The 113,941-nt window shown below is 71.2% G+C and carries 104 protein-coding genes and 7 pseudogenes (2 of these 111 running past the window's edge); 45 read left to right on the top strand and 66 right to left on the bottom strand.

Annotated features, from left to right (window positions below; genetic code table 11):
• Window positions 1-320: the 3' portion of a VOC family protein gene (locus QQK49_RS16525; protein ID WP_284304890.1), read on the top strand. Its footprint begins 79 nt before the window's first position; 320 of the gene's 399 nt are visible here — the last part of the coding sequence; the start codon falls outside the window, past its left edge; it ends in the stop codon at window positions 318-320.
• Between the two features lie 158 nt (window positions 321-478).
• Here the strand turns inward: QQK49_RS16525 and QQK49_RS16530 are convergent, their stop codons facing one another.
• The 3 genes from QQK49_RS16530 to QQK49_RS16540 all read right to left on the bottom strand — a co-directional run bounded on the left by QQK49_RS16530 (window position 479) and on the right by QQK49_RS16540 (window position 3,657).
• The gene (locus tag QQK49_RS16530) at window positions 479-1,741 is read right to left on the bottom strand and encodes an alpha/beta fold hydrolase (protein ID WP_284304891.1); all 1,263 of its coding nucleotides are present in this window, start codon (window positions 1,739-1,741) and stop codon (window positions 479-481) included.
• A 69-nt stretch (window positions 1,742-1,810) separates the two neighbouring features.
• Window positions 1,811-2,092: a hypothetical protein gene (locus tag QQK49_RS16535; RefSeq protein ID WP_284304892.1), complete on the bottom strand. Its 282-nt coding sequence runs from the start codon at window positions 2,090-2,092 to the stop codon at window positions 1,811-1,813.
• Window positions 2,008-3,657: an alkaline phosphatase D family protein gene (locus QQK49_RS16540; protein WP_284304893.1), complete on the bottom strand. Its 1,650-nt coding sequence runs from the start codon at window positions 3,655-3,657 to the stop codon at window positions 2,008-2,010. Before QQK49_RS16540 ends, QQK49_RS16535 begins: the two co-directional genes overlap by 85 nt.
• Window positions 3,658-4,092: 435 nt before the next feature.
• Between QQK49_RS16540 and QQK49_RS16545 the strand changes: the two genes are divergently transcribed.
• Window positions 4,093-4,923: an N-acetylmuramoyl-L-alanine amidase gene (locus QQK49_RS16545; RefSeq protein ID WP_284304894.1), complete on the top strand. Its 831-nt coding sequence runs from the start codon at window positions 4,093-4,095 to the stop codon at window positions 4,921-4,923.
• Between the two features lie 45 nt (window positions 4,924-4,968).
• Here the strand turns inward: QQK49_RS16545 and QQK49_RS16550 are convergent, their stop codons facing one another.
• Window positions 4,969-6,375: an HNH endonuclease signature motif containing protein gene (locus QQK49_RS16550; RefSeq protein WP_284304895.1), complete on the bottom strand. Its 1,407-nt coding sequence runs from the start codon at window positions 6,373-6,375 to the stop codon at window positions 4,969-4,971.
• Between the two features lie 180 nt (window positions 6,376-6,555).
• Window positions 6,556-8,315 (bottom strand): annotated as a pseudogene (locus QQK49_RS16555) (alpha/beta hydrolase).
• 127 nt (window positions 8,316-8,442) lie between these two features.
• Between QQK49_RS16555 and QQK49_RS16560 the strand changes: the two are divergent.
• The 4 genes from QQK49_RS16560 (at window position 8,443) to QQK49_RS16575 (ending at window position 12,438) form a co-directional block, all read left to right on the top strand.
• Entirely contained in the window at window positions 8,443-8,667 is a 225-nt protein-coding gene (locus tag QQK49_RS16560) for a hypothetical protein (RefSeq protein ID WP_284304897.1), read from the top strand.
• A gap of 1 nt (window position 8,668) precedes the next feature.
• On the top strand, window positions 8,669-9,166 hold the full coding sequence (locus tag QQK49_RS16565; RefSeq protein ID WP_284304898.1) for a low molecular weight protein-tyrosine-phosphatase: 498 nt from the start codon (window positions 8,669-8,671) through the stop codon (window positions 9,164-9,166).
• Window positions 9,167-9,244: 78 nt separating this feature from the next.
• Window positions 9,245-10,654: an adenylosuccinate lyase gene (gene purB / locus QQK49_RS16570; RefSeq protein WP_284304899.1), complete on the top strand. Its 1,410-nt coding sequence runs from the start codon at window positions 9,245-9,247 to the stop codon at window positions 10,652-10,654.
• A gap of 53 nt (window positions 10,655-10,707) precedes the next feature.
• Entirely contained in the window at window positions 10,708-12,438 is a 1,731-nt protein-coding gene (locus tag QQK49_RS16575; protein ID WP_284304900.1) for a hypothetical protein, read from the top strand.
• A gap of 82 nt (window positions 12,439-12,520) precedes the next feature.
• Here the strand turns inward: QQK49_RS16575 and QQK49_RS16580 are convergent, their stop codons facing one another.
• From QQK49_RS16580 to QQK49_RS16605, 6 genes are read right to left on the bottom strand one after another with little or no spacing between them, the layout of a single operon-like run.
• Window positions 12,521-13,537, bottom strand: a complete 1,017-nt coding sequence (locus QQK49_RS16580; protein ID WP_284304901.1) for an XdhC family protein — start codon at window positions 13,535-13,537, stop codon at window positions 12,521-12,523.
• Complete coding sequence (locus tag QQK49_RS16585) at window positions 13,534-14,277, bottom strand: nucleotidyltransferase family protein (protein ID WP_284304902.1); 744 nt, start codon at window positions 14,275-14,277, stop codon at window positions 13,534-13,536. The genes QQK49_RS16580 and QQK49_RS16585 overlap by 4 nt, the downstream gene beginning before the upstream one ends.
• The gene (locus QQK49_RS16590; protein WP_284304903.1) at window positions 14,277-16,367 is read right to left on the bottom strand and encodes a xanthine dehydrogenase family protein molybdopterin-binding subunit; all 2,091 of its coding nucleotides are present in this window, start codon (window positions 16,365-16,367) and stop codon (window positions 14,277-14,279) included. Before QQK49_RS16590 ends, QQK49_RS16585 begins: the two co-directional genes overlap by 1 nt.
• Entirely contained in the window at window positions 16,364-16,636 is a 273-nt protein-coding gene (locus QQK49_RS16595) for an FAD binding domain-containing protein (protein WP_284304904.1), read from the bottom strand. Before QQK49_RS16595 ends, QQK49_RS16590 begins: the two co-directional genes overlap by 4 nt.
• Window positions 16,537-17,379, bottom strand: a complete 843-nt coding sequence (locus QQK49_RS16600; protein WP_284304905.1) for an FAD binding domain-containing protein — start codon at window positions 17,377-17,379, stop codon at window positions 16,537-16,539. The genes QQK49_RS16595 and QQK49_RS16600 overlap by 100 nt, the downstream gene beginning before the upstream one ends.
• Window positions 17,376-17,993 carry a 2Fe-2S iron-sulfur cluster-binding protein gene (locus QQK49_RS16605; protein ID WP_348536221.1) on the bottom strand — a complete coding sequence of 206 codons (618 nt, stop codon included), beginning with the start codon at window positions 17,991-17,993 and terminating at the stop codon, window positions 17,376-17,378. Before QQK49_RS16605 ends, QQK49_RS16600 begins: the two co-directional genes overlap by 4 nt.
• A 387-nt stretch (window positions 17,994-18,380) precedes the next feature.
• Here QQK49_RS16605 and QQK49_RS16610 point away from each other — a divergent pair, with 387 nt between their 5' ends.
• Window positions 18,381-20,168: an ABC transporter ATP-binding protein gene (locus QQK49_RS16610; RefSeq protein ID WP_284305939.1), complete on the top strand. Its 1,788-nt coding sequence runs from the start codon at window positions 18,381-18,383 to the stop codon at window positions 20,166-20,168.
• A 657-nt stretch (window positions 20,169-20,825) separates the two neighbouring features.
• A complete protein-coding gene (locus QQK49_RS16615) occupies window positions 20,826-23,591 on the top strand; it encodes a sugar-binding protein (RefSeq protein ID WP_284304906.1) in 2,766 nt (921 codons plus the stop codon).
• 91 nt (window positions 23,592-23,682) lie between these two features.
• On the opposite strand, the pseudogene QQK49_RS16620 reads toward QQK49_RS16615, so the two are convergent.
• From QQK49_RS16620 to serS, 4 genes and pseudogenes are all read right to left on the bottom strand, one after another.
• Window positions 23,683-24,323: pseudogene (locus QQK49_RS16620) on the bottom strand (VOC family protein).
• A gap of 71 nt (window positions 24,324-24,394) precedes the next feature.
• Complete coding sequence (locus QQK49_RS16625; protein WP_284304907.1) at window positions 24,395-25,189, bottom strand: TrmH family RNA methyltransferase; 795 nt, start codon at window positions 25,187-25,189, stop codon at window positions 24,395-24,397.
• Between the two features lie 22 nt (window positions 25,190-25,211).
• Complete coding sequence (locus QQK49_RS16630) at window positions 25,212-25,478, bottom strand: hypothetical protein (protein ID WP_284304908.1); 267 nt, start codon at window positions 25,476-25,478, stop codon at window positions 25,212-25,214.
• Between the two features lie 308 nt (window positions 25,479-25,786).
• Window positions 25,787-27,118 (bottom strand): serine--tRNA ligase, encoded by a 1,332-nt coding sequence (gene serS / locus QQK49_RS16635; protein WP_284304909.1) that lies wholly within the window; start codon window positions 27,116-27,118, stop codon window positions 25,787-25,789.
• Window positions 27,119-27,216: 98 nt separating this feature from the next.
• On the opposite strand from serS, the gene QQK49_RS16640 reads away from it, so the two are divergent.
• Window positions 27,217-28,284, top strand: coding sequence for a diacylglycerol/lipid kinase family protein (locus QQK49_RS16640; protein WP_284304910.1), 1,068 nt, complete (start codon window positions 27,217-27,219; stop codon window positions 28,282-28,284).
• Between the two features lie 28 nt (window positions 28,285-28,312).
• Here QQK49_RS16640 and pheA read toward each other — a convergent pair whose 3' ends face one another.
• The 7 genes and pseudogenes from pheA to QQK49_RS16675 form a co-directional block, all read right to left on the bottom strand.
• Complete coding sequence (pheA, locus tag QQK49_RS16645; RefSeq protein WP_284304911.1) at window positions 28,313-29,233, bottom strand: prephenate dehydratase; 921 nt, start codon at window positions 29,231-29,233, stop codon at window positions 28,313-28,315.
• The gene (locus QQK49_RS16650; RefSeq protein ID WP_284304912.1) at window positions 29,230-30,144 is read right to left on the bottom strand and encodes a DUF5926 family protein; all 915 of its coding nucleotides are present in this window, start codon (window positions 30,142-30,144) and stop codon (window positions 29,230-29,232) included. Before QQK49_RS16650 ends, pheA begins: the two co-directional genes overlap by 4 nt.
• A 48-nt stretch (window positions 30,145-30,192) precedes the next feature.
• Window positions 30,193-30,639: an ATP-binding protein gene (locus tag QQK49_RS16655; protein WP_284305940.1), complete on the bottom strand. Its 447-nt coding sequence runs from the start codon at window positions 30,637-30,639 to the stop codon at window positions 30,193-30,195.
• A gap of 120 nt (window positions 30,640-30,759) precedes the next feature.
• Window positions 30,760-32,175: an efflux RND transporter permease subunit gene (locus QQK49_RS16660; RefSeq protein ID WP_284305941.1), complete on the bottom strand. Its 1,416-nt coding sequence runs from the start codon at window positions 32,173-32,175 to the stop codon at window positions 30,760-30,762.
• A 377-nt stretch (window positions 32,176-32,552) separates the two neighbouring features.
• Window positions 32,553-32,735 (bottom strand): annotated as a pseudogene (locus QQK49_RS22900) (efflux RND transporter permease subunit); the annotation flags it as partial.
• Window positions 32,736-32,806: 71 nt separating this feature from the next.
• Window positions 32,807-34,396 (bottom strand): annotated as a pseudogene (locus QQK49_RS22905) (efflux RND transporter permease subunit); the annotation flags it as partial.
• On the bottom strand, window positions 34,318-34,803 hold the full coding sequence (locus QQK49_RS16675; protein ID WP_284304913.1) for an efflux RND transporter permease subunit: 486 nt from the start codon (window positions 34,801-34,803) through the stop codon (window positions 34,318-34,320). The pseudogene QQK49_RS22905 and the gene QQK49_RS16675, both read right to left, overlap by 79 nt.
• A gap of 220 nt (window positions 34,804-35,023) precedes the next feature.
• On the opposite strand from QQK49_RS16675, the gene QQK49_RS16680 reads away from it, so the two are divergent.
• The 3 genes from QQK49_RS16680 (at window position 35,024) to QQK49_RS16690 (ending at window position 37,357) form a co-directional block, all read left to right on the top strand.
• Window positions 35,024-36,073 carry an enoyl-CoA hydratase/isomerase family protein gene (locus QQK49_RS16680; RefSeq protein ID WP_284304914.1) on the top strand — a complete coding sequence of 350 codons (1,050 nt, stop codon included), beginning with the start codon at window positions 35,024-35,026 and terminating at the stop codon, window positions 36,071-36,073.
• A gap of 61 nt (window positions 36,074-36,134) precedes the next feature.
• On the top strand, window positions 36,135-36,746 hold the full coding sequence (locus tag QQK49_RS16685) for a class I SAM-dependent DNA methyltransferase (RefSeq protein WP_284304915.1): 612 nt from the start codon (window positions 36,135-36,137) through the stop codon (window positions 36,744-36,746).
• Entirely contained in the window at window positions 36,743-37,357 is a 615-nt protein-coding gene (locus tag QQK49_RS16690) for a hypothetical protein (RefSeq protein WP_284304916.1), read from the top strand. Before QQK49_RS16685 ends, QQK49_RS16690 begins: the two co-directional genes overlap by 4 nt.
• A 119-nt stretch (window positions 37,358-37,476) precedes the next feature.
• On the opposite strand, the pseudogene QQK49_RS16700 reads toward QQK49_RS16690, so the two are convergent.
• Window positions 37,477-41,003 (bottom strand): annotated as a pseudogene (locus QQK49_RS16700) (proline dehydrogenase family protein).
• A 154-nt stretch (window positions 41,004-41,157) separates the two neighbouring features.
• Between QQK49_RS16700 and QQK49_RS16705 the strand changes: the two are divergent.
• Window positions 41,158-41,910, top strand: coding sequence for an AraC family transcriptional regulator (locus QQK49_RS16705; RefSeq protein WP_284304919.1), 753 nt, complete (start codon window positions 41,158-41,160; stop codon window positions 41,908-41,910).
• A 106-nt stretch (window positions 41,911-42,016) separates the two neighbouring features.
• Here the strand turns inward: QQK49_RS16705 and QQK49_RS16710 are convergent, their stop codons facing one another.
• The 3 genes from QQK49_RS16710 to QQK49_RS16720 form a co-directional block, all read right to left on the bottom strand.
• Window positions 42,017-43,561, bottom strand: coding sequence for a DEAD/DEAH box helicase (locus QQK49_RS16710; protein ID WP_284304920.1), 1,545 nt, complete (start codon window positions 43,559-43,561; stop codon window positions 42,017-42,019).
• 244 nt (window positions 43,562-43,805) lie between these two features.
• A complete protein-coding gene (locus QQK49_RS16715) occupies window positions 43,806-44,039 on the bottom strand; it encodes a hypothetical protein (protein WP_284304922.1) in 234 nt (77 codons plus the stop codon).
• A gap of 2 nt (window positions 44,040-44,041) precedes the next feature.
• Window positions 44,042-45,247: a sodium:proton antiporter gene (locus QQK49_RS16720; protein WP_284304924.1), complete on the bottom strand. Its 1,206-nt coding sequence runs from the start codon at window positions 45,245-45,247 to the stop codon at window positions 44,042-44,044.
• Window positions 45,248-45,378: 131 nt separating this feature from the next.
• On the opposite strand from QQK49_RS16720, the gene QQK49_RS16725 reads away from it, so the two are divergent.
• Window positions 45,379-46,014 carry an LON peptidase substrate-binding domain-containing protein gene (locus tag QQK49_RS16725; RefSeq protein ID WP_284304925.1) on the top strand — a complete coding sequence of 212 codons (636 nt, stop codon included), beginning with the start codon at window positions 45,379-45,381 and terminating at the stop codon, window positions 46,012-46,014.
• A gap of 24 nt (window positions 46,015-46,038) precedes the next feature.
• Here QQK49_RS16725 and QQK49_RS16730 read toward each other — a convergent pair whose 3' ends face one another.
• Window positions 46,039-46,533 (bottom strand): DUF4870 domain-containing protein, encoded by a 495-nt coding sequence (locus QQK49_RS16730; RefSeq protein WP_284304927.1) that lies wholly within the window; start codon window positions 46,531-46,533, stop codon window positions 46,039-46,041.
• A gap of 168 nt (window positions 46,534-46,701) precedes the next feature.
• On the opposite strand from QQK49_RS16730, the gene serA reads away from it, so the two are divergent.
• Window positions 46,702-47,898 (top strand): phosphoglycerate dehydrogenase, encoded by a 1,197-nt coding sequence (gene serA / locus QQK49_RS16735; RefSeq protein ID WP_284304929.1) that lies wholly within the window; start codon window positions 46,702-46,704, stop codon window positions 47,896-47,898.
• Between the two features lies 1 nt (window position 47,899).
• On the opposite strand, the gene QQK49_RS16740 is transcribed toward serA, so the two are convergent.
• From QQK49_RS16740 to QQK49_RS16750, 3 genes are all read right to left on the bottom strand, one after another.
• On the bottom strand, window positions 47,900-48,601 hold the full coding sequence (locus tag QQK49_RS16740; RefSeq protein WP_284304930.1) for a carbohydrate ABC transporter permease: 702 nt from the start codon (window positions 48,599-48,601) through the stop codon (window positions 47,900-47,902).
• Window positions 48,602-48,740: 139 nt separating this feature from the next.
• Window positions 48,741-49,673: a carbohydrate ABC transporter permease gene (locus QQK49_RS16745; protein ID WP_284304931.1), complete on the bottom strand. Its 933-nt coding sequence runs from the start codon at window positions 49,671-49,673 to the stop codon at window positions 48,741-48,743.
• The gene (locus QQK49_RS16750; RefSeq protein WP_284304932.1) at window positions 49,670-50,986 is read right to left on the bottom strand and encodes an ABC transporter substrate-binding protein; all 1,317 of its coding nucleotides are present in this window, start codon (window positions 50,984-50,986) and stop codon (window positions 49,670-49,672) included. Before QQK49_RS16750 ends, QQK49_RS16745 begins: the two co-directional genes overlap by 4 nt.
• Window positions 50,987-51,276: 290 nt before the next feature.
• Here QQK49_RS16750 and QQK49_RS16755 point away from each other — a divergent pair, with 290 nt between their 5' ends.
• Entirely contained in the window at window positions 51,277-52,002 is a 726-nt protein-coding gene (locus QQK49_RS16755) for a serine hydrolase domain-containing protein (RefSeq protein WP_284304933.1), read from the top strand.
• A 34-nt stretch (window positions 52,003-52,036) separates the two neighbouring features.
• On the opposite strand, the gene QQK49_RS16760 is transcribed toward QQK49_RS16755, so the two are convergent.
• A complete protein-coding gene (locus QQK49_RS16760; protein WP_284304934.1) occupies window positions 52,037-53,020 on the bottom strand; it encodes a LysR family transcriptional regulator in 984 nt (327 codons plus the stop codon).
• Window positions 53,021-53,215: 195 nt separating this feature from the next.
• Between QQK49_RS16760 and QQK49_RS16765 the strand changes: the two genes are divergently transcribed.
• The 4 genes from QQK49_RS16765 to QQK49_RS16780 all read left to right on the top strand — a co-directional run bounded on the left by QQK49_RS16765 (window position 53,216) and on the right by QQK49_RS16780 (window position 56,758).
• Complete coding sequence (locus tag QQK49_RS16765; RefSeq protein ID WP_284304935.1) at window positions 53,216-53,944, top strand: MFS transporter; 729 nt, start codon at window positions 53,216-53,218, stop codon at window positions 53,942-53,944.
• 3 nt (window positions 53,945-53,947) lie between these two features.
• Window positions 53,948-54,559 (top strand): MFS transporter, encoded by a 612-nt coding sequence (locus QQK49_RS16770; protein ID WP_284304936.1) that lies wholly within the window; start codon window positions 53,948-53,950, stop codon window positions 54,557-54,559.
• Window position 54,560: 1 nt separating this feature from the next.
• The gene (locus QQK49_RS16775) at window positions 54,561-55,730 is read left to right on the top strand and encodes an aminotransferase-like domain-containing protein (protein ID WP_284304937.1); all 1,170 of its coding nucleotides are present in this window, start codon (window positions 54,561-54,563) and stop codon (window positions 55,728-55,730) included.
• A 125-nt stretch (window positions 55,731-55,855) separates the two neighbouring features.
• On the top strand, window positions 55,856-56,758 hold the full coding sequence (locus QQK49_RS16780) for a hypothetical protein (RefSeq protein WP_284304938.1): 903 nt from the start codon (window positions 55,856-55,858) through the stop codon (window positions 56,756-56,758).
• 61 nt (window positions 56,759-56,819) lie between these two features.
• On the opposite strand, the gene QQK49_RS16785 is transcribed toward QQK49_RS16780, so the two are convergent.
• The 7 genes and pseudogenes from QQK49_RS16785 to QQK49_RS23375 form a co-directional block, all read right to left on the bottom strand.
• Window positions 56,820-57,668 (bottom strand): HAD family hydrolase, encoded by an 849-nt coding sequence (locus tag QQK49_RS16785; protein ID WP_284304939.1) that lies wholly within the window; start codon window positions 57,666-57,668, stop codon window positions 56,820-56,822.
• Window positions 57,595-59,400 carry an NAD-binding protein gene (locus QQK49_RS16790; protein WP_284304940.1) on the bottom strand — a complete coding sequence of 602 codons (1,806 nt, stop codon included), beginning with the start codon at window positions 59,398-59,400 and terminating at the stop codon, window positions 57,595-57,597. The genes QQK49_RS16785 and QQK49_RS16790 overlap by 74 nt, the downstream gene beginning before the upstream one ends.
• 3 nt (window positions 59,401-59,403) lie before the next feature.
• A complete protein-coding gene (locus QQK49_RS16795) occupies window positions 59,404-59,790 on the bottom strand; it encodes a DUF6394 family protein (protein ID WP_284304941.1) in 387 nt (128 codons plus the stop codon).
• 120 nt (window positions 59,791-59,910) lie between these two features.
• On the bottom strand, window positions 59,911-60,945 hold the full coding sequence (locus QQK49_RS16800; protein ID WP_284304942.1) for an aspartate-semialdehyde dehydrogenase: 1,035 nt from the start codon (window positions 60,943-60,945) through the stop codon (window positions 59,911-59,913).
• 188 nt (window positions 60,946-61,133) lie between these two features.
• A complete protein-coding gene (locus QQK49_RS16805; RefSeq protein ID WP_284304943.1) occupies window positions 61,134-61,451 on the bottom strand; it encodes a hypothetical protein in 318 nt (105 codons plus the stop codon).
• A 188-nt stretch (window positions 61,452-61,639) separates the two neighbouring features.
• Window positions 61,640-62,773, bottom strand: coding sequence for an MFS transporter (locus QQK49_RS16810; protein ID WP_284304944.1), 1,134 nt, complete (start codon window positions 62,771-62,773; stop codon window positions 61,640-61,642).
• Window positions 62,774-63,050: 277 nt separating this feature from the next.
• Window positions 63,051-63,689: pseudogene (locus tag QQK49_RS23375) on the bottom strand (GAP family protein); the annotation flags it as partial.
• A 77-nt stretch (window positions 63,690-63,766) separates the two neighbouring features.
• Here QQK49_RS23375 and QQK49_RS16820 point away from each other — a divergent pair.
• A complete protein-coding gene (locus QQK49_RS16820) occupies window positions 63,767-64,393 on the top strand; it encodes a TetR/AcrR family transcriptional regulator (RefSeq protein WP_284304946.1) in 627 nt (208 codons plus the stop codon).
• 17 nt (window positions 64,394-64,410) lie between these two features.
• Here the strand turns inward: QQK49_RS16820 and QQK49_RS16825 are convergent, their stop codons facing one another.
• The 8 genes and pseudogenes from QQK49_RS16825 to QQK49_RS16855 form a co-directional block, all read right to left on the bottom strand.
• Window positions 64,411-64,740, bottom strand: coding sequence for an MFS transporter (locus tag QQK49_RS16825; protein ID WP_284304947.1), 330 nt, complete (start codon window positions 64,738-64,740; stop codon window positions 64,411-64,413).
• Between the two features lie 28 nt (window positions 64,741-64,768).
• Window positions 64,769-65,758: pseudogene (locus QQK49_RS23380) on the bottom strand (MFS transporter); the annotation flags it as partial.
• Entirely contained in the window at window positions 65,755-66,750 is a 996-nt protein-coding gene (gene egtD / locus QQK49_RS16830) for an L-histidine N(alpha)-methyltransferase (RefSeq protein ID WP_284304948.1), read from the bottom strand. The gene egtD and the pseudogene QQK49_RS23380, both read right to left, overlap by 4 nt.
• Before the next feature lie 90 nt (window positions 66,751-66,840).
• The gene (locus tag QQK49_RS16835) at window positions 66,841-67,740 is read right to left on the bottom strand and encodes a glutamate-cysteine ligase family protein (RefSeq protein ID WP_284304949.1); all 900 of its coding nucleotides are present in this window, start codon (window positions 67,738-67,740) and stop codon (window positions 66,841-66,843) included.
• Between the two features lie 181 nt (window positions 67,741-67,921).
• Window positions 67,922-68,242, bottom strand: a complete 321-nt coding sequence (locus tag QQK49_RS16840; RefSeq protein ID WP_284304950.1) for a type II toxin-antitoxin system PemK/MazF family toxin — start codon at window positions 68,240-68,242, stop codon at window positions 67,922-67,924.
• Window positions 68,243-68,261: 19 nt separating this feature from the next.
• Window positions 68,262-68,507, bottom strand: coding sequence for a CopG family transcriptional regulator (locus QQK49_RS16845; RefSeq protein ID WP_284304951.1), 246 nt, complete (start codon window positions 68,505-68,507; stop codon window positions 68,262-68,264).
• 135 nt (window positions 68,508-68,642) lie between these two features.
• Window positions 68,643-71,075, bottom strand: coding sequence for an amidohydrolase family protein (locus tag QQK49_RS16850; protein ID WP_284304952.1), 2,433 nt, complete (start codon window positions 71,073-71,075; stop codon window positions 68,643-68,645).
• A complete protein-coding gene (locus tag QQK49_RS16855) occupies window positions 71,072-71,920 on the bottom strand; it encodes a TolB family protein (protein ID WP_284304953.1) in 849 nt (282 codons plus the stop codon). The genes QQK49_RS16850 and QQK49_RS16855 overlap by 4 nt, the downstream gene beginning before the upstream one ends.
• 211 nt (window positions 71,921-72,131) lie before the next feature.
• Here QQK49_RS16855 and QQK49_RS16860 point away from each other — a divergent pair, with 211 nt between their 5' ends.
• Together QQK49_RS16860 and QQK49_RS16865 are read left to right on the top strand one after the other, a co-directional pair.
• A complete protein-coding gene (locus tag QQK49_RS16860; RefSeq protein WP_284304954.1) occupies window positions 72,132-73,640 on the top strand; it encodes a fatty acyl-CoA synthetase in 1,509 nt (502 codons plus the stop codon).
• 77 nt (window positions 73,641-73,717) lie between these two features.
• Window positions 73,718-74,641: an AEC family transporter gene (locus QQK49_RS16865; RefSeq protein WP_284304955.1), complete on the top strand. Its 924-nt coding sequence runs from the start codon at window positions 73,718-73,720 to the stop codon at window positions 74,639-74,641.
• Here QQK49_RS16865 and QQK49_RS22910 read toward each other — a convergent pair.
• Entirely contained in the window at window positions 74,613-75,152 is a 540-nt protein-coding gene (locus QQK49_RS22910) for a helix-turn-helix transcriptional regulator (RefSeq protein WP_348536222.1), read from the bottom strand. The genes QQK49_RS16865 and QQK49_RS22910 overlap by 29 nt on opposite strands.
• 260 nt (window positions 75,153-75,412) lie before the next feature.
• Here QQK49_RS22910 and QQK49_RS16875 point away from each other — a divergent pair, with 260 nt between their 5' ends.
• Window positions 75,413-76,699, top strand: coding sequence for a hydroxyacid-oxoacid transhydrogenase (locus QQK49_RS16875; RefSeq protein ID WP_284304956.1), 1,287 nt, complete (start codon window positions 75,413-75,415; stop codon window positions 76,697-76,699).
• Window positions 76,700-76,736: 37 nt separating this feature from the next.
• Here QQK49_RS16875 and QQK49_RS16880 read toward each other — a convergent pair whose 3' ends face one another.
• From QQK49_RS16880 to QQK49_RS16890, 3 genes are all read right to left on the bottom strand, one after another.
• Window positions 76,737-76,838: a methionine/alanine import family NSS transporter small subunit gene (locus QQK49_RS16880; RefSeq protein WP_284304957.1), complete on the bottom strand. Its 102-nt coding sequence runs from the start codon at window positions 76,836-76,838 to the stop codon at window positions 76,737-76,739.
• The gene (locus tag QQK49_RS16885; RefSeq protein ID WP_284304958.1) at window positions 76,835-78,454 is read right to left on the bottom strand and encodes a sodium-dependent transporter; all 1,620 of its coding nucleotides are present in this window, start codon (window positions 78,452-78,454) and stop codon (window positions 76,835-76,837) included. Before QQK49_RS16885 ends, QQK49_RS16880 begins: the two co-directional genes overlap by 4 nt.
• 125 nt (window positions 78,455-78,579) lie before the next feature.
• Entirely contained in the window at window positions 78,580-79,104 is a 525-nt protein-coding gene (locus QQK49_RS16890; RefSeq protein WP_284304959.1) for a MarR family winged helix-turn-helix transcriptional regulator, read from the bottom strand.
• Window positions 79,105-79,397: 293 nt separating this feature from the next.
• Between QQK49_RS16890 and QQK49_RS16895 the strand changes: the two genes are divergently transcribed.
• The 5 genes from QQK49_RS16895 to QQK49_RS16915 all read left to right on the top strand — a co-directional run bounded on the left by QQK49_RS16895 (window position 79,398) and on the right by QQK49_RS16915 (window position 85,080).
• Complete coding sequence (locus QQK49_RS16895; protein WP_284304960.1) at window positions 79,398-80,666, top strand: homogentisate 1,2-dioxygenase; 1,269 nt, start codon at window positions 79,398-79,400, stop codon at window positions 80,664-80,666.
• Window positions 80,663-81,580: a hypothetical protein gene (locus QQK49_RS16900; RefSeq protein WP_284304961.1), complete on the top strand. Its 918-nt coding sequence runs from the start codon at window positions 80,663-80,665 to the stop codon at window positions 81,578-81,580. The genes QQK49_RS16895 and QQK49_RS16900 overlap by 4 nt, the downstream gene beginning before the upstream one ends.
• Complete coding sequence (fahA, locus tag QQK49_RS16905) at window positions 81,577-82,785, top strand: fumarylacetoacetase (protein ID WP_431310547.1); 1,209 nt, start codon at window positions 81,577-81,579, stop codon at window positions 82,783-82,785. The genes QQK49_RS16900 and fahA overlap by 4 nt, the downstream gene beginning before the upstream one ends.
• Before the next feature lie 144 nt (window positions 82,786-82,929).
• Window positions 82,930-84,453, top strand: coding sequence for a DHA2 family efflux MFS transporter permease subunit (locus QQK49_RS16910; protein WP_431310595.1), 1,524 nt, complete (start codon window positions 82,930-82,932; stop codon window positions 84,451-84,453).
• A gap of 60 nt (window positions 84,454-84,513) precedes the next feature.
• Window positions 84,514-85,080 carry a LiaF domain-containing protein gene (locus QQK49_RS16915; protein WP_284304963.1) on the top strand — a complete coding sequence of 189 codons (567 nt, stop codon included), beginning with the start codon at window positions 84,514-84,516 and terminating at the stop codon, window positions 85,078-85,080.
• Here the strand turns inward: QQK49_RS16915 and QQK49_RS16920 are convergent.
• The gene (locus QQK49_RS16920) at window positions 85,004-85,675 is read right to left on the bottom strand and encodes a YihY/virulence factor BrkB family protein (protein ID WP_284304964.1); all 672 of its coding nucleotides are present in this window, start codon (window positions 85,673-85,675) and stop codon (window positions 85,004-85,006) included. The genes QQK49_RS16915 and QQK49_RS16920 overlap by 77 nt on opposite strands.
• Window positions 85,582-86,181, bottom strand: coding sequence for a YihY/virulence factor BrkB family protein (locus QQK49_RS16925; RefSeq protein ID WP_284304965.1), 600 nt, complete (start codon window positions 86,179-86,181; stop codon window positions 85,582-85,584). Before QQK49_RS16925 ends, QQK49_RS16920 begins: the two co-directional genes overlap by 94 nt.
• A gap of 186 nt (window positions 86,182-86,367) precedes the next feature.
• Between QQK49_RS16925 and QQK49_RS16930 the strand changes: the two genes are divergently transcribed.
• Both QQK49_RS16930 and QQK49_RS16935 read left to right on the top strand, forming a co-directional pair.
• Window positions 86,368-88,008: an esterase-like activity of phytase family protein gene (locus tag QQK49_RS16930; RefSeq protein ID WP_284304966.1), complete on the top strand. Its 1,641-nt coding sequence runs from the start codon at window positions 86,368-86,370 to the stop codon at window positions 88,006-88,008.
• Window positions 88,009-88,078: 70 nt separating this feature from the next.
• Complete coding sequence (locus QQK49_RS16935) at window positions 88,079-89,272, top strand: dicarboxylate/amino acid:cation symporter (RefSeq protein WP_284304967.1); 1,194 nt, start codon at window positions 88,079-88,081, stop codon at window positions 89,270-89,272.
• A gap of 54 nt (window positions 89,273-89,326) precedes the next feature.
• Here the strand turns inward: QQK49_RS16935 and QQK49_RS16940 are convergent, their stop codons facing one another.
• Window positions 89,327-90,247, bottom strand: a complete 921-nt coding sequence (locus tag QQK49_RS16940) for a PfkB family carbohydrate kinase (RefSeq protein ID WP_284304968.1) — start codon at window positions 90,245-90,247, stop codon at window positions 89,327-89,329.
• A 174-nt stretch (window positions 90,248-90,421) separates the two neighbouring features.
• Here QQK49_RS16940 and QQK49_RS16945 point away from each other — a divergent pair, with 174 nt between their 5' ends.
• A complete protein-coding gene (locus QQK49_RS16945) occupies window positions 90,422-91,369 on the top strand; it encodes an NADP-dependent oxidoreductase (protein ID WP_284304969.1) in 948 nt (315 codons plus the stop codon).
• The gene (locus tag QQK49_RS16950) at window positions 91,366-92,016 is read left to right on the top strand and encodes a trimeric intracellular cation channel family protein (protein ID WP_284304970.1); all 651 of its coding nucleotides are present in this window, start codon (window positions 91,366-91,368) and stop codon (window positions 92,014-92,016) included. Before QQK49_RS16945 ends, QQK49_RS16950 begins: the two co-directional genes overlap by 4 nt.
• A 3-nt stretch (window positions 92,017-92,019) precedes the next feature.
• Here QQK49_RS16950 and QQK49_RS16955 read toward each other — a convergent pair whose 3' ends face one another.
• The 6 genes from QQK49_RS16955 to QQK49_RS16980 all read right to left on the bottom strand — a co-directional run bounded on the left by QQK49_RS16955 (window position 92,020) and on the right by QQK49_RS16980 (window position 95,910).
• A complete protein-coding gene (locus QQK49_RS16955) occupies window positions 92,020-92,334 on the bottom strand; it encodes an OB-fold protein (RefSeq protein ID WP_284304971.1) in 315 nt (104 codons plus the stop codon).
• Complete coding sequence (locus tag QQK49_RS16960; protein ID WP_284304972.1) at window positions 92,331-92,642, bottom strand: hypothetical protein; 312 nt, start codon at window positions 92,640-92,642, stop codon at window positions 92,331-92,333. The genes QQK49_RS16955 and QQK49_RS16960 overlap by 4 nt, the downstream gene beginning before the upstream one ends.
• 136 nt (window positions 92,643-92,778) lie before the next feature.
• Window positions 92,779-93,930 carry a lycopene cyclase family protein gene (locus QQK49_RS16965; RefSeq protein WP_284304973.1) on the bottom strand — a complete coding sequence of 384 codons (1,152 nt, stop codon included), beginning with the start codon at window positions 93,928-93,930 and terminating at the stop codon, window positions 92,779-92,781.
• Window positions 93,931-93,958: 28 nt separating this feature from the next.
• The gene (locus QQK49_RS16970; RefSeq protein ID WP_284304974.1) at window positions 93,959-94,549 is read right to left on the bottom strand and encodes a TIGR01440 family protein; all 591 of its coding nucleotides are present in this window, start codon (window positions 94,547-94,549) and stop codon (window positions 93,959-93,961) included.
• A 105-nt stretch (window positions 94,550-94,654) separates the two neighbouring features.
• On the bottom strand, window positions 94,655-95,605 hold the full coding sequence (locus QQK49_RS16975; RefSeq protein ID WP_284304975.1) for an ornithine cyclodeaminase family protein: 951 nt from the start codon (window positions 95,603-95,605) through the stop codon (window positions 94,655-94,657).
• A complete protein-coding gene (locus tag QQK49_RS16980) occupies window positions 95,602-95,910 on the bottom strand; it encodes an MFS transporter (protein WP_284304976.1) in 309 nt (102 codons plus the stop codon). The genes QQK49_RS16975 and QQK49_RS16980 overlap by 4 nt, the downstream gene beginning before the upstream one ends.
• A 114-nt stretch (window positions 95,911-96,024) precedes the next feature.
• Between QQK49_RS16980 and QQK49_RS16985 the strand changes: the two genes are divergently transcribed.
• The 5 genes from QQK49_RS16985 to QQK49_RS17005 all read left to right on the top strand — a co-directional run bounded on the left by QQK49_RS16985 (window position 96,025) and on the right by QQK49_RS17005 (window position 99,934).
• Window positions 96,025-96,468, top strand: a complete 444-nt coding sequence (locus QQK49_RS16985; protein ID WP_284304977.1) for a hypothetical protein — start codon at window positions 96,025-96,027, stop codon at window positions 96,466-96,468.
• Window positions 96,465-96,764: a winged helix-turn-helix domain-containing protein gene (locus tag QQK49_RS16990; RefSeq protein WP_284304978.1), complete on the top strand. Its 300-nt coding sequence runs from the start codon at window positions 96,465-96,467 to the stop codon at window positions 96,762-96,764. Before QQK49_RS16985 ends, QQK49_RS16990 begins: the two co-directional genes overlap by 4 nt.
• Window positions 96,765-96,836: 72 nt before the next feature.
• A complete protein-coding gene (locus QQK49_RS16995; protein ID WP_284304979.1) occupies window positions 96,837-97,682 on the top strand; it encodes an HAD-IIA family hydrolase in 846 nt (281 codons plus the stop codon).
• Between the two features lie 70 nt (window positions 97,683-97,752).
• Entirely contained in the window at window positions 97,753-98,529 is a 777-nt protein-coding gene (locus QQK49_RS17000; protein ID WP_284304980.1) for an NAD-dependent epimerase/dehydratase family protein, read from the top strand.
• A gap of 67 nt (window positions 98,530-98,596) precedes the next feature.
• Window positions 98,597-99,934 carry a YihY/virulence factor BrkB family protein gene (locus tag QQK49_RS17005; RefSeq protein ID WP_284304981.1) on the top strand — a complete coding sequence of 446 codons (1,338 nt, stop codon included), beginning with the start codon at window positions 98,597-98,599 and terminating at the stop codon, window positions 99,932-99,934.
• Here the strand turns inward: QQK49_RS17005 and QQK49_RS17010 are convergent.
• The 3 genes from QQK49_RS17010 to QQK49_RS17020 form a co-directional block, all read right to left on the bottom strand.
• Window positions 99,912-101,168, bottom strand: coding sequence for an O-antigen ligase family protein (locus QQK49_RS17010; protein ID WP_284304982.1), 1,257 nt, complete (start codon window positions 101,166-101,168; stop codon window positions 99,912-99,914). The two genes, QQK49_RS17005 and QQK49_RS17010, sit on opposite strands and share 23 nt — an antisense overlap.
• A gap of 102 nt (window positions 101,169-101,270) precedes the next feature.
• On the bottom strand, window positions 101,271-101,732 hold the full coding sequence (locus tag QQK49_RS17015; RefSeq protein WP_284304983.1) for an SRPBCC family protein: 462 nt from the start codon (window positions 101,730-101,732) through the stop codon (window positions 101,271-101,273).
• Window positions 101,733-101,809: 77 nt separating this feature from the next.
• Window positions 101,810-102,268, bottom strand: a complete 459-nt coding sequence (locus QQK49_RS17020) for a DUF1810 domain-containing protein (RefSeq protein WP_284304985.1) — start codon at window positions 102,266-102,268, stop codon at window positions 101,810-101,812.
• A gap of 102 nt (window positions 102,269-102,370) precedes the next feature.
• Here QQK49_RS17020 and QQK49_RS17025 point away from each other — a divergent pair, with 102 nt between their 5' ends.
• The 5 genes from QQK49_RS17025 (at window position 102,371) to QQK49_RS17045 (ending at window position 107,369) form a co-directional block, all read left to right on the top strand.
• On the top strand, window positions 102,371-103,441 hold the full coding sequence (locus tag QQK49_RS17025; RefSeq protein WP_284304986.1) for an ADP-ribosylglycohydrolase family protein: 1,071 nt from the start codon (window positions 102,371-102,373) through the stop codon (window positions 103,439-103,441).
• 152 nt (window positions 103,442-103,593) lie between these two features.
• Entirely contained in the window at window positions 103,594-104,763 is a 1,170-nt protein-coding gene (locus tag QQK49_RS17030) for a hypothetical protein (protein WP_284304987.1), read from the top strand.
• Between the two features lie 16 nt (window positions 104,764-104,779).
• On the top strand, window positions 104,780-105,022 hold the full coding sequence (locus tag QQK49_RS17035; RefSeq protein ID WP_284304988.1) for a hypothetical protein: 243 nt from the start codon (window positions 104,780-104,782) through the stop codon (window positions 105,020-105,022).
• Window positions 105,019-105,807: a hypothetical protein gene (locus QQK49_RS17040; RefSeq protein ID WP_284304989.1), complete on the top strand. Its 789-nt coding sequence runs from the start codon at window positions 105,019-105,021 to the stop codon at window positions 105,805-105,807. Before QQK49_RS17035 ends, QQK49_RS17040 begins: the two co-directional genes overlap by 4 nt.
• The gene (locus QQK49_RS17045; RefSeq protein ID WP_284304990.1) at window positions 105,723-107,369 is read left to right on the top strand and encodes a hypothetical protein; all 1,647 of its coding nucleotides are present in this window, start codon (window positions 105,723-105,725) and stop codon (window positions 107,367-107,369) included. Before QQK49_RS17040 ends, QQK49_RS17045 begins: the two co-directional genes overlap by 85 nt.
• On the opposite strand, the gene QQK49_RS17050 is transcribed toward QQK49_RS17045, so the two are convergent.
• Both QQK49_RS17050 and QQK49_RS17055 read right to left on the bottom strand, forming a co-directional pair.
• Window positions 107,315-108,091: a carbon-nitrogen hydrolase family protein gene (locus tag QQK49_RS17050; protein WP_284304991.1), complete on the bottom strand. Its 777-nt coding sequence runs from the start codon at window positions 108,089-108,091 to the stop codon at window positions 107,315-107,317. The two genes, QQK49_RS17045 and QQK49_RS17050, sit on opposite strands and share 55 nt — an antisense overlap.
• 90 nt (window positions 108,092-108,181) lie before the next feature.
• Window positions 108,182-108,775: a helix-turn-helix domain-containing protein gene (locus tag QQK49_RS17055; protein ID WP_284304992.1), complete on the bottom strand. Its 594-nt coding sequence runs from the start codon at window positions 108,773-108,775 to the stop codon at window positions 108,182-108,184.
• A gap of 115 nt (window positions 108,776-108,890) precedes the next feature.
• Here QQK49_RS17055 and QQK49_RS17060 point away from each other — a divergent pair, with 115 nt between their 5' ends.
• Both QQK49_RS17060 and QQK49_RS17065 read left to right on the top strand, forming a co-directional pair.
• On the top strand, window positions 108,891-110,015 hold the full coding sequence (locus QQK49_RS17060) for an aminotransferase (protein ID WP_284304993.1): 1,125 nt from the start codon (window positions 108,891-108,893) through the stop codon (window positions 110,013-110,015).
• Window positions 110,016-110,056: 41 nt separating this feature from the next.
• On the top strand, window positions 110,057-111,088 hold the full coding sequence (locus tag QQK49_RS17065) for an MsnO8 family LLM class oxidoreductase (protein ID WP_284304994.1): 1,032 nt from the start codon (window positions 110,057-110,059) through the stop codon (window positions 111,086-111,088).
• A gap of 249 nt (window positions 111,089-111,337) precedes the next feature.
• On the opposite strand, the gene QQK49_RS17070 is transcribed toward QQK49_RS17065, so the two are convergent.
• A complete protein-coding gene (locus QQK49_RS17070) occupies window positions 111,338-112,969 on the bottom strand; it encodes an HNH endonuclease signature motif containing protein (protein ID WP_284304995.1) in 1,632 nt (543 codons plus the stop codon).
• Window positions 112,970-113,141: 172 nt separating this feature from the next.
• Window positions 113,142-113,941, bottom strand: the 3' portion of a protein-coding gene (locus QQK49_RS17075; RefSeq protein WP_284304996.1) for a DUF3626 domain-containing protein. 82 nt of this gene lie beyond the right edge of the window; 800 of the gene's 882 nt are visible here — the last part of the coding sequence; the start codon falls outside the window, past its right edge; it ends in the stop codon at window positions 113,142-113,144.

Genomic DNA, 113,941 nt, shown 5'->3' on the forward strand with positions numbered 1-113,941 from the left:
TCACCGAACGCCTCGTCGTGCGCGACGAGAAGGACCCGAAGCTCGTCCACCACGCGCAACTGCAATGGCGGGACAACGGCGGCGTCATGCTCGGATCGGTCCGCGAGGGCGACGACGCCAAGCAGTTCCGACCGGGAACCGGCGTCTGCAACCTCGTCGTCGACTCCGACGCGGCCGTCGACGAGACGCTCAGGCGGGCCATCGACGCAGGTGCCGAGATGGCGGTCGAACCCCAGAACCCGCCCTACGGCGGCCGCAGCGCCGGAGTCCGCGACTTCGACGGCAACTTCTGGAACATCGACTCCTACGCCGGCGTCTGACCGAACGCGCACGCCCACCGCCGGAGAATCCGCCCCCAAATCCCATCTCAGACAGCAGGTGAGGGCGAAACAGCGACGCAGGCGTTGCTGTTTCAGACCTCACCTGCTGTTTCAGGTGGAGGGTGGGAAGGGTGGGGAGGGTGGGGTATGGCTCGGGCTCAGCGGTCCTTCGCCAGGCGGATGAGGCGGTCGAGGATCGTGCCGCCACCGATGCGCAGGCCGTTGTGCTCGTACTCGTTGGTGATCCACGGCCGCATGTTCGGCAGCAACGCCGCGGTCTGCTCGGAGAACTCACGGTCGACGTACACGTCGTCGGCGTAGATCGCCGCCGCGCACGGCACGTTCACGCTCCGCAGCACGTCGGCGTCGTACAGACGCGGCCAGTCGACCTCGGCCACGCAGCCTGCGACCTGCGCGAACGGCGCGAGTTCGCTGCTCACCTCGAAGTGCCACGGGTAGAGGTGCTCGCCGGTGAGCAGCGTCTCGTCCTCGGCGAACGCCTCGGGGTAGGTGCGGGCCGCGGACCAGTCCGTCGGGCCGCCGTCGCAGTACGACGACTCGTGCACGACGGCGTAGAGCGGGTTGCGTCCGCCGAACGGCAACAGACCGGCCAGATCGTGGCGGAACCACGGTGCGCGCACGTCGCCCTCGAGCAGGTGCGCCAGGTGGTCGGACCCGCCGGTGCCGCCCAGTAGGTGGCCGAGGGTGCGGAACCACCGCGGCGTCACGACGTCGCCGTTCGGCAGCCTCACCTCGCCGCGCTCGCAGGCGGCGAGGACCTCGACCATCCGCTCGCGCGCGCCGGGGTGGCGCCGGTAGAACAGCTCGCTCTTGCGGGCCATGTGCCCGTACGTGCGGGCATACACCTCGTCGACCGGGCGCCCCACGGGCGGCAGACCGCCGGTGAAATACACCTCCGCCAGGTGGTCGGCGTGAGTGGAGAGGTAGTGCAGCGAGGTGAATCCGCCGAAGGACTGGCCGAGCAGACTCCACCGCTGCACCCCGAGGTGCTCCCGCATCGCCTCGGCGTCGGCGACGATCGCGTCCGCGCGGTAGTGCGTGAGCTGTTCAGCGAGCCCGGCGGCGTCCGGCGCACCGTCGCCCGTGAGGTCGGCCTCCCCGAACGGCGTGGAGCGTCCGGTGCCGCGCTGGTCGAGCATGAGCACGCAGTAGTCGGCGAGCGCACGCTCCAACCAGGGTGGGGAGGACGGGAATCCGCTCGGACGAGGCGCCTCGCACCCCGGGCCGCCCTGGAGGAAGACGAGGAACGGGCGGTCCGTCCCATCGGGCGCGGCCACCTCCCGCGCGTACACCTCGATCGTCCCGCGGGCCGGGTCGTCGTGGACCAGCGGCACCTCGATCCGATGGTCACGGACCCGCAGGCCCGGCAGGACGGAGTACTCGCTGGTCGGCTGGCTCATGAGCCCACCGTAGGACCAGGCCCGGCTCCCCCGCCGCGACTTCCACCGACCCGGGGCCGTCGGCCGGCGTCAGCGCCGCGGCAGGTGCCGGTGGACCGAACGTCCGATGCGTCCGGCGAAGTACCGCGCTCGGTCGATCGTCGACCGGTCGATGTGCACGCGCCGGATCGGGAACCGGCGCACCAGGGCGCGGAGCCCGGGCCGTGCGGCACGCTCGGGCTCGCGGGTGGCTCCGGCCGGCTCCCCGCCCGTGGGGCGCGGGGTCTTCAGCGAGACGTCGGCCGTGACACACAGTCGCGGGTTGTCCTGGTCGTCGCCGCCGACCTCGCCGTGGAACCACCGCACCCGCATGTCGTCACCGTCGACCGAGACCACCGCGATCGTGTTGTCGAACCACGGCCCGTGGGTCCCGCGCCACTGGAACGGCGGCTGCGGCACCCGGGGAAGGCGACGAGCAGCCGCGTCATCGGCTCCGCGAGCGCGAGGCCGAGGGTGGCCGTCATCCACCGGATGAACCGGGGCAGCGGGTTGCGGATCGGTGAGCACACGAGCTGCAGCACCTGCGAACCGCCTTGGCGCACCACCTCGGACACGTAACTGTTGTGCACGTCGCCGGAGAGGAACGTGACGGTGCGGGGCGGCTCACCGCGGTTGCCGTCGGCGACGTCGGTGGCCATCGCCGCGACGCGCTCGAAGCTGCGGTTGAACGCCGCCCAGTGCTCGAGGTCCACGGTCTGCCGCAGCCATTCCGCCGGCTTGACCAGCAGCGGCCCGTAGGCACCCTCGGCCAGTGCCTCGTTGAAGGCCTCGACGTGGTGCAACCCGGGGGTGAGGAGGAACGGCAGCGACGTGCCGACGAAGACGTGCTCGAACTCGCCCCGCATCTGCTCGTCCAACCAGGCCGTCTCCGCGTCGTCGAGCATGGCGCGCTCGCCGTCCTCGACGACACGGGCCGCGCGGGAATCGACGACGATGACCCGGCTGCCCTTGACCTCGCGCGAATAGCTGAAGCGGTAGCAGTCCGGCTCCTCGTTCACCCGGGCGGCGAAGTCGTCGACGACGTCGGTGAGATCGACCTCCGTGCCCCCGTCGCGTTCGCGGCGTGCCACGAGTTCGCGCCACAGCGGGTCCTCGGCGCGTTCGTCGATCGAGAGGTTGCCCAGGTGCTGGTAGACCCAGTACGAGCCGAGCCCGGCGACGATGCGCTCCTGCCACCAGGGCGTGCCCGCCATCTCCTTCCGCCACGCCGCCGAGGTGTTCCAGTCGTCGCGGATGTCGTGGTCGTCGAAGATCATCGAGCTCGGCAGGGTGGCGAACACCCACCGCAGGTGCGGCTCGCTCCACGCCAACCGGTAGAGGTGCTCGTACTCGACGTAGTCGCGCAGCTCCTCACCCGGCCCGTCGTCCAGGCTGCGGCGGGAGGCGATGAACTCGCGCATCTCGTCGCTGGTGATGTCGGCGTACACCTGGTCGCCGAGGAGGAACAGCACGTCCGGGATGTCCTCGGGGTCACCCTCGGCCAGGGAGAGTCCGAGGGTGCGCAGGGCGTCGACGCCGTGGCTGGCGTTGTGCTTCGCGTCGTGCGGCACGCTCTCGCGGCACGAGCCGAACGCGAACGTCAGCGGACTCTCGCCGAAGGTGCGGATCGTGCCGGGCGGGCGGACGTCGTCGTCCTCCGGCCAGGCATGGCGCCCGTCGACGGTGACGGAATACGGATACGTGCGCCCCGATTCGAGGCCCTCGACCTCGACCAGCGCGTAGTGGTATCCGTGAACCGCGAAGGTGGGGGCGCTCCACGTGCGGTCGATGCCGTCGACGCGGACTTCGACCTCGCACGCGTCATCGGTCTGCACCCAGACCGCGGCGGTCGAGGAGTCCACGTGACGGAGCATCGGACCGAGAAGGAGTTGACTCACCGCTCCAGTGTGCCGGGGTGAGGCGCCGATATCTCCCCGACCACCTCGACCCGGCCGTCGGCGAGGACCAGCGATGGCTGCACACTCGCGGCACGTCCTACGAGATAGACACTGGGACAAGCAGACTCATCCCATCGCGTCGATCTGACGCCACCAGGGGAGAACGCTCACTCGCTCCGACCACGATGCTCGCAGCGACCCACGCCGTCGCCGGCCGAACCCCCTGGTAGGCGCTGAGCAGCCGGTTCTTCTCGCGATCGAGGTCCGCCGGCCGTGCCGACCTCCCGGATCCTGATGCCACGGGGCCGGGCCCGCTCCTGCACGATGGCGCAGGCGATGCTCGGCGAACACCGGCGAGCGGAACCATACGATCAGTTCGGTCCCGCTCCCGAGCCGCCGATGGGACTTCGTCAGCCCCACCACGCAGGAGGACCCATGTTCACCCGTCGCCGTCTCGTCGTCGCCGCCACGACGACGGCCCTGCTCACCCTCGGTCCGCTCACCGCACCCGAAACCCCGGCGCCGGCTGCGATCGCTGCGTCCGCCCGCCTCGACCCGCACGCCGTACCGTCGACGGGTGGCGTGCGCCTGGCGCCGACCTCCTCGCGTGGGCCGCTGGCCGGGCGCACCATCGTGGTCGATCCGGGTCACAACGGCCGGGTGACCGCCGTCAACCGGCGACTCGTCCCGGCGGGTGGAGGACGAACGAAGGCGTGCAACACGAGCGGGACGGCCTCACGCGGCGGGGCGAGCGAGCACGCCTTCACGTGGGATCTCGCCAACCGCACGGCCCGCGCCCTGCGCGCACGTGGCGCGGTCGTCGTCCTCACGCGCCCGAACGACCGGGGTGTGGGTCCGTGCGTGAACGAGCGTGCCGCCATCGGCAACCGGGCGCGCGCCGACCTCGTGCTGTCCATCCACGCCGACGGCAACACCTCCTCGCGGGCCCGCGGGTTCCACGTCATCACCTCCACCCGGATGACCGGCGGCCGCGCGGTGCAGAACGCCTCGACCCGCTACGCCCACCAGGTGCGAGCCGCGTTCGCGCGCACCGGGATGCCGCGCTCCACCTACCTCGGCCGCGGCACCGCCATCACCCCGCGCGGCGACATCGCGGGCCTCAACCTCTCCCGACGCCCCGCGATCATGCTCGAGGCCGGCAACATGCGTCACCCCCGCGACGCGGCGATGCTCGCCAGCCCCTCGTTCCGCACCAAGGCCGCCAACGCCCTCGCCGATGCCACGGTGGCGACGCTGAAGCGCTGACGCCGGGGACTCCGCGACTCCTGGCCACTGGCCACGGCGGCGACGTCACGGCAGGGCAGGGCGCGGACCGGTGCCGATGGGTGTGCCGTCGTGCCGGGTCCAGAGCACGCCGCGGGCCGGGTGGACGGTGGCGGTGTGGTCGTGCCGGTGGACCACGGTGTGGTGGTGTCGGCAGAGCAGGGCCAGGTGTTTCATGTCGGTTCGTCCGCCGTGGCGCCAGTAGATGATGTGGTGGGCGTCGCACCATTGCGGAGGCATCGAGCATCCCGGATAGGTGCAGCCCTGATCTCGTTGGTGGAGTGCGGCGCTCTGACCTGGGGTGACGGTGCGATGAGCACGGCCCAGGTCGAGGACCTCGCCGTCGGTGCCGAGCACGGTGGGAATGATCTGCGCGTCGCAGGCCAGCATGCGGGCCTCGGCGGGGGTCAGGGTCTGCCCGAACCCGGCAGCGGCGTACCCGCAGGCGCGGGAACGAACTCGCGTGCCGAATCGGACCCTGTTTCGGCTGTCGGCCCCCTCGGCCGCGTCGCTTCCGCGGCCGTCGACGCCACCGGCCTGATCACAGTCGGCGAGGTCACCAAGGAGGTCGGCCAGGGTCATGGTCACGGTGATGCGGGCCTTGGCGCCGGTGCCGGGCACCTGCGGCTGGGGCATGGTCGCCATTCCCGCGATGGTCAGCAGCGCGTCGGCACGGCGCTGCCCGGCACTACGCAGGTCGGGCTCCCCCTCGGCGCCGGGTTGCGGCTTGGACAGTGCGTGCAACGCGGCGGTGAGAGTCGCTTCGGAGGCGGGGTCGAGCTTGAGGGTGGCGGTGCGCATCCCGTCGCGGGTGGTGCGGAAGTCGGTCAACCGGCGGTTCTGGTAGGCGCGGTCGTGCTCCTCCTGCAGGGCGCCGGCGGTGCCGTACTGGCCGATCATCCGCTCCTCCAGGGAGTGCAGCTGGGAGGGGCGGGCGCCTTCGGCGGCCCAGCCGATGAGGATGTCGGCCAGCTCCTCCCAATGGGGATGCTCGATCTTGGCCCGCAGGCGCCGGTACACCTTGGCCACCACGGCCGCGGACTCCAGCGGCAACCGGCCGTTGGTCACGGCCTCGCGTAGCGCGGTCACGTCATGGCCGGTGCAGGTCTGGGCGACGTCCTGCAACTGCCGCGCCATCACGCTCGTGACGGGCACCTCGGCGTCGCGGCAGGTCTGCTCCACCCACGCCTTGGTCCGCGGGTGATCGGAACCGGCGATCACTCCCCGCGAGCATGCCTCCAACACGATGGCCGCCCGGGCAGCCTCAACCACGGCGACCACACCCGCCGCAGCAGCGGCCAACCGGGCCAGATCATCGGAGGCCACCGAGGCCAACCCATCACCGATCTGCGCGACGAGCTCGCGCGCGGCGTCGAGCTGCGCGAGCGCCGCGTCACCCGCGGAGGCGGGGATCGGGAAAGGTGCGATGGCCATGCCTGATTCTATCGAACGCGCGTTCTATCCACAGGATGTCCACAGGCGAATACCGCTGAGGCACAACACCATTCAGAGGCGCGGGAAGACTGCAGCTCGACGACGGGATTCGTTGCGGCACAGCCATTCTCAGAATCATCGAATGATGTGATGTGCATCACGCATATGACGCAGGGCCCGTCAATCCAGGTTCGTCGTGGTCAGGACGCGACCCACCGGGCGGACCGTGCCTTCGCCCGGCAGCGGACGTCCCTTGCAGATGACGTCGCCCTTGGGCAGGACGCCCTTGGCGAGGTAGGTCGTGGCCTGTCGGCTCGCGCAGGCGTTGCCGCCGAAGAGGACTCCGTGCGAGCCCTCGTCGTCCACGGCGACGACCCGAAGGTTCTTCTGCGAGCGCCACACCCGGCGGGCGCCCTCCACGGCGTGGCCGGGTCGAGTTCGTTCTGGAGGATGAGCCCCGCCGGCAGGGAGTGCCGGCGGATCGGCGTGAGCGGCTTGGCACGGTACGGCCAGGTCGCGCACGGGCTCGTGAGCCACGTCCACCCGATGAGGGGGTAGGCCTTGCCGAGCCGCCGGCCCTCCTCGACGTAGGAGGACTGCGACCTGCTCCACGCGAAGTCGTTGCACTGCACGGCCATGAAGACGGTGTCCTCGGCGGTCAGCGGCCCCTGCCCGTTGTCGAACGCGGTCTCCGCCTCACGCCGCAACTGCTCGAGTTCGGCGTCGCTTGCGCCCTCGGCGAGGACGGACAGGTCTTCGGCCATGCGCATGAACGACGCGTCGTGATAGAGCCGGTCGGCGATGACCACGTCCAGGTCGGCCGGCGTCACGGCGCCGAGCGTTCCGCGCACCGCCTGGCCGCGGATGGCCTCGATGCGGGCCAGGACCGCGGCGGGCGTGGCGCCCAACCCGTACACGGAGTGGTGCCGTGCCACCCACGGCGCGAATTGGCGGGTGTAGCGGCGCTGGAACCCGCGCGGCTGCTCGGCGAAGCTGCCCCGCCACGTGGTCGTGATGTCGACGACGGAATCGAGCACGATCCGCCCGACCCGCCGCGGGTGGGTCTGGGCGTACCGCGCCCCCAGCCACGTTCCGGCCGAGACCCCGTACCAGTCGACCGTTCCCGCACCGAGGCGGGCACGGACGGCCTCCATGTCCGCCACCGTCGCCGCAGTGGAGATGTGCGGCAGGAGGCGGCCGTGCCGGGCGACGCAGCGGCTGACCGTGGTCGCCATCGAGGCCTGCAGCGCTTTGAGCTCGGCGGCGTCCGGGTCGCGCACCTCGCTCACCGGGGCGGACTCCAGCGTGCAGTCGGCCGGAGTGCTGCCGCCGGTGCCGCGCGGGTCGACGGCGACGATGACGTGGCTGCGGTGAAGCTCAGGGGCGTGCGCGGCGAGCGCGGGGGCCATCCAGTCGGCGGCCACACCCGGCCCACCCGGGTTGACGAACAGGGTGCGGGTGGAACGCCCGGGCGCCGAACTGCGCACCCGGGTCACCTTGAGGGTGATCGATCCCTTCGCCGGACGGGCGTGATCCAGCGGGACGCGCATCGTCGTGCACTCCACGAGCGCGGGTCGGGGCAGGTCACGGGCGAGGTCGCGCACGTCGGAGGAGCACGTCCGCTGCGACCACACGAGAGGCGCCCGCCGAGCCGCCGGCGCCGCTGCCGGCGCCCCGGGGGTCGCCACCGCCGCGGGAGTGACCGCCGCCGTGACGGCGGGGCGGGCACCGGACGTCGTCGCGGGCATCGTGCGAGCCGATCCGGGAGTCGCCGCTGCAGGCGCCTGCGCCGCGGGCACGACGAGACCGGACAGGGCCAACGCGCTGCTCAGCAGCGCCACGCAGGATCGCCCCGCGACCGAGATGCTCACTCCCTCACGATCGCACAGGAGATCACAGACCTGAGCGCTCTTCGATCCGCGCCGTTCGGGACGTGGCATCGGCGCGTCCGAGCGGTTCTACGACGCCGGCCCGGAGTGCCTGGGAAGACCGAGCACCCCCACCGAGGTGTGCACGCGTGGTTCGGGCGTGTGCCACAGTGGTCTGAGCCCAATGGCTGGAGGTGCCATGTCCGACCACGAATCTTCTTCCCGCGACGGGGCGGCCGACCGGCCGGCCGATCCCGCACCGGACGACGAGTCCACCCTGCGCGACCCGCAGGAGCCCGACGTCTCCACCTCGTGGCGCACGATCACCGCTCCGTGGGGCACGCCGGGCAACCATCTGACCGGCCCCATCCCCCGTATCCGACGGCGACCCGACGGGTCCCTCACCCACGGCGAGGAGTCCTGAGGTGAGCGGTGCGGAGCCGTACCGCGTCTGCGTGGTCTGCTCGGGCAACATCTGTCGCTCACCGATGGGTGAGGTCGTGTTGCGTCGCAAGCTGGAGGAGGCCGGTCTCGGCGACCGGGTCGTCGTCGACTCCGCCGGCACCGGCGACTGGCACGTCGGGGGCGGCGCCGATCCCCGCACCCTCACGGCCCTGACGGCCGGCGGCTACGACGGATCGGCCCACCGCGCGCAACAGTTCGGCGAGACCTGGGTGAACGAGCGCGATCTCGTCCTCGTCGCCGACGAGGGTCATCTACGGGCGATCCGCGCGCTGGCGGCCGCCGGCGACACCACCCACGTCCGGTTGCTGCGGTCGTTCGACCCCGCGGCCGTCGAGGCGGGCACGCTCGAGGTCGACGACCCCTACTACGGCGCCGACGACGGCTTCGACCGATGCCTGCGCGAGGTCGAGGCCGCCTGCGACGGCGTGGTCGCCCACCTCGAGACGACGCTGCGCTGATCTGACGGCGCCCACCTGCGGATCCCCCTTCGGGTCGGGCGGGCCAGGGCTGTCGGTGGGGGTGACAGAATGCCGGGCATGGGTTCCCTCGCCGACATCACCCCTCCGATCGCCCTCGGTGCCCTCGACGGCCGGTACCGCGCCGCCGTCGCGCCGCTGGTCGACCACCTCAGTGAGGCGGCCCTCAACCGGGCGCGCGTGCACGTCGAGATCGAGTGGCTCATCCACCTCACCGACCGGCGGGTCGTCCCCGGGGTCCGGCAGCTCACCGAGACCGAGATCGCCCGGCTCCGCGCCATCGTCGCCGAGTTCGGCGCCGACGACATCGCCGAACTCGCCGAGATCGAGCGCGAGACGGTCCACGACGTCAAGGCCGTCGAGTACTACCTCAAGCGCCGCATGCCCGACATCCTCGGCGAGGACTCCGAGCAGCTGGCCGAACTCGTCCACTTCTGCTGCACCAGCGAGGACATCAACAACCTCTGCTACGCCCTCATGGTCAAGGGCGCCGTGCAGACCGTCTGGCTGCCCAAGGCCGAGGACCTGCTCGAGCAGCTCGCCGCCCTGGCCGCCGAGCACGCCGAGGTGCCGATGCTCTCGCGCACCCACGGTCAGGCGGCCACCCCCACGACCCTCGGCAAAGAACTCGCCGTCTCCGTCCACCGCCTGCGCCGTCAGGTCCGCCGCGTCGCCGCCACCGACTTCCTCGGCAAGCTCAACGGCGCCACCGGCACCTACGGCGCGCACGTCGCCGCCGTGCCCGAGGCGAACTGGCCGGCGATCAGCAACACCTTCGTCACCGATCGCCTCGGCCTCACGTGGAACCCGCTGACCACCCAGATCGAGAGTCACGACTGGCAGGCCGAGCTGTACTCCGACGTCGCCCGGTTCAACCGGATCCTGCACAACCTCTGCACCGACGTGTGGACCTACATCTCCCTCGGGTACTTCGCGCAGGTGCGCGGCCAGGGCACGGTCGGGTCGAGCACCATGCCGCACAAGGTCAACCCCATCCGCTTCGAGAACGCCGAGGCCAACCTCGAGGTGAGCAACGCCCTGTTCGACGTGCTGTCCTCGACGCTGGTGCAGTCGCGCATGCAGCGCGACCTCACCGACTCCTCGATGCAGCGCAACATCGGCACCGCGTTCGGTCACGGCATGCTCGCGCTCGACAACGTGTGCCGCGGCCTGGCCGGTCTCGACGCGGTGCCCGCGCAGATGGCGGCCGACCTCGACGGAAACTGGGAGGTGCTCGGCGAGCCCATCCAGTCGGCGATGCGGGCACTCGGCGCGCAGGGCTTCGGCGGGATGGAGAACCCCTACGAGCGCCTCAAGGAGCTCACGCGCGGACGCCGCATCGACGGCGACGACCTGCGCGAGTTCGTCCGCGGTCTCGGACTTCCCACCGAGGTCGAACAGCGGATGCTCGACCTCACCCCGCAGACCTACGTCGGGCTCGCGCCCGAGCTCGCCCGGCGTCACCTCTGACGCCGCGGCCCGACCGACCCTGACCGACACGACATCGCGAGGAGCACCTGCAGATGAGTACGGCGGCCTGGGCCCCGGTCGACGACACGATCCCTCCACTGCGGTGGTGGGCCGCGGTGATCTGCAGCGGCCTCACCCCGCTCCTGCTCACGCCGCTGGGCGACCTGCTCGACCCGATCTGGCTGATCGTCGTCCTCGTGGTGTTGACGCTGGTGGCGGTCGGGTGCGGGCTCCCTCCGGCGTTCGCGCGGGCCTGGCGTGAGCTGACGACCCAGCGCCGGGTCGGTGGGGCCACCCTGTTGGCGGCGGCGTGCGTCCTCGCCCTCCTCAGCTCCGTCACCTTCTTCTTCGCCGGCATCATCGACGGCTTCGTGGCCATCGCCCTGGCCGCGGCGGCCCACCTCGTCGCCGCCCGGGTGCTGACCACCGTGCTCCGGGTCGTGCCGGGCGCCGTCTCGCCGGGAACGCTGCCCGCCGGGGATCCGGCGAAACCCCGCGGACTCCTGACCCGTGTCGATGTCGGACTGCGGTGGCTGCCGACCGCGGTCGGTGTCCTCGCGATCCTCGTGGTCCTGGGGTGGACTCTGCTGCGCATGGGCGACCTGCCGTGGTTCGGGTTCGTCGAGGGCTCCTTCGCCGCCCTGTCCATCCTGCTGGTGGCCTCGCCGGCGGCGTTCTGGCTGGCCAGGGTCCTGCCCACGCGGGCGGCCCGAGACCGGGGTCGTGAGCTCGGCATCCGCTACGGCGACGTCGATCTGTTGCGCCTGGCCCGCGTGCGGCACCTGGCGCTCGACCCGATCGGCGTGGTCACCGATCCGCGTCCCCGACTGGTCGGCGTGCACACGCTCGGACGACTGCAGGCGACGGCGGCGCTGCAGGCCGCGGCCAGCGTCGCCGACGACGGCGGCACACACCCCGCCCACGCCGCACTCGTCGGGGCGGCCCGCGATCGCGCCCTCGCGCTCCGACCGGCCGAACCGATCGACGGCAACGGCCCCACCCGCCGCGGCCGCATCAAGGACACCGTCGTCACCCTCGGCACCGCCGACGCCTTCGACCGGGTTCCCACCGAACTGCTCGACCGCGGCAGCACCCTGTTCGTCGGGTGGGGCGGCATCGCCCGCGCCGGGTTCGAGCTCGTCCCGACGGTGCGGTCCGAGGCGTTGGCGGACTGGCCCGAGTTGTCGGCGCTCCAGATCGACCCCGTGTTCGGATGCGCCGACGAGGTGGCGCTGCGGCACGTCGGCTCGGCGCTGGAACTGCGCGATCAGGACATGCACGTCGTGTCCGACGACGCCCACGCTGCGGGTGACGATGCGAGGACCGGCCCCGCGACCACCACGCCCCCGACCACCGGCCGACAGACCGGGATGAGGACGACCTGGCGTTCCCTGATCGAGGACCTGCGTGCGCTGGCCCCCGTCGCGGTCGTCGGCGAGCACGGCACCGAGGACGACCCCGACGTGTTCGTCCTCACCGACGCACCGGCGCGCACCGAGGACGGCCCGCACCCGCACACCCCGAGCAGCTCGACCACCGTCCGCCTCACCCACGCCGACCTGTCCGGAGCGGTTCGTGCTCTCGCGTTGGCCCGCAAGGCCTCTCGGGTGACCACGCAGGGCCTCGTCCTCGTCGCGGTGGTCCACCTCATCACGCTGCCCCTGGCCGCCCTCGCGATCCTCGAGCCGACGGTCGCCGCGGTCGTCGGCGCGGGCCTCCCGCTGCTCGTCGCCGCCAACGGCCTGCGTCCCCGCAGCTTCGACCGGGAGCACGCGGACGCCTGACCCGCATCGACGGGGCATCCCAGCGCACCTGCCCGCGGCGATCATGTCCGCCCGGGAGAGCGAGCCGGCCGGGTCGCCGACGTCAGGGCCGTGCCGCAGCCCCTGGACCGGGGTGGGGCCCGATGTCGGTCGGCGGCACGCCCGGCCGGGTCACGCCCCGCGCACCGCGATGCTCACCGCGGCCGGGGTGGATCGCGCCGGTCGACGCCACCAGGGGCGATCCCGATCCGCCCCGGGAGACGGCGACGATCTCGGCGAGGATGCTCAGCGCGGTCTCGGCGCTGGTCACTCCTCCGAGGTCGAGCCCGGCCGGGCCGTGCAGTCGCGCGAGCGCCTCCACGTCGATCCGCGGCGCCAGCCGCTCGAGGCGCCGCTCGTGCGTCGTCCGTGAGCCGAGCACACCCACGTATCCGGCGTCGCTCGCGAGCGCCACCTCGATCACGGGATCCTCGATCTGCGCGTCGTGGGCGAGCACCACCACGGCGGTGTCGCCGCCGATCCGTCCGGCCGCCACCAGCTCCTGCAGGTGCCGGTGGGGACGGGCGACGCGGACCTCGTCGGCCTCCGGAAATCGCTGCGGCGTGGCGAAGACCGCCCGATGGTCGACGACTACGACTCTCCGGCCCGCCGCTGTCCCGAGACGAGTGAGATCGGCGGCCACCTCACCGGCGCCGTAGAGGAGCAGGAGCGGGCGGGCGTCCGCGGCCGCCTGCCGGGCCGCTCGCAACCGGGGCAGGTCGGCCGCGGTAAGCGGGGTGACCTCGACCGTCATGGCCCCGCCACAGAGGATCGTCGGGGCGAGGTCGAGCAGGTCGGGCGGCAGGTCGTGGTCTCCGGCCTCCGGGTCGGTGCTCTCGGACGGGCCGTGGTACCGGCGTCGCACGGGTCGACCCGTGGTGAGGGCCTCGAGTGCCAGCGCATGGGTCTCGCCGTCGACGCAGCCGACCGACACCGAGCCCGCGGCGGATCCGTCGGGATGCACGGCCATGGCAGGCCCGACCATCCGCGGGGTCGAGCCCTCCACCGCCGTCACAGCGACCAGAGCCACGCAGACACCGTCCTCCAGCCAGGTGACGGCCTGGGCCAGGGCCCGGCTCATCCGTCCAGCTTCGCCGGAGCACTCCGCACACCCCACCGCGCCGAAACGGACGCGAGGTCGGCGGGATGGTCGACATCGGTCCCCGACGACAGATCGCCGGACTCCACGACCACGGTCCCGGGAGACCGGAGCAGGTCTCGCGCACCCACGTCGTCGTGGGCCTGCCGGGCAGCGGCCGACCACCGATCGCGACCGAGGAGCACCGGATGACCCGGTCGCCCCGCGAAGGTCGTGCGTGCCAGCGCCCCCTCGCCGCGAGGATCGGCCGTCAGCAGCCTGCGGACCAGCTCCGGCCCCTGCTCGGGGAGGTCGGCGAGGGTGATGACCACGGAGTCGACGTCCGTGCCGGGGTGATCGTCGACCACCCCGGGCAACGCCGACAACCCCGTCCGCAGGGACTCCCCGAGACCGTGTTCCCAGGTCGGGCACTCCACCAGACGGAGGTCGGCCCCCGCGCCTCGGTCGACGATCGCCCGGAGCTCGGCCCGCACCCGTTCGTCGTGTGTGCCGACGACGACGAGGACCGGATCACAGCCTGCCTCCGTCAGCGAACGGATCGCATGGGCGAGCAGGGTCGTCCCCTCGGCGTCGGTGAGCAGCAGTTTGGGACCTCCCTCCGGCGACGGCGACGCAGCCGTGTCGTCGGCGGGTGTTCCGTCCTCGACCCCGGACTCCGTGGCCTCCATCCACCGTCGTCCCGCCCCGGCCGCGAGGACGAGACCGGCGATGCCGGAGCGCATCAGAGCAGGTCCCCCGGGCTGATCGGCAGCGAGCGGACCCGGACCCCGGTGGCGTCGAACACCGCGTTGGCCACGGCGGGAACGACACCGGTGATGCCGATCTCGCCGATGCCGCGCGCACCCATGGGGTTGAGGGAGTCGTCCGCGCCGGGCAGCCACAGGGCGTCGATGTCGAGCACGTCGGCGTGCGTGGGCACGTGGTAGGTGGCGAGGTCCTGGGTGACGACGTGACCGAACCGCGGATCGCGCACGCCCTGCTCGTGCAGCGCGGCGCCGAGGGCCATGATCATGCCGCCGATGAACTGCGAGCGCGCACCGCGGGGGTTGAGGATGCGTCCGGCGGAGAACACGCCCAGCAGCCGGCGGGCCCGGATCTCACCGGTCCAGCGGTTGACGGCCACCTCGGCGAACTGGGCGCCGTAGGAATGCGTGGCGTACTCGGGTTCCTCGGCCTTCGTCTCGGCTCCGGTGGTCGTGGCGCCGGGAGCCGGGTCGGTGCCGTGCTGGTCGCGGAACGCCCGGGCCGCCACGACGACCGCCGAACCCCATGAACTGGTCCCGGTCGACCCGCCGGCGACGGTGGCCTTCGGTAGTGCGGAGTCGCCCACCTGCACCTCGACCTCCTCCGGGCTCACGCCCAGGGCGTCGGCGGCGATGAGACCGATGGTCGTGCGGGCCCCGGTGCCGAGGTCGGCGGCGGCGATGGCGACGGTGTAACGGCCGTCGTCGAAACCGATCCGGGCCACGTTGCCCGGCGATGAATGGGCCGGGTAGGTGGCGGTGGCCACGCCCATCCCGATGCGCCAATCACCCTCGAGGCGGCTGCCGGGGGTGCCGGCCCGCTCCGACCAGCCGAATCGTTCGGCGCCGAACTCCAGGCATTCGATCAGCCTGCGGTCGCTGAACGGCAGGCCGGTCTCGGGGTCGATCTCCGGCTCGTTGCGCCGTCGGAGCTCGATCGGGTCCAGACCGGCGGCGACCGCGAGTTCGTCCATGGCCATCTCGCAGGCCGCGACCCCGGGGAACATGCCCGGCGCGCGCATCCAGGAGGGGACGCCCACGTCGAGTTCGGTGAGCCGGTGGCTCGTCCTGCGGGTCGCCGATGCATACAGGCTGCGGGCCGGCAGCCCCGTCTGTTCGACGAACTCCTTGATGCGGGAGGAGGACTGGTGCACCGCATGCTCGAAGGCGACGAGAACGCCGTCGGCGTCGGCGCCCAGCCGCATGTGGGAGACGGTCGGCACGCGGTACCCGCACAGGGAGAACATCTGCTGCCGCGTGACCGCCAGCTTGAGAGTCCGACCGGGAATCGTGCGCGCCGCGAGCACGGCGGCGATGTCGGGCGCGTGCGGCAGGCCCTTGGAACCGAACCCGCCACCGACATGCGGCGAGACGACGCGCACCGCCCCGGGTTCGAGCCCGAACGAGGTCGCGTACTGCTCGGCGGCGCCGTGCGGGTGCTGGGTGGAGGTGTGGACCGTCACCGCGTCGTCGTCGTGCCACGTCACCACGTAGGCGTGCGGCTCCATCGCGTTGTTGTGCTCGTGCGGGGTGCGGTAGGTCTCCTCGACGCGGATCGCCGCCGAGGCCATCGCCGCGTCCAGATCGCCCTCGGCGGTGTCGGTCGGTGTACCGGGCATGACCTCGTCGGGCGCGGTGACCGGGGAGTCGTCGCGCATCTGCGCCACGAACTCGGTCTCGGTGTAGCTCACCTGCACGAGGGAGGCGCCGTGGCGGGCGGCCTCCGGTGAGTCCGCGAGGACGACACCCACGATCTGGCCATGGAAGTCGACGACGTCGTCCTGGAGCACGTCGAACTCCCGGTCCTCGCGGTCTGCGAGCCGGGGTGCGTTCTCGTGGTGGACCACGGAGTGCACTCCCGGGGCGGCGAGCGCGTCGGTGGTGTCGATCGCGGTGATCGTGCCCCGCGGCACCGACGCCGTGACGAGATGTCCGTACAGCGCGCCCTCGACGACCTGCTCGAAGGCGTAGGTCGCCCGCCCGCGCACCTTCAGCGCGGCGTCACGGCGGTCCACGTCGGTCCCCATGGAACGAGGAGCCTGCGGCGACGGCTCGGTGCTCTGGCTCATGACGCCACCTCCTGCGACTGCTCGGCCAGCCCGAGCAGGACCATGGCGGTCGTGCCCGTCACCATGGCCGGTTTGAACCGGTTCCCCTCCTGGGTGTGGGCCTGCCCGAGTTCGGCTGCGCACGCCTCACGCACCGTCGTCTCGGTGAGCCCACCCACCTCGATGCCGGTCAGCGCCTCCTCGACGGACCGTGCCCGCCACGGCCGGTGAGCCACCCCGCCCCACGCGAGGCGCACCCGATCGACCCGACCGTCGCGGATCCCGAGCACCGCCGCGACGGAGACCAGCGCGAACGCGTAGGACGCCCGGTCGCGCACCTTGTGGTAGGTCTGCGCCGCCCCCTCGAGGGGGCCGGCAGCTCGACCGCGGTGACGAGGTCGCCGTGCCGCAACGTCGTGTCCGACGCGGCGTCGTCCCCGGGCAGCCGGTAGAACTCCTCCAGGCCGAGACGACGTTCGCCGTCGACGCCCAGGACGACGACCTGCGCGTCGAGCACGGCGAGGGCCACCGACATGTCACCCGGATGCACCGCGCGACAGGCGGGCGAGGTGCCGAGGACGGCGTTGTCGTGGGTGTGGGCCCGTTCGTCGTCCGCGGAGCAGCCGCTGCCGGGCTCCCGCTTGTTGCACGGGGTCGTGACGTCCTGGAAATACACGCAGCGGGTGCGCTGGAGCAGGTTCCCTCCGGTCGTGGCCTGGTTGCGGATCTGACCGCTGGCCCCGGCCAGCAGCGCCCGGGACAGCACCGGGGCGTGACGCCGCACCCACGGGTGGGCGGCGAGGTCGCTGTTGCGCACCCCGGCACCGATCCGCAGCCCGCCCTCCTCGGTCTCGGTGATGTCGGCCAGAGCCAGCCGACCGACGTCGACGAGACGATCCGGCGCGACGATGCCGAGCTTGAGGTGATCGAGAAGGTTGGAACCGCCGGCCAGATAGACCGCGCCGGGGTCGCCCGCGACGAGGTCGACGGCCTCCTGCGGGGTGGCGGGACGGGCGTACGCGAACGGCCTCATGACCGGCCCTCCGTCGTGTCTGCCGTCTGGGTGAGGCCCGCCGTGGCGGCCAGGGCGTCGGCCACCCGGTCGGGTGGCGGGTGTCCGGCGACCTCCCGGACGGCGTCGACGATGTTGGGATAGGCACCGCAGCGGCACAGGTTGCCCGACATCCGCTCACGGATCTCTGCCTCGTCGGGCTCGATCGGCCCGGTGAGGTCGGCGGTCACGTGACTGGGGTGGCCGGCGGCGAGCTCCTCCAGGACACCCAGGGCCGCGCAGATCTGGCCCGGGGTGCAGTAGCCGCACTGCAGCCCGTCGCGTCTCACGAACGCCCGCTGCATCGGGTGCAACCCGTCCGGGTCGTCCTCGTCGGTGAGACCCGCCGCCGTGGTCACCTCCGCACCATCGTGCTGGATCGCGAGGGTGAGGCACGACAGATGCCGCCGGCCCTCGATCAACACCGTGCACGAGCCGCACTGGCCGTGATCACAGCCCTTCTTGGGTGCGTTCTCACCCAGTCGCTCCCGGAGCGCGTCGAGCAAGGTGGTGCGTGGTTCGACGTCCACCTGCCGACGTTCTCCGTCGACGGCGAGGCCGATCGTCAGGGGGTCGGAACTGCCCGGTGCATTCACGGCGTCTCCTCACGGGCCGATGTGTCCACTCCGTTCACGCTACGTGGAGAGCGCGGTCTCCGCGCGCCCGAGAACCCTGCCGTGGGCGGCACTCCACGACGCGGGAATCAGCATGGGGCGAGCCACGCCCACCGCCGGCCGCGGTCCTCTCGCGCGGGGCAGGCCATGGCAGGATCCTCGCGGGGCGATGAGCCCCGGAATGCCCCCGGTCCCGCCGCCGTTGACCGACACGATCACGGCGGTGGCCTCCGACGCTCCGCCCCGGTGGGGCCACCCCCGCCCGGGCGCCTTGCCGCCCACCAGCTTCCCGTCTGCGCGAGGACTTCCATGACCGACTCACCACGCTCCGGCAGCCACGAGAGCGAGACCCGCTCCTCCGAGGAGGGGATGCTCGCCTCGCTCGTGGCCATCGTCCGCTTCACCTCCGAGCTGCGGCGCTACTACCTCGGCGTCATCGTCTGCGCCCTGGTCACGGCGGGTGCCGGACTGGCGACGCCGTTCCTCATCGGCCACGCGACCGACACCATCGTCGATGCCGTCAACTCCGGCTCCGGCGTCGGCGTGCTGCCGACCCTGGCGATGCTGGCCCTCGCCATCCTCGTGATGGAACTCGTCTCGACCGTCATGCACAACCTCGGCGGCTACACCGGTGACGTCCTGTCCAACCGCATCCGGGCGCTGCTGTCGACGCGCTACCTCGACAAGCTCCTGCGCCTGCCGCAGGACTGGTTCGACAGCGAGATGACCGGCTCGATCGTCTCGCGCCTCAACCGGTCGATCACCGAGGTGTCGAACTTCATGAAGTCGATGTCGAACACCTTCTTCTCGATGCTGCTGCAGACGGTGGCGGTGCTCGTGATCAGCGCGATCTACTACTGGCCGTTGGCCGTACTGCTGGCCGTCGTGTTCCCCGTGTACGTGTGGCTCACGGGCCTCACCTCACGCAAGTGGCAGCGCCTGGAGGCCGACAAGAACCACCACATCGACAGCGCCGGCGGCCGCTTCGCCGAGGTGGTCGGGCAGATCCGGGTCGTCCGCTCGTTCGTGCGCGAACGCCACGAACTGCACACGTTCACCGATCATTTCGAGCGCACGCACGACACCACGCGGGAGCAGTCGCGCCACTGGCACACCATGGATGTCCTGCGCCGTGGCGTGCTCAACGTCGTGTTCGCCGCGATGTACCTGCTCATCTTCTGGCGCACCCTCGAGGGCGAGTTCAGTGTCGGTCAGATGGTGCTGCTCATCCAACTCATCACGATGGCCCGCACCCCCGTGGAGATGATGAGTTGGGTGCTCGACACCGCCCAGCGCGCCGTCGCGGGCTCCCGGGACTACTTCCGGGTGATGCGGGAGGTCGAGGTCCCGACCCCGGACGGGATGCCGGAGCTTCCGGCTCGCCCCGAGGACGCCCCGGTGCTCGAGTTCGACGACGTGCGCTTCGGCTACGGCGACGGCCCGGACGTGCTCACCGACGTGACGTTCGACGTGCGTCCCGGGGAGCGGGTGGCCCTCGTCAGCGAGTCCGGCGGCGGTAAGACGACGCTGGTCAACCTGCTGCTGGGCCTCTACCCGCTGCGGTCGGGGCACATCCGCATCGACGGCATCGACATCGCCGCCATGCCCCACGACGAGCTGCGGCGCCGGGTGTCGATCGTGTTCCAGGACGCCTCGTTGTTCTCCGACACGGTCGGGGAGAACATCCGCTACGGGCTGCCCGACGCCTCGCAGGACGAGGTCGCCCTCGCGGCGCGGCGGGCCAACGCGGGCGAGTTCGTCGAGCGTCTCGACGGTGGCTACGACGCCCTCATCGGCGAGCGTGGTCTCAAGCTCTCCGGCGGCCAGAAGCAGCGGATCTCGGTGGCGCGAGCCATGCTCAAGGACGCCTCGGTGCTCGTGCTGGACGAGGCGACCAGCGCCCTGGACACCCGCTCGGAGCGGGCCGTGCAGGAGGGTCTGGAGGAGCTCATGGCGGGGCGGACCTCGCTGGTCATCGCCCACCGGCTCTCGACGATCGCCACCGTCGACCGCATCGTCACCCTCAAGGAGGGGCACGTCGACGAGATCGGCACCCCGGCCGAACTCGCCAAGACCGGAGGGGTCTACGGCGAACTCCTCGCCCTCCAGCGCCGAGGCGAGGACTCCTACCTCAACGCCTACCAGACCTCCCGCTGAGGACACCCCCGCCCACGTCGGCTCAGGCGCGCACAAGCACGAGGGAGCCGGGGCGGTCCGGCGTGGCGGCGGCCGGATCGCGCACGGTGCGGGCCGTCGTCACGCGGCGCTCCGGCGATGGCCGGGAAAGGCCGCCCGGAAGGCCGCAGGTGGATGGCGGCGGGGCTTGTCGTAGCCGCGCGGGCGCATCGCATCGAGGATCCGCGCGACGGTGTTCCATGGGGTCGCGTAGACGTCGTCGGCGCGGAGCACGACGAGCCGCCGGCCTGCCCCGTCGAACCACTCGCAACCCGTCCTGCCTCAGGAACGGCCCGTCGAACGTGCTCTGCGGTGCGTGCGCGCGCGATGTCATGCGAGGCACCCTGCCGCGAAGGGCGAGAGGGCCGCGCGAGTCATCCACAGGCTCTGGACTCCGTGCACGATCCGGCCGACGACACGCGAACCCCGACCGGCCCCAGCGCGCAGGTGCGCACCTCGGCCGGCCGACACGGGCGTGTCGTCGGCCCGATCGTGCAGCCGCCCGGTCACGGAAAGGACGGGAAAGGAGTTCTCCTGCATCCCTTCACGTTCGGTTCGGACGCGCCTAGGTTTGGGGCACCGGATCGCGGGTGGCACCCGGCCCCCTCGTGGTACCCGGTTGCCTCGAAGGAGTCACACATGGCCCGCTCACCTCTGCCCGGCCGTTCCACCACGACGCTGGCGCTGCTCGTGGCCGGTATGCCTCTCGCGCTCGGCCCCGCCGTGGCCGCGCCGACCGCACCCGCCGCACCCGCCGCGCCGCGCCCGCCGGACGCGACGACGTCGGCGGGAAAGCCGGTGGATCTGGGCGCGTTGTTCATCGGCGCGCACCCCGACGACGAGGCGGGCACTCTGTCGACCCTCGGCCACTGGAAGTCGGCCTACGGGGTGCGGACGGGGGTCATCACCGTCACCCGAGGTGAGGGCGGTGGCAACGCCGTCGGCCCGGAGGAGGGGCCCGCACTGGGTCTGATCCGTGAGGCCGAGGAGCGCCGCGCGGTCGGCAAGGCCGGGATCACCGACGTCTACAACCTCGACGACGTCGACTTCTACTACACCGTCTCCCAACCGTTGACGCGGCAGACGTGGGGTCATCAGGACGTCCTCGCCAAGACCGTCCGCATCATCCGGCAGACCCGGCCCGAGGTCCTCCTCACGATGAATCCCGCGCCCTCGCCCGGCCAGCACGGTCACCACCAGGAGGCCGCCCGCATCGCGGTCGAGGCGTACGCGGCCGCCGCGGACCCCTCCGCCTTCCCGGAGCAGCTCACCAAGGAGGGCCTCAAGCCGTTCGCGCCCTCGCGTCTGCTGCTGCGCAGCGCGTGGGGCACCCAGGCCGACGGGCCCGAGTGCGCCGCGGGGTTCGCTCCGAAGGACCCCACCCAGAACGTGTTCGGCGTGTGGGGCGGCCACCAGGCCCCCGACGGACGCACGTGGGCGGCGGTCGAGCGCGACGCGCAGCGGGAGTACCGCAGCCAGGGATGGGCCGGATTCCCCGACGTGCCGACCGACCCCGCCGCGCTCGGCTGCGACATCTTCACCCAGGTCGCCTCACGGGTCGCCTTCCCGGCGCCGAAGACTCCCGCGGCGAATGCCGCCGACGGCGCGCTCGCGGGAGCCCTGACGCGCTCCCGTGGCAGCGTGCCCACGGGCACCGGACTGGAGGTGCGCACCTCCACCACCCGCGCCCTGCCCGGTGTGCCCCTGACGGTGAAGGTGCCCGTGACGGCGCCCGCCCGCAGCTCGCTGGCCGGCGTGCGGGTGAAGCTCGCCGCGCCGTCCGGATGGAAGGTCCAGGGACGCGGCACCATCGGCACGCTGCGCAAGGGAGCGACGGGGGTGGCGACGTTCACGGTCGTCCCGTCGGCCGAGGCCGCGCCGGGTGAGCGGGTCCGTCTCGCCGCGCACCTGAGCTCGCGGTCGGGGTCGGGCTACGCCGACGCGCCGGTGCTCGTCAGCGCGCCCGTGACCGCGCACCAGCAGCTCCTCCCCCAGGTCGCGGACTACGCGGAGTGGACCAAGCAGCAGGGGATCGAGGAGTTCACCGACCTCGTCACCCCGGCGCTGACCATCCCGGTCGGCGGCAGCCGCGACATCGAGTACGTCCTGACGAACCACACGGCCACGGCGCAGCGCACCACGCTCACGGTCAAGGCACCGAAGGGGTTCGCCATCGACCTGGGCTCGTCGGCGGCCGTGACGGTGCCTGCCCGCGGCACCGCGACCGTCAAGGCGAAGGTGCGCAGCACGGACGCCGCGATGCCGACGTCGATGGCCGGCGGCGAGGGCGGTGACCACCTGTACGAGGTCACCGCTCGGACCGGCCGCTCCACGGCGAAGGCGACCAACGCCCTCGAACTCGTCCCCACCACCACGATCGGCAAGGCGACGAACGCGCCGGTCGTCGACGGCAAGATCACCGACGGCGAGTACCCCGGCACCGCCCTCGACGTCTCGCGCAAGTGGGAGGGCGAGGACTGCACGTCGGCCCAGGACTGCTCCGCGACCGCCCGCCTCACGTGGCGCGACGACACCCTCTTCGTCGCCGTCACCGTCAAGGACGACACCAAGGGGGCGACGCTGACGACGGCCGACTGCAAGCGGCAGTGGCGCACCGACGCCGTCGAGATCGCGATCGACCCGCGCGGCGACAGCGAGAACACGTCCTCGACGTTCAAGGCCGCGATCCTGCCGTGGACCAAGGAGGGCCCCGCCTGCGCCCTGCGCGACGCGGACAACCACCAGGGTCCGGCGGACAAGACGGCCCCCGGCATGAAGGTCGCGAGCACGGTCACCAGCCCCTACACCGGCTACACCGTGGAGGCCGCCATCCCGATGTCGGTGCTGCCCGGGGCGATCGACCCCGAGCGGATGGGGCTGAACATCCTGCCCTACGACTCCGACACCACCGACCAGGTCGGCCAGTCGCGGATCGGATGGTCGGTCTGGGGCGGGGTCCAGGGTGACCCGTACCGCTGGGGCCAGGCCAAGCTCGACGGGTACCGCCCGCCGGCCGGCCGCCCGGCCAAGGCCCCGGCGCCGATCATGCCGCTGGAGGCCCTCAGCTCACTGGACTCCCCTCAGTCCATCGAGCAGGCGGCGGCCACGAACGTGCAGCTCAGCGGCCTCGCCCGGACCGCCGACCGCAGGGCCGGTTGGGCCGAGCGGGCCACGCGCCAGGGGGCGAGCGTCCGCACGTGGGTCCGCGCCCGCGGCGAGGGCACCGCGCATGTCACGATCCGCGACGCCTCCGGCTCGGCCGGCACCCGCGTGGTCAAGGTGCTCCCCGGCCGCAGCCGCATCGACGTCAAGCCCACCCGGGCATTGACGGGCACGGTGTCGGTGACCCTCGGGTGGCAGGGCAAGGACGGCGGCACGCTCGCCTCGGTCGTCCCGGTGAAGTAGCACCCGCCTGAACCGCGACCGGGGCGGAGGTGGAGCCGGAGAACACCGGCCTCACCTCCGCCCCGTCCGTGTCGCGGGTCGGCGGGTCGGATCAGATGACGACCTGGCCGTTCGGGGTGTCGAAGGTGACCGACATCAGTCCGGCGTTGCCGTGCGGGGCGATGAAGGTGAAGTCGATGACCGTGGAGGTCTGCGTCGGCGAGAGCCCCAGCCACTCACGCACGCGGTCGGGATCGCCGGCGATGGTCAGCCCGGCGATGTTCACCTCGGGCGCCTCACCGATCGCGCCGGAGGGGTGCAGCTCGGGGTTCTCGTAACAGACGAAGAAGGGTAGCTGCGGGTCGTTGATGAGCCCCTTGACACCGATCTGCTTCCACTTGAGCACCCGGTTGTCCGGAAACCGCCGGTGGCCGTCGACCGGTTCGCGTTCCAGGCGCGTCACCAGCGGGGCGATGTCCTCGACCCGGATGACCCACCCCATCCAGCCACCACCACGTTCGGTGGCGGCACGGACGGCCTGCCCGAACGGCGCCTTGTCCGACGCCGGGTGGTCGAGCACCTCCACGACCTCGACGTACCGTTCGTGCGCCAGTGGCAGGACGATGTTGCGGGTGCCGAAGCTGGGGTGGACGCCCCCTTGACGGCGCGGACTCCGAGCTTCTCGGCCAATCGGTCGGCCGTCGCGCGCACGCCGTCGTGTTCCGCGGCGTAAGAGACGTGATCTACTCGCATGGGCCATATCGTGGCACAGGACACACCATGCCTCGTGACGCACCGTCCGGTCCCGGGACCTGGTGCCCTGGTCAGCCCGCGCCCCGCTGGCGTACCGCCTCGTACAGCAGGATGGCCGCGGACGTCGCGACGTTGAGCGAATCGACCTGCCCCACCATCGGAATCCGCACTCTGATGTCGGCCGCGGCGAGCATGAGCGCCGAGAGCCCCTCCTTCTCGGCGCCGACCGCGATGGCGATCGGGCCGCGTAGGTCGGCCTCGGTGTGCAGGAGGTCGGCATCGGGGGTGGCCGCGACGAGCGCCACGCCCCGGCCATGCAGCCACGCCAGGGTGTCCGGCGTGGTCGCCGAGACGACCGGGACGGCGAACACCGCACCCTTGCTGCCCCGGACGACGTTGGGGTTGCCCCAGTCGGAGACCGGGTCGGCGGCGATGACGCCGTGCACTCCGGCCGCGTCGGCCGTCCGCAGGATCGCGCCGAGGTTTCCGGGCTTCTCGATGTGCTCCCCGACGAGCAGGAACTCCGGTGTGCCCGGGTCGAATCCCTCCAGCGGGATCCCCGGGGCCTCCATCACCGCGAGCATGCCGTCCGGGCCCTCGCGGTAGGCGACCTTCTCGAACGCCTGACGGGAGAGGCGCACGACGTCGAGTCCCTGATCGGCGAAGGTCCGCAGCAACGGCTCGGCGCGACCGTCGTCCAGGTCGGGACACCAATAGACCTCGCGCACCCGCGCACCGGCGCCGACGGCGAGGGTGGTCTCCTCCACCCCCTCCACCAGCGTGACCCCGGCCGCGTCACGATCCCGGCGTCGGCGAAGGCGCGCCAGCGCGCGGAGGCGTGGGTTGGACGGGCTGGTGATCTCCATGGCCCGCCCAGCATCCCACCCTTCAGGTACGGCTGTGCTCCCCCGTGGCGAACCGCTCGGCGATACGCGCGTAGAGGGGCCCGCCGGGCAGGCCCTCGCCCGCCTCCAGATGCTGCACGATGTCCTCCAGCGCCTGCGCGTACCCCTTGAGGTACTCGGCGTCCAGCGACCCGGACTCGCGCTCGGCCTCGTGTCGCATCTGCGCGGCCCACTGGCGGCCGAAGTGCCCCAGGCACAAGTGGTGCGTATACAGGTCGGTGAGTCCCAACACCTCGTTCGCGTCTTCCATGACTGTCCTCCCCCGATTGCATTGATGTGATCAATCCTCTGATGTAGGTCCTTATCGCCCTTCTCGCCGCCGTTCACAGCTCTTCGGCAGAGCGCATGCACACATCGCGGCAAGGGCTCTGAATTCCGTTGTCCACCAACATGTTCAGAGCGCGAATTATGCACCGTTCGTCCAAGTCGTGCGCTCGTTCATCTCATTTTCTCGCGGCGATGCGTCCAAGACGGACGCCGCTCTTGGACGCGATCAGGACATTCAGCACGAGCCCCGGAAACCGGCCCGGAACCCCCGTGGGAGCCCCGGGACCGGCCTCAGCGACCGCCCGGCACGAGCAGGTCGGTACCGAGGTAGGGCCGCAGCGCGACCGGGACGACGACCGTGCCGTCGGCCTGCTGGTGGTTCTCCAGCAGCGCGACCAGCCACCGGGTCGTGGCCATCGTTCCGTTGAGGGTCGCGACGGTCCGCGTCCCCGACGGCACCCGTTCGCGGGTGCCGAGCCGGCGGGCCTGGAACGTCGTGCAGTTCGAGGTCGAGGTGAGCTCGCGGTATTTGCCCTGGGTGGGCACCCAGCCCTCGCAGTCGAACTTGCGCGCGGCCGGGCCACCGAGGTCTCCGGCCGCCACGTCGATGACGCGGTAGGGCAGCTCCATGCGGTCGAGCATGTCGCGCTCGTGGGCCAGCAGGCGTGCGTGCTCGTTCTCGGCGTCCTCGGGACGGCAGTACACGAACATCTCGACCTTCTGGAACTGGTGCACCCGGATGATGCCGCGGGTGTCCTTGCCGTAGCTGCCCGCCTCGCGCCGGTAGCACGTCGACAGCGCGGCATAGCGCCGCGGCCCGTCCGCGAGGTCGATGATCTCGTCGGCGTGGAAGCCGGCGAGCGCCACCTCCGAGGTGCCGGTGAGGTACAGCTCGTCGGTACCCAGCTTGTAGACCTCGTCCGCGTGCGAGTCGAGGAAGCCCGCCCCGGCCATCGTCGTGGGGTTGACCAGCGTGGGGACGCCGACCTGCGTGAAACCGTTCTCGTAGGCCGTCTCGAGCGCGAGTTGCATGAGCGCGTTCTCCAGCCGCGCCCCCTGACCGACGGTGTAGTAGAACCGCGACTCGGCGACCTTGACGCCGCGCGCCATGTCGATGAGCCCGAGGTGCTCGGCGATCTCCAGATGGTCCTTGGGCTCGAAACCCTCGGCGGCGAAGTCCCGAGGCTGCGGCCCGTGGGTCTCCAGCACCACGAAGTCGTCCTCGCCACCGCTCGGCACACCCTCGATGACGAAGTTGGGCAGGCGGGTGAGCAGCGTCGTGAGTTCGGTCTGCGCCTCGATCGAGGTCGCCTCGAGCGCCTTGACGCGGTCCGACAGCTCACCGGCGGCGCGACGCGCCTCGTTGGCCTCGGTCTCCAGCGCCGACAGCTCCTCGGCGTCGGCCCCCGACTTCTTGGCCTTGCCGAGGCGGCCCATGACCTCGCCGACCGCCTTGCTCGTCGTCTTCTGCTCGGCGCGCAGGCGCTCGAACTCCGCCAGGCTCGACCGGCGTCGCTCGTCGGCCGCGAGGATCGCGTCGACGATCCTCTCGTCCTCGCCGCGGGCGTGCTGGGAGTCACGAGCGGCCTGCGGATTCTCACGAAGCACCTTGATGTCGATCACGCCTCCACGATAGAGGGCGGCACCGAGGTGTTCACGGAGATATCGCACGCGCACGACCCCACGGGCGGCGACCGGCGTCGCCGAGTACCGTCGACGATGTGAACGCAGCGTCGTGGGTCCTCTGGATCGGCATTCTGGTCCTGCTCGTCGTGGTGGCGGTGGTCGTGTGGTCGACCGTGCGGATGGGCGGCGCTCGCAAGGACGCCGCCGGCGAGCAGCCGCCCTCCGAGCCCACCCATCGGCGCGTCGCGGTGGTGATCAATCCCATCAAGTTCGCCGACGTCGGACGCGTCCAGTACCAACTCGACGCGCTCGCCGAGACCCGCGGCTGGAAGATCGACTGGCACGAGACGACGGTCGAGGACCCCGGCACCGGACAGACCCGTGAGGCCACCGAGAACGGCGCCGAGGTCGTGTGCGCCTTAGGCGGCGACGGCACGGCCCGCGCGGTCGCCGCCGGACTCGTCGACACCGGCGTTCCGATGGGGCTGCTGCCCGGGGGCACCGGCAACCTGCTGGCGCGCAACATGGAGTTCCCCATCGACTCCCTCGAGCAGTGCTTCCTCATCGCCCTCGAAGGCGTCGACCGGCCGATCGACATCGGCCGCCTCTCCGTCCTCCCGGAGGAGACCCAGGACGACCCCAAGGACTACTACTTCCTCGTCATGGCCGGTCTGGGGTTCGACGCCTCGGTCATGGCCCAGGCGCCGGAGAAGCTCAAGTCCCACCTCGGCTGGCCGGCCTACGTCGTCTCGGGCATCTCCCAGCTCGCCGGTCACCGGTTCGAGGTGGAGGTCGTGCTCGACGACGACCTGGTCATCCACCGCAAGGTCCGCTCGATCCTCATCGGCAACGTCGGGCGGCTGCAGGGTGGCGTCGAACTGCTCCCCGACGCCGAGGTCGACGACGGCACCCTCGATGCGGTGATCCTCGCGCCCAAGGGCCTGTCGGGCTGGGCCGCGGTCGCCCTGCGCATCCTCACCAAGACGCGCCACGGGCACCGCCGCGTCGAACACCTGCAGTGCCACACCATGCGCATCCGACTCGGGGGCGGCCACCACCAGGAGGTCCAGCTCGACGGCGACCCCATCGGCCCCGCGCGGGCACTCAAGGCCACCGTCCTGCAGGGCGCACTCGTGCTGCGCACGCCCAGGACGGTGATCTAGGAGACTCCTCCGGCTCGTCTCGCCGGAACTACGGCCGGCGCAGGAGTTCGAGCCAGAGACGCGCGTCGACGTAGGCCTCGTCGCCGTGGTCGGGGTGGATCTCGGCCGGTCGCAGGTCGGCCCGGGGATAGGAGCCGACGAAGCGCACCTCGGAGCAGATGCGGTGCAGGCCCATGAGCGTCTCGCCCACGCGTTCGTCGGCGACGTGTCCCTCGAGGTCGATCGAGAAGCAGTAGGAGCCGAGCGAGGCCTTGGTGGGGCGCGACTCCAGCCGGGTGAGGTTGATGCCGCGCGCCGCGAACTGCTCGAGGAGTCCGAGGAGTCCACCCGGTCGGTCGTCGCGCTGGAAGAGCACGAGGGTCGTCTTGTCGGCGCCGGTGGGTTCGGGCATCCGGCCTGGGCGGGCGGCCACGACGAACCGGGTCACGGCGTCGGGGATGTCGCCGATGTCGTCGGCCAGCGGGACGAGCCCATGACGGTCGGCGGCGATCTGGGGACACACGGCGGCCTGGAACGACGAGGCACCCTCACCCCCGAGATCGGCGGCCGCCGCGGCGTTCGACAGGGCGGGCATGAAGACCGCCTCGGGCAGGTGCTCCGACATCCACCCGCGCACCTGGGCCCACGCGTGGCTGTGCGTGGCCACCGCGTGGATGTCCTCGAGCGTCGTGCCCGGTCGCACGGCCAGCACGAACCGGATCGGGACGAGCACCTCGCCGACGATGTGCAGCGAGGAGCCGGTCGCGAGGGAGTCCAGCGTCGCGGAGACCCCGCCCTCGACGGAGTTCTCCATCGCGACGACGGCGGCGTCCAGCTCTCCGGCGCGCACCCTCCCGAGCGCGACGTCGACCGAGGCGCAGGGCACGGCGTCGGCCTCTTCGGCCTCGGGCAGGCGCAGCAGCGCCATCTCGGTGAAGGTGCCGGGCGGACCGAGGTAGCCGATCCTCATCGCAGCGTCATCTGCCGTCCCAGGAGACCGGCGCGGGCGCGGCGCTCCTCCGGGGTCAGGGAGCCGTCGGCGGCGTAGGCCTCCTCGAAACGGGCGCTCAGGGCGGCCACCGCGTCTTCGTGGTCACCGGCCTCGAGCGCCGGGTCCAGGTCCCACACGGGCACGAGGAGTCCGCAGGCCCGGAACGCGCCGAGGAGGCGGGTGTCCGGCCCGAGGGATTCGGCCCCCGCGGCCACCAGGCGCGCGAGGGCGTCGGTCGCGCGGTCCTCGTCGTGGGGCAGCAGCCACCGCAGGTGCGTGCGTTCGCCGACGCGGCACCAGTAGGCCGACTCCACGCTCGACAGCCGGGTCGTGGGGATGATCGAGGCGTTGGTCTGCTCCAGCGAGGCCTTGCCCTCGGCGTCGAGATCGCGGCCCGGCGCGATCCAGAAGTCGAACGTCTCGTGCATGTCGACGACCAGTGGCGCGTCGAGGTCGACCAGATCCTGCAGGCGAGGAGTGGCGTACTCGGCGACTGTCGTGGGCCGCGCGGGCATCCCCTCAGGAGTCCCGAGCAGCTCGAGCAGCACGTGGGCGATGTCGCGGGAGTGATCGCCGCTGGTGGAGCCGGACTGCAGCCCGATCATGCGCACGCCGTCGGCCCGGTGCAGACCCGGCCAGGCCATGGGGAGGACGGTGGCGAGGGTGAGGGTCTCGGGCACGCCCGCCTCTCCCGCTGCGGCGACGAGCGCCTCGGAATCACGACGCAGCCTCACCGTGGCGGTGGCCGCGGGCACGATCTCGCGCATGGCGACGATGTCGGTCTCGCCGGGCAGCCCCTCGAACGGCCGCGCCACGAACGGTGCGGCGGTGGAGACGGTCGAACCCTGGCGTCGCTCGGCCTGGCGAGCGCGTCGTGATGCCTTACCCATGAGTGCAGCCTAGTCTCCCGGGGTCGACGCCCCCGGAGAGGGCGCAGGTCAGAGACGGCGCCGGCGAGAAGGACCACCGAGGGCCGCCCACACGGTGCGGCCGTTGCGCTCGTCCTGCACACCCCACTCGTGGGCCAGGCTGCGCACGATGCGCAGGCCGCGCCCCCGTACCGCCCAGAGCGACTTGCGCACCGGCTTGGGGTAGGTGGCGCCGCCACCGTCGCGCACCTCGACCTCGACCGCGCCGCTCTTGACCTTCCACCGCACGCGCACGCAGCCGTCGGCCAGTGGGCGGGCGTGGAGCACGGAGTTGGCGACGAACTCGGAGACGACGGCCTCGACCTCCTCCACCACGAGTCGACTCACGCCGCGTGTCGTGAGATCGGCGCCGATGGTGCGGCGGGCGATCCGGACGGCTGTCGGCGTGTGCGGCACCCGGACGCTCTTCGTGCCCTCGATCGGGCCGGTCTGCGTGCGCTGGGGCGCCTCTTGCATGGTCGACACGGGGTCTCTCCTTCGACGTCGTCGTCGCGGGCTGTCCACATAATCACCCGAAAGGCCACATAACCATCCAACGCCCGTTTTGCGCAACATGTCGTCGGTCACCCCGACGGATCAGGTGTTCTGCGCCTCCGCGAGTGGATCGCGCGGGGCGCGGCGCCCCTCTCGGCGTCGCTCGATGAGGAGGTAGAGGGCCGGCACGACGAGCAGCGTGAGGGCCGTCGAGCTGAACAGACCACCGATGACGACCAGCGCCAACGGCTGGGAGATGAACGCCCCACCGCCCGAGAGGGACATGGCCATCGGCACCAGCGCGAGGATCGTGGCCAACGCCGTCATGACGATGGGCCGCACCCGGTCTCGCGCACCCTCGACCACCGCGTCGAGCACCCCCAGACCGCGCTCGCGGTACTGGTTGACGAGGTCGATGAGCACGATGGCGTTGGTGACGACGATGCCCACCAACATGAGCAGACCGATGATGGCCGGCACGCCGAGCGCGGTGTCGGTCAGCTCCAGGGCCGCGAGGGCGCCGGTGGCCGCCAGCGGCACGCTGATCAGCAGGATCAACGGCTGGATCAGGCTGCCGAACGTGGCGACCATGACCACGTAGACGATGGCGATGGCGATGAGGATCGCGATACCCAGCTGGGTGAACGCCTCCTGCTGCTCGGCCGAGACACCACCGATGGTCGCCGAGGCGCCGGCGGGCAGTTGCGTCGCGTTCACGGCCGCCTGGATGTCGCGGGTGACGCCGCCGAGGTCGTCGCCGTCGGGGGTGGCCGTGATGAGGGCCGTACGTCGGCCGTCGACCCGGGTGATCGAGGCGGCGGTGTTCTGCCGCTCGACGTCGGCGACGGCGCCGAGAAGGACCTCCTTGCCGTTGAGGTCGGACCCCACCGGCACGTCCTCCATCGCCGACTCCGTCGTGGGAGTGGGGCGTTCGTGGACCACGACGTCGCGGCGCTGCTCCTCGATCTCGACCTGACCGATCGTCGCCCCCTGCAACGCCTTGGACACCGCGGCGCCGATCTGCGGCTCGGTGAGACCGCGTTCGAGCGCCGCCGCCCGGTCGACGTCGACGACGAGCGCGGGCGTCTCGGCGGCGAGGTTGTTCGCGACGTCGCGGGTGCCGCCCACGGACTCCACGGACTTCTGCACGGCGGTGGCCGCCGCGCGCAGGTCCTCCTGGTCGGCCGCCTGCACCGAGATCTCGACCTGGCTGCTGCCCGGACCGCCGCCTCCGGCCTGGGAGACGCTGACGTCGCCGAGGTCGTCACGCTGGTCGAACGCGGCGCGCAGGGCCTGGGTGACCGCCTCGGTGTCGCTGTCCTTCGCCAAGGTGACGGTGTGCCGGGCGACGTTGGAGCTGCCGCCGCCGAAGAAGGTCTGCACGCCGCCGCCACCGGAGCCCGCGATGGTGACCTGCACCGATTCAACCTCGGGCCGCTGCCGCACGATGCGCTCGACGACCGCCGCGCGCTCGTCCGTCTTCTCCAGCGTCGTCCCCACGGGGAGGCGCTGGGAGATCGCGAGGAGTCGGTGCCGGCGTCGCCGATGAAGTCGGTCTTGAGGCCCGTGGCAGCCACGCCCGTGAGCGCGAGCAGCAGGAAGGCCAGGACGACGGTGACGACGGGTCGGCGCAGGGCCACCCCCAGCGCCGGCAGGTAGGCCCGCAGGAGCAACCCGCCACCCGGGACGGCGGCGCCGTGATGCGCGCGCTGCTTCTCACCCGCCTCGGAGGTCGCGGCCTCCGCCGACTCCTCCCGATGCTCCGCCGTCTGCTCGGACTCCTCGCGCTCCTCCACGGCCCGCTCGTGGGTGCGACGACGCCAGGGCAGGGCGAACCGCCGGCGCCCGGCGCTGCTCTCGCCGTCGCTGCGCACGAACCAGTACCCCAGGACCGGGATGATCGTCAGCGCGACCAGCAGGGAGGCGCCCATCGCGAGGGCCACGGTGATGGCGAACGGGCGGAACAGCTCACCGGCCTGGCCGCCGACGACACCGATCGGCAGGAACACCGCGATGGTGGCCGCCGTCGAGGCCGTGATGGCGGAGGCGACCTCCTTGACGGCCGCCGGGATGGCCACCCCTTGGGTTCGCCGAGGTCGAGGTGTCGCTTGATGTTCTCGATGACGACGATCGAGTCGTCGACGACGCGTCCGACGGAGATCGTCAGCGCACCCAGCGTGAGGATGTTGAGCGACAGGCCACCGGTGTTCATGCCGATGACGGCCATGAGCAGCGACATCGGGATCGACAAGGCCGTGACCACGGTCAGGGGCAGCGACAGCAGGAAGACGAACACCACCAGCACGGCCATCGCGAGTCCGAGCAACCCCTCGACACCGAGGTCGTCGATGGACTGCTCGATGAACGGCGCCTGGTCGAAGACGACACTCAGCTCCCCACCGGGGATCTTGGCCTCGGCGTCGGCCAGCTTCTCCTGGATGGCGTGGGAGACCTCGACGGCGCCGGCGGCCGGGGTCTTGGTGATGGCGAGGGTGACGCTGGGGCGCCCGTCGGAGCGCGAGACACCGGCACCGGGTGCGTCGACGAGGTCGACCTCGGCGACGTCACCCAGGGTGTGGATCGTCGGCGTCGGGATGGTCGTGCCACCCTGCATGGCCGCGAGCTGCTTCTGCAGTTCGGACAGTCCGGCGAGCTGGCCCTGCAACGCCTGCAACTGCCCGAGTTGGCCCTGGAGCTGGGACAGACCCTGGAGCTGGCCCTGCAAGCCCTGCAGCGCCTGCAACTGACCCTGCAGCTGCGAGAGCTGCGCGAGCTGGCCCTGGAGTCCGCGCAACTGGTCGAGCTGACCCTGCAACTGCCTCAGCGCTCCGAGCTGCCCCTGCAGTTCACTGAGCTGCGAGAGTCCCTGAAGCTGCTCCTGCAGCTGGTCCAGGCCCTGGAGTTGCTCCTGCAACTGCTGGAGCTGTTCGAGCGCCGCGATGAGCCGCGGAACCTGCTGCAACTGCTCGAGGAGCTCGGGGAGCGAGGGCAGCCCCTCGGGCCAGGGCACGTCGCCCGGGATCTCGGTGGGCAGCTGCGTGGGCAATTGCGTGGGCAGTTGCGTCGGGAGCTGGGTGGGCAGGCCGGTCGGCGCCATGCTGGTCGGGGGCGCCGGGGTCTGGGTGGCCGTGGGGGTCGGCGTCGTCGGCGGGGCGGTCGCCGGGGGTGGCGAGGTGGGCGCCTGCGTCGGCGTCGTCGTGGGCGACGGAGTGGGTGTCTGGGTCGGGCTCGCGGTGGGGCTCGGCGAGGCCGTCTCCTCGGGTGCCGGGGCCAGGGGCCGGGCCCGGGGGATCGGGGCGCTCATGCCGGCACCGCCGGAGGACGCGGGCGGCGCCGCCCCACCCGGAAGACGGGGTGCAGCGGGAGCGGACCCGCGTGCCAGGCCCGACAGCGCGCTACCGGACCCGCCGGGGACGGCCGCCAGCGGCAACTCACGGATCTGCTCGACCGACGACAGCCGGGAGCCGACCTGGACGCTCAGGTCCTGGTCACCGGCCTTGATCTGGCCACCGGGGATGACGACGCCGTTGGCCTGCAGCAGGCTCGTGACCGTGGACGCGGTGATGCCGGTGCGTTCGAGCTCGTCCTCGTCGAGGTCGATGCGGACGACCTTGTCGGAGGCGCCGCTGACCTGCACCTCGCGCACTCCGGGGACGTCGCTCAGCTCGGGCACCACCAGGTCGCGCACCCGCTCGGCCAGCTCGTCGGGGCTCTCACCACCGCTGGCCGCGATCTGCATGACCGGGAAGTCGTCGATGCTGCCCGTGATGACGCGCGGATCGGCCCCTCGGGCAGGTTGCGCACGGCGAGGACCGCGCGTTGGAGCTTGGCCTGCGCCTGGGGCAGATCGGTGCCGTACTCCAGGTTGACGGTGACCGAAGAGACGCCCGAACGCGACGTGGACTCGACCTTCTCGACGCCCTCGACGCCGAGCACCGCCGCCTCGATGGGGGCGCTGACCTGGTCCTCGATCACTCCTGCACCGGCGCCGGGCACGACCGTGACGACCCCGGCGATCGGGATCTGGATCGAGGGGATGAGCTCGCGCTTCATCGCCCCCAGCGCGATGACGCCACCGATCATGATGAACACGGTGACGAGGGCGATCAGCGCGCGGTTGCGCAGGCTGAACCTGGTGAGGATCACTCGGACTCCGGGCGTCGAAGAGTCGTGCTTCGGCTGCGTCGCGGGCGAACCACCCGGCCACACCGTTGCGCTCCCCCGACGACTGTTCGGAGTCTGCCACAGGGCACCGACAAGCCTGACCCGAGCGGCAGTCTCCTATGGTGGCAACGCGACTCGAACGATCACGCACCAGACCGACACCCGCACCAGCGCCCACACCACGGTGGATGGAGGAGTCCCGATGACCGCACCGTCCGAGCAGACGGCACCCTTCGAGCAGGTCCGGTTCGAACGACGGGGCGCTCTCGGCCTCGTCGTCCTCGACCGCCCCAAGGCCATCAACTCCCTGACCATCGACATGATCCGGGCGATGCACGAGCAGCTGTCGGCCTGGCAGGACGACGACTCCGTCGCGGTCGTCGCGATCACCGGCGCCGGCGAGAAGGGGCTCTGCGCCGGGGGTGACGTCGTCGCCATGCGCGATCACGTCCTCGGCCCGCCGGCGGAGAAGGCGGAGGCCGTGTCCTTCTGGGCGGACGAGTACGTCCTCGACGGGCTCATCGGCGCCTACCCCAAGCCGGTCGTCGCGGTCATGGACGGCGTGACGATGGGCGGCGGGATCGGCATCGCGGGCCACGCCGACCTGCGCATCGCCACCGAACGCAGCAAGATCGCGATGCCCGAGACCAAGATCGGGTTCTTCCCCGACGTGGGCGGACTGCACCTGCTGGCGCGGGCCCCCGGCGAGCTGGGCACCCACATGGCGATGACCGGCGCCGTGGTCACCGGCGCCGACGCGGTGCTGGTCGGGATCGCCGACGTCCTCGTGGAGTCCTCGAGGATCCCGGAGATCCTGAGCGCGTTGGAGTCCGGCACCGTCCCGGCCCCTGAGGACATCGGCTCGACGTCCCACCCAGCTCCCCTGGAGGACGAGCGGGTGTGGATCGACGCCTGCTGCACCGGCGACGACGCGGCCGCGATCCACGAACGGCTCCGGACCTACGACGGCGAGCGCGCCGAGCAGGCCCACGAGGCGGCGGACGCCATGGCTGCGCGGTCGCCGTTCTCGGTGAGCGTGACGCTGGAGGCGATCCGCCGCGCCGGTCGGCTCGACTCGCTGGACGCCGTCCTCGCCCAGGACACGGTCCTCTCGCGCGCCTTCGCCGACGAACCGGACTTCCGCGAGGGCGTCCGTGCGCTGCTGGTCGACAAGGACAATGCTCCGGCCTGGCGTCACGACTCCCTCGCCGACGTCCCCCGCGCCGAGGTCGAGGCGGCCTTCAACGCCTGAGCCACACCCGCGCGCACATCTCGGACGGCGGGTTCTGGACCCGTGATGGCACGATGGAACGGTGACGACGACAGAGGAGTTCGACAGCCTCTACGCCGGTGATCCCGACCCCTGGCAGGTCGCGAGCAGTTGGTACGAGCGGCGCAAGATCGAGATCGTCCTCGCCTGTCTGCGCCGGCCCCGGCACGGCTTCGTGTGGGACGCCGGCTGCGGCACGGGCGAACTCACGGCGGCACTCGCCGCCCGGGCCGACCGGGTCCTCGCCACCGATCCCTCCGCCCAGGCGGTCGCGTTGGCCGGGGCCCGCCTCGCAGGTGAGGCGAACGTGCACCTCGAGAGGTCCACGCTGCCGGCGCGCCCCGAATCCCTGACCGACGCGCCCGATCTGGTGGTGCTCAGCGAGGTCCTCTACTACCTGTCCGCGGCGGATCGGCAAGCGACGTACGCGCTGCTCGACGAGGTGTCGCATCCCGAGACCGACCTCGCCATCGTGCACTGGGGGCCGAGGACCGAGGGCGCGACCTGCTCCGGGCTGGCGGCGTTCAACGAGGCCAGTTCCGAGCTCAACGCCCGCGGATGGGGCCGGCTGGTCACCCACACCGACGCGGAGTTCCTCATCGGCCTGTTCTCCAAGGACATCCCCGACGAGGTCGGCGGGCGGGACGACGCGTGAGCCGGCACCGGTTCGACGGGCTCATCGCCGGTCTCGGCACGGCTGAGGGCACCCGCCTGGTCGTCGGACACTGGCCGGCCTCACCCCTGGGCGCGTTCACCGATGTCATGGTCGAGCGCGCCGACGGTCATCGCGTGCTGCTGGCGCCGACTCCGGAGGTCGCGGAGTTCGTCACCGCCACCTACCGGTTCGACGACCACGTCCTGACCCCCGTCACCGCGGAGATCCGGCGCAACGCCCGGCTGGGACCCGCATGCGTCTGGTCGGTCGAGGCCGGCCCGCTGCGGTGCACCTTCACGACCGGGCACCGCACGGCCCTTGGCGCGCTGCTGCGGTCGATCCCGCGGCAGGTGGCGACCTCACCGGCGTTCTGCCGGCTGACCGACCCACCCGCGCGTCTCGTGGGGCTGCGCACTGCGGGGACCGCCGGCAACGGTCGGCGCGAGTACTACGGAGCCCACGACGTGCACACGGTGACGTCGCTCGTCGCCTCCTGGGACGGCGTCGATCTCGGCCCTCTGCGCCCGGTGACGCCCCCGGTGCGCTTCGGATTCGGGTCGACGCCGGCCCGCCCCAGCGTGACGTCGGTGACCACGACGATCCTCACCTGAGGTCACCGGTCCGCGCGGACCGGCCGGAACGCCCCCACGACGGCCCGAACACGCGGAACGCCGCCACCCATCGGTGACGGCGTTCCACGTGTGTCGAGCCCAGCAGGGAGAACCCGAGGTCAGCGCGCGGGGGTCTCCACGCGGTCGAGGTGGCCGTAGCGGTGCATCGTGCGGCTGATGGCCTGTTCACGCAGGAAGAACAGCAGCTCACGGCGGCCGGTGGCCAGCACCGGGTCGGAGAACAGCGTCACCGCGCCGCGCGCCTCCTCCTCGCGCAGGGCCGACAGGATCGGGGAGTCCCCGACCAGGCGCAGACGCCCGGTGAGGTCGCCGCGCTCGATCCGCAGGAGGAAGTCGTCGTCGGACTCAGCCCGGTCGACGTACATCGCGAGGATGCGCAGGGCTTCGTCGGTGTCGGCGTCGCGGCCGTCGAACGACTTGAGGTGGGCGCTGGTGTCGGGGTCCAGGCTGATGCGCAGATCGGCGCCCGCGGCCATCGCCCCGAGCACCACCCGCAGCAGTTCGACCATCCGCGCACCGGGCGCCGTCCGCACCCACACCTGCGGGTGCGGCCGGTACCGGAACACGTTGGTCTCGACCACCAGGGCGGACTCGTCACGCTCGACCGAGAACTCCTGCTCCCACGCCTGGGCGTCGCTGCCCGCGGCAGCACGCAGCCACGTGCGCTCCTCGCGGTCCGGAACCAGGCCCAGGAACGCGCGCAACCCGCGACGGACCGGCCCTTCGAGCGAGGCCAGTCGGGTCGGCGTCCCGTCCGGCTCCCAGCGTCCGAGCTGGGCGACGTAGTTGGGGCCGCCCGCCTTCGCGCCCGGTCCGACCGAGCTCTCCTTCCAGCCACCGAAGCTCTGCCGACGCACGATCGCGCCGGTGATGTGCCGGTTGACGTAGGCGTTGCCGATCTCGACCTCCTCGAGCCAGGTGCCGATCTCGTCGGCGTCGAGGAGTGCAGGCCGCCGGTGAGGCCGAAGGCCGTGGCGTTCTGCAGCTCGATGGCCTCCTCCAGCGACGACGCCGTCATGAGGCCGAGCACCGGACCGAACACCTCGGTGAGGTGGAAGAACGACCCCGGTCGCACGCCCTCCTTCAACCCCGGGCTCCACAGCCGGCCGGAGTCATCGAGCTGCCGGGGCTCGACGATCCAGCTCTCGCCGGGCTCCAGCGTGGTCAGGGCGCGCAGCAGCTTGTCCTCGGCGGGCTCGATGATCGGGCCCATCGTCGAGGAGATGTCCTGCGGCCAGCCGACGCGCAGCGACTCCACGGCGTCGATGAGCTGGCGGCGGAACCGCTCGGAGGTCGCGACCGACCCCACGAGGATGCCGAGAGAGGCCGCCGAGCACTTCTGCCCGGCGTGCCCGAACGCGGACTTCACGAGGTCGGCCACGGCCAGGTCCAGGTCGGCGGCGGGCGTGACGATCAGGGCGTTCTTGCCCGAGGTCTCGCCGTACACGCGCGGTCCCCGCTCGTGCCCCAGGCGCCAGGAGGCGAACATGCGGGCGGTCTCGCTGGCGCCGGTGAGCACGACGGTCTCGACGTCGTCGTGTGAGATGAGCGCCTTGCCCGCCGACCGCTCGCCGGTGCGCACGACCTGCAGCACGTCCTCCGGGACACCGGCCTCGTGCAGGGCGGCGACGCCGACCTCGACGCATCCGGGCGTCGGGTGGGCCGGCTTGATGACGACGGACGACCCGGCCGCGAGCGCCGCCATGACCCCGCCGAGCGGGATCGCGACGGGGAAGTTCCACGGCGGGGTGATGAGGACGACGCGGTCGGGCACGAAGCGCGCGCCGTCGGTGTCGAGCCCGCTCTCCAGGTCGAGGGCGCGGTCGGCGTAGTAGCGGGCGAAGTCGATGGCCTCGCTGATCTCGGGGTCGGACTGCTCGACGGTCTTGCCACCCTCGGCGGCCATGACCGTGATGAACTCCCCGCGGCGGGCCTCCATGCCGCGGCCGGCCCGTCGCAGGATGTCGGCCCGCTCGGCGGCGGGACGCGCGGCCCAGCCCTCGTGGGCGGCCGCGGCGCGACCGACGACGTCGTCGACCTCCTCGGGCGAGGTCAGCACCGGCGAGGTGAGTTCGGCCGGCGACGCGGCGAGCGCCTCCAGCGCCCAGCGGCGCACCTCGGGCAGGGACGGGTCGGAGTCCGGCGTGTTCTCGAAGGTGTCGCCGAACTCCTCACGCTCGGCCCGGCGGTTCGGGCCGATGGACGTGGTCGGGATCGCCTCGACCGAGTCGCGGAACCGCTGCTCCTGCTCGGCCATCGGGTCCTCGGCCTGACGGGACTCCTCGTCGCTGAAGATCGCGTGGAGGAAGTTGCCGGGCGTGGAGTTCTCCTCCAGGCGGCGGATGAGGTAGCTGACGGCGACGTCGAAGTCCTCCGGCGCCACGATCGGGGTGTAGAGCAGGACGGTGCCGACGGCCTCCATGACGGCCCGCGACTGTGAGGGGGCCATGCCCTGCAGCATCTCGACGTCGAGGGAGTCGGAGGTGCCACGGTGCTGCGCGAGCAGGTGGGCGACGGCGATGTCGAAGAGGTTGTGGCTCGCGACACCCACCCGCAGGGCGGCGGGGCGACCGTCGTGACCTGCGGCGACGTCCTCACGCAGCGCCCGCTCGACGCAGCTCAGGTAGTTGGCGTCGACCTCCTCCTTGGAGTGGTAGGGCGCCTGCTCCCAGCCGTGGACCGCGGCCTCGACCTGTTCCATCGCGAGGTTGGCGCCCTTGACCAGGCGCACCTTGATGCCGGCACGTCCCTCGGCGACGCGCTTCTTGGCGAAGTCGGCCAGTTCCTCGAGCGCTGGGAGGGCGTCGGGCAGGTAGGCCTGCAGCACGATGCCGGCTTCGAGGTCGTGGAACTCCGGCTCCGAGAGCATCCGCCGGAACAACTCGATCGTGAGGTCGAGGTCGCGGTACTCCTCCATGTCGAGGTTGACGAACGCCTTGGGCGAGCGGGTGTTCGCGACGCGGTACAGCGGTCGCAGCCGCTCCAGGCAGTGCGCGACGGTGCCCTCGTGGTCCCAGGTGCTGATCTGGCTGACGAGCGAACTCACCTTGATCGACACGTAGTCGACGTCGGGACGCTCGAGGAGTTCGGTGACGCGGCGGGTGCGGGAGGCGGCCTCCTTCTCACCGAGCACGGCCTCGCCGAGGAGGTTGACGTTGAGCCGGAACCCCTGGTCGCGGCCGGCGGCGAGGTGCTTGGCCAGCACCGGGTCCTTGGCGTCGCCGACGAGGTGGCCGACCATCTGCTTGAGGCGCAGCCGCGCGAGCGGCACGACGAGGGAGGGCGCCAGCGGGGCGAGCTTCGCGCCGAGGCCGAGCAGGGCCCGGTCGGTGCCTTCGAGGAAACTCGCGGCCTTCTTGGGGGTCAGGTGCGACAGTTCGTGCGCGGCGGCCTTGTTGTCCTCGGGGCGGGCGACGCGGTCGACGAACCGGACGGCGAAGTCGAGCCCCTCCTCGTCGCGGACGAGGGAGGCGAGCTGTCCGGTGGTCGCGCGCTCGGCGGAGGTCTGCTCACGCTGGGTGGCCTCGGCCCACCGGTGGGCCAGGGCGACGGCGTCGTCGACGAAGGGGGCCAGGGCGTCACGGGCCGTGGAGTCCGGCTGGATCTGGGGGCGAGGGTCCGTCATCGAGCCAGTATCGAGCGGACTCGGCGCCCAGTCTTGTCGTTTCGCCGCACACGTTCTGCGGATCTCCCCCTACGCGCCCGTTTCCCGACGTCCGAGGACCGCGCGGCCGGAGACACCGGGCGCGCCTCGGGTGGTCGTGCCGCAGGATGGAGGCGTGTCCCAGGATCGACCCGGCGATGGCCCGTTGCTGACCCCGCAGTTGCGTGCGGCGATGTCGGACGCCGTCCTCGACCTGCTGGAGGACCTCACGACGACGATGTTCTGCGTCAAGAACGCTCAGGGCCGGTACGTTGCGGTCAACACGACCTTCGTGCATCGCGCGGGCAAACGGTCCGAGCGGGACGTCCTCGGCCGCACGGCCGGTGAGCTCTTCGTCACCGACCTCGCCGAGCGGTACGAGACCCAGGACGAGGCCGTGATGTCCACCGGAAAACCCCTGCGGCACGAGTTGGAGCTCATCAGCTCACGCGGCGGACAGCCCCGCTGGTTCCTCACCAACAAGGTGCCGCTGCGGCACGGACGAAAGGTCGTAGGACTGGTGTCGCTGTCACAGGATGTCGGCGCCGACGCCGTCGACGACCCGGCGATGACGTCGCTGACCAGGGTCGTCGACCACATCGACGCGAACATCGACCGGCAGATCCGCGTCACCGACCTCGCCGAGATCGCCGGCTGCAGCGTCGACACCCTCGAACGTCGGATCCGGCGGGTCTTCCACCGCACCCCGACGCAACTCGTGCTGACGACGCGGATGGAGCGGGCGACGGCGCAACTGACCGGCGGCGACCGGCCCATCGCGGCCATCGCCACCGACTGCGGGTTCTACGACCAGGCCGCCTTCAGCCGCACCTTCGCGCGACTCACGGGTCTGACCCCGACCCAGTTCCGCCGCCAGGGCGGCAACTGACACCGACGCCCGCGGCAGCAACGGCTGCGTGCCGCGGGCGGGATCGGTTCAGAAGGGGGCGCAGGCGCCTTCAGGTGTGGGGTCGGGGTGGTGACGACGTGCCGGTTCAGCGGCGGCGTCCGGCCGAGGACCGGCTCGAGAACGCGGCAGCGCTGCCGCCGGAGGACGAGGAGGAGGACGACCCCGTGGTCGAGCTCGAGCCCTGACGGCGACCCGACCCACCGGCGGAGGCCGACGATCCGCGGCTCTGCCCGCCCTGGCCACCCTGTCCGCGACGTCGACCGCCGGAGTCCCGCTGACCCTGACGCCCGCCACCGCGCGCCGACGAGGCGTCGCCGCCCTGCTGACGCCCGTCCGACCCGCCCGAGCGACGACGCCCGGAGCCGCCGGAGCCGCCACGACGCGGACGGTTGCGCTCGGAGCCGTCACGCTGCTCGCGCTCGGTCGAGGCAGGGACGATGGGGGCGCGCACCTCACCGGTGGCCGCGCCACCGGTCGGGGCGAGAGTGGCGATGAGCGGGTGCAGGGGGTGGACGCGGGTGGTCGTCGGGTTGATCCCGGCGGCCTTGGTCAGCTGGCGGACGTCCTTGGTCTGCTCGTCGGTCATCAGTGTGACGACGGTGCCCGCCGCCCCGGCCCGCGCGGTGCGGCCCGAGCGGTGCACGTACGCCTTGTGCTCGACGGGCGGGTCGGCGTGGACCACGAGGCTCACGTCGTCGACGTGGATGCCGCGGGCCGCGATGTCGGTGGCGACCAGGGTCGTCACCTCACCGGAGTGGAACGCGTCGAGGTTGCGCACCCGGGCGTTCTGCCCGAGGTTGCCGTGCAGTTCGACCGAGGGGACGCCGCGGCCGTTGAGCTGCTTGGCGAGCTTCTTGGCGCCGTACTTGGTGCGGGTGAACACGACGGTGCGGTCGGCGCCACCGGTCAGCCCGGCGACGACGTCGAGGCGGTGACCGGCGTCGATGTGCAGGACGTGGTGGTCCATCGCGGACACCGGCGAGGTCGGGGAGTCCGCGTGGTGCGTGACGGGGTTCGACAGGAACGCGTCGGCGAGCACGCCGACTCCCGCGTCGAGCGTCGCGGAGAACAGGAGTCGCTGCCCGCCCTGCGGCGTCTTCTTCAGCAACCGCTTGACGACGGGCAGGAACCCGAGGTCGGCCATGTGGTCGGCCTCGTCGAGGACGGTCACCTCCACGGCGTCGAGGCTGCAGAGGCCCTGGTTGATGAGGTCCTCGAGGCGTCCGGGGCAGGCGACGAGCACGTCGACTCCCTGCTTGAGCGCCTGCACCTGCGGGTTCTGTCCGACACCGCCGAACACGACGCGGCTGCGCATGCCGGCGACCGCGGCGAGCGGGGCCAGGGCGGCCTCGACCTGTCGGGCGAGTTCGCGGGTGGGGACGAGGATGAGGCCGCGCGGGCGCATCGGCCGACGCTTGGTGCCCGACGCCTGCAGGCGGGCCACCATCGGCAGGAGGAAGGCGTAGGTCTTGCCGGAGCCGGTCCGGCCTCGGCCGAGGACGTCGCGTCCGGCGAGGGAGTCGGGCAGCGTCGCGGCCTGGATCGGCGTCGGGGTGACGATGCCGTCCGCCTCGAGGGCGGCGGCGACGGCGGTGGGCACGCCGAGGCGTGCGAAAGCAGAGGTGTTCAACGGGAGTCCTTCATCGAGGTGTCCCGCGGTGCCTGGTGTTCGGGCGCCACCTGCGTATCGTCTTCGGCGCGGCGGCCGGCTGAGCCGGTCGGTCCACGGCGGAACGTGCGAGGACCCTGTGTTCCCCACCGTACGGCATGACGCCGGTGACCCGCCAAGCGCCGACCTCGCGGCCACCCTCCGTCCCCCACCTCGGACAGTAGGGAAAGTGTGAGACAGCCGGGCAGGCGCTACGGTCTCGCCCTCACCTACTGTCCGAGGTGGGAGCGGGGTCCCCTGCCGGGTCTCCTGCCGGGACGGCGGGTTCGCGCCCACCCGACCGTCCTCCGAGTACGGCCTTGACGACGAGCCCGATCGCGAGCGCCCACCCGAGCACCGTCGCCCACACCGGCTGCGCGATGAAGATCAGCGTCATCGCCGTGATCGTCGGAACGAGGTGGATGAAGGCCTGGACGACGTAGCCGCCGAAGCTGGGCATCTTCACCCTCGACTGTCGGCCACGGCCTTGACCATGAAATTCGGCCCGTTGCCGATGTAGGTGATCGCCCCGCAGAGCACAGCGCCGAGGCTGATCGAGACCAGGTAGGCCTCGGGCACGTTCGCCACCCTCGGCTCGCCGGGCAGTTGCGCCGCCATCTCGAAGAACGTCGCGTACGTGGGGGCGTTGTCGAGGAGGGCGGACAGACCACCGGTGAAGACGAAGAAGGTGATCCGGTTGAGCGGCAGACTCGGCGCCACCTGCGCGAGGAACTTCAGCGCCGGCACCATGGTGAGGAAGATGCCGATGAACAGGGCCGCGACCTCGAGGATCGGCCCCCAGGTGAACTGGTTGTCCCGCCAGCGGATGCTCTTGTTCCCGATGAAGTAGGACCCTGCGGCGGCCGACAGCATCACGATCTCGCGGAGGGGGACCCAGTCCATGAGGTGGGCATGTCCCTCCTCGATGGCGTGCAGATCGATCGAGGGCAGAAAGGCCACCGCGAACACAATGACGGCGAACCACACGAGGGAGTACGCGCCACGCAGCCCAAGGGGTTCGATGTCGGTGGCGTCCGCCTGCAGCGCGTGGGCCGGCTCCTGCGCGTAGTACTTGCGGTCGAGGAAGTAGTACGTCAGCAGCAGCATGCCGTTGACGAACAGCCACTCGGGGAACAACGAGAACGTCCACTCGAAGGGCACGCCCCGCAGCATGCCGAGGAACAGGGGCGGGTCGCCGAGCGGTGTCAGCAGGCCACCGCAGTTGGCCACGATGAAGATCGTGAAGACCACGGTGTGCACGCGCCGGGTGCGTTCGGAGTTGGTGCGCAACAGCGGGCGGATCAGCAACATCGCTGCCCCGGTCGTGCCGATGAAGGAGGCGATCGTGCCGCCGACGGCGAGGAAGATCGTGTTGTTGCGTGGCGTCGCCCGAATGTCGCCGGCGAGGAAGACGGCGCCGGAGACGACGTACAACGAGAGCAGCAGGGTGATGAACTGCGCGTACTCGACCAAGGCGTGCACCACGGCTGCGCCGTCACCGGCCAGCAGCCACACGGCGAGCGCCACCGGCACACCGAGGACCAGCGCGAGCGTGAGCTGGAAACTCGGCTTCTCGAAGAGGTGCGCCGTCGCCGGGACCAACGGCAGGGTCGCGATGCTCCCGAGCATGAGCACGAACGGGATCAACGTCCACCAGGCGTAAGTCATGGCCGGGACTCTAATCCTCCGTCGTAGGTCGTGGTCGGGCCGGACGTCCCGAGCTTGGCACTTCACTCGATGCGTCTGTCGGCGAGGCCGATTCCCACCGACGCCGGAGCTGCGCGGGTAGCGTCGTGTCCATGGAGTCGCTGCCGCTGTTCCCGCTCGGGACGGTGCTGCTCCCCGGCGTCCGCTTTCCCCTTCGCGTGTTCGAGCCCCGGTACGTCGCCATGGTGCGGCACCTGGAGAGCACGACGGCGCGCGAGTTCGGGGTCGTCGCCATCCGTCGGGGCCACGAGGTCGGCTCACACATCCCCGAGCTGTATCGGATCGGCTGTGCCGCCGTGTTGAAGAACGTGACCCGCGCCGAGGGCCACCTCGTGATCGAGGCGGCGTGCAGCCGCAGGTTCCGGATCGAGTCCGTGGACGAGGGTGGCGCCCCCTACCTCGTGGCCTCCGTCGAGTGGCTCGATCTGCAGGCCGAGGACGTCGCTGTCGAGGCGACGAACGGTGCCCGCCGGGCGTTCGAGTCCTTCTCGCGGGCGGTCGGGGCCCACGTGCAGGGGTTGCCGCAGGATCCCGGCCGACTCACCGCGTCGGTGCTCGACGGGTTGGGGCTGCCGTTGCCCGAACGGCAGAAGGTCCTCGAAGCCGGGGACGCGACCGCCCGCCTGCGCGCCGTCACCCGACTGTGCCACCGGGAGGAGGGCCTGGCGGAGGTGCTGCACTGCCGCGCCGCGACCGTCACACCCTCCTCGCGCCTCAGCCCCAACTGAGTTCCCGACCCGCCGCGACCCGCCTCAGGTGAGGACCGTGATCTTGAACGGGTAGTCGTAGGGCTCACCACGGTTGGCGCGCACGGCCCCGAGGATCGGGAAGACGACCGTCACGACGGCCGCGACGATGAGGATCGGAATGCCGATCACCGCCCCCACGAGGGTGACCGTCAGGATCCACCCGACGAGCTGGGCCACCCACAGCCCGATGCCGAAGTTGAACGCGCCGGCCGCAGCCTGACGCACGAACGGGCTCTTGTCCTTGAAGGCGAACCACATGATGAGCGGGCCGACGATGCTGAGCCACCCCACGCTGATCACCATCGCGATCAGCGTCGAGAGGTGCGCGAGCATCGCCATCGACCGGTCGGAGGAGTCGGGGCGGCCGGGGTACGTGCCACCCGGGTACCGGCTCTGCGATCCGGGCTGCGGGCTGTAGTCCTGCGGACCCTGCTGCGGCCCGTGGCCGGGACGGGTGCTGTCGGCATCCCACTCGTTCGACGGCGGGTAGCTGGTCATGACGGTCTCCTCGAGGTCGATGTCCCCTCCACCGTACGGGCCGACGACGTCGACGACGAGGCAGGCGATGCGACGCCCGCGTGAACGATCACCCCGCCGGAGCCCGCGTCGTGTACACCATGTGGACAGCCGGGCGACCGACCGACGAGACGGGGCACGATATTTCCCGTGAAGGCGCTTCTTCTCGAAAACGTGCACTCCGTCGCGGCCTCGTCCCTCCAGGAGGCCGGTTTCGACGTCGAGACGCGGGCGGGTGCCCTCGGCGAGGCCGAGCTCACCGCCGCATTGCGCGACGTCGACCTCCTCGGTATCCGGTCCACCACCCAGGTCACGCGTGCCGCGTTGGCCGCCAACCCGCATCTGCTGGCGGTCGGCGCGTTCTGCATCGGCACCAACCAGGTCGACCTCGAGGCCGCCGCGTCGCTCGCGATCCCGGTGTTCAACGCCCCGTTCTCCAACACGCGGTCGGTGGTCGAGCTCGTCATCGCCGAGATCATCGTCATGGCGCGGCGCCTGACCGAGAAGGACCGGCGTCTGCACGACGGGGTCTGGGACAAGCAGGCCAAGGGCAGTCACGAGATCCGCGGCCGCAAGCTCGGCATCGTCGGGTACGGCAACATCGGCAGCCAGTTGTCGGTCATCGCCGAGATGCTCGGCATGGACGTGTACTTCTACGACATCTCCGACAAGCTCGCGCTCGGCAACGCGACCCGGTGCGGGTCCCTCGAGGAGCTCCTCGACATCGCCGAGTGCGTCACTCTGCACGTCGACGGCAACGACGCCAACGCCGGCTTCTTCGGGCCCGAGCAGTTCGCCCGGATGCGTCCGCGCTCCCTGTTCCTCAACCTCTCGCGCGGGTTCGTCGTCGACTACGGCGCGCTCCGCAACAACCTGTTGTCCGGGCACATCGCGGGGGCGGCCGTCGACGTCTTTCCGAACGAGCCCAAGAAGCTGGGCGACCCGTTCTCCTCACCGCTGCAGGGCATCCCCAACGTCGTTCTCACCCCGCACGTGGGCGGCTCGACCGAGGAGGCGCAGGAGGACATCGGCCGGTTCGTCGCCGGAAAGCTGCGCGACTACACCAACCTCGGCACGACGACGCTGTCGGTCAACCTGCCGACGCTGACCCTGTCGCACTCCCCCGGCGAGATCCGCCTGGCGCACCTCCACGCCAACACCCCGGGCGTGCTCGCCACCGTCAACGCCCTCATGGCCGACTTCGGCGTCAACATCGACGGCCAGATGCTCGCCACCCGGGGCAATTACGGCTACGTCGTCACCGACGTGGGCGAGGACATCGCCGACCCCGTCCTGGAGGCCATCCGCGCCATGCCGGAGACGCGGCGGTTGCGCATCATCCGCTGAGTCACCCGCCGCCCAGGCCGGTGCGTTCGACGCCGTGCACGATCCAGCGCTGCAGGACGACGAACATCAGCAACAGCGGCAGGATCGACAGCAGGCCCGCCATGAAGAGCCGCCCGAGGTCGACGCTCTGAGCGTTGAGCATGGTGGACAAGGCGATCTGCACGGTCCACGCGTTCTGGTCCTGGGCGATGACCAGCGGCCACAGGAACGCGTTCCACGAGCCGATGAACGTGATCGTGCCGATGGCGGCGGAGAACCCCAGGGAGTTCGGAACGACGATGCGCCAGAAGGTGCCCCACGGCGTCAGACCGTCGAGGGCCGCGGCCTCCTCCATCTCGCGGGGGAAGTCGGTGAAGTACTGGCGGAACAGGAACGTCGCGAGGGCCTGGAACAGGCCCGGCACGATGAGACCCCGCAGCGAGGACACCCACCCCAGGCTGCTCACCACCACGAACGTCGGCACGAACGTCACCGCCGCCGGCACGAGCAGCGTCGCCGTGATCACCCAGAACACGACGTCGCTCCAGCGGTAGGGGATGCGCGCCAGGCCGTAGCCGGCGAGCGAGGACACCACGAGGACTCCCACGGTCTGCGCCACCGCGATGAGGACGGAGTTGAGCAGCGCCTGCCCGAACGGCACCAGCGGATCGGTGAACAGCCCCGTGAGGTTGTCGACGGCCCAGGTGGGGGTAGCCAGTTCCACTGTGGCGCAGTGATGTCCGCCGAGCGCATGAAGGCGTTGCGCACGAGCAGGTAGAACGGCAGGAGCATGAGCAGCGACCCCACACCGAGCAGGACGCGGCGCACGAGTCGCCCGCCGCGCCCGCGACGCTGACCGACGATCATCGGGACTCCCGGGTCAGGCGGAGCATGGCCAGAGCGACCAGGGCGATGAGCGCGGTGAGGATGACCGACCCCGCGCTGCCGTGGCCGAAGTCCTGACCGGCGCCGAGGGCGGTGTAGTAGAGGTACACCAGCGGCGGCCGGGCGTACGGCGGGTACCCGCCGAAGGTGGAGAGGATGTTGTAGAACTCGTCGAACGCCTGGAACGCGTTGACGAGCAGGAGCAGCAGGACGGCCATCGACGTCGGCCGCAGCAACGGCAGCGTGATGTACCGGAACGCCCGCCGACCCTGGGCGCCGTCGATCGCCGCGGCCTCGTACAGCGTGGGGTCGATCCGCTGCAGACCGGCGATGAACAGGATCATGAAGAAGCCGACCTGCAACCACAGCCGCGCGCTGACGACGACCAGCCAGTACCAGGGCGGGGAGGTCACCGACAGCCACGGCACCGGGTCGATCCCGAGGCTGCCGAGGACGGTGTTGGCGAAGCCGAAGTGCACCCCGGAGAAGATCGACATCTTCCACACGAGCGCGGCGACCACGTACGAGCAAGCCGTCGGCAGGAAGAACACCGAACGGAAGAACGTCTGCGCCACCCGGGTGCGGCTCACCGCCACGGCGATGCCGAGTGACAGCACGAACGTCGTCGGCACGATGAACGCCGCGAAGACGACGAACGTCTGCAGCGACTCGACGAACGCCGCGTCGCCCAGCATGTCGGCGTAGTTGCGCAGGCCGACGAACTCCGTGGGCGTGACCGTGTTGTAGGCGTCGAAGAAGCTGAGGGCCACGCTCCACAGGATCGGGACGTACGTGAACAGCAGCAGGCCCGCGAGAAAGGGGCCGACGAACACCCAGAACCACAGGTTCCGGTCACCGGGTCCGCGCAACCGCCGCGCCAGGCGGCGCGGGGTGGTCGCGGCCGTGCTCACCGACCGGTCCGGACCCGGTTCAGTTCGGCGTCGACGATGCGCTTCAACGCCGGGACCTCCGCGGCCGGGTCGGCGCCGTTCTTGACGATGCGCGACATCATGTCGTTGAACGACGCGGCGCACTTGGGCGTCCACATGAGGTGGTTCTGCGCGAAGCCGTGCCGCTGCGCGAGCGTGACCGCCTCGGCCGCCGGTCCGTGCTTGAGGGCCTCCGCCTGCCCCGCCAGGCTCTGACGCGCGGGGATGTGCAGGCCGTAGGTGGTGGCGAAGTCACTCTGCTTGTCGGTGCCGTCGATCCACAGCCACTTGGCGAAATCCTTGGCCACGTCGAGGTGTTGGCTGTTCGCGCTGATGCACGTGCCGTAGGCGCCGACCGTGACGTTGGGGAGCCCGCCGTCCATCGCCGCCGGCCAGGGCAGGACCCCGAAGTCGTCGCCGAGGGCGGACGCGATAGCGGGCAGCGCCCAGAGCCCCGTGAACTGCATGGCCGTGAGGCCCTGGGTGAGTGCATCGGGCGCGAACCAGTCGTTGGGGGCGCCGAGCAGCAGATGATCGCTGGTGAACAGCGACCGCAGGGTGCCGAACGCAGTCGCACTGCGGGGGTCGTCGAAGCCGAACTCGCCCTCCTCGGTGAGCAGGTCGAGACCCACCGAACGCAGCATCGGCGGCCCCATCAGTCCGGCACCACCGTCGTTGCCGAGGAACAAGCCCTTGACCTTGCCCTTCGTCAACGCCCCCGCGGCAGCCACGAGCTCGTCCATCGTCGACGGCGGCGCGACACCCGCCTCGTTGAGCATCGACGTGCGGTAGATGAGCAACTGCATGTCGATGACCTGCGGGATCGCCCAGATCTTGCCCTCGTGCGTCATGCGCTCGATGAGTGCCGGATTGAAGTCGGGCAGCGCGTCACCGAACAGATCCGTGAGGTCGGCCACCTGACCGCCGGTGATCATGTCGATCGTCGGCCCGTTGGCGTACTCGAACACATCCGGCGCGGCATCCGTCACCAGCGTCGCCAACACCGTCTGGTCGTAATCCCCCGGCTTCCACGTCACGTTCACCGTGGCGTGCGGATACGCCGCCGCATACCGCTCCACGGCCTCACGCGTGCCCGTCTCCCCGTACTGGTGGTACCACTGCTCCAGCGTGACCCCCACTCCCCTCGCATCCGGCGAGGTCGGCGCCGGGCCCGTCGCCGGACGCCCCGTGTTGTTCCCGCACGCCGCCAACGCCGCAGCAGCCGCCAGACCACCCGAGAGCCCGAGGATCCGTCGACGGCTCAGCTCGGCTCCGGAAGGGAATGGAGGTGTCATGGCCAAGTCCTCGGTGTTGCGGGAAGCGCCACGGGCAGGGGACCCGCGCGCATGCCTTCACTGCAGATCATGCACGGCCCGATTCGACCTCCACAGATCATTGCAAGGGCCTGATTCAACCAGGTCGACACGGGTCCGCTCGGCACCACCACGGATATCCCGAAGAGCGCCACCGAGGCGATACCGCATCGTGACCTTTCCGCAACCGACCCGAGAGGGTGGAGGGGCGCGTTCTTCTCCGCGCGGTGAGAATGTCTGGGTCCGTCCCGTCCGACCCGTAGGAGAGTCCCGTGAACCTGTCTGCACTCGTGGAGGAGTGGCCCGTGGGGGCGGCGTGTGTCGCCGTCGCCACGCGCACGAACGGCGTCGTCGAGGTCCACGATGCCGGGGGCAGCTACCCGTGGGCGTCGGTCACGAAGATCGTGTCGGCGTTGACCGTGCTCGACGGGTGCCTCGAAGGCGTCGTGTCGCTCGAGGACGAGGTCGGACCCGACGGAGCCACGCTGCGGCACCTGCTCGGCCACGCCTCGGGGCTGTCGATGGACTCCGACAAGATCCTCGCGCCCGTCGGGGAGCGCCGCATCTACTCCAACCGGGGCATCGACCTCGCCGCCGAACACCTCGCCGCCGCCACCGGACGTCCGTTCGTCGAGGAGATGGACGAGCGGGTCCTCGGGCTGCTCGACATGGACGACACCCGCCTCCACGGGCCGCCGGCGCACGGCATGGTCGGCACCATCGGCGATCTGGCGAAGCTGGCCGCCGAGCTCCTCTCCCCCACGCTGCTCATGCCACAGGCCGTCGAACTGGCGTCCGGTCTGGCCTACCCCGGGCTGGCCGGCGTACTGCCCGGCTTCGGCAGTCAGCGGCCCAACGACTGGGGGCTCGGGTGTGAGATCCGGGGCGAGAAGTCGCCGCACTGGACCGCGCCGGAGAACTCCCCCGCACGTTCGGGCACTTCGGGCAGTCGGGCAGCTTCTGCTGGGTCGACCCGGACGCCGGGGTGGCGTGCGTGAGCCTGTCCGACACGCCGTTCGGCGAGTGGGCCGCTCAGGCCTGGCCGCCGCTGTCCTCGGCGGTGCTCGCCGAGTACGCCTGATCCCCCGCAGGTTCCGGCTCCGGCTCCGGCTCCCCCAGCGGATCGACGCAGGTCGCCGTGCGGCACCGCGGGACGACGGTCGTCCGCCGCATCCGCTCGCACAACGCCTCCAGCGCCGGGCTCTGGTAGTGACCGGCCTCCCAGCAGCCGTAGAGGAACACCCCCAGACATCCGGAGGCGCCGTGCAGCGGATGCGCACGCAGCCCGAAGCGCGGTGGCTCCTCGCTCACGACACAGGGCAGATCCCGTTGGACGGCCAATGCCTGCGCCATGATCGCCGTCTCCGCCTCGAGGATCGGGGCGCGCCTGGCGCTCATGGTGCGCAGCTCGCGGTCCAGGACGATGCGGGAGGCGCTGCGGCGGGTCAGTCCGACGAAGTCGAAGTCGACCAACTGCCTCAGCGACACCGTCGCGTCACGCTCCCATGGGTCGCGGGCGGCCGGCACCTGCACCGTCAGGTGGATCCACCGCACCGGCACCGTGACGAACTGCGGGTGCGGCGCGGGGTCGATCGTCAGCACCAGGTCGGCGGCGCCGGACTCGAGTTCGCGATACGGGTGTTCCGCCTCGATGACCCGCACCTGCGAACTGCCGAGTTGCCCGCAGGCGACCATCGGCGCCAGCACGTTGTCGAGCGTCGCCGCCAGACACGTGATGCGCAGGCCCGAGGGGTCGCGCGGGTCCACACCCGCGAACCGTTCGGCGGCCTCGGCGCGGGTCAACAGGTCGCGGACGATCGCGAGGAATCTCCGCCCCGCCGGCGTGAGGGTCAGGGCCTGCTTGCGCCGGTCGAAGAGGTCGACGCCGAGCTCACGTTCCAGGGCGCGGAGCTGTCGTGACACCGCCGGCTGCGCCACGTTGAGGTCGGCGGCGGCTGCGTTCGCCGACCCCAGTCGGGCGACCGCTTCGAAGTAGCGCAGCACCCGCAGCTCCATGGGCGGAGTGTAGGCGTGGGCGCTCATGCCCGACAGGCACCGGCGTTAGACCCGTTCGGACCGAGTTCGCCGCCCCCGTTGATCCGCGCTCGGTGCGCGCTCGATAGTCGAGGCAACGGACGGTCCTCATGGTTCCGGGTCACCCAATGGCGGGTCTGTGCCCGGTAGGGCCACGACTCCTTGGAGGCTCCCCAGATGGCGACCGACAGCGTCCCCGGAACCCAGCCCGTCCACGACCCCAAGCGAGCGCGCCGCGCCGTGCTGGGGTCGGCGACCGGCGTGACGATCGAGTGGTACGACTTCTTCCTCTTCGGCAACACCGCGGCCATCGTGTTCGCGCCGCTGTTCTTCCCGGGCACCGACCCGATCGCCTCCCAGATCGGTGCGTTCGTGGCCTTCGCGCTCGGCTTCATCTTCAGGCCGATCGGCGCGGTGATCTTCGGCCAGCTCGGTGACAGGCTCGGGCGCAGGCGCACCCTCATCATCACCCTGCTCGTCATGGGCATCGCGACCTTCGCGATCGGCCTGCTGCCCCCGGTGGCGAGCGTGGGCATCCTCGCCCCGATCGCCCTCGCCGTCCTGCGCGCCTTCCAGGGCATCGCGGCCGGTGGCGAGTGGGCCGCCGCCTCGACGATGGCGGTCGAGAGCGCGCCGCCGGAGAAGCGGGCCCGCTACGCCTCCTACATCCAGCTCGGCTCGCCGCTCGGCACCCTGCTCTCCAGCGGCGCGGTGGCCGCGGCCCTGCTCCTGCCCCACGAGGACTTCATGGCCTGGGGATGGCGTCTGCCCTACCTCGGCTCGGCCCTCCTCATCGCCATCGCGCTGTGGCTGCGTCTGCGCATGGAGGAGTCCCCCGAGTTCGAGGCGCGCCGTCAGCTCGGCGCCGACGTGGGCCGCAAGTCCCCGATCCTCCAGGTGTTCTAGGAGGTGCCCGGACGTCTGCTGCTCGGCATCGGCGCCTACCTGTACCTCACCGCGGGCTTCTTCATCATCACGACGTTCATGATCGGCTACGTCACGAACACCCTCAAGGGCTCCGCGGGTCCGCTGCTCACGGCCATCACCATCGGCGCGGCCATGCAGGTGCTCGTCGTGCTCATCAGCGGTCGCATCGCCGACCGCATCGGCGCCGGCCGCACGATCATCATCGGCTACCTCATCACCCTCGTCGGCGCCTTCCCGCTGTTCTGGATGATCGACACGAAGGACCCGCGGTGGATGACGGTCGGCATGCTGTTGGCCCTCGGTCTCGGCAGTGTCGCCTACGCCCCCATCGGCGCCCTGTTCCGCCAGCTCTTCCCGGGCCGTCTGCTCGTGTCGTCGATGGCGCTGTCGAACAACATCGGCTCGCTGGTCTCCGGGTTCATGCCGACCATCGCCACGTTCGTCCTCGTCGCCACGGCCGGACGTTCGTGGGGTCCGGCGCTGCTGCTGTTCTCCATCGCCGGCATCTCCCTGACCAGCTCGATCGTCATCTGGCGGCTGGTCGAGCGCGAGAAGGCGCTCGGCGGCGCCGACGTCACCGTGAAGGAGAAGTGACGTGGCCACCATCGACTACGCACGCCGCGTCGAGTCCTACTACCCCTCCAAGGTGCGGGAGGTCTTCGCGCTGGCCGCCAAGCCGGACATGATCTCCTTCGCCGGCGGGGCCCCGGCCCTCGACGACCTCGACTTCGACTTCCTCGCCGACGCCTCGGCCCGCATCCTGCGCGAACAGGGCCGGGCTGCGTTGCAGTACAGCATCGGTCAGGGGGTCCCGGTCCTGCGTGAGGCGATCACGCAGGTGATGAGCCTGGAGGGGATGACGGCGGAGGCGAACCGGCAGGTCGTCACCGTCGGTAGCCAGTTCGCCCTCAACCTCGTGGCCCAGAACTTCGTCGACCCCGGCGACGTCGTCCTCGCCGAGTCGCCCTCCTACGCGGGCGGCATGGCGGTCTTCCGCGCCTACGAGGGCGAGGTGCGCCAGGTCGCCACCGACGCCGACGGACTCGTGCCCGCGGCGGAGGGTCGACGCTGCCGGCTGGTGTACACGATCCCGACCTACCAGAACCCGGGCGGCACGCTCATGCCCGAGCACTGCCGCGTCGAGCTCATGGAGATCTGCGAGCGGCACGACGTGTACGTCATCGAGGACAACCCGTACGGGCTCCTCGGGTTCGACGGAGCCACGCACCGCGCGTTGAAGGCCGACCACCCCGAGCGGGTGTTCTACCTGGGCTCGTTCTCCAAGATCTTCGCCCCCGGGCTGCGGCTGGGGTGGGTCGACCCGCCCGCCGAGCACGTCGCGATGCTCGTGGGCACCAACGAGACCGGTGTGCTCAACCCGCCGACGTTCACCCAGCTGCTGGTGGCGGCGTACCTGCGCGACGACGGCTGGCAGGACGCGCTCGGCCACATGCGGCAGGTGTACGCGCGCAAGGCCGGGGTCATGGTCGACGCGCTGCGTGAGCACATGCCCGCGGGAGTCACCTGGAACGACGTGGCCGGCGGGTTCTACGTGTGGCTCACCCTGCCCGAGCACGTCGACGCGTACGACATGGTGGCCCCGGCCATCGACCGCGGCGTGGTCTACGTGCCCGGCGTGGCGTTCTACGTCGACGGACGCGGCACCCACGAGCTGCGCATGTCCTTCTGCCTGCCCAGCACCGAGCAGATCGCGACCGGGGTGGAGGTGCTCGCCGACGTCCTCCGGCAGGAGAGCGCTCGCTGAGCTCCCGCCGGAGGCCCCGGCGCAGCGCCCGAACGACGCTGCGCCGTCCCGGGATTCCTCGAATCCGCCTCCACGGGGGCGTAGCCTGGCGGCGCCGGTGATCATCGACACCTCGGGGGTATCCCATGCACCGCTTCGTTCGCGCACTCTCCGTGGCGGCCGCCGCGCCCTTGCTCGCCTCGGCGGTGACTCCGGCTGCTCCGGCCGGCGCGGCCCCGCAGGCGCCCACGCCTGCGCCGCGGCATTGTCTCGCCGAGTTCACGACGACCGACCGGGCGGGCACGCTCACCACGGTCTTCCACGACGACCGCCGCTTCGGGACCTTTCCGCTGAAGGGCACGAAGGTCAGCCCGGCGCCGCGCTTCGTCGAGCCGATGAACTACGAGCCGTCGGCGATGACCGTGCCGAGCATGGTGGTCACGCGGACGGGAATCCTGCAGTCGCAGAAGCACACCGTAGTGGAGTCCGACGGTGACACCCCGGTGTGGCGCACGCAGGCCCCCAAGCGGATCGGCCACGGCTGGGCCTCGGTGCGCGACATCGCGATCCCCGACGACCTCACCGCGCCGTACTTCTTCGCCGTCACCGGCGACCGCCTCAACCGGTACACGCTGCGCGTCACCCGCGCCGGCGACGTCGGTGTGCGCACCGCGCCGCACGCCGCGACCGCCGGGTTCTCGGGCGTTCGCAGCCTCACCTGGACGCGCGACACCGTCGCGAGCGGCGTGCGCGCCGACGTCCTGCTGGGTCTGCGCGGCGGCGAACTCGTCGAGTACGTCGTGCCCCGCAAGACCAACCCGCGCGTGACCACCCGGGTGCTCGCCCGCAGCGGGTGGGGCGGGGTCGGCACCATCGACGCGGGCCTGTGCTTCACCGACGGCCGCGACACCGCGGTGCCCACAGCCACCACGCCGATCCTCGGACGCGTCGGCCGCGACGTCCGCCTCTACGTCGACCGCGACAACACCGACGGCTCCGGGCGCGACATCGCCAATCACGGCCGCATCGGCACCTGGCCTCCGGCCTGATCGGTACCCCTGAGCCGCGCCGTTCGGGTCTCGTGCCCGGGGACGACGTCGAACCGGGTCCCTACGTGAGCAGCGGCAGCAGCGCGCGGGCGACACCGTCGGCGTCGTTGGGGCCGCAGACGTCGCTCGCGGCGGCGAGCACCGACTCCGGCGCGCCCTGCACCGCGAAGGATCGTCCGGCCCATTCCAGCATCGGGATGTCGTTGGGCATGTCGCCGAAGGCCCAGACCTGCGCGGCGTCGATGCCGTGCCGGTCGCACCAGGTGGCCAGCGCGCTCGCCTTGCTCACCCCGACCGGTCCGATCTCGGCGAGCCCGACGGCTCCCGAGTAGCTGACGACGGCGCGGTCGCCCACGATGTCCTGCACCCGCGCGAGGAACGCGAGCGTCTCGGTGTTCTCGCCGGCCGGGCCGGGGCCTTCGAGCACGTCGCCGCCGGGGATGCGCGCGAGCAGCTTGCCGACGCCGTCGAGGCCGGTCTCCTCGAGCGCCCCGTACGTGGCGACGGCCGGGACGAAGGCCGGGTTCACCGGGCCGTACTCGTGCTCGAGGTGCATGCCCGCGGCGTGTTCCAGCGCGAACCCGATGCGGGGGATCTCGCGGCGCAGGTCGGCGGCCAGCGCGACCACGTCCTCGAGTCCGATGAGGTCGGCGTGGACGACCTCGCGGGCCGCGACGTCGTAGAGGAAGGCGCCGTTGGCGCAGATGGCGTGGCCGTGACCGCCGACGGCGTCGGCGAGGTCGTCGAGCCAGCGCGGTGGGCGCGCGGTGACGAAGAGGGTCTCGATGCCCCGGTCCCACACCCGCTGCAGCACGTCGCGGGTGAAGGGGGTCACCTCACCGGCCGGGTCCAGCAGGGTGCCGTCCAGATCCGTCGCGACCAGCCGCGGACGATCGGCGGCGGGGATCACGGCTCCTCCCTTCGGCCGGCGACGATCCGCCACAGCCACGTCTTGGGCACCTGCCGACCGGTGGTGAGGTACCGGAGCGTGGAGTCCTCGAAGAGTGCCGAGGACAACAGGGAGAACCCGCGCCGGCGGCCGGCCAGGAGGATCTCGTCGCCCGCGCGCAGCGGAGTGTCCTCCCCGGGGACGAAGGTGAGCTCCTCGCCGCGCAGGATCGCGAGGGCCGCGACCTCGACGTGGGCGGTGCGGTCGTCGGGGTCGCGCAGGAGGTCACCGAGCGTGAGCTCGTGATGGCGCAGCCACCGGACCGCCGCGGGCGCGTCCTTGGTGGTGAGTCGCAGCCGGGTCGTCCCGGGTGTGCGTTCACCGCAGCGCGCGACGAGCAGGTCGAGGACGCGAGCCCCCACTCGTCGTCCTGGGTGAGGGCGTGCTCGACGAAACTCCAGCTCAGAGGCGTGACGACCCGCGCGAGGACCTCGCGGGCCACCAGGTCGGTGGGCACGTAGACCGAGTCGGGGCTGAACGCCTCGAGCAGGGCGGAGTTGGTCGTGCGGTGCTGGCGGATCGCGATGAACGCGTCCGGGCTCTCCAGTCGGGCCCGGGCGGCGTACGCGAGGTTGGTGGCGTCGAGATCGGAGCCGGCCACGAACCCCGAGAGGCCCTGCAGATCGGGTGGCTCGTCGTCGGGATCGGCGAGTGCCACGTCGAGCCCCGAGGTCTCGAGGTCGTGGCACACCTCCTGCCCGAACCGCCCGTCGGCCAACACGATCCATCGCCCGCCCGACAGGCCCTCCCGCGGCGCCGAAAGTTCGGTGCCGCCGGGGGCCATGAGCCAGTCCACCAGCCGGCTCACCACCGGGCGCTCGAGAGCGAGGACGAGGAACGCGCCGTAGTGGTCGTCGGGGTTGATGACGGCAGCGGGACCGAAGTCGGTCATGTGCCCGGCGTGCGTGCGGTTTCCGGCGCGCGCGATGACCGGCAGCTCAGGACGCAGGAGGTGTCCGCTCATGACCACGGCGAGGTTGGCGTCGTCGTCGTCGGTCACCGCGACGACGCCCTCGCAGCGGGGGTGACCGAGGCCGGCGAGTCCGAGCATCGCCGGGTCGCGGACGTCGCCCTCCAGGGCGGGGGCGTCGCGCATGAGCTGGTCGGTGGCGAGCGCTTCGAGCCGCTCCTGCCTCTCGTCGACGACGACGAAGGCACGGCCGAGATCGTCCAACGCCCGGCACACGGCCCGTCCGGTCTGCCCGTACCCGCACACGATGAGGAACGGTTCGGGCATGCGAGCGACTCGGCGACGGAACGACTGACGGTGCCGGGCGTCCTGGAACGCGGTGTCCTGGAGAATCGCGAAGAGCGCGCCGATGGAGTACGCCCAGACCGTCACGGATCCGTAGATCGACGCTGTCATCCACATCCGCTGCGCGGTGTTGAAGGCGTAGGGGATCTCACCGAAGCCGATCGTCGTCGCCGTGTACGACATGACGTAGAACGCCTCGAACGGTTTCAGGGTGTAGGGATTTCCGTCGGCATCGATCCCGGGGATCATGCTGAGTCCCGCCACCGAGATCGTCAGGACGACGACGACCGCCACCAGCGGTCCACGCATCCGCTGCAGCATGAGGAAGACGACGTCGGTGCCGGCCAGGTACTCCGGAACCTCGACGCGCGCCCGCCGTAGCCGCGGACGCCGACCCTTGTGGGCCTTCGTCGACAGCAGCAGCAGCGGGTTGGCCATGACTCAGCGGCGGCGGAACGAGATCGTCTCGGAGACGAGCAGGACGACGGAGACGAGGTTGGCCAGCAGCGCCCCACCCGAGAGGGACACGATGCTCGCCATCTGGTGGCCGGCGACGTCGGCGCCCGAGCCGCCGGTGATGAGGATCCACACCACCGCGGCGGCGATGAGCTGGATGTCGGCGACGAGCGACGTGGCCAGATGCACGGCGCCGACCTGGGTGCGGTCACCGAACTTGAGGATGGTCGCGATGATGTTGACGACGACCGCGGCGTACAGCTCCACGATGTTGTGGACCTGAGGGTTGGTCATGTCGCCGAGGAAGAAGCCGAAGTTCAGCGTCGCCGCCAGCAGGACGAAGAATCCGAAGACGACTTTCTCGAGGTTCACCCACCCCACGATAGGGCGCGGGCGCTCGATCGACCGGTAGGTGAGCCCGGCAAGAGGACAACGGCTGCGCGCCGGGCCCGATCGAGGTCGGACCCGGCGCGCAGCTCGACGCGTTCGTGCTCAGCGGCGAGCCAGCAGCTTTTCGGCGATCTGCACCGCGTTGAGCGCCGCGCCCTTGCGCAGGTTGTCGCCCACGACGAACAGGACGAGGCCCTTGCCCTCGGGAGCGGCCTGGTCGGCGCGCACCCGCCCGACGTACACGTCGTCGCGGCCGGCGGCATCGAGCGGGTTGGGGACGTCGGTGACGACGACACCCGCTGCCTCGGACAGGAGCTCCGTGGCCCGCTCGGGGGAGATCTCCTTGTCGAACTCGGCGTGGATCGCGAGGGCGTGCCCGCTGAACACCGGCACCCGCACGCAGGTACCCGAGACGCGCAGGTCGGGGATGTGGAGGATCTTGCGCGACTCGTTGCGCAGCTTCTGCTCCTCGTCGGTCTCCAGCGACCCGTCGTCGACGATCGACCCGGCGAGCGGGACGACGTTGAACCCGACGGGGACGGCGTAGACCTGCGGCTCGGGGAGGGTGACGGCGCGGCCGTCGAGGGCGAGGCCCGTGACGTCGCCGGAGGCGTACCCGCCGCGGAGCTGGCTGTCGAGCTCCTGCACGCCCTTGCCACCGGAGCCGGAGACGGCCTGGTAGCTGCTCACGTGCAGCCGGACCAGCCCCGCCTCACGGTGCAGCGGCGCGAGGACCGGCATCGCGGCCATCGTGGTGCAGTTGGGGTTGGCGACGATGCCCTTGGGGATGTCGACCAGGTCGTCGGCGTTGACCTCGCTGACGACCAGCGGCACCTCGGGGTCCTTGCGCCAGGCGCTGGAGTTGTCGACGACGGTCGCGCCCGCCGCGGCCACCTTGGGGGCGTACTCCTTGCTGGCGGTGCCGCCGTTGGAGAACAGCGCGATGTCGATGCCGGAGAAGTCGGCGCCCTCGGAGTCCTCGACGGTGATCTCACGACCCGCGAACTCCAGCGTCGTGCCGGCCGAGCGCGCGGAGGCGAAGAAGCGGATGTCGTCGAGGGGGAAGGCGCGTTCCGCGAGGAGGGCGCGCATGACCTGTCCGACCTGACCTGTGGCTCCGAAGACGGCGACTCGCATGCATCCAGCGTACGAGCCTCGATTCGGGCGGTGCGTCGGCGATTCGAGTGCTGGGACACTCTGCGCCGAAACCGCCGCTTATAGGTGGCGGTCTCGGCGCAGGGGGCACGACCGCCGCTTATAGGTGGCGGTCTCGGCGCGGGGGGACGAGACGCAGGCCCCGTGGGTGCGTTGCGGCTGAGGTCGGGTCAGAAGGCGTCGGTGGCGCAGGAGGCGAAGGCGATGGCGAGCGAGGCGACCGCCGTGGCGAGCCCGATCCGGCAGAGCAGGCGTGGCGTGCGCGAGGTCGACGCGGTCGACCCGCCGTCGCGGGCGGCGACGAGGGCCGCGACCCCGGCGAGGACGACGAGCATGAGGTGCAGCAGCGGGAGCGAGAGCGCCGGTATCGAGAGCAGTCCGGCCGCGATGCAGACGACCGGCCAGCGCGGGGCGGTCGCGCGCACCGGCTCGCTCTCGTGCACGTTCTCGACCGGCCCGTGTAAGGAGTCCGAACCGATGCTCGACATGAGATCCCCCGATCTTCCCCTGCCCCCGTTCAGGGGGCCGGCGACTCTGGTGAGCGCCGTCGACTCGAGCGTACGTCTGCGCAGCTCATCGGCGCGTCAGCCGCGAGGCCACAGTCTCGCCGCAGGGGGTCCTCCCACAGACCTAGGCCGTCTACGACTTTCGGCGGAGGCGGGGTGAGTACGCGGACCTACCGGCCGGCGGCGCGATGGGCGGCGTGCAGGCGCGTTCCGGCGATGCACCCGAGGATGAACACCGTCCCGATCGCGGTGAGGACGACGGCGTTCGGCGCCCACCACGTGCCGGCCGCGGCGAAGATCGCCCCGAGCGCCATCGGCCCGGTCGCGGCGAGCATGTACCCGGCTCCCTGCGCGAACGCCGCCAGTGCCGGCACGTCACCGGCGTGGGGCTGATCGGCGATGAAGGTCATGGCGATGCTGAAGCTCGCGCCCTGCGCGAGGCCGATGAGGACGACCCCGACGGCGGCGGAGGCGGTTCCGAACCCGAGGAGGGTAACGCCGAGGGCCTGACCGCCGTACACGAGCGCCAGGAAGGGCACGGCTCGCGCTCCCGTCGCGAAGCGTGGGGCGAGGAACGCGCCCGGCAGGCCGAGCAGCGAGAACAGGCCGAGCAGGAGCCCGGCTCCCGCCTCGCTGTGACCGGCGGCGGTGAGTTGGTCGGGCAGCCAGGTGAGCAGGCTGTAGTACACGAGCGACTGCAGACCCATGAACACGGTGATCACCCAGGTCATGGGCCGGACGACGACGGTGCCCATGCCGGTGGGAGGCGCCGCGCGGGTGTCCCGTGGCGGGCTGTGCCGCAGCACCGGCCACCACCAGGCCAGGGTAAGGATCGCGGGCAGGGCCCAGATCCCGACGGCGAACTCCCACGACCAGCCGGCCCGGGTCTGCAGCGGAGCGGTCAGCGCGGACCCCACGGCACCGGAGACCTGGATCACGGCCGTGTACAGGCCCATGAACAGGGCGACGCGGCCGGCGAAGCGGGCGCGGATCAGGGCGGGAACCAGGACGTTGCCGACGGCGATGCCGCTGCCGACGAGCACCGCCCCGACGAAGAACGTCCAGGTCAACCCTGCACTGCGCAGGACGATGCCGGCGAGCAGAGGGATGAGCACGGCGGGCATCGCGCGCTCGAGGCCCCACCGGGCGATGAGGAAGGGCGCGAGGAAGGCGAAGACGCCGAAGCAGATCAGCGGTAGTGAGGTGGTGGCGCCGGCGGCGAACTCCGAGAGTCCCAGGTCGTCGCGGACGGTGGCGAGCGCCGGCGGCACGGCCGTGATGGGCGAGCGCAGCAGGAGCGTCACGCCGAACAACCCGATGACGAGCAGCCCCCGCCTCGCAGGAATCCCGTGCGAGCCATCCCCTACCCCGCTCTCTCGACGACGGCACCGCACCACGGACCCGCCCGAGGAACGGTAACGGCAACCACCGACACCGCACTCCGGGGGTGGCGCGGGGAGACGCAGCGCGGAGGGACCAGCCCGCGCAGGAGGAGAAGTGGAGCAGTTCGAGTCGTTGCGCCGCGTCGGCGGCGAGCAGGAATCCGACGATGCCGAGGACCCAGCCGAGCATCTCGGCGGCGTTGCGGGTGAGCCAGGCCCCGAGGCGGGCGAGGAAGGGTTCGACGGCGCGATGTGCCACGAGCCGGAGGACGAGCAGCACCGACGCGGGGGCGGTCATCACGACGACGTACGCGGCGAGCGTCCCTCCGACGGCGAGCGGGCCGAGGTTCGCCGCGGTGATGATCCCGACGGCGCCGAGGTAGGGCAGCATCGAGGCGACCTCGACCAGACCGGCCGCGAGCGCCACCGCCATCACGACTCCCGCCCGCGGTTTCTCGCCGACCAGCGCCTCCGTCCACCGCTCACGACGCGTCGGCCCGGTCGTCGTCCGCCTGGCTCGGCGCTCGGCGATGTGCTTCTTGTCGAAGCGGAAGCTCAGCGCGAACAGCCCGACACCCACCGCCAACTGCGCGTAGGTGAGGAGTCCGCCGTCGTCGAGGCCGCTGAAGATCCGCTGGAGACCCGCCGCGCCGACGACGAGGACGACCCCGACGAGCCAGTAGAACCCGGCGATCGTCGCGAGGTAGCCGAGCAGCGCGGCGACCCGCACCCGTGCCTGGATCAGCATGAACACGGGGATTCCGAGCGTGCCGAAGCTCGTGCTGTCGACGAGGGCGAGCGCCGCGAGGGCGGCTGCGGTGGCGGCGACGGTGTCCATCTCGGAGCTCCGATCGTGAGGTTTTTTAGAACGGTCGCACGAAAACAGATCTAGAGCAAGTGTGCTAAAAAGGGGAGGTGCCCAAGATCGTCGATCACGCCGCCCGCCGCGAGGAGCTCGCTGCCGCCGTCTGGCGCCTGGTGGGACGTGAGGGCATCGCCGGCGCCACCGTGCGCGCCGTGGCCGCCGAGTCCGGCTGGTCGATGGGGGCGATCCGGCACTACTTCTCCACGCACGACGAACTCCTCCGGTTCGCCCTGGAGGTCATGACGAGGCGGATCAGCGAGCGGGTGTTGGCGCTGTACGCCGACTACCGCTCGGGTGACGTCGAGCGTGCCCGGCGGGCGCTGGAGCAGCTCCTCCCGATCGACCAGGACCGCACCGTCGAGGTGGTGGTGTGGCTCGGATTCATGACCCGCGCGCGCATCGACCCCGACCTCGACGAGGTCCGCCTCGAGGGCTGGCGGGGAGAGCGGTTCATCTGCCGCGCCGCCGTCGCCGACGCCACCGCAACTCCCCTGCCGACCTCACTGGAGGCGGAGCTCGAGCCGACCCTGGAGGCCGCCGCGGCGCGTGTCCATCTGGGCATCGACGGCCTCAGCATCCAGGCCGCGATCTACCCGGAGTTCTGGCCGGCCGACGAGCAGCGCGCCACGATCGCCCGGATCCTCACCGAGGCCACGACCGGCCTCGATGCCACCTGAAGTGACACCGGAGCGCGTCAGCGGGCAGGTGGGATGCCGGTGCGGGTGCCCATCTGCCGGAACGAGGGCAGAGCGAGTGGCGCGAGGGAGGCGACGAAGTACAGCAGCCCCACGACGAGGAGGGCGGCGGCCACTCCGAATCCGCTCACCAGGCCACCGGCCATCACCCCTCCGAACGGCATGAGTCCCCATGCCAGCGCCGCCACCAGCGAGGACACCCGCCCGACGAGGGCCCGTGGCACGCGCTCGAACTCCACGGCCGCGATGATCGGGTTGAGGAACCCCGAGGCGAACCCGGCCACCGCCAGCACGCCGAGCACGGCGGACAGCGGCACGTCGAACGCCATCACCCCGAATCTGGGGAACCCGGTGAGGATGAACGCGATCGTGTAGACGGCCAGCCGCGGGCATGCGGTGCCCGACGACGGTCGCGATGAGCGACCCGAGGACGGACGCCCCGGTCATCACCGCGAAGACCAACCCCAGGCGATCCGCCCCGTAGCCGTGGTGCACCGCCCACACGGGCGCGAGGACCGCGGCCCATGCCTGGTCGAACAGGTTGGTCACCGCCACCATCAGCGCGATGGCCAGCAGCACGGGGTCGCGGCGCAGGAAGGTCCATCCGTCGCGGAGCTGGGCGAGGTAGCCATCGGCGCCCGTCTCCTCCTGCGCCCCCTCCGCCACGCCCGGCTCCGCCGCTTCGGCCACCGCGACATGCCGCACGAACGGCCCGACGCCGAACCCGATGAGCAGGCCCGACAGCGCGAATCCGACCGCCGTCACGGCCACCGCGTTCGGTGCACCGATGCCCGCGATGAGCGCACCTCCACCCGCCAGGCCCACGGTGGAGGCGAGACGTTCGGTCGTCCCGGCCACACCCGTCACCCGCTCGAGCGGCTGCCCACCGGCCTCCGCCACCGACGGCACGAGCGCGTACTTCGCGGCGTCGGCCGGACCACGCAGCAACCCCTCGAGGCCGGCGAGCACCAGCAGCATGGGGAACGACAGCCACCCGAGCCCGAAGAAGATCGGGATGCACGCGGTGACGAGCGCGCTGGCGAGATCCAGCACGAGGGCGGCGCGCGCCGGCCCCACGCGGTCGAGCACCGGCCCGGCGAACGCCTTGGACAGGATCATCGGGGCGAGTTGCACGAACGTGACGAGCCCCGTCTGGGTCGCACTGCCCGTGGTGGTGAGGACGAACCACGGGATCGCGATGCTCGACAAGCGGCTGCCGACCACCGACACGACGTCGGCCACGGCCCAGGTCGCGAACACGCGCCGCCTCGGTCGGGTCGTCGGGGCGGTGGTCACGGTCGTTCCTCGGTCTCGTCGTCGTGGGGGACCGCTCCTGGCCCAGATCATCGGGGCATGGACACCTGCGCGAGGCAGAGCGCGAAGTCACCGTCGGGATCGGTCCATGTGCCGGCCGGCTCGAACCCCGCTGCCCGCAGCTCTCGCATGACTCCCTCCATGCGGAACTTGGTGGAGATCTCCGTGCGAATCTCCTCCCCTTCGGCGAAGTCGAGGGACAGCTCGAGAGCGGTCAGGTGCACGCGCATCGGCCGCGTCGCTCGCAGCCGCATCTCGATGCGCTCGTGCTCGGCATCCCAGACCGCGCGGTGTTCGAACGCATCGGCGTCGAAGTCGCCCCCGAGTTCGCGGTCGAGGACGTGCAGGACGTTGCGGTTGAACTCCGCGGTGACGCCTGCGGCGTCGTCATAGGCGGCCACGAGCCGGGCGGGGTCCTTGACGAGATCGGCGCCGAGCAGCAGTGAGTCCCCGGCGACGAGGCCGCCGCGCAGTCGGGTGAAGAAGTCGTGGCGCTCATCCGGGTCCAGGTTGCCGATGGTGCCGCCCAGGAAGGCAACGAGCCGCGTTCCGCCCGTGGGGATCTCGCCGAGGTGGTGGTCGAAGTCGCCCACGACGCCGTGCTGGTCGAGCCCGGGGTACTCAGCGGCCAGGGCGTCCATCGCCTCGCGCAGCGCATCGGCACTGACGTCGAAGGGCACGTACCGGCGCAGCCCCGGCGCCATCGCGTCGAGCAGCAGCCGGGTCTTCTCACTCGCCCCCGAACCGAGTTCGACGAGCACGTCCGCGCCGGCGGCCTGCGCGATCTCGTCGGCGCGCTCGCGCAGGATCGCGGCCTCGGCGCCCGTGGGGTAGTACTCCGGCAGCCGAGTGATCTCGACGAACAGCTCACTCCCCCGGGCGTCGTAGAAGTACTTGGGCGGCAACGTTCTCGGCGACGCCGTCAGCCCGGTATGAACCTCCTCGCGCATCGCCGCACGCAGGTCGTCGGGGCCGAGGTGGACGTCGATCGTCGTGCGGTCCGTCGTGGTCTTCTGGGCGGTCACGGGCTGCTCCTTCGCGGGAATGGTGCACATGCGGCAGTGGTGTGGGGGTGGGACGTGGGTGTGCTGCCGAGCGGGCGGGTGGGGATGTCGTCAGTCGTCCGCGCTCGGTGGGGCCGCCCCTGTCGGGGTTGTGCGGATGCCACCGCCGACGGCGACGACGAGGTGATCGGCGGGCAGTTCGTCCCAGTCGTCGCCGTCGTCCGACGGTTCCGAGGCGAGGAGCACGCCGTCGTGGCCGCGCCGCGCCCACATCGCCTCGCCGGAGGTGACCGCCGCGAGCGCATCGCCGTCGGTGGCCAGCAGTGTGAGCCGGCCACCGCCGCAGGTGGACAGCGCCCGGACCGCCTCGACCAGACCCTCACCCAACCCGGCACCGTCCGCCCACGCAGCGGCGGCGACGCCGAAGACGAGCGCGGAGTCGACCGGCGCCGCGGCCTCGGTCACCTCGAGCACCCCCGCCGACAGCTCGCGTCGGGCTCGTGGCCAGTCGAAGAGCTTGCCGTTGTGGCTGAACAAGGGCGTAGTCGACGGGCCGGGGTGGGGCGTCGACGTCGCCGGTCGGTCGTCTGCGGTTCGGTGTGGGCGTCCGGGGCGGGTCGAGCGCCCGCCAGATCGCCTGTCTCGTCGAGGGCGTACCCGGTTTACTCCCCCGCCAGGGTGGGCGCGGTCCTCCCGCATGTCGCGGATCGCGGTGGAGGTGTCTGGTGCGGGCGGGGAGCTGAGCTCGACCTGCCCACCGGGTTCGAAGGTGAGGCGGCTCTCGCGGGGTGGACGCCCGGCGGCGAGGCACCGCTCCCGCAGGAGCGCGAGGGGGATGGGACGTTCCGGCTCGGCCGGATCGACGACGATCCATTCGAGTTCGATGCCGACCCGTCCCGGTGGGCCGGTCTTGAAGCAGATCCCGGAGACGTATCCGTGGACATCCATCGGCGTCCCGGCGCAGGAGTCGTGCCGGAACGATGTCGCGGGTCGGGTTGTCGGCTGGGCCATCTGAACTCCCGGTGTCGTGAGGTCGCGCCGACCACCTTGCCCCACCGTTTCGTCGATGTCCTGTCGGACGGCTTGGCAGTCCACACGACAGTCGGCCCCGATCACGCTGTCCGGCCGTAGCCCCGGCCGATCGATCTCGTCCGGGAGGTCGAGTTCCCGCGGACGAGCGGTGATCACCGTGTCAGTGCAGGTCGAGGACCTGTCGGATACCGCGATCGACCTCCACCATGAGTGGCGGACTCAGCCGGCCGGCGGGATGAGGGTCGAGGTCACGGCGATCCACGGTGGCGAGCGCCGTCACATTGACCACCGAGTCCTTCTGCAACCCAGTCATGACCGCAGGCAGGAAGACATTGCCCGGCAGGGCGGCGAGTTCCGTGTTCGACGTCAGGACCACCACGACGGTCGTCGCCAGGCGCGACCTGTTGTACGAGTCGGCCTGCAGGATGAGGACGGGTCGACGCTTCGCCGGGGACTCCCCTGGGGCTCGCCGAGGTCGCACCAGTGGACGTCGCCGCGATTCACCATTCCGCACCAGGGCCGGAGAGTCGCCGTCGACCCGCAGCGACCGCACCCGTGGTCGAGTCGTCTCCGCCTATCAGATCGGCCACGGCGTCGATCGCGGTCGTGAGGTCGCTGGACTCCAGCTCAGCGGCGTAGCGCTCTGCGGCGGCGGAGTAGAACTGAGACCGGTTCAACCCATGTTTCGCCGCGACTGCTTCGACTCGCGCGAAAGTCTCGTCGGGGACAGAGATGGCCGTCTTCATGCTGCCGAGTATAACGCGGTATTCCAGCCTGGGTCGCGGTGACGGAGAGACCCGTCGAGGGCAGCACTCGACGCGCCGGGGAGCACGGTGCCTCGACCCGGGACGTCGATCCCGGACCGAGGCACCGTGGGGCGCTCAGTGTTCGCAGCAGGACGTGCGGGACGCCTCGAGCACCTCCGGTGCGTTCCACCAGAACTGCACCGTGCGCGACCGTGACACCGGCGGCTTGATCCGGTTGCCCCTGCTCGCACCGACGACGCCCGCGAAGGTCCGTCCCGGCCCGGCCGGCGGCAGCCCGGCACCCGCGCCGCCCCGTGCGGCGGTCGCGGCGTCGGCCTCGGCATAGGGGCGGATCAGGTCCTCCGGCGTGTGCACCCGCCCTCCGACGATCGTGTGGGTGACCTTCGCGGCGTCCTCGATCCGCTCCAACGGATTGCCGTCCACGACGATGAGGTCGGCCAGCATGCCCGGCTCGACACGCCCGATCGGCTGCGCGAGGAACCGCCCCGCCACGCTCGTCGCCGTCACCAGCGCATCACGCGCAGAGATCCCGAACCGGGTCATCGCCCGCAGGTTCATGTGCGTGCTCAGAGCCGCGTGATCGATCGGGGAGTCGGTGCCGGTGATGACGTTGGCGCCCTTGGCCAACATCTCCTTGACCTGCTCGACCTGCGCCTCGAGGCGGGCCAGGTTCACCGGCTGAGTCTCGCCGCCGGCGTCCTTGACGGTCTTGGCCAGCGCCGCCCGGCGCCACGTGGGATTCAGCCGTCGCGAGCGCTCGTCCTCCACCAGCGACGTGTCGTCCCGGTACAACGCCGTGCTGTTGAACAGCGTCGGCGTCCGGTACATCCCCGAGGCGGCGAACATGTCGATGACGTCCTCGTACGCGCCGCCGGTGTTGAGGATCGTCCGGCTGTACCCGAAGCGGTTGGTCGCCCCGATGTGCTCGGTCTGATCGGCGCCGAACGCCATTGGCGGGAAGTGGTAGTGCGACGTGATCGGCATCCCGTGCCGGTGTCCCCACTGCGTGGCCCGCTTGTGCCATGTGACCGGCAGTCGCACGTAGGCCTTGAGCAGGTCGTACTGCAATGCCCGGGCCCGCTCGAGTTCGAGCCCGAGCTGGGCGTCGCTGAACGTGGGCCGCATGAAGTTGTAGTAGATCCGCGGGCCGTCGATCGCCTCGCCCGTGCCGAGGTAGCGCGGGCCGACCCGGGCACCGGACTGGATCGCCTCCCGCTCCTCGCACATGTGGTAGGCGGGGCTGCCCGGCGAGCGGGTCGTCGTGATGCCGTAGGCCAGCCACAGCCGACCCTGCCGGTTGCCGAAGGCGTACCCGGCCATCTCGCGGTGGTGATGGGCATCGACGATGCCCGGCATGACGAACCGGTCGGAGGCGTCGATCCGGCGGCCGGCGCGACGCCCGGCGCGGTGCGGCTCGACCGCGACGATCTTCTGACCGCGCACGACGATGTCGACGTTCCTGCGCGCCGTCTTCGCCACGCCGTCCCACATGCGTCCGGCGTGGATGACGAGGTCGCCGCCCTCGGCGCGCGAGTCGTGACCACTGTGGTTACGCCAGCTCAGCGGCACCTTCCACGCGCGGCCCCCGGACCCGTCGGCGCGCACCGTGCGCAACACACCGCCCGCGAGGTAGGCGATCGTCGTGGAGTCACCGGCCCACGTCGGCGCGTCGCTCACGTGGTCGGTGATGCGCCGCGCGGCCCCCTTCGGTGTCCCGTCGCGCTCGACGTCGATCACCCAGAGCACGCTCTCCATGGCGAACACGAGCTTGGATCCGTCGGGCGACCACACCGGTCCGTCGTCGCCGCGGGTCTGGATCGAGCGGTCCGGAGCCGCCTCCACGTACCGCGCCCGGCCGGTGCGGCGGTCGACGAACAGGAACGTCGACAACCCCTCGCGGTAGCGGGCCGACCGTGGCCGCACGGCCGCGAGCGCGATGGTGCGTCCGTCCGGCGACCAGCTCGGACGCCCCGGCTCGAACGTGGCCTCGAAGACCCGCTGGATGTCGCCGCTGCCCACCTCGACCGTCCACAGGCCGCCGTCCTGGTCGAGGAAGGCGATCTCGCTGCCGTCGGGCGACCAGCGCACCGAGAGCGCCGCCTGCTCGGTCAGGTGCGTGACCTGGGTGTCTTTACCGGAGTCCAGGTCGCGGATCCACACGTTGAGCGATCCCGAGCGGTCGGTGCAGTACGCGAGGCGCTTGCCGTCGGGCGACCAGTCGGGGTCGCAGTACCACCACGTGGTGTCCTCGAAGATCGCCTTCGGCCTGCCTCCCAACGGCATCGTCCACAGGTCGCCGAGGGCGCGGAACGCCACCGTCTTCCCGTCCGGGGAGAGGACGGGGCTGCCGATACCGATGACCGGCTTGGACGCCGTGCCGGCCAGGTCACGCGGCCGCTTGCGGTAGCGCGCCGGCTGCACGGCCAGGGCCATGGTGAACCCGATGCTGCCCGGCGCCCCGGTGGCGGCGCCCCGCGCGGGGAGCACCCGATCGCGGATGCGCCCGTCGGCCGTGTAGAGGAACCGGCCGCGCGGGCCGAAGCTCACGCGGAAGGGGTAGACGGTCTCCCCTCCACCAGCGGCGCGTCGCCCCGCATCAGGGAGTTCTGTCCGGCGCGGAACAGGTGGTAGACCACCGTGGCGCCGTCGGGGGTGAACTGCGGCTGGGAGATCTCGTCGCCCTTCCTGCCCTCCACCAGGGTCGTCCGGGCGCCACTGGCGACCGTGACCGCCTCGATCTTCGTCTTGGCGACGACGAACGCGATCCGCTTGCCGTCGGGCGACCACGTCGGCTCGTACTCCTCGGCGTCGGTCTGCGTGACCACGGCGATGCGTCCGGTGCGGGTGTCGTAGGTGTAGATGCCGTAGCTGCCCCGCACGTCGGAGGAGAACGCGAGGTAGCGGCCGTCGGGCGACCAGCGGGGCTCGCGGTGGTCGGCCGGACCCGAGGTGAGGCGCCGGCGGCCCGAGCCGTCGGGGCGGATCGTCCACAGGTCGAAGTTGCCCTCGCGGTAGCCCTGGTAGGCGATGAGCTTTCCGTCGGGCGACCAGTCGGGCTGGGCGATGTCGTCGTAGTCACTGGTCAGGCGGCGCAGCGTGCCACCGGAGGACGACCCGACCCACAGCACCCCGAGGGCGTCGTGGGCGATGCGGGTTCCGTCGGGGCTGAGGCGGACTCCGAAGTTCGTGCCGGCCCCGAGCCGCACATCGGCGCCGGCGGCCTGCGCCGCGGCGGCGTCAGTGCGTGGGGTCGCGAGGGCCGGGCGGGCGGCGAGATCCATCCCGGCGACGGCTCCGGCCGCTCCCGCCCCCGCGAGGACGGATCGTCGTGAGACGAGCCATCGGTCCTCTGATCGGGGATCGTTCGGCCGGGCAGGGGAGGTGAGCGTCATCAGGGGTCTCCAAGCGTCGTTGCAGGGGAACCCACGTCATCCTGGGTTCACCCGTCATTTCGGACAAGAGGACGGACCACCTTGTGGGACAAGGAGAGACGTCGGGTGCTCGACGAGACCAGCGAGACCGACGAGGCTCGGCGAGGCTTGAGGAGGCCGTCTACGGGATACCCTCCGCTCATCGCTCGTGCCGGCTCGACGAGGAGTCCCCGTGTCCGATCTGCTCCGCGGCAGTACCGTCGCCGACCTCGTCCGTCGTAGCGCCCGCAGGGTCGGTGCGCGCACGGCCGTCGAGTTCGGCGAACGCTCCTGGACCTACACCGACCTCGACGACGCCGTCACGCGCGTGGCCGCCCACCTGGTGGGGCTCGGCCTGGGCAAGGGCGACCGCGTCGCGGCGTTCGGCAAGAACTCCGACGCCTATCTCATCGCCTTCCTCGCCTGCGCCCGCGCCGGCATCGTCCACGTGCCGATCAACAACCAGCTCACCGGGTCCGAACTCGGGTACCTGCTGACGCAATCGGGGGCGGCGGCCGTCCTCGTCGATCCCGCGTTGCGCGCGACGCTGGAGACCACCACCGTCCCGCCGCACGTGCTGGCCCTGCGCGACGAGGACGGCAGCCTCATCGACATCGCCCGGTCCGGGGAGGTGCCCGAGCTCGACGTCGACGTCCGCGACGGCGACCTGTGCCAGTTGCTCTACACCTCGGGCACGACCTCGGCACCCAAGGGCGCGATGCTCACCCACCGGGCGTTCCTGCACGAGTACGTGTCGTGCCTGGTGGCCCTCGACCTGCGCGAGGACGACGACCCGCTGCACGTCATGCCGCTCTACCACTCGGCGCAGATGCACGTGTTCCTCATGCCCTGGCTGGCGGTCGGCGCGCGGAACACCGTCCTGGAGGTCCCCGACCCCGCCGAGATCCTGCGCCGCATGGAGGCCGACGGGCATCGGGCGTTCTTCGCGGCCCCGACGTTGTGGGTGGCCCTCGCCAACCATCCGGACTTCGGCACCCGCGACCTGTCCCGCCTGCGCAAGGCGTACTACGGGGCGTCGATCATGCCCGGCCCGGTCCTCGCGCGCATCCAGGACAAGCTGCCCGACCTGGGCTTCTACAACTGCTTCGGTCAGTCCGAGATCGCCCCGCTCGCGAGCGTCCTCCGCCCGGAGGAACACGCCGACCGCCCGAACTCCGCGGGCCGCGCCGTGCTGTTCGTCGAGATGCGTGTCGTCGACGGCTCGGGTGCGGACGTCGCGCCCGGCGACAAGGGTGAGGTCTTCTACCGCAGTCCACAACTGTGTGAGGGGTACTGGGAGTCGCCCAGTGAGTCGGAGGCCGCGTTCGCGGGTGGATGGTTCCACTCCGGCGACCTCGTGACCATGGATGACGAGGGCTACATCACGGTCGTCGACCGCGTGAAGGACGTCATCAACACCGGCGGTGTCCTGGTGGCCTCCCGCGAGGTGGAGGACGCGCTGTACACCCACCCGGCCGTCGCCGAGGTCGCCGTCGTGGGCGCCCCCGACGAGACGTGGGTGGAGGCCGTGCACGCCCATGTCGTGCTGCGACCCGACGCGCAGGTCACCCCCGAGGAGTTGCGCGCCCACGTCCGCGAGCGCCTCGCGGCCTTCAAGGTGCCCAAGGAGATCCACTTCCTGCCCGACCTGCCGCGCAACGCCTCGGGCAAGATCCTCAAGCGGGAGTTGCGAGAGTCCTGACCTGGCGCGCGCCGGGGCCGGGCGGTGGCGCAGAATGCACCGCATGACCATCGACGCGCCGATCGGCTGAGGGCGGGATGCTCGGGGCCCTGACGGGTTTCGCGACGATCGGGATCGTCATCGCCGTCGGCGCGCTCGTGGCCCACCTCGGGCTGTTCGACATGCAGGCCCAGACGATGCTGTCGCGGCTGGCGTTCTTCGTGGCCAGCCCCGCGCTCATGCTGCTGACGATCGGTGAGTCCGACGTCGCGCACGTGCTGTCGGCCAACCTCGTCGCGAGCGTGGCCTCGGTGGTCGTCACCGCGTCGATCCTGCTGGTCATCGCGCGATGGCGGTGGCGGATGAGCGCCGGCGAGGCGACGATCGGCGCGCTGAGCACCACCTACGTCAACGCCGGCAACCTCGGCATCCCGGTCGCCGCCTACGTCCTCGGCGACGCCTCGCTCGTCGCGCCCACCCTGTTGATCCAGTTGCTGGTCATGGCGCCCCTGTCGCTCGCGATCCTCGACCGGTTCGTCCGCGGCGGCGGCGGAGGCGTGCGGCGCACCGTGCTCGGGGCCCTGTCCAACCCGCTGACCGTCGGCTCCCTGCTCGGTCTGGCGCTCGGGCTCAGCGGGTGGACGCTGCCGGAGGTGATCCACGCGCCGCTCGACCTCATCGCCCAGATGGCCGTCCCGGCGATGCTGCTGGCCTACGGGATCGCCCTGCGCCTCGGCCCCGGACTCGGCGCCGGCCTCGGCCGCAAACTGTGGGTGACGTGCTCGCTCAAACTGCTCGTGCAGCCGTTCGTCGCCTACGCGGCCGGGCACTGGATCCTCGGAGCCTCCGGAGCCCCGCTCCTGGCGATCGTCATCACCGCCGCCCTGCCGACGGCGCAGAACATCTTCGTGTACGCCAGCCGCTACGACGTCGGTACCGCCCTGGCCCGCGACACCATCCTCATCACGACCATCGGCTCGGTCCCGGTCATCCTCACCGCCACCCTGCTCCTCTCCCCCTGAGTGAGAAGCCCCGCTCGCCGTCACGTCGGAGGAAGAACAACACCGACGACATCGACGAGGGGCACTCGCGTCGGCGAGGCGCCTGACCTGCGGTGACGCTGGATCGGCACTGCCCCATGTTGTCCGTGTTGTTCTTCGTCCGCGCCGACCGTGGCAGCCGCGGCCTCAGAACTCGTCGTCGGGTGCGTCGGCCTCCTCGGCCGAGACCCGCTCGGCCTTGCGCCGCGCGGAGGAGCCCCATCATCTTGTCGGCGACACCGTCGAGGCGGCCCTTGCGACGTTCGCGTGCATTCATCTCAGTTCTCCCCTCGGGTAGTGGAAACAGGTCCTCGACGCGGGCGTCCAGCGTGCGGGCGATGCGCAGGGCGAGGTACACGCTCGGGGCGTGCTCGCCACGTTCGATCGAGATGATCGTCTGCCGCGAGACACCCACGGCTGCAGCGAGTTCGGCCTGCGTCGTCCGTTGTTCGCGTCGACGCGCGCGCACGGCCACGACGGTGGCGGCGGTCATGCGGATTCCGATCAGTCAGGCTTACTTGACATTCGAAGTCAAGCATTCTTGACACGACATGTCAAACAAACCCGACATCAGTGGGGCATCTGCGCTGAGTGCGGCCCCGCCACCGCCGCACCCACCGCCCGTGGGACAGCCCTTGCGCCGGCCTCACCTCGGGGGCAGGCTTCGGCACAACACCGGATCGACGCCGATCAGGGGGCCCACGTGTCGACGCATCCGTCCCCACGCGCCCCCGACACCGCCAAGGAGGCACCATGACCGACGGCCGCACCGAGGAGACGATCTTCACCTGGGGCGCACCCCCGCTGAAGTTCGGAGCCGGCGCCCTCGACGAGATCGGTTTCGACATCAGCCAGTACGGCGTGAAGCGGGTTCTCGTGCTCACCGACGAGAAGCTGGAGAAGCTCGGTTTCGCCCAGCGGGTCGTCGACTCCCTGTCGCGCCACGGCATCGGGGCCGGCGTGTTCGGGCACGTGCACGTCGAGCCGACCGACAAGAGCTTCACCGAGGCCGTCGACTTCGCGCGCGAGGGCGGGCCGTGGGACGCCTATGTCGCCATCGGCGGCGGCTCGGTCATCGACACGGCCAAGGCGGTCAACCTCCTGCTCACCGACGGCGGAGAACTGTTCGACTACCTCAACGCCCCCATCGGCGACGCCCGTACACCCTCAGGGCAACTCAAGCCCCTGTTCGCCGTGCCGACCACGGCCGGCACCGGCGCGGAGTCGACGGCGATGTGCATCCTCGACGTGCTGTCGATGAAGGTGAAGACGGGCATCAGTCACTGGCGGCTGCGCCCGACGATGGCGATCGTCGACCCGCTGCTGACCCTGTCCCTGCCGCCCGAGGTCACCGCCGCCGCGGGCATGGACATCGTGTGCCACGCGCTGGAGTCCTACACCGCCCGCTGGTACGCCGATCACGACCGCAAGCAGCCGGAGGCGCGGGTCACCTACTGCGGCTCCAACCCGGTCTCCGACCTGTGGTGCGAGCGGGCGATGACGTTGCTGGCGGGGTCGTTCCGCACGGCCGTGGAGCGCGGTGAGGACGACCTGCAGGCGCGCTCGGACATGATGATGGCCGCCACGTTCGCCGGGATGGGCTTCGGCAACGCCGGCGTGCACATCCCCCACGCCAACGCCTACCCGATCGCGGGCATGGTCAAGGAGTATCGGCCCCAGAACTATCCGCAGGGTGAGGCGATGGTGCCGCACGGCGAGTCGGTGTCGTTGACCGCACCCGAGGCGTTCCGGTTCTCCTTCGAGACCAACCCCGAGCGGCACCTGCGCGCCGCGTCGCTCCTCGCCCCGAACGCCGACACGCACTCCGACCCGCGCGAGCAACTGCCCAGCGTGCTCACCCGGCTCATGCGCGACATCGGCATCCCCAACGGCATCTCCGCGGTCGGCTACACCGAGGCCGACATCCCCGAACTGGTGCCCGGCACGATGAAGCAGCAGCGCCTGCTCTCCACCTGCGCCAAGACCCCCACCGAGGAGGACATCGCCGCGATCTTCACGGGATCGCTGCAGAACTGGTGAGGGTCGCGCCCGATCGCGCCGTCTCGCGCGCCGGGCCTCACTCGTCCGGGTTCGCCCGGAGGTGCAGCAGGGCGGCGAGCAGACCTCCCCAGATGACGGCGAGGTAGCAGAGCATCATGATCAGGGCGGCGGTGCTCATTCCGAGTCCTCCTTGCTGGGGGTGTGAGGCCGTCCGTCATCGGAGCGGGAGTCGCGGCGAGGACCGTCCACGCGGGCGGCCTCGGCCTCCTCGCGCGGGTCGTCGAGGTCGACCCCGGCGGCGAGATGGTCCTCGTTCCGCCAGGGCACGAAGGTCATCAGCACCGCCAGGACGACGATGCCGCCCACGACTCCCCACCCGAACGTCGCCAGCAGGGCCCCGGGTAGATCTTCGTACCCGTCCCGCAGGAGGGTGATGACGGACTGTGTGGCGGTCCACCCGAGGATCAGTGGCGTGACGATCCCGAGACACACCGTCCACCAGCCGCCGATCTTGAACGAGCCGACCCCGTTCAGGTGACGGGCGAGCATCGGGGTCTTGCGCACCACCCACACGACGACGACCACCATGACGAGCGTGTTCGACACCAGCAGCACGTTGTTGATCCAGTTGTCGACGACGTCGAGGGTGTTCAGGCCGGTCGTCGTCGGGAAGATCGAGATGGACACGATCGCGGCCACCGTGCCCACCGACAACGTCGCGGCCCGGTGGCTGATGCCGAACTTCTCCGAGATCGCCATCGCCGGCGGCTGCAGGATCGACACCAGGGAGGTGATGCCGGCGAAGACGAGGGTGAGGAAGAAGAGCGACCCGAAGATCTGGCCGAACGGCATCTGCGAGATGAGGGTCGGGAACGCGACGAACGCCAGGCCTGGCCCACCCGCGGCCGCCTCGGAGACGGGGACGCCGGACTGCGCTGCAAGGAATCCGAGCGCGGCGAACACGCCGATGCCGGCGAGCACCTCGAACGCCGAGTTCGAGAACCCGACGACCAGTCCCGACGCGGTGAGGTTGGTCCGCCGCTTCAGGTGCGAGGCGTAGGTGAGCATCGCGCCGAAGGCGACCGACAGGGAGAAGAAGATCTGACCGTAGGCGGCGATCCACACCTGCGGGTCACCCAGGGCGGCCCAGTTCGGGGTGAAGAAGGCGTCGAGCCCGGCCATGGCGCCCGGGAGGAACAGCGAACGGATGACCAGCCCGATGAACAGGGCGATGAGCAGGGGCAGCAGGAACCGGTTGAGACGGCCGATACCCCTCTCCACGCCGATGGCGACGATGGCGATGTTGACGACCCACACGAGGACCAGCGGGATGGCCACGGTGGGTACGAGACCGCCGAACATCGTCGCCTCGCCCTGCTGCAGGAAGGTGCCGGCGAAGAACGCCTCGGCGTCGTCGCCCCAGGCCAGTGTCAGCGAGAACCAGGCGTAGCTGGCGGCCCAGGCGATGACGCACGCGTAGAACGTCGCGATCGCGAGGCACATGAGCACCTGCACCCAACCGAACGGCTCGGTCCACCGACTCAGTCGGCGGAAGGCGAGCGGTGGCGAGCCGCGGAACTTGTGCCCCAACGCGTAATCGAGGAACAGCAACGGGATGCCGGCCGTGAGCAACGCCACGAGGTAGGGGATGAGGAAGGCGCCACCGCCGGAGGAGTAGGCCACGTACGGATACCGCCAGATGTTGCCCAGTCCGACTGCCGATCCGATGGCGGCGAGGATGAACACGGTCCGTGACGAGAACGCCTCACGATGGACGGTACGGGCGACGGTCATGTGCGGCCCTTTCGGCTCGACGGGGGAAGACCAGCCTGCACCAGCAGCACGGCGGCTCGGAGAGATCCCCGGGACCTGAATCGCCGCGGTCGGTCCTTCGTCGGCGAGCGGTCGACGCCGCGCGATCAGTGGCGCCGTCGGATGTCCAGGTCGGTCCGACCGGCGACGAGTTTGTCGAGCAGCCCGACGAGTTGGGCCTGTTCGGACTCGGTCAGGCCACCCGCCCAGTCGACCTCCCGGTCGTGGTGGGCGCGGAACGCCTCGGTGATCTCGGCCACCCCGGCGGGGGTCAGTGCGAGCCTGATCGACCGGCCGTCCTCGGGGTCACGCTCCCGACTGACGACCCCGTCCTCGACGAGGGAGCGCAGGAGGTTGGACAGCGCCGCCCGTGACATGCCGGTGAGTTCGGCCGCGCCCTTGGCCTCGATGGGGCCGGCGAGCCAGAGCACGTAGAGGACACGGAACGCCGCCCAGGACCGCCCGCGCGGCCGGTGCACCGTCGACTCCAGGTCGTAGGTGACGATCCCCGAGGCCCGGTTGAGCATGAGCAACAATTCGGTGACCTCAGCGCGTTCGTAGCCGAATTCGTCGGCCAGCCGCCGACGCGCGAGCGAGGCGAAGGTCCAGAAATCGAGCGGCTCCCGTTCCATGTCCCCCTCCTTCGTCCCGCCGAGCACCCCCGCCGGAACAGCCCCTGCCACCCCGGCCCCGCCACGCTACCCGGCCGGGCCGCAGGCGCCGGGCGGAACCTCCCCCGCGGCGCCCGCACGGCGATCGATCTGCCCGCGTCGACCGAGATAGGCGATTCGGGACCGCCCGACCCCGGACTCGGCGAGGATGGCCCTCTGAGATATCGCGCTCCGACCCCGCGCGGGCGGCCGCTTCGCTAGGGTCAAAAGTAATACATCGATTGACTACCTCGACGAAGAGAGCGAGGGACACCGTGCCCTACTACCGCAACATCGGTCACGTCCCGCCCAAGCGGCACACCCAGCACCGCGACCAGGCCGGCCACCTCTACTACGAGGAGCTCATGGGCGAAGAGGGATTCTTCTCCGACTCCTCGCTGCTCTACCACCGGTCCATCCCCTCGGCGATCTCCGAGTCGCGAAAGTGGCCGATCGAGGATCTCTCACTCACCCCGAACCACCCCCTGCTCCCCCTGCACCTGCAACTGCACGAGCTGTTCGGCGCGGGGGCGGAGAAGGGCGTCGACGCCGTCACCGGTCGGCGCCTCATCCTGGGCAACCCCGACGTGCGCATCACGTACGCGGCCTGCGACACGATCAGCCCGTGGTACCGCAACGCCGTCGGCGACGAATGCGTCTACGTCGAGCGAGGCAACGCCCGCCTTGAGACGGTCTTCGGCGCCTTCGACGTGCGCGAAGGTCACTACGCGATGATCCCCCGCGCCACGACGCACCGCTGGCTGCCGGTCGCCGAGGGCGACGAGGGGTACGTCGAACCGCTGCGGCTGTACTTCATCGAGGCGAACAGCCACATCGGCCCGCCCAAGCGCTACCTCAGCAGGTTCGGGCAGCTCCTCGAGCACAGCCCGTACTGCGAGCGCGACTACACGGTGCCGACGGCGCCCCTGCTGGCCGAGGACGTCGGTGACGACCCCGACGCGCCCACCGAGGTCTACATCAAGCACCGCGGCAACGGCCCCGCCGGCATCGGCGGCACCATCCACGTCATCCCGTTCCACCCGCTCGACGTCGTGGGCTGGGACGGCTGCCTGTACCCGTTCCTGTTCCACATCAGCGACTACGAGCCGCTGACCGGCCGGGTGCACCAGCCGCCGCCCACGCATCAGGTGTGGGAGGGCAACAACTTCGTGGTCTGCAACTTCGTGCCGCGCAAGGTGGACTACCACCCGCTGTCCATCCCGGTGCCCTACTACCACAGCAACGTCGACTCGGATGAGGTCATGTTCTACACGGCCGGCAACTACGAGGCCCGCAAGGGTTCGGGCATCGACCGCGGGTCGATCTCGCTGCACCCGGGCGGGCACGCGCACGGTCCACAGCCGGGGGCGATGGAAGCCTCGCTCGGGGCGGAGTACTTCGATGAGACGGCGGTCATGGTCGACACCTTCCGTCCGTTGGACCTCGGCGAAGGCGCTCTGGCCTGCAACGACCCCCGCTACCAGTACTCCTGGACCGGCGGGAAGCCCGGCGGATCGACACCAGGGCCCGAGGGCCCGAGATGACCGAGGGCCCGGCGGCGACCGCCCCACCGGTCGCCGCCGCCGACATCCCGGCGATCGTCCACCGCCTGTGTGACGACACGTCGATGTTCGCGCCCTCCCGCGTCCCGCTCGCCGAGGCGCTCGCGACGCACGTGGCGCACTCCCGCTCGAGCCACCGCCGGCTCATCGGGCCGCTCGTCGTGGCGGGTGACCGGCTCGAAGAGCTGCGGCGACTCACCGCGAACCTGCCGAGCCGGTCTCTGTGGATGGCGCTCGCCGTCCCGGCGCCCTCCGACCTCGGTGAGGCGCTGCGCCTGGCCACGTCCATCGACGCGGTGCGCCTCGCGGGCGCCGAGGTCGACCTGCCGCCGGCGTTCGACCCGACCGAGGTGGTCGCGGCCATCGCCGCCGGCCTCGATCACGCCGACGTCACCGACACCGAGATCTACGTGGAGGTCCCCCGTGACGACCGGCGGATCGCCGTGCTCGACGCCCTGGCCGACTCCGACTTCGACGCCAACCTCAACTTCGAGACCAACGGCGACGATCCCCGCGCCGGGCACCCGGTGACCCACCCCGCCGACGAGATCCTCGACGCGGTGGCGCGCCACCTGCCGTTCAAGGTCCGCTCCGGCCTGCAGCACGCCGTGTCGGGGGCGCGGGGTGGCAGCGAACAGTACGGATTCCTCAACGTGTTCCTCGCGGTCGACGCCGCCAGGCAGGGAGTCGACAGCGAGCAGAACGGCCTGCGCGACAGGGTCACGGCCGTCCTCGCAGACCGCGACGGTGAGAGTGTCGCGCGCCGGGTCCGTAGTCTCGGGCCGGAGCGGGCCGTGGCCGTCCGATCCTCGTTCACCTCGCTCGGCACGGCCTCGATCACCGACCCGCTCGACGAACTCATCGACCTCGGTCTCATCGACCACGAAGGAGCATGATGATCACCCTGTCGATTCCGAAGGACTCCGGATTCGGACTCGCCAACCTGCCCTACGGCGTCTACTCCGTCGGGGGCGCCGCACCGCGTGTGGGCACCCGGGTGGGCGACACCGTGGTCGATCTCGCCCTCGTCCTCGCGGCCGAGGACCCCGGCGCGGAGGCCCTGTTCGCCACGGACAGCCTCGCGACGTTCATGTCCACCGGGCCCGCCAAGTGGGCCCAGGTGCGCGAGACGTTGCAGCGGGTGCTCGCCGGTGAGGTTCCGAAGGAGGCCCTGCACCCGGTCGCGTCGGTGCGGATGCACCTGCCGTGCGAGTTCGCCGACTACGTCGACTTCTATGCCAGCGAGCACCACGCCTCCAACCTCGGGCGCCTGTTCCGCCCCGACAACCCTGACCCGCTCATGCCCAACTGGAAGCACCTTCCGGTCGGCTACCACGGCCGCAGTTCGACGATCGTGGAGTCCGGGGTCGACATCGTGCGGCCCTCGGGTCAGCGCAAGGGGCCAGGGGACGAGGAGCCGACGTTCGGGCCGTCCACCCGGCTCGACATCGAGGCCGAGATGGGGTTCATCGTCGGCGTCGGCAACGAGATGGGCAGCCGGATCTCCGTGGACGACGCGAGCACGCACCTGTTCGGCGCCGTGATCTTCAACGACTGGTCGGCGCGTGACATCCAGGCGTGGGAGTACGTGCCGCTCGGCCCCAACCTGGGCAAGAGCTTTGCCAGCTCGGTCTCGCCGTGGGTGGTGCCGATGGCGGCGTTGGCCGACGCCAAGGTGTCGACGCCCACGCAGGACCCGACTCCACTGCCCTACCTGCACATGGACGACCCGTGGACCCTCGACGTCGACCTCGAGGTCGAGTGGAACGGGCAGGTCGTCTCCCGCCCGCCGTTCCGCACGATGTACTGGTCGCCGGCGCAGATGCTCGCGCACACCACCGTCAACGGGGCGCGCACCCGCACGGGCGACATCTTCGCCTCGGGAACGATCTCGGGGCCCGACAAGGAGCAGCGCGGCGCGTTCATCGAGCTCACCTGGGGCGGAAAGGAACCCATCCAGGTGGGCGGTGAGGAGCGCACGTTCCTCCAGGACGGCGACACCATCACGATCCGCGCCACCGCCCCCGGCGCGAACGGCGAGCGCATCAGCTTCGGCGAGGTCACTGCGACGATCCTGCCCACCCCACCGCTCCGCCCTTGACGCGCACTCCCCCATCCACGTGAGACCGGTAGCGTTGAAACCGGTGGCCATCGGCTTCGGTCCGAGCGCTACCCTCCGGTTTGAGGTGGGTCGCTCGGGGCGCGCCGGATGCACGACCTCGGAGGGCCAGTGAGTGACAACGTGATGCCGACGGACGGCGCCGTCCCTCCTGCCGAGGCACCCGGCCCGCCGGCGGGACGTCCGGGCCTGGAGCCCGGGCTGCCGGAGAACCCCTGGCCCGCGCTGTGGGCGTTGGTGCTCGGGTTCTTCATGATCCTCGTGGACTCGACGATCGTGTCGATCGCGACGCCGGCGCTGATGAACCACTTCGGCGCCGACATCAACGCCGTGCTCTGGGTGACCAGCGCCTACCTGCTGGCCTACGCCGTCCCGCTCCTCGTCACCGGGCGACTCGGGGATCGGGTCGGCCCCAAGCGGATGTACCTCATCGGTCTGGCGGTCTTCACCGCCTCGTCGCTGTGGTGCGGGCTCACCGGGTCGATCGGTGGCCTCATCGCCGCGCGTGTGGTGCAGGGCCTCGGCGCCTCGATGATGACGCCGCAGACGATGTCGGTCATCACCCGCACGTTCCCGGCGGAGCGCCGCGGCGGTGCGATGGCGATGTGGGGCGCGACGGCCGGGGTGGCCACGCTCGTCGGGCCGCTGCTCGGCGGCGTCCTCATCGACACCCTCGGGTGGGAGTGGATCTTCTTCGTCAACGTCCCGGTCGGCCTGATCGCCGGGTGGCTCGCGTGGCGCCTGGTCCCGAGCCTGACCACGCACGCGCACTCCTTCGACTGGATCGGGGTCGCGCTGTCGGCGATCGGCCTCTTCTGCGGCGTGTTCGCCATCCAGGAGGGGTCGGCCTACGACTGGGGGACGATCGCCGGCCCGATCTCGGTGCCACTCCTGCTGGTCGTCGGCGGAGTCCTCCTCGTGGCGTTCGTGTGGTGGCAGACCCGGGTGCGCAGCGAACCCCTGGTGCCCCTGTCGTTGTTCCGCGATCGCAACTTCTCGTTGGCCAACATCGGGATCGTCGCGGTCGGATTCGCGGTGACCTCCTTCGTCTTCCCCTTCACGATCTACGCCCAGACCGTCCGTGGCCTCAGCCCGACCGGCGCCGCGCTGCTCATGGCGCCCCAGGCCGTGATGTCGATCCTCCTGGCGCGACCGGCCGGCAAGCTCGTCGACCGGGTGCATCCGCGACTGCTGGCCGGAATCGGCATCCTCGGGTGGTCGCTCAGCCTCTTCGCGCTCAGCCGCATCATGGTGCCGACGACGCCGACGTGGATGATCCTGCTCAACGCCGCGTGCCTCGGTGCGGCGGCCTCGCTGGTGTGGGGCCCGTTGTCGACGTCGGCGAGCCGCAACCTGCCCCCGCAGCTGGCCGGTGCCGGGTCGGGGGTCTACAACACGACGCGGCAGATCGGCTCGGTGCTCGGCAGCGCCGCCCTCGCCGCGCTCATGCAGTCCCGCCTCGCCCACCACCTGTCGACCGGGTCGGCCGCGCCGCACCTCGACCGCGGCATCGCCCTGCCCCCGGAGATCGCCGCGAAGTTCTCGACGGCCCTGGCCGAGTCGATGCTGCTGCCCGCGACGATCCTGCTCGTGGGATGGGTCGCCGCCCTGTTCTTCGAGCGGCCCCGGCACATGCGTCGCCCGAGGTAGCGACGGCAGCGTCCCCCGGATTCCTTCCCCCTGTCATGGGCCCTCGCTAGCCTGGGCACCATGACGGCACACGGAGGTCCCGAACCCCAGGACCGCATCCCCCACCGACCGGCGACACCCGAGCTCGGCGACGACCGCATGCCCGTCATCAGGCCCGACGGGGTCATCGAGCAGCCCCCGCCGGTCTCCGGTGAGGTCGCGCGGCGCCAGCAGGCGAGTCCACCGAGTCCGTCGGTCCCCCCGGAGACGAGCCTGACCGCGGTGCTGGGCGACTGCCGTCGCGAGGGCCTGTGGCGCGTGGCCCGCACGACGCGGGTGTACTCGGTCATGGGAGACGTCGTCCTCGACCTGCGTCAGGCGGTCTTCGACGACGACCTCGTGCAGATCTACGCCTACACGATGATGGGCGACGTCAAGGTCATCGTCCCGCCCGGATTCGAGGTGCACCTGCGGGGGTTCTCCCTGCTCGGCGACCTCAAGCACAAGGACCACTCGGAGACGGGGACGCCGGTCGAGCGGCCGCGCACGGTGGTCATCACGTGCTCGGGGGTCATGGGCGACGTGAAGGTGAAGACCCTCGACGTCGGCCAGGTCGAACCGAAGTGGTGGAAGCGCCGGAAGGGCTGAGCCCCTCGGCCTGTCGCGTGGCCGGCGTTCTCGGGGCCTCCGGCGACCCCACGTCCATGGCCCGACCGGTCTCCGGCCTGGTCGGCAGGAGCGAGCCCGTCACGGCGTGGTAGGGCCATTCGAGGGTGTGCGGCGCGGAGAGCGTGACGTAGTTGGGGCGCTCCGCCAGGCGGATGGCCTCCGGCGTCAACGGGAACGGCACCGGGGGCGGGTTGGCGGTCCAGGCCGCGACCAGCAGCGTGAGTCGCACGCCGAGGTTGACCAGAAGCGCCAGCGTCGCGACGGCGGCGAAGGACGCGAGCACGGGATCGCTGACGGCACCGACCAGCGAGGTGCCCGCCAGCCGGAGCACTCCCGTGCCGCACGCGCCGAGGATCGCCCCGAGGACGAGGTCGCGCCGCACCACCCTGACCCCCGCGGTGACGCGGAAGAGCATGACGAACACCAGCGCGTCGACGAGGCCGGCCACGACGATGGCGGTCACCGTGAGCACCGGTGCCGTCACACCGTCGACGATCCCGAGCCACGCGAACAACGGACGACCCAGCGGTCCGACCGCCGTGGACAGCGTGAACGCCGTGAGGATGCCGAGCACGAGACCGATGAAACCGAGCAGATCGCGCCCCTTGCCGATGACGATCGGCAGCGGCGCACCCCGAGGCCGAACATCGCGCGCACGGCCCTCCGCAGACCGGTCATGACGCTGAGCGCGGCCCAGAAGGCGACGACCATGGAGATGAAGGTCACCGGGTTCCAGTAGGAGTCGACGATGAGGCTCGTCGGGTCGATCACCCCCTGCCCGCTGCCGTCGTCGATGAGGCCGGGGATCACGGAGTTGACCGCCGCGCGGGCGTCGTCGAGCAGGGAGGGGTTCTGCCCGAGGAAGGTGCGCCCGGCGTTGACGAGGATCGTCACCACCGCGGTCATCGACAACAGCGCCGACCAGGTGACGCCACCGGAGAACAGGCCTCCACGTCCGAAGTGGTACCGCATGCCGGCGCGGGCGATGCGCGCCTCGAGCGTGCGTCGCCACAGCGCCCCCAGAGCTCCGCGCAGGCGGTCGGACGCCGATGTGGGGCGCCGGGGTGCGCGGTAGGCCATGACGACAACCTAGTGCCGATCCACGGGCGGAGATCCTTCCCGTCCGTCCCATTCGCCCGACCTCGACGGGGAGGTCACCTGCGGCCCCGGCGAACTCCGCCGATCGTTCATCTGAGGTCCGATCGCCGGCCACGCGGCAGGTGCTCTACTGCAGGCGCCCCTCCCTGCCTGCCTCCTGGAGTCATCATGACGCCGCGCCTGTCCGCTGCCCTCGCCCTCGCGCTCACCCTTCCCGCCACGGCGGCCGTCGCGATCCCGTCCTCCGTGCAGGCCGCGCCGACGTCCGGGCCGGAGAAGACACCGCGCGTCACGCTCGTCCAGCGGTCGATCCTGCCCACCGGCACGTTCACGCCCGGCAGCGAGCCCTCGGGGCACCTCGTCAAGGGCAACGAGGCGTTCCCGGCGCCGTTCCGCGGCCAGCCGGTCCAGGGCTTCTCCGCCACCCACCGTCTGGGCGACGGCAGCTATCTCGTCATGAGCGACAACGGATTCGGCGCCAAGGACAACAGCGCCGACTACCTGCTCGCCGTGCACCGCATCCGGCCGGGCAAGGCGGATGCGGGCAAGCCGGGCGCGCCGGCGAAGACGACGTTCATCAACACGGTCTTCACCCTGTCGGACCCCGACGGGCTCATTCCCTGGCAGATCTGGCGCGACGGCGGGTGCGCCGCGGCCACCGACAAGCCGGCCAACCTCACCTGCCCGAAGGCCGACCGCGCGCTCACGGGTTGGGACTTCGACCCGGAGTCGATGCAGGTGGCCGCCGACGGCACGTTCTGGTTCGGCGAGGAGTTCGGCCCCTACCTGCTGCACACCGATCAGTTCGGCCGCCTGCTGTCGCCGCCGGTGCCGACGCCAGGGGTCAAGTCACAGTCCAACCCGACGCTGCGCGCCGGTGAGAAGCCGAACCTGGCCAACTCCAAGGGATTCGAGGGCATGGCGATGTCTCCGGACCGGCGCACCCTCTACCCGCTGCTCGAGGGCGCCACGGCCGAGGACAAGGCCGCCGGCCGCGCGAGCGACCTGCGCATGTTCGAGGTGTCGATCGCGAAGCACCGCGCCCGGTACACGGGTGCGCTGTGGCGGTACCGCATGGAATCGCCCGAGCACGCCATCGGCGACATGATCGCCGTCAACGATCACCAGTTCCTCGTCATCGAGCGCGACAACCTGCAGGGCGCCGAGGCGAGGTTCAAGCGGATCTACCTCGCGGACATCAAGGGCGTGAAGTCCGGCGGATACGTGCGCAAGCAGCTCGTGGCCGACCTCATGGACGTCGCCGACCCGAAGAACGTCGGGGGCCAGGGCGAGCGGTTCACCTTCCCGTTCTTCACCATCGAGGACGTCGAGATCGTCGACCGCGACACGATCGCCGTGATGAACGACAACAACTTCCCGGCGATGGGTGGCCGCGGCCCGAAGGTTCCCGACGAGAACGAGTACATCGAGCTGGGCCTGCCCACGCCGCTGGAGGTGGACAAGCGTCTGCTCGGATCGTTCGTCCCGTACGGCCCGCAGAAGGGAAAACCCCGACTCGCACGTCTTCAACGTCGACAAGCCGCTGCAGGCCGGGTCCCGCTGGCTGGAGTACTACGGCATCAGCGGCTCGGCCGACGACCTCACCCGCATCACCACCGACGGCTCCGAGAACAACACCAACTGGATCAAGATGCGGATCAACCGCACCGGCGAACCGATCTCGTTCGTCCAGGTGCCGTACTCCCGGTACTGAGGCGCCCGCAGCGACGTGGGTGGGGTTCGGCCGGCAGGCCGAACCCCACCGCCGTCGTAGCGAGTGAGGCTTCCACGTGGTTCGTCGCCGTCTGATGGATCACAACGCAGTGCCACCGGGGCGAATCGGGCTCCGCCCAGGGCATCTCGTCTCTATCCTCAGGCCATGAACTCGCGCAAGATCGGTCTGCTGCCGCGGATCCTCATCGCCATCGTCCTCGGCATCATCTGTGGACTCTTCTTCCCCGACTGGCTCACCAAGGTCTTCGTCACCTTCAACGGCCTGTTCGGAGGATTCCTGTCCTTCATCATCCCGCTGATCATCCTGGGCCTCATCGCGCCGGCGATCTCCGAGCTCGGCAAGGGCGCCGGTAAGTGGCTCGCCGTGACGACGGCCATCGCCTACGGCTCGACGATCTTCGCGGGGCTCTTCGGATTCGGGGCGGCGATGGCGTTCCTGCCGACGCTGCTGGCCGGGCGTCAGGCGGCCTCGTTCACCAACCCCGAGGAGGCTCTGCTCACCCCGTACTTCACGGTGGAGATGCCGCCGGTGTTCGGGGTCATGACCGCGCTCCTGCTGGCGTTCACCATCGGCGTCACGCTCACGGTCATCCAGGGCGAGACGTTGCAGCGGGGGTTCGTCGAGTTCCGCGAGATCATCAACAAGGTCATCACCGCGGTCATCATCCCGCTGCTGCCGCTGTACATCTTCGGCATCTTCCTCAACATGACGGCCGTCGGTGAGGTCTGGGCCATCATCTCGACGTTCCTCGGCGTCATCCTCATGGTGTTCGCGCTGACGGTGGTGCTGCTGCTGATCCAGTTCACCATCGCGGGCGCCGTGGCGCGCCGCAACCCGTTCAGGATGCTCAAGACGATGCTGCCGGCGTACGCCACCGCGTTGGGGACGTCGTCCTCGGCCGCGACCATCCCGGTGACGTTGCGCCAGGCGATCGTCTCGGGCGTCTCGGAGCCGGTCGCCTCGTTCGTCATCCCCCTGTGCGCGACGATCCACCTCGCCGGTTCGACCATCAAGATCACGGTGTTCTCCCTGGCCGTGATGATGCTCTACGGCATCCCGATCGACCCTCTGACCGTCGTGGGCTTCATCATGATGCTCGGCATCACGATGGTGGCGGCGCCCGGCGTGCCCGGCGGCGCGATCATGACCGCCGCCGGTCTGCTCACCTCGATGCTCGGGTTCACCGAGCCGCAGGTCGGGCTGATGATCGCCACGTACATCGCCATCGACTCCTTCGGCACGGCCACCAACGTCACCGGTGACGCCGCGATCGCCACGGTCGTCGACAAGATGACCGAGCGAAACCACCGCCGGGTCGAAGCGCGCCAGGTCGCCTGACCCGAAGCCACCGCAAGCGCCGCCCGCATCTCCCACGGGCGGCGCTTCGCGTGCTCACCGACGGGCGAACTCGCGTGCCCGGTCCAACCACGCCCGGGTGCCTCTGGTCTCACAGGATCGTGACGCGACCGTTGCAGCGACCTCGAGAGGGTCGGGGACACCGGCGGCGAGGCCCCACGCGTAGGCGCCGTGCAGGGCGTCGCCGGCGCCGAGGGTGTCGAGGGCCTCCACGAGGGGAGGACGGGTCCGTCCGTTCACGAGCGTGCCGCCGGGCTCACGCTCGATCCAGGCGATGTCTCCCCCACCGGCGGTGATTCCGGCCAGTCGATGTCCCGACCCGGTGCCGATGATCCGCATGAGTCGACCGAGACGGGCCTCCACCGACTCCTCACGCCCCTCGAGTCGGAACGCGGCCGAGGCGAGGACGTGGGTGCATCCCGGGAACAGGTCGCGCATCGGCGGCTTCCACCGACCCGCATCGAGGACCCGCGGCACACCGAGACGAGCACCGTGGCCCAGCGCTGCGGCAGCGAGGTCCGGGTGGTGTCCGTCGACGAGGACGACGTCGACCTCGGGCATCGCGCCCTCCGAGGCTGGATCGTCAGCGGCGTCTGGGGCGTCAGGGGCGTCGATCGCGGCGGAGGTCGCGTCGAGACCGACCACGCGCCGGGTCCCGTCCGACTCCACCGTGATGCTCGAGACCGGCGGCGTGCCGTCACGGGCCACGTCGACGAGCCGCACTCCGCAGCCGGCGAGGTCGGCGCGGATCAGGTCGGCGGCGGGTCCGTCACCTACGCGCGAGAGCAGCGTCGCCTCCCCGCCGAGGGCCGCGAAGACGACGGCCGCGTTGAGGGCCGGGCCACCTCCGGCCAGGAGCTGCCAGGTCGCGGTCACCTTCTCGTCAGGCCCCGGCGCACGCTCGACGTGGCTGACGACGTCGAGCGTGGCCAACCCGGCGAACAGTCCTCGGATCACCCACTCAGGGTAGGAAGGTCCACACGTTCCAGACCGAGGAGCCCTTTCCGGCACCGCCTACAGGAGTGGACGCCTCTACGCGCACCGGACATTCGCGGCGTCGCCGAGCCGAGTGCACCGAGATCCGGTGGCCCCCGGGTTGGGTCGGGCTCCGATTCGCGGGAGAATCCAGACATGCGAGCTGCAGTGATCGACCGCTTCGGCGGCCCGGACGAATTCCGCATCGTCGACGACGCCCCCGCTCCGAGTGCGGGCGCGGGTGAGGTCGTGGTGCGCGTGAGCGCGGCCGGCGTCAACCCGCTCGACTACAAGATCCGCGACGGATCCTCGGGCATGGCCTCCCGTCTGCGCGACGAGGACTTCCCGCTCATCCTCGGCCGTGAGTGCTCCGGCGTGATCACGGAGGTCGGCGAGGGGGTCACCGACCTCGCCGTCGGCGACCGGGTCTTCGGGATGGCACCCCTGGACAACAAGGGCCAGTGCTACGCCGAACTCACCGCGCTCCCCGCGGACGCGCTCGCGCGCTCACCCGAGGGCGTCGAGGACACGACGCTCGGCGGGCTCTCGCTCGTGGGACTCACTGCGTGGGTGGCCGTGCACGACCTGGCCGAGGTGACCGGCGACGACATCGTGCTCGTGCACGGCGGAGGCGGCGGTGTGGGCCACCTCGCCGTCCAGTTGGCCGCGGCCACCGGCGCGCAGGTCTACGCCACCGCGTCGGCGCGCAACGCCGAGCGGATCACCGCGGCGGGCGCCACCCACGTCGACTACGGGCAGGAGGACTTCGCCCAGGTCACGCCGCGCCCGACGGTCATCATCGACTGCGTGTACTTCGGCACCTACGAGCCCTCCCTGGACCACCTGGCCGAGGGCGGACGCCTCGTGCTCCTGCCCTCCCTCGCCGACCTCGGCCCCGCCAAGGAGCGCGGCATCGAGGCGTCGATCCCGACGATCGCGCCCGACCGGGAGCGGCTCGATGCCCTGGCGAGCCGGGTCGCGGACGGGTCGTTGACGCTGACCGTCGCCGATGCCCTCCCGTTGTCGGAGGTCGCCCGGGCGCACCAGATCCTCGAGGACGGGCACGCCCCCGGCAAGATCGTCCTGGCCGTCGCCGGCGAGTGAGTCTGCTCTTCGCGGTCGACCTCCTCGGGGTCTTCTGCTTCGCGCTGTCCGGGGCCCTGCTGGCCTCGAGCAAGCGGTTCGACATCCTCGGATCGCTGCTGCTCGGGGGCCTGGCGGGGCTCGGCGGCGGCATCACCCGCGACCTCCTCATCGACATCGGGGTGCCGGTCGCGTTCGACAACCCGGCGTACTTCGTCGCGCCGTTGCTCGCCGCGGTCGTCGTCAAGGTCGGGCTGCTCGGTCCCGGACGTCTGCGACGGACGTTGCTGCTGTTCGACGCCGGCGGGCTCGCGCTGTTCTGCGTCAGTGGCACGCTCATCGCGCTGGGCGCGGGACTCAACCCGATCGGCGCCGCGCTCATGGGGGTCACGACGGCTTGCGGCGGAGGGCTCTTGCGCGACGTCGTCGCCAACGAAGTACCACAGATCATCCGCCGCGACGGCGGCCTCTACGCGGTCCCCGCCGCCGTGGGAGCCGGGCTCGTCGCCCTGTCGTGGCAGCTGGGTCACAACCCGGACGTGCGGGTGGGCCCCGCCGAGATCATCGTCATCGTGCTCGTCTTCACCTTCCGAGGGCTCGCCCTACGGCAGGGCTGGCGCCTGCCCCCGGCCGGACCGGTCCCCCCGCGCTCCGGCGAGGTCCGCTGAGTCCTACGTGGTCACCTTCATCGAAGCGGCGTTCATCGTGTAACCGATCACCTCACCGACGCCCCGCATCTCGCCGACGACGGTGATCTTCTGCCCCTTCTTGAAGCCGGCGACAGTCGATCGCTGGCCCTCGTCGAGAAAGACCTGCACCCCGGTCAGGGTGACACTGTCGCCCTTGGTGGGTCCCAGGCTGAAGTAGTCGCCCGAGGAATCGATGTTGGTCAGGGTTCCCGTCACCTGCACCATTTTGCCCTTGTACTTGTCCGCCGCGGACAAGGCGTTCTCGTCCAACTCCTTCAGCAACGCATCAGCCGTCACCGTGAACTCCGGCTCGGTCGACGTCGCTGCAGGCTCTCCTCCCGGCTGCGCCTGCCCCCCTGGGACGTGCCGTCCGGGGCCATGACCGCCGTCGTGGCAGCCAGCAGCGCCGCAGCCCCGCATCCACCGAACAGCAGCAGCCCGAGCGCCACGATCATCGAAACCACGCACCCCACCCGCTTGTACCAGGGACGCTTACCGGGCGGCGGGTAGGCGCCGTACGCCCCCGGATGCGGACCACGGGAACCCGGGCCGTACTGCCCCGGGCGACCGCTGAAGTCGGGATTCTCTCCGGGATGATGTGACATGAACGAGCCTCTCGAACGAAGGGCTTCCGCTCGCACCGAGGTGGCCAGGAAGGTTGGTGGCGAACAAGGCTCCCAGTATGTCGACCCGCGGCAGCCCTGTCCCGACAGGCCCCAGCCGTTTTCGGCGCCGAGCCGATCAGCGACCTGCCGCCAGGCTCGCGGGCCCTCGTCCGAACGTCGCCCGTACGAGTTCGACCATGTCGCGCGGCGGCATCCGCACCCACATCCGCGCCATCGACGTGAGCAACGGCGACGCGGTCGACGACCGGTCGAGGAAGGCCCGCTGCGAGGGCGCGGGCACCCGCGAGAAGGCGTCGAACAACGCCAGCGTCCCCTCGACGTCGAGACGCAGGAGCGCCCGCAGTCCCAGGTTGCGCAGCACCTCCGCGCCCGGTGGCGCCTCGCGCTGCGGCCACTCCTGCCCGGCGGCGAGTCGGTCGGCGACCATCGGTGCGGCGCGCAGGGAATGGGCGACCGAATAGCCGGTGACGATGTTCCCGCCGCCGCCTGCGGTGCCGAACGCGTGCGCCCCGGCCGGCGCGGGGGCGGCGCGTCCACGCATGGGGATGACGACGTGCTCCTCCTTGAGCGGCGCTGCCAGGACGGCCGGTTCGACGCCGCGGCGGCGCAACCGGCGGTGCAGCCTCTCGCGGAGTTCGGGCAGGTCCAGGGCCGGGAACGCCGCGAGCGCGGTCTCCTCCAGCAGCGTCGTCCCGTCGCCCAGGGGAATCGCGTAGAGGAACGTCGGCACCGCGCGCGCGTCGGGACGCGCGGGGTCCGGCGCCCAGTCCAGGGCCCAGTCCATGAGGAGCCCTGAGTGACCCCGCAAGGCGGGCCGGGCATCGTCGTCCGCGACGACGATGCCGTAGGCAGTCTGGGCCGGTCCGTCGTCGAGCGGTCGGCGTGGATCGGGTCGGGCGCCACGGGCATCGACGACGACGCGGGCCTCGCGGCGCAGGGCGCTGACACCGGCGTCGTCCAGGCGTTGCTCCCGGATCTCGACACCGCGCAGGTGCAGGTGGGCCTGCACACCGGCGTTGTCGAGGACGACATACGTGCGCGGCAACGGGCGCGGCATGGGGGCCGCCATCGCGGGGCGGTCGATGCGCGACCGCAGCGCCGCATCGGGGAGCAGTCCGGCGATCTCGTCGGCCCACACGCCGTAGGTCGGCCGCCACGGGGCCTGCGGTGCGGGGTCGATCGCCAACACGTTCAACCCGCGCGCGGCACAGTGGTGTGCCAGGGAACGTCCGGCCGGTCCGAGTCCGACGATCGCCACATCACGCACAGGGCCACCCTGTCATGACGCGGCCACGTCAGAGGCGGTAGGTCGCGCGCTCCCCGCCGATGAGCTTGGGCCGACTGCGCAGCGCGGTGACCCTGGCGGCTCCGACCTCGCGGGTCGGCAGCCGCAGGGGCACCTGGACGAACCGCACGTGCATGCCGACCTCGGTGTCGCCGATGTCGAGCCCGGCGTCGGCGACGACGTGCTCGACCATGACCGGGTCCTCGTTCTGCACGAACGCCGCCCGGCAGGCGGCCCCGCCGGCGGTGAGGGCCGGGACGACACCGACGATCTCCAGGCGCTCACGCTGGGCGTACTCACGGTCGACGACGAGCGCCCGGTTGATGTGCTCGCACCCCTGGACGGCGAGGTATACGCCCTTCTCGGCGACGACGGGCCGGATGCCGGCGATGACCGCCTCTCCGACCTCCGTGCTGCCGTCCTTGCCGATGCGCCCACCGCGGACCTCGCTACTGCTGCATCCGAGGACGACGAGCCCACCGGCCGGCACCGAGGCCAGGTCGAGGAGCTCACGCATCGCCTCGCCCGCGTGGCGTGACACCTCCGCCAGGGACGGCTCGGACGAGGACACCACCGGACCGGATTCGTGATTCGACGACATCCCGAACACCTCCACAACCCCACCTCGGACAGTAGGTGACGACGAAACCGTAGCGCGTGCGGTGCTGTCTCGGACATCTCCGGCTGTCTGAGGTGAGGGGCGGGGTCAGGGGTGGGCGGCGCCTTCGGCGATGACGAGGTCCTCCCAGGACATGCCGACCGTCTTGAAGACGTTGGGTCGGTCGTCGGCGCGGGTGACCTCGTCGCGGACCAGGTCGCGCAACGGGACGAGATCGGACTCGGCCAGCGCACCCTCCGCGATCGCCATGACGACGTCGCCGGCCTCGCGCAGCGCGGTGGCGATGTCCTCCACGACGACGAGCGCACGGCCCATGAGCTGCGCGTCGAGTTCGCGACGGTCCGTCTCGTGCGACCCGACGGCGACGACGGCCGCACCGTCGGCCACCCAGGCACCGTCGATCACCGGCTCGGCGGCCGAGGTGACACAGACGACGACCTGCGCCTCGCGCACGACCGCCTCGAGGTCGGCGCGTCCCACGACGACGTCGACCTCGATCTCCGCCCCGGCCTCCCGCGCCTGCGCGGCGATGCGCTCCGCGGCCCCGGCGACCCGCTCCTGGTCGCGACCGGCGACCGTGAGGCGCCGGACGTCGCGGATCGCCAGCAGCGCCTCCGCGTGGGTGACCGCCTGGGGCCCGTTGCCGACGATGACGGCCGAGGTCACCTCTGCCGGCGCCAACCGGTCCAGCCCGAGCGCGCTGACCGCGGGGGTGCGCAGCGCGGTCAGCGACGTGCCGTCCATGAGCACCGAGGGGGTGAGCGTCTCGGCGTCCATGAGCACGTAGAGCGCCTGGATGCGCTCGAGGCCACGCGCCGGGTTGTCGGGGGCGACCGAGGCCACCTTGACCCCCGCCGCGGTCGCGGTCGTCGAGGGCATGACGAGCAGTTGTCCGTGCTCGGTCCTCGGCGCCGCCCGAGGCGGGTCACCGGCGGGGTCGAACCCGTCGAGGATCGCCTGTTCGAGCAGTCGGCGGGCGCGGTCGGGAGAGACCCGCTCGCGCACCTCTTCCCCACCGATCCATGTCGGGGCACTCATGCGCTGACTCCTTCGCGTGCGGCCTCCCGGCGCGCGGTACGGCCCGACACCCACACGGCGACGAACGACAGCACCCCGAGCCCGAGGAGGTAGAGGGGGATGGGCCACCAGTGTCCACCGGTCACCTCGACCATGGTCTCGGCGACCATCGGCGCCGTGCCCGAGAACACCGCCGCACCCACCTGATAGCCCAGCGTGATGCCGGTGTAGCGGATCTTGGCGGTGAACGTCTCGGACATGAACGTGCCCAGCGTCGCGGTGACCGGCGACCAGGCCAGACCCAACGCCAGCGCGCAGCCGACCATGCGCTGCTCGCGACGTGACGGACGCTTGCTCGCGGCAACTACTTGCCATGGTGGAAAGTCGTTGCTAGTTTCAATGTTGTTCCCACCCAGAGAAGCACCTCGAAGGAGCCCACCATGAACGACGACACCCGCCACGGCATCACCGCCCAGGAGGCGCAGGCCGCGCTCGACCAGGCCTCCTCCACCCGCGTCACCACCGCGAAGGACCTGCGCACCCTCGCCCGCGTCACCGTCGGTGTCGGCGTCGCGATGGCGCTCGTCCTCCTGCTCATCCGCGCTGCCGGTGACAACCCGGCCGTCTTCGTCATCGGCATGGGCGTCTACGGCGCGGCGCTCGCCGTGCTGATGTGGCGCAGTTCGAGGATCGGTTCCGCGCCGCGGGGATTCGGCAAGCGCTACGCCGCCGGCATCGTCGGCACGACGGCCGCGTACGGCATCGGCGTCGCGCTGATCGCGGGGCGAGAGCCTGCGTGGGCGCTCGTCATCGCCCTCGCCGTGCTCGTCGTCATCCCCGCCGTCCTCGCGGCGCGCTCGATCACGAAGCTGGCCACGAAGTGACTCTCGAACACGCCCGGCACCGGCTCGACGACGTCATCCACGCACCCGTCCGGTTCAGCATCGTGGCCGCCCTCGCCTCGGTCGACCAGGCCGACTTCGCCTCTGTGCGTGACACGGTCGAGGTCAGCGACTCGGTCCTGTCGAAGCAGGCCACCGCCTTGGAACAGGCCGGGTACGTCAAGATCAAGAAGGGCTACGTCGGCAAGCGGCCCCGCACGTGGCTGTCCCTGACCAAGGAGGGACGCGCGGCGTTCGACAACCATCTCGCCGCCCTCCGCGAGATCGCCGGCGCCTGAGCGCCACGACCTGCCGCACCGCGAAACCCGAGGTCGATGACAGGCCAGGCCCCGCAGCGGGAGAATCGGGGCATGGCGATCTCTCCTCCCCCGCAGAACGCGGCCTTCATCGATGCCTGGCTCACCGACATGGACGGCGTGCTCGTCCACGAAGAGGACCCGATCCCCGGCGCCGCGGAGTTCATCGAGGCGCTCAAGCGTGAGGGACTCCGGTTCCAGGTCCTCACCAACAACTCGATCTACACGCCGCGGGATCTGCGGGCCCGCCTGCTGGGCAGCGGGATCGACGTGCCGGAGGACGCGATCTGGACCTCGGCCCTGGCCACCGCGCGGTTCCTCGCCGACCAACGTCCGGACGGATCCGCCTACGTCATCGGCGAGGCGGGGCTGACGACCGCGCTGTACGAGGCGGGGTACACGATGACCTCCCGCGACCCGGACTACGTCGTGCTCGGCGAGACGCGCACGTACTCGTTCGAGGCGATCACGCGGGCCATCCGGCTCATCGAGGGCGGCGCCCGGTTCATCGCCACCAACCCCGACGTGTCGGGGCCCTCCCCGGAGGGCAAGCTGCCCGCCACCGGCAGTGTCGCGGCCCTCATCACGGCCGCGACCGGGCGCACGCCGTACTACGTCGGCAAGCCGAACCCGCTGATGATGCGCACGGCCCTCAACCGCATCGAGGCGCACTCCGAGCACACCGTGATGATCGGCGACCGCATGGACACCGACGTCATCAGCGGACTCGAGGTCGGGATGCGCACCATCCTCGTCCTCACCGGCTCCACCCGCCCCGACCAGGTCGAACACTTTCCCTACCGCCCGACCCGGATCGCCGACTCCATCGCCGACGTCGTCGACCTCGTCCGCGAGCGCGCCCCCGGGCCCCACGGCGCCATCACGGTGAACGACGCCTGACCGCGCCGCGGATGATGCTGCGGCGCGGGGTCACGATGCGCCGTGCGGTGAGTCACGCGAGGATGGAGGCATGGCTCAGCGACGCATCCTCATCACCGGCGCGACGGGCGGCATCGGACTCCTGCTCTCGGAGCGCCTGGCCGACGACTACGAGATCGTGCAGCACGGTCGCACTCCCAAGAACGAGGAGCAGGAGCGGGTACTCCGCAAGGCCGATCTCGAGCAGTACTCCGAGGTCCTCCCCCTGATGGAGGGGGTCGACACGGTGATCCACCTCGCCGGCGCCGCCTCCCCCGAATCCGAGTGGGACGCGGTTCTCTCGGCCAACATCGTCGGCTACCGCAACGTGCTCGAGGCCGCGCGCGAGGCGGGTGTGCGCCGGGTCGTGTACGCCTCGTCCAACCACGCCGTCGGCATGTACGACCGGCTCGAGGAGTGGCCCGTCTACCCCCACCACCTGCCGCGGGCCGACTCGTTCTACGGCGTCTCCAAGGCGTTCGGTGAGATCCTCGGCCGCTTCTACCACGACGAATACGGCATCGACGTGATCTCCCTGCGCATCGGGTGGGTGGCGCCGGACCCGCTGCCCGCCGACATCGAGTTGCTCAAGGCCATGTGGCTGAGCGAGGACGACGCCGAGCGTGCCTTCCGCCGCGCCGTCGAGGCCGACGTCCGCTACGGCGTGTACTACACCGTCTCCGACAACCCCGATCGACGCTGGGACATGACGAACACCATGCTCGAGCTCGGCTACCGGCCGCAGGACTCCTGGGTGAAGCGGGCCGGCGGCGAGCACGTCGTCGAGGGTGGCGAGCCGACCCCGGACGACTGGCCCAAGGGTTCCTGACGACGCGCCGAGGCCGGGGCACCCCCTCATCGCGCGCTCGACGCCACCTCCTGGATAGCTTTGGGTCATGCCGACCGCCAACAGCGACACCGCATCCCGAGAGTCATCAGCGCCCACGCCCCACGGGGACCAGCACGCCTCCGGGCACCCCTCGTCAGGTGAGGAGGAGTCGACCCCGAAGAAGGCGGTCGGCACGGTGATGGAGTCGCGGCCGGTCCGGGCGTTCAAACGCTTCAGCAAGGCGCGGGGTGGACTGCTCGCGGGCGGCATCGCCTACAAGGCACTGTTCTCGATCGTGTCGGCCCTGACCATCGCCTGGACCGTGTTCATGGCGACCCTCGGTGGCGACCCGGCCCTGCGCAGTCAGGTCATCGACGCCGTGAACTCGACGCTGCCGGGCATCCTCGAGGACGGGTCGGGGCAGGGCATGATCGATCCGAACTCCCTGGTGATGGACACGGCGTTCAACCCCGCCTCGATCGGCGCGGCGCTCGTGTTGCTGTGGGCCTCCATCGGGTTGATGTCGAACATCCGCACCACCGTGCAGGCGATGTTCGGCATCATCGCCCCGGCCGAGAACTTCGCCCTCGCCAAGCTGCGCGACCTGTTCGGCTTCATCGCGATGGCGCTCGGCATCGTGCTCTCGGCCCTGCTCGGCACGGCGGCCAGCACGCTCGGCGGCGCTGTGCTCGACGTCATCGGGCTCGGGGACAACCCCGTCGTCGGGTTCCTCCTGCGAGGCCTCGGTCTGCTCGTCGCCGCCGCCGTCGCGGCCCTGACGTTCGCGTTCCTCTTCCGGGTCACCGCCGCCGTGCGCCCACCGGCCAAGGACTTGTGGCTCGGCTCGTTCATCGGCGGCGTCGCGGTGCAGATCGTCCTGTTCCTCGGCACCTCGATCGTCTCGTCGGTGAGCGACAACCCGCTGCTCGCGGCGTCGGCCTCGCTCGCCACCCTGCTGCTGTTCGTCAACCTGCTCGCCCAGGTCCTCATGATCGTGTCGGCGTTCACCGCCAACCCGCCCTCCCCGGAGACCCCCGAGTACCCCGAGGAGGTCCACTTCAAGGAGACCCCCAACTACGTCACGATGTCCGACGAGGAGACGTTGGACTGGAAGTTCCAGGACGTCACCGGCCAGATCGACGTCGACGAGACGCTGCGCCCCGGCTACCGCAAGCCGAAGTCGCGGGACCGGCGTCCGCTCGACCTCGACGTGCGTCCCGACGGTCAGCCCGTGGGCCCGGTCCTCCTCGGCCCCCTCGCGCAGCGCCGTCTGCGCCGACGCGTGCGGAACCTCGAGAACAAGGTCGTCGAGCTGCGTGCGCGCCTGGGTCAGCGGCCCCGTATCGCCGCGGCCGAGGAGAGCTACTGGAACAAGCGCGGCGTCAAGGGCGACTTCCGACGCTGAGCGCGGTGGCGCCGCGGCTGCCCTGCCTGCTCTCGGCGTCGCGGAAGACCTCCAGGCTCCTGCGGTGGTGCACGCCCTGCCCGGCTGCCATGGCCAGGCCGAGCACCAGCCACGCGGCGTACCCGTTGCGGACGGCGTTGACGGGGTTGTCGACCAGGCAGAAGACCGCGAAGGCGGCCAGCGCGCACCCGAGGGCGATGCCGGCGGCGGACGCGCGCCGCGCCGCGCGGATCACGTGGACCGCGCCGAGCACGGTGAGGCCGACCACCGCCACCAGCCCGAGGGGCCCGGCGGCGAGCAGCATGTCGAGCCACAGGTTGTGGGCGTGGCGGAACGCCTCGTCGCCGGGCACGGTCGCGGCCAGCAGATCGCCGGTGCGCCCGACGCCGACACCGAACGGGTACCGGCGCACCAGGTCGGCGGCGGCGCTCCAGACGTCCGCGCGAACCCCCACGCCCACGCCCGCCAGGACTGCGATCCCGGCCGCCGCGAGCACGCCGGCCGCCGCGATACCCGCTCCCACGAGACGGGGTGTCGTCGGACGCCGCAGCACGAGGAACGCCGCCGCCATCGCCACGAGCGCGAGCAGACCTGCCCGTGAGCCGACGCCCACCACCCCGACGCCGACGACGAGGTAGCCGACTGCGCGGGAGTGACGTTGGGTGTGCCCTGCCGCGTAGGCGGCGGCCAGGGGGATGAGCAGCACGAGGAACGCGGCGAGCAGGTTGGGGTTGCCGAAGGTGCCCAGCGCACGGAAGACGACGCCGGGGTTGCCACAGGAGTCGGCGCTGCCGTCGAGGGCGCCGCGGCAGAAGCCGGTGGGAATACCGTTGACGGTCTGCCGGATTCCGGTGAGCGCGGCGGTGGCGACCGCCGCGGTCGCCGTGAGCGAGATGGCCCGCCACGACTCCGGGCTGCTGCGCAGCACACCCGCGGCGAGGTAGGCGACGCCGACACAGGTCAGCAGCCCCCGCCACTCCGACCACCCGCCGTAGACGTGGGCGGGGACGGCGGCGGCGGCCAGCAGCAGCACCACGCACAGGTCGAAGAGGCGACGCCACGCGAACGTCGAGCGATCCACGCGGCGGACCGTCGCCGCGAGCGCCACGAGCCCGATGAGGACCACGAGGCGCACGGGCGTGAGGACCCAGAACAGCGGGGTGTCCGGAAGCACGTCGGCGACGGCGTGCAGCATGACGAGCGCGAGCGCGAGAAGCGCGACGAGGGAGGCCATTGCTCCGTTGTCCCGCGCCGCGGTGTCCGTGGTCCGGACACGGGATGAACCGCGGGTGCGCGTTGCCCGACGTGTGGGGATCGACCGTGGGTGTCGCGCGGGTCAGCGCGCTTCGGCGGCCTTCGCGATGTCGTCGAGGTCCGACTCCATGCTCTTGCGCGCCGCCGCATTGCCTACGGGCGCCATGACCTTGGCCGCCAGCTTCTTGAAGGTGCCGGTCTCCTCGGCGGGCTCGCCGGTGAACGTCATGGTCAGGCGGGTGCCGGGGTGCGTGGCCTCGAGCTTGAACGTCGTCACGTAGTGCGCGTCGTCGGCGGCGGATTCGATGCGGGTGAAGCCCAGCGCCTCGACCTCGGTGACCGTCATCTCCTGGGTGGATTCGCGGCCGAGCATGCTGCGCGTCTCACGCCAGCGGGTGCCCACGCGGTAGGGCCCGTCGGTCAGCGTCTCCACGGCCGAGACGTCCTCCAGGATCTCGGCTGCGGCCTCGACGTCGGTGAGGACGGCCCAGACCTTCGTGGGCTCGGCGGCGATGTCGCGGGTCAGGGTCAGCTCGTTGCTCATGCCCTGAACCCTAGGAGACCGCCGCCGAACGCGCTTTCCGAGTACCGAGACCGGCAGCACTCAGGGGAGTGCGGCGGTCAGAGGCGCCGGAGGGTCTCCGGGTCGCGCTCGCCGCCGTAGAGGGTGTCCAGCACACGGGCGAACGCGGCACTCGCGTCCGAATCGGCTTCACGCGCGTCGGGATTCCCGTCCGCGTCGGTCGCTGCGGCCTCGAACAACGTCATCGAGCTGCGCAGCTTCATCGCGTCGATGCCGCCCATGAGTGCGCTCGCGTCGGACACACCCGAGTCGAGGACCGCGCGTGTGGCCTCCAGCAGACGCGGCCCGAGCACGTCGTGAGCGAGGTAGGCCCGCGCCTCCGCCAGACCGGAGATCGCGTACCGCTGCGCCATCGGACTCCGACCCAGGCCGGTGACCTGCGGAAACACGAACCACATCCAGTGGCTCGACTTGCGACCACGCCGCAGTTCGGCGAGCGCCGTGTCGTACGTGCCGTCCGCCTGCGCGGTGACGAACCGGTCGAGGTCGTGGCTCATGTGTACATCCTGCCCGCTGCGCGTCCGTCGCCGGCACGAATCCCGCTGCGCACTCGGCACAATGAAGGTGGGGGCGAGGAGTTCGGTGATGAGAGGGCGCAGATGATCGAGCACGACTACACGCGCGATCAGGTCGTCGGGTGCCTGCTCGCCGGAGCCGTGGGAGATGCGCTCGGCGCACGTGCAGTCGACGACCGAGAGAATCACGCCGACCACGACGACACCGCCCCGGCAGCGACTTTCGGACGCACAGGCCCCGTCACCGACGCCACCCGGATGACGGTGTTCACCGCCGAGGGCCTGATCCGGGCCGCGGTCCGCAAACGCGAGCGCGGCATCTGCCACCCGCCGACCGTCCTGCACCACGCCTACCTGCGCTGGTTCGCCACCCGGGGTTCGGCCGGCGTCGCCAGCCCCCATCTGGCCGAGCTCGACGGCTGGATCGTCGGAGTGCCCGAGCTGTGGCGTACGGGCGACCCCGACGACCCCGGCCTCACCGCGCTGCGGACCGGGCGCATGGGCAGCACCGACGGCCCGATCAACGACGCACCGGGGTACGGCGCTCTCGTGCGGGCCGCCCCCGCCGGCATCCTCGCGGCGCGCAGACGGTTCGAACTCGGCTGTGAGTTCGCGGCGATCACCCACGGTCACCCGAGCGGGATCTACCCCGCAGGCGCACTGGCCGTGATCGTCGGTGCCCTCGTCGACGGCGCCGACCTCACCTCGGCACTCGACCGCGCCGAGGGCGAGTTGCGCGAACCGCCCCGCGCCGCAACCACGCTCACCGCCCTGCGCGCGGGCCGCTCGCTGGGCACCGCGGGCATCCCCACGCCGGACGACCTCGCCTCGCTCGGCAGCGGTGACACCGGCCATGAGGTGCTGGCGATCGCGGTGGCCTGCGCGGTCGGCGGATACGACCGGCCGGGCGCGGCGCTGAGGGCCTCGGTCGACCATCCGGGGGCGCGCGCCGCGGCCGGCTCGGTGTGCGGCAACATCCTCGGCGCCGCGCACGGCACCCGCTGGCTCCTGCCGACGTGGCTGGAGGAGTTGGAACTGCGCGAGGTCGTCGCCCGCCTGGCCGAGGACTGCCACCGCGCCTGCCGCATCGGCGTCCCGACCGAGGTCGACGGCACGGTCACCGCCGACTGGCTGCGCCGCTACCCCGGCTGGTGACGACGGGGCGACTGTCCCCCCCCCCCCACCGCTGGAACCCCTGCAACACCGTTCTGCGACAGCGGAGTTCCTCAGGGACTCCCCCTCCGGGCCGATTCGGACCGGAGTAGGGGGCGGAGGCGGAAGGGGTGGATGTGGACGAGGACGTCGCCGTGGACCGTGCCGTCCGCCTGTTCCAGTTCCTCGCCCGCAGCCGGCAGCGCCCGGGCGCGGGTCCGGCAGCGGTCGGACCGTGGCTCTCGGAGATCCCCGACCACCCCGCCATCCACCTGGCCGGACGCGAGTTGCCGGTCGACGGAACCACCCTGGTGACGATCGACCACGTCGACGAGACGGAACGACCGGCCGCTCCCGAGGAGCTGACCCCCTGGATCAGCGGCGACCTCGACCGACCGGGCGCACGACTGCGCCTGCGGGCCAAGGCCGACCTTGAGGCAGGCCGCAACGGCGGCACGGTCACCGCACGCCTCTCGGACCGCCCTGACCTGCGCGCCACGTGGGAGGCCTGGCACCCGCAGTGGGTGCGGTGGAGCGAGACCGAGCAGCGCGACGCCCCCGCCCGAGCTCTGTACGACCGGCTGGCGACTCTGCTGGACTCGGCGATCGGGGGTCGTGAACTCTCACTCGGTCTCGGCCTGCTCACCTGGGCTCACGCGGGCGAGGCGTTCTGCGCGCACGTGTTCACCGTGCCCGTCACGGGTGGGATCGACGAGCTCGGCCGGCTGTGGATCGACGCCTGTCGTCACACCCGAGGTCTGCGCGCCGACATCTCGGCGCTCGAGGCCGCGCACGGCCTGGATCGTCGCGCGGCCCGGTCCATCCACGAGGCGGCGCGGGCGGCGGGCGGCGCGGTCCTCGAACGGTCCCGGATCGAAGTGCCGGGCCGGCTGCTGTTGGAGGCTCTCGACCCGTCGGGCCGCTACGACGACCGCACGCCACGCCCGAAGCCGGAACGCCACCCGGTCCTGTCGTGGGCACCCGCGCTGCTCCTCCGCGAGCGCCCCGACGAGACGGTCATGCTGTCCCGTCGGCTCGCCGACGACATCGCGAGCACCGGCCGCGTGCCCTCCGGCCTGCTGCCCCTGCTCGACCGGGATCACCGCATCCCACCCGTCACCGCACCCGGCGCCCTCACCCCGTTGGAGGGTGACGCCCTGTGCCCGTTCCCCCTCACCCCCGGCAACGGCAGGTCGTCGAGCACGTCGACGTCCACGCGCAGACCGTCGTCCGAGCGCCGCGCGAGGCGCGGAGCGCCACCATCGCCGCGCTCGTCAGCCACCTCCTGGCCCAGGGCCGGCGCGTCCTGCTCACCTCCCCCGTGAGGAGACGCTCACGGGGGTGGCCGACAGCCTCCCGGCGCAGCTCAGGCCCCTCGCGCTGTGCACCGTCGACCGTCGGGGCGATGATCGGGCCCTGGGCGTCGACGCCGCTGTCGACACCGTCACCCGCATGTTCGGTGAGCACGATCGCGACGGCGCGGCGCGGCAGATCGCCCGGCTCGAGGACGAGATCGACACCCTCCGCCGAGAACGCCGCGCGCTGCTCGACCGGGCGGTCGAGAGTCGACGGAGGAGACCGTGACGACGACCCACCGCGGTCGCCTCGGAACCCTGGCGGAGTTCGCCCGGAAATACCGCGCCGAGGCCGGTGAGTCCTGGCCCTCGGACTTCGCCACCCCGAGTCCCGAGGCTCCCGCACCCGTCGACGCCGGTCACCTGCTGCGCCTGCACGCGCTGGTCACCGACCCCGACCTGGACCGGCTCTCCGCCGGTTTCCGTGGCCACCACCCGGACCGCACGGGCTTGCCGACCCCACGCGAGTTCGCCCGTCTGGTCGAGGAGTTCGACGTCGCGGCCCGTCGGGTCCGCGAGCGGTCCGAGGTGGCCGACTCCCCCGACGTCCGTGCTCTCGAAGCGGCGGACGGCGCCGAGCTGAGGCGCCTGCGCACCGCACTCGCCGAGCTGCGCGCGATCCACGCGGAGGCCGCTCGGTTTCCCGGCGGCTGGATGGAGCGGGCCCTGACCGACCTCCGCACGGGACGGTCGCGGCGGTGGATCGCCCTGTCGCGGTCGATCGACGAACTGCTCGCCCTCGCCGTCGACCAGGTGGAGGACATCGGAGGCGAGGTGACCGCGTTGGCCGAGGTCGACGCCGTGCCCGCCCGCGCGCGCTACCTGCACGACCACCTCGAGGAGGCGGGCCCGCTGGTCCTCGACCGGTTCGGCAACCCCCGCCTCGGCGTCACCGTCCCCCGCCCCTGCTGGCCGCGCTGCCCCTGGTCATGTACCTGCGCGTCGACGGGATGCCGCCGACCTCCACCGAGCACATGGGTGTGCTACTCCGCCACGTGGCCGCCGGAGAGGTGATCGACGACCTCGACGCCGCCTGGCCCGACGGCACGGTGATCCCCCTCGAGGCCGACCCGCGCACGCGCCTGACCTGGCACATCGAGCAGCTCCGCCTGCTGCTGCGGGTCTTGGAGCTCCCCGACCTCGTCGCCTCCGTCGGCGGTCATCTCGCCGACCTGGGCGTGAGCACACCCGGCTGGGTCGACGACGCGGTGGTGCAGCGCCTGTCCACCCTCGTCGAGGCCGTGGACGCGCAGGCCGAGGCGAAGCGGGCGGGGACGCCGCTCACCGATCTCGTCCTGCGTCTGCGCGAGGACGTCCGCCCGGTCTCCCCCGACGCCCATCGAGCGCTGGGCACCGCGGTGGCCGGCCTCGACGTCATCGGGTACGCGGCGGCCTGGGCCGAACTCGACGAGTTGCATGCGCGCGCCGAGGAGTTGGCCGAACTCGACGCGCTGTCGGTTCCGGTGACCGAGCATCTGCCCGGCCTGGTGGATGCGCTGCGCGTCACGGACGACGGCCCGCTCTGGCGTGAGCGACTGACCCGCTTCGAGGCCGCGTGGGACCGGTGTTGTACCGATACATGGTTACGCGCCCGGACGGCCGATGCGCCCGGTCCGCTGGCGGCCGAGATCGCGCGGGTGGAGGAGGAGATCGCCGGGCAGGTCGAGCAGGTGGCGTCGCTGCGGGCGTGGAGTCATGCGGTCGTGCCCGAGCGGCTGCCGGCCTCGATGCGGGTGGATCTCGCCCTGCATTCCCACCTGCTGCGTCGCCTCGGTGAGTCCGGCGGGTCGGGGCGCCAGCGTGCGGAGCTCGCCCGGGTGCGTGACCGGTGCCGGCGAGCGGTCCCCGCGTGGTTCGTCCCCCTGCACCGCCTGACCGACCAGGTCGAGGTGACCCCCGACGTCTTCGACGTCGTCATCGTCGACGACGCCTCGCTCGTGGGGTCGGAGTTCACGTTCCTGCGGGTGCTGGCCCCGCGCATCGTGCTGATCGGCGAGGAGGGCAAGCTCCCCCACCGGCCGGCGGGCCCCGCCGATCGCCTGACCCGTCTCTCCGAGCGGTACCTGCACGACTGCCCGCACGCGTCCTCCTGGCGGGACCCCCGGCAGTCGCTGTTCGGCGATGCGCGGCTGCGCGGCGGTGGTCGGGCCGCGCTCGACGAGCGTGAGGCGGGTCGCGTCGAGCGTCGCAGAGTTCTGGGCCTCGCCGCCGAACGGCCGCCGGCGGCGATCTCCCGGTTCGTCTCCGACGTGCGCGACGACCTGCTCACCGGCGGGCACGAGGTGATCCTCGGCGTGGTCGTCCGCGGACTCCACCTCGATCTCGTCGTCGACGGGCCGTCGCCCGTGGCGCTCGTGTGCGAGGCGGGCACCTGGCACGGGCGGGAGGCCTACGAGCAGGACCTGTTCGTGCAGCGGGCGCTGGAACGCGACGGCTGGCGCATCCACCGGGTGCGGGAATCCGCCTACCTCCTGAGCCCCGAGGACGCGCTCGCGCCGGTGTGGGAGTGGCTCAGGACGACTCAGAGGATGGGCACGCGCGCGCGGACGGGCGCGACCTCGGCCGTGTCGATCTGAGCGGTCAGCACGCCCTGCTCGTGACCGAGTCGAGCGCGGACCCGGCCGAGTCCGTCGGTGAGGCAGGAGCGTCCGATGCCGAGCGGGTCGGCGCCCTGGGGCGGCCGCCACGCCTGTCCGGCGGCGAGGAGGAACGCCTGCGCGTCCATCGCCCGCGCGCGGGCCAGCACGTCCCACTGTTCAGCCTTGCCGGGCCCGTCGCCCCAACTGGCGGGGACGACGACGAGTTCGGCGCCGGCACGCCCCAGCGCGGTGAACTGGTCGGCGAACCGCAGGTCGTAGCAGGTGGCCAGGCCGACCTTGACTCCGCCGACCTCGGTGACGACGTGTTCGCTGCCCGGCGCCACGGTGTCGGACTCCTTGCTGCCGAACGCGTCGAACAGGTGGATCTTGCGGTAGGTGCACTCCCCGTCCGGGCCCGTGAGCAGGAGGGTGTTGTAGACGCGTCCGTCGTCGACCGGCTCGAACATGCCGACGACGAGGGTCACGCCCAGCCTCTGCGCGCACTGCCGCACACCGTCGGCGAACGGACCGTCGAGGGGTTGCGCGATCGAGGCGAGGTCGGTTCCGAAACACGCCATCGTGGCCTCGGGGAAGGCCACCAGCGTCGCGCCGGACCTCGCCGCCCGGCCGGCGTACTCCTCGAGCAGGGTGAGGTTGGCCTCGGGATCGGGGCCGCTGCCGATCTGCGCGGCGGCGATCGTCATCCAGGTGGCTGTCATGGGGACTCCTGTGTATCTGGGTGTGTCCACAGCATCTCGTGAATCTCATGCCACACCGGTGTGCCGCAGGGTCGGGTGTCGGCGCCCGGCTCACGCACCGAGGTGCACCACCCGCACGAACCGGGTCGGGACGGGGCCGGTGTTGGCGTAGGCGTAGCGGCGGTCGCTGGCCAGCCGGGCCGACCCGCCCGTCTCCACCGTCACGGGTGCCAGCCCGTCGACGTCCAGGGTGAGGGCTCCGTCGACGACCAGGAACAACTCCTCCGATCCCGCGGGGTCGGGGTCGGCCTGGTAGCGGTCGCCGGGCATGAGCGTCCATTCCCAGAGCTCGGCGGCCGGTTGTCGCCCGGTGGCGGCCTGGAGCACTCCGCTGCTGCCCGCCACGGAACTCCACACGCCCGCACCGGTGCCGGGGGCGTTCACGGCGAGCGCGCCGGGCCGGGTGTCGCGGGTGAGCGAGACGAAGTCGGTCGCGAGCGCGCCTGCGAGCTTGTCGACCGTCACGAGGCTGGGGTTGGCCTGGCCGAGTTCGATCTGCGTCAACATCCTGCGGCTCACCCCGGCCGCGTCCGCCAACTGCTGCACGGTCAGGGCGGCGTCCTTACGGCGCCGGCGGACCTCGGCACCCAGTCGCGCCAAGAACTCGACCGTGGGCCCCGACCGGGCTGTGACGTCGTCGGACATCCCTCTCCTGTGCCAGAGATCGAATGAGCACTATAGTGCGCATCGTGCGCACTGCGATTCATCGTACGCACCGAACGTGCCATGCCGACCGCCTGCCACACCGTGGAGCCGCCCCGTGAAGATCACCCCGTTCGCCGTCGAGCAGTGGATGAACGAGTACGAGACCCGCTGCGAGCACAACCTGGCCGAGACCTGCGTCGAGTCGCTCACCGTCGAGCACCTGCTGCGCCTGACCGGCGCCCGCGACTCACTCATGGAGCACCTCGCCCCTCTCACACTCACCTACGGCGCCATCGAGGGCAGCGACCGGCTGCGCGCCGCCGTGGCCGCCCTCTACGAGCACCAGGACATCGCCAACGTCCTCATCACCCATGGCGCGATCGGCGCGAACCATCTGGTCCATCACACGCTGGTCGAGCCGGGCGACCGGGTGGTCTCGGTGCTGCCCGCCTACCAGCAGCACTACTCCATCCCGGAGTCCATCGGCGCCGACGTGCGGATCGTCCGACTGCGCGAGGACACCGGCTGGCTTCCCGACCTCGACGACCTCGCCGCCCAGATCACCGACGGCACCAAGCTCGTCGTCCTCACCAACCCCAACAACCCCACCGGATCCCTGATGGACCGCGACGCCCTGCAGAAGGTCGTCGACCTCTGCGACGCCGCGGGCGCCTGGCTGCTGTGCGACGAGGTCTACCGCGGCATCGACCAGGCCGACCCCGGCACGACCGCGTCGGTCGCCGACCTCTACCCCCGCGCCATCAGCACCGGCAGCATGTCCAAGGCGTTCTCCGCGGCCGGACTCCGACTCGGATGGGTGGTGGCGTCCCCCGAACTCATCTCCGAGCTCACCATCCACCGGGACTACACCACGATCAGCGTCGGCATGATCGACGACCTGCTCGCCGCCCTCGCCCTCGAGCACGCCGACGCCGTCCTGGACCGCAGCCGGGCCATCGTTCGCGGCAATCACGCTATCCTGTCCGACTGGGTCGAGGGTCAACCCGGCATCGACTGGGTCGCGCCCCGCGGGGGCACCACCGCACTGTTGCGCTACGACCTGCCGCTGAGCTCGCGCGACCTCTGCGTCGACCTCCTGCGCGAGACCGGCGTCATGCTCACTCCGGGCAGCGCACTCGAGGTGGAGGGATACCTGCGCATCGGCTACGCCAACAACCCCGAGGTGCTCTCCCGCGGACTTCGACTGCTCGGTGAGTGCCTGGCGCGGCGCCGCGCGTAGGAGACTGCAGAGGCCACCCCGATCTCGAGGAGCGTCCTCCCGTGAAACTGTCCATCGTCGATCTGGCCACCGTCGCTCCGGGAACGACCGAGAAGGATGCGTTGGCCGATTCGCTGGAGACCACCCGGCACGCGGAGCGCCTGGGGTACCACCGGGTCTGGTTCGCCGAGCATCACCTGAGCCGTTCGGGGGCCTCGCACCATCCCGAACTGCTCATCGCGGCGGCGTCGATGGTCACCTCCCGCATCCGGCTGGGTTCGGGCGCCGTCCTCATGAACCACTACAGCCCGTTCAAGGTCGCCGAGCTGTACAAGCAGTTGGAGGCGATGGCGCCCGGTCGGATCGATCTGGGTATGGGACGCGCCACGGCCGGGCCGGTGCTCGATCTCGCGCTGCAGCAGAACCGGCAGAACCCGGCGAAGGTCGATCACCAGCAGCAGGTGCTGGAGACCCTCGCGTGGTTGTACGAGTCGTTTCCCGACGACCACCCGTTCGCCGGAAAGCCCCTGATGACGGATGTGCCCGAGGTGCCGCAGACGTGGCTGCTGGGGTCCAGTCCGAACGGGTCGAACCTCGCGGCGGGGCTCGGCATCGGCTACACGTTCGCCGCGTTCATCAACCCGGCGGGCGCCGCAGCCGCCCTGCGGCATTACCGCGAGACCTTCGAGCCCCAGGGGTTCGGCCTGGACTCCCCGCGGGCAATCCTCGCGGTCAACATCGCCGTCGGCGAGTCCAGCGCCGACGGCCTGCACCTGGCGAACTCGCCCAAGGGGTTCTACGCCCGACTCCGTCGCGCCGGTCGCGCCGCCGGATCGGTCATGGTGCCCTCCGCCGACGAGGCCGCGGCAGAGATGTCGGCGGCCGAGGACGAGCCGGTCACCATCGTCGACGGCCGATGGCCCCGGTTCGTCGCGGGCAGCCCGCAGGAGGTGCGCGCCACCCTGGAGCAGATGGTCGCCGAGAGCGGCGCCGATGAGGTCATGGTCCAGGACCTCATCGCCGATCCCGCCGACCGTCGCCGCTCCCACGAACTCCTCGCGCGGGAGTTCGGCCTCACGCCGCGGGAGGCGTGACCCGCGCAGCCCCGACGCGGGTGACGTGATGCTCAGCGATCTCGACGCGTTCGTGGTCGTGAGGGTGGGGTCAGAAGGGCGGCGGGCCGGGGTCTCGGCGCGTCCACGGTGCCGCGTCTGCGGCCGCGGCTGCCCTCGTGAGCCTGGAGGCGAGGGACTCGGCCGCCCCTGCACCCGCCGGCGAGTCCGTGAGACTTGCTGCGTCAGCGGATGACTCCGCGACCGCCGGGGCCACCGTGTCGACATCGGTCATGGCCGCAGCCTCGGCCGGCGTCTGGGGCCTGTGGCGCCGGCGTCCGCGAACCCGCAACGGGAGTGGCTCGGAAATCGCCGAGGCCGGTGTCCGGCCAAGGCCAGAAGCAGCGTGGTCGTCGCAGCCGCCGCAGCCTCCTTGCCGTCGTCGACGTCGCTGCCGTAGTCGTCATCATCATCGTCGTCGGGGTCGGCGTTCTCCATGGCGCGACTGGCGAGGTAGGCCCGCAGCGCGCGCCAGTTCTCGTCACGTGTGGGTGTCGGATCTCGATGGTCGAACGGGGTGGTGGTGTAGTTGCGTCCGGTGCCGGTGGTCCAGGTGATCGAGCCGTGTACCTCCGGTTCACGTCGGGAGGTCCATCTCTTGTGGGTCTTGTGGTTGTGCCCGCGGCGATGCTTGCTCGACGCGTTCGACTCGCTGGTGGGGCCGCCGTCGGCGTAGTCGATGTCGTGATCGGTGTCGCACAGCGCCGCCGGCCGGGTGCTCCCGGGGACCCGGGAGTGCCGATCCCGGGCGAAGACCCGTTCTCGCAGCTCACCGGTGATCGCATACCCCTGTCTGGTCACGTCGGCCATGTATCCCGTGGCCGGGTCGGTGACGATGCGACGCCACGTCGACCCAGCCCGGTACGCGATGTCGCGGACCATCCGCGCGGGGAGGTGGGTCTCTCGACCCGAGAGGACGATCGCACCCGGCTCGTTGCTCACCCCCAGCAGACTGGCCGCCGAGATGGTGACGTCGACCCGCGCCGGGGGCAGCTCACCGGCGAACGTGGCGTAGGCGGCGGTGGCTCCCTCCGGGAGGGAGTCGGCGAGCTGTCCGTGCTGCAGCAGGTCGAGAGCGATGTCGCTGCGCAGATGCGCCAACGAGCGGGAGTCACCCTCCTTGCGCAGCCGCCGGGCGATGGTCTCGACACGACCCGTCGCCGCCGCGATCCGAGCCGCATCACCGGTGACGGTGAGGTTGCCGTCGGCGTCCGGGGTGATCGCAGCCCACAGATCACGCCGGTCGATCGCCTCCCGATGGCGCTGCTTCGACGTCGTCGCGGCAGCCACGGCGCGCCCCAAGCGCCAAGAGAACACACCCTGCGGCACGGCGAGACCACCATCGTCACCGGGGTCGTCGTCGGCGGGGGCCTGCCAGGGCGCGAGGACCTGCTCGAGCACTCCGCGCATGCGGTGCGGATCGACCGCCGAGGTCTTGTCGTGCACCTGCAGCACCCGGCTCCACGAGAGCCGTCCCGCTGCGAGCGCCTCCCGCGTCCAGCGATGACGCTCGTCCTTGCGCGCCAGGTCGATGCGGGTCTGCACCGCGCGCTGCCCGAGCCCGGTGGCCAGGACGACCTCGTCCACGACGGCCTCGCGCGCGCCGACCCTGGCCAGCGACTGCGCCCGCGGCGACGCGTCTCCATCGAGGGCGGCCACCGCGTCGCGCTCACGGCGCCGACTCAGCTCGCCGACCACCGACACACTTCGTGCCGCCAACCAGGCGGTGATCCGCTCGATCGTCTCGACCTCACCCAGGAGTTCGTCGTCGCTCAGAAGCGCGAACACAGCGGTCGTCACGGGCTCGCCCACACCCCACTCGGCAGGCGCGATCAGCGCTGCGGGAGAGGATGCAGGGCACATGACAGGACTCTCCTTTCTGGCTGTTCAACACACTTATTCTACAACGCATGTTCGATATTGACCACCCCCTGTTCAAGCCTGTCGACGCCGTCGAGCACCCGCCCCGGACCTCATGCCTCACGCGTCTCCCGCGCCCCCGGAGACGCAGCCCGGAGACGCAGCCCGGACGGGGTCACCCCTCGCCGTGGCGCGACCCCCCGAAGCGGGCGATGTGGTGCCACACCTTCTTGAGGTCCTGCGGGTCGTGCGCGCCGGCGCGAACCGCCTCGCCCACGATGCGCGCGTCCAGGACTGTGCCACGGGCGATCTCGAGACCGACGCCGACGATCGCCGGTCCGCGGAACGCCGGGTGCCGCTCGAGCTCCTCGATCGACAGCACTCGACCTTCGTGCCACTCGAGGGGGACGTCGAGACGCTCGGCCGCCGTCTGCACCGCCGTGCCGCGGTAGCACGGGTCGAGCACGAGGGCCTCGACGTCCTCGGCGAGGACGACCGCGCCGTGGACCTGGGCCTCGACGTAGTCGTCGAGCATCCCACCGATCTGCCCTTCCATGGCGTCGTCGCGCTCCACGGCGTCGAACACCTCGACCGAGGCGAACAGATCGAACCGCGCGGAGGTGGCGAACTCCGCGGGTTCGAACACCGAATCGGGAAAGCAGAACGTCGTGCGGTCCAGGACGTGCTCGGCCAGGCGCAGGTGCGCCGACCCGAAGCGGATCGCACCGCCCACCGACCGGTGTCGATGGTCAAGGGCCCCGTACTTCGGCCGTTCCACCGGCGGGGCGTCGTCGTACGCACCCCCGAACAACCGTTTCTCCCACAGCCACCGGGCTCCGCCGGCGTGTGCGGTCAGTCCCCCGTTGCTGGTGCCGGTCTCGAACTGGGAGCGGTAGACCCCGTCCCTCGCGAGCGCCTCGACGACGCTCACGCCGTCGACCTCCCGATCGGGGTGGAAGTTGAGGGTCACGCGCA

Source organism: Mobilicoccus caccae, from assembly GCF_030161635.1.
In the GTDB taxonomy this organism is placed as follows: Bacteria; Actinomycetota; Actinomycetes; order Actinomycetales; family Dermatophilaceae; genus Mobilicoccus; species Mobilicoccus caccae.

What these genes read in the sequence shown, in the direction of transcription:
- QQK49_RS17055 (WP_284304992.1), bottom strand. Translation starts at nt 108,775, where the DNA reads ATGTCCGACGACGTCACAGCCCGGTCGGGGCCCACGGTCGAGTTCTTG.
- QQK49_RS16855 (WP_284304953.1), bottom strand. Translation starts at nt 71,920, where the DNA reads ATGACGCTCACCTCCCCTGCCCGGCCGAACGATCCCCGATCAGAGGAC.
- QQK49_RS16925 (WP_284304965.1), bottom strand. Translation starts at nt 86,181, where the DNA reads ATGGCCTACCGCGCACCCCGGCGCCCCACATCGGCGTCCGACCGCCTG.
- QQK49_RS16945 (WP_284304969.1), top strand. Translation starts at nt 90,422, where the DNA reads ATGCGAGCTGCAGTGATCGACCGCTTCGGCGGCCCGGACGAATTCCGC.
- QQK49_RS17015 (WP_284304983.1), bottom strand. Translation starts at nt 101,732, where the DNA reads ATGAGCAACGAGCTGACCCTGACCCGCGACATCGCCGCCGAGCCCACG.
- purB (WP_284304899.1), top strand. Translation starts at nt 9,245, where the DNA reads ATGGGTTCCCTCGCCGACATCACCCCTCCGATCGCCCTCGGTGCCCTC.
- fahA (WP_431310547.1), top strand. Translation starts at nt 81,577, where the DNA reads ATGATGATCACCCTGTCGATTCCGAAGGACTCCGGATTCGGACTCGCC.
- QQK49_RS17000 (WP_284304980.1), top strand. Translation starts at nt 97,753, where the DNA reads ATGGCTCAGCGACGCATCCTCATCACCGGCGCGACGGGCGGCATCGGA.
- QQK49_RS17005 (WP_284304981.1), top strand. Translation starts at nt 98,597, where the DNA reads ATGCCGACCGCCAACAGCGACACCGCATCCCGAGAGTCATCAGCGCCC.
- QQK49_RS16890 (WP_284304959.1), bottom strand. Translation starts at nt 79,104, where the DNA reads ATGGAACGGGAGCCGCTCGATTTCTGGACCTTCGCCTCGCTCGCGCGT.
- pheA (WP_284304911.1), bottom strand. Translation starts at nt 29,233, where the DNA reads ATGAGGATCGGCTACCTCGGTCCGCCCGGCACCTTCACCGAGATGGCG.
- QQK49_RS16865 (WP_284304955.1), top strand. Translation starts at nt 73,718, where the DNA reads ATGCTCGGGGCCCTGACGGGTTTCGCGACGATCGGGATCGTCATCGCC.
- QQK49_RS16825 (WP_284304947.1), bottom strand. Translation starts at nt 64,740, where the DNA reads ATGGCGTTCGACGTGCCGCTGTCCGCCGTGCTCGGCGTGCTGGCGGTG.
- QQK49_RS16625 (WP_284304907.1), bottom strand. Translation starts at nt 25,189, where the DNA reads ATGGAGATCACCAGCCCGTCCAACCCACGCCTCCGCGCGCTGGCGCGC.
- QQK49_RS16680 (WP_284304914.1), top strand. Translation starts at nt 35,024, where the DNA reads ATGACCGCACCGTCCGAGCAGACGGCACCCTTCGAGCAGGTCCGGTTC.
- QQK49_RS16765 (WP_284304935.1), top strand. Translation starts at nt 53,216, where the DNA reads ATGGCGACCGACAGCGTCCCCGGAACCCAGCCCGTCCACGACCCCAAG.
- QQK49_RS16600 (WP_284304905.1), bottom strand. Translation starts at nt 17,379, where the DNA reads ATGAGGCCGTTCGCGTACGCCCGTCCCGCCACCCCGCAGGAGGCCGTC.
- QQK49_RS16590 (WP_284304903.1), bottom strand. Translation starts at nt 16,367, where the DNA reads ATGAGCCAGAGCACCGAGCCGTCGCCGCAGGCTCCTCGTTCCATGGGG.
- QQK49_RS16880 (WP_284304957.1), bottom strand. Translation starts at nt 76,838, where the DNA reads ATGAGCACCGCCGCCCTGATCATGATGCTCTGCTACCTCGCCGTCATC.
- QQK49_RS16760 (WP_284304934.1), bottom strand. Translation starts at nt 53,020, where the DNA reads ATGGAGCTGCGGGTGCTGCGCTACTTCGAAGCGGTCGCCCGACTGGGG.
- QQK49_RS16730 (WP_284304927.1), bottom strand. Translation starts at nt 46,533, where the DNA reads ATGACCAGCTACCCGCCGTCGAACGAGTGGGATGCCGACAGCACCCGT.
- QQK49_RS16845 (WP_284304951.1), bottom strand. Translation starts at nt 68,507, where the DNA reads ATGAAGACGGCCATCTCTGTCCCCGACGAGACTTTCGCGCGAGTCGAA.
- QQK49_RS16910 (WP_431310595.1), top strand. Translation starts at nt 82,930, where the DNA reads ATGCCGACGGACGGCGCCGTCCCTCCTGCCGAGGCACCCGGCCCGCCG.
- QQK49_RS16970 (WP_284304974.1), bottom strand. Translation starts at nt 94,549, where the DNA reads ATGTCGTCGAATCACGAATCCGGTCCGGTGGTGTCCTCGTCCGAGCCG.
- QQK49_RS16980 (WP_284304976.1), bottom strand. Translation starts at nt 95,910, where the DNA reads ATGGTCGGCTGCGCGCTGGCGTTGGGTCTGGCCTGGTCGCCGGTCACC.
- QQK49_RS22910 (WP_348536222.1), bottom strand. Translation starts at nt 75,152, where the DNA reads ATGACCGCCGCCACCGTCGTGGCCGTGCGCGCGCGTCGACGCGAACAA.
- QQK49_RS16630 (WP_284304908.1), bottom strand. Translation starts at nt 25,478, where the DNA reads ATGGAAGACGCGAACGAGGTGTTGGGACTCACCGACCTGTATACGCAC.
- QQK49_RS16550 (WP_284304895.1), bottom strand. Translation starts at nt 6,375, where the DNA reads ATGGCCATCGCACCTTTCCCGATCCCCGCCTCCGCGGGTGACGCGGCG.
- QQK49_RS17025 (WP_284304986.1), top strand. Translation starts at nt 102,371, where the DNA reads ATGATCGAGCACGACTACACGCGCGATCAGGTCGTCGGGTGCCTGCTC.
- QQK49_RS17010 (WP_284304982.1), bottom strand. Translation starts at nt 101,168, where the DNA reads ATGGCCTCCCTCGTCGCGCTTCTCGCGCTCGCGCTCGTCATGCTGCAC.
- QQK49_RS16530 (WP_284304891.1), bottom strand. Translation starts at nt 1,741, where the DNA reads ATGAGCCAGCCGACCAGCGAGTACTCCGTCCTGCCGGGCCTGCGGGTC.
- QQK49_RS16720 (WP_284304924.1), bottom strand. Translation starts at nt 45,247, where the DNA reads ATGACTTACGCCTGGTGGACGTTGATCCCGTTCGTGCTCATGCTCGGG.
- QQK49_RS16610 (WP_284305939.1), top strand. Translation starts at nt 18,381, where the DNA reads ATGCTCGCCTCGCTCGTGGCCATCGTCCGCTTCACCTCCGAGCTGCGG.
- QQK49_RS16985 (WP_284304977.1), top strand. Translation starts at nt 96,025, where the DNA reads ATGAACGACGACACCCGCCACGGCATCACCGCCCAGGAGGCGCAGGCC.
- QQK49_RS16935 (WP_284304967.1), top strand. Translation starts at nt 88,079, where the DNA reads ATGAACTCGCGCAAGATCGGTCTGCTGCCGCGGATCCTCATCGCCATC.
- QQK49_RS16930 (WP_284304966.1), top strand. Translation starts at nt 86,368, where the DNA reads ATGACGCCGCGCCTGTCCGCTGCCCTCGCCCTCGCGCTCACCCTTCCC.
- QQK49_RS16650 (WP_284304912.1), bottom strand. Translation starts at nt 30,144, where the DNA reads ATGGGTAAGGCATCACGACGCGCTCGCCAGGCCGAGCGACGCCAGGGT.
- QQK49_RS16995 (WP_284304979.1), top strand. Translation starts at nt 96,837, where the DNA reads ATGGCGATCTCTCCTCCCCCGCAGAACGCGGCCTTCATCGATGCCTGG.
- QQK49_RS17045 (WP_284304990.1), top strand. Translation starts at nt 105,723, where the DNA reads ATGTACCTGCGCGTCGACGGGATGCCGCCGACCTCCACCGAGCACATG.
- QQK49_RS16835 (WP_284304949.1), bottom strand. Translation starts at nt 67,740, where the DNA reads ATGGCCCAGCCGACAACCCGACCCGCGACATCGTTCCGGCACGACTCC.
- QQK49_RS16715 (WP_284304922.1), bottom strand. Translation starts at nt 44,039, where the DNA reads ATGCCCAGCTTCGGCGGCTACGTCGTCCAGGCCTTCATCCACCTCGTT.
- QQK49_RS16790 (WP_284304940.1), bottom strand. Translation starts at nt 59,400, where the DNA reads ATGGCCAACCCGCTGCTGCTGCTGTCGACGAAGGCCCACAAGGGTCGG.
- QQK49_RS17070 (WP_284304995.1), bottom strand. Translation starts at nt 112,969, where the DNA reads ATGTGCCCTGCATCCTCTCCCGCAGCGCTGATCGCGCCTGCCGAGTGG.
- QQK49_RS16800 (WP_284304942.1), bottom strand. Translation starts at nt 60,945, where the DNA reads ATGCGAGTCGCCGTCTTCGGAGCCACAGGTCAGGTCGGACAGGTCATG.
- QQK49_RS16560 (WP_284304897.1), top strand. Translation starts at nt 8,443, where the DNA reads ATGTCCGACCACGAATCTTCTTCCCGCGACGGGGCGGCCGACCGGCCG.
- QQK49_RS16545 (WP_284304894.1), top strand. Translation starts at nt 4,093, where the DNA reads ATGTTCACCCGTCGCCGTCTCGTCGTCGCCGCCACGACGACGGCCCTG.
- QQK49_RS16575 (WP_284304900.1), top strand. Translation starts at nt 10,708, where the DNA reads ATGAGTACGGCGGCCTGGGCCCCGGTCGACGACACGATCCCTCCACTG.
- QQK49_RS16580 (WP_284304901.1), bottom strand. Translation starts at nt 13,537, where the DNA reads ATGAGCCGGGCCCTGGCCCAGGCCGTCACCTGGCTGGAGGACGGTGTC.
- QQK49_RS16615 (WP_284304906.1), top strand. Translation starts at nt 20,826, where the DNA reads ATGGCCCGCTCACCTCTGCCCGGCCGTTCCACCACGACGCTGGCGCTG.
- QQK49_RS16885 (WP_284304958.1), bottom strand. Translation starts at nt 78,454, where the DNA reads ATGACCGTCGCCCGTACCGTCCATCGTGAGGCGTTCTCGTCACGGACC.
- QQK49_RS16780 (WP_284304938.1), top strand. Translation starts at nt 55,856, where the DNA reads ATGCACCGCTTCGTTCGCGCACTCTCCGTGGCGGCCGCCGCGCCCTTG.
- QQK49_RS16585 (WP_284304902.1), bottom strand. Translation starts at nt 14,277, where the DNA reads ATGCGCTCCGGCATCGCCGGTCTCGTCCTCGCGGCCGGGGCGGGACGA.
- QQK49_RS16725 (WP_284304925.1), top strand. Translation starts at nt 45,379, where the DNA reads ATGGAGTCGCTGCCGCTGTTCCCGCTCGGGACGGTGCTGCTCCCCGGC.
- QQK49_RS16655 (WP_284305940.1), bottom strand. Translation starts at nt 30,639, where the DNA reads ATGCAAGAGGCGCCCCAGCGCACGCAGACCGGCCCGATCGAGGGCACG.
- QQK49_RS16750 (WP_284304932.1), bottom strand. Translation starts at nt 50,986, where the DNA reads ATGACACCTCCATTCCCTTCCGGAGCCGAGCTGAGCCGTCGACGGATC.
- QQK49_RS16875 (WP_284304956.1), top strand. Translation starts at nt 75,413, where the DNA reads ATGACCGACGGCCGCACCGAGGAGACGATCTTCACCTGGGGCGCACCC.
- QQK49_RS16960 (WP_284304972.1), bottom strand. Translation starts at nt 92,642, where the DNA reads ATGTCACATCATCCCGGAGAGAATCCCGACTTCAGCGGTCGCCCGGGG.
- QQK49_RS16535 (WP_284304892.1), bottom strand. Translation starts at nt 2,092, where the DNA reads ATGCGGGTGCGGTGGTTCCACGGCGAGGTCGGCGGCGACGACCAGGAC.
- QQK49_RS17020 (WP_284304985.1), bottom strand. Translation starts at nt 102,268, where the DNA reads ATGAGCCACGACCTCGACCGGTTCGTCACCGCGCAGGCGGACGGCACG.
- QQK49_RS16900 (WP_284304961.1), top strand. Translation starts at nt 80,663, where the DNA reads ATGACCGAGGGCCCGGCGGCGACCGCCCCACCGGTCGCCGCCGCCGAC.
- QQK49_RS16975 (WP_284304975.1), bottom strand. Translation starts at nt 95,605, where the DNA reads ATGAGTGCCCCGACATGGATCGGTGGGGAAGAGGTGCGCGAGCGGGTC.
- QQK49_RS16915 (WP_284304963.1), top strand. Translation starts at nt 84,514, where the DNA reads ATGACGGCACACGGAGGTCCCGAACCCCAGGACCGCATCCCCCACCGA.
- QQK49_RS17050 (WP_284304991.1), bottom strand. Translation starts at nt 108,091, where the DNA reads ATGACAGCCACCTGGATGACGATCGCCGCCGCGCAGATCGGCAGCGGC.
- QQK49_RS16805 (WP_284304943.1), bottom strand. Translation starts at nt 61,451, where the DNA reads ATGTCGAGCATCGGTTCGGACTCCTTACACGGGCCGGTCGAGAACGTG.